Below are 103,685 nucleotides of genomic sequence, written 5' to 3'. Positions count from 1 at the left end.
GCGGTCAGTTAACTCCTGCTGATGTTCCTTAAGGTATGGAAGTGCCTCTTCAATAGTCATTCCATCAATACCTGGCGCTCCCTTGTTTGCCTTAACTCTTTTATACGCTCTATTAAAGTTGTCCTTATACAGTATCGCTTCCAAGAGCTTCGGCTGTGCACTGTCTCTTTCTTTCCATATCCGATTGAATGACCTAGGCGCTTTCGCATACCCGTTGTGTTCCGCACTATCTCTTTGCGAACAGCCATTGTTTTCAATGTTTTCTGCCATTAACGGTCATTCCTCCTTTCTCGGTCATACTTAAGACTCCTATTGATTCGGTCCTTCGGTTAGCATGTCCATGTTTCCATGTCCATATCCCTACTATGACCTCCGCTGACTTCTGCATGTTCAGCACCGCCTCGTTACCTTGTACGGTGGTTACTCCTTTCAGAGCGTTTCACGCAGACCTCCCTAGGTACCACACGTTTCTTCCTCTCCATCCATCTGCCTCATTTATCATGCATGATTCCGTGTAGTTATTGGGCTTCGACTTGTGCAGCAGCCTTACCCTCATGCATAACCTCGTATAAGATTTCTGTACGTCAGACCGGAGATTTGCCCGTGGGATAGTATGTTCCCCACATCCGGCTTCCTTCAGATTCCGTCTCACGGCGGACACCCTTGCCTTCGGCTATATCCTTCCCACTACCGGGCGGATTCGGGACTTGAACCCGTTGGAAACGTGCGCCGCTAGGCGCACTGCGAAAAAGGTCCCGCAGCTTCACGCTGCAGAACCTTTCTGCGATAAAATATTATTATTCCCCGTCCCATCCACTGTCTCACAGCTTCCAGAACGTCTCAGATATAAAAATCACCGTATACAGACAATGCGTTCTCAGATATCAAGAAGATCACTGTATGCAGACGCTGCTATCTCAGATATCGAAAAGATCACTGTATACAGACGCTGCAATCTCAGATATCGAAAAGATCACTGTATGCAGGCGCTGCTATCTCAGATATTGAGAAGATCACTGTATACAGACAGTGCGCCCTCTGTATCGTGGGCGAGTACCCGTTTTGCCAGAACCTTTCCAAGCTGTACGCCTTCCTGGTCGAAGCTGTTCACATTCCACAGGAAGCCCTGGAACATAACCTTGTTCTCAAAATGTGCCAGCAGAGCACCGAGGGTCTTCGGGCAGAGCTGATCGCCGATGATGATGCTTGACGGACGGCCGCCTTCAAAGTTCTTGTTCAGGTTGTCATCCTTCTTGCCGCAGGCAAAGGCCACGATCTGTGCAGCGACATTCGCGCAGAGCTTCTGCTGGCTTGTGCTTCCCTGAATCTCCACATCCGTGCCGATCTGGCTGTTGCGGAATCCGACAAACTGAAGCGGAATGATCGTCTTGCCCTGATGCAGAAGCTGATAGAAGGAATGCTGACCGTTCGTTCCCGGCTCTCCGAAGATGATCGGTCCGGTCACATAGGAGACAGGCTCTCCGAAACGGTTGACGGATTTGCCGTTCGACTCCATATCAAGCTGCTGAAGATGCGCCGGGAATCTGGAAAGTGCCTGGGAATACGGCAGAACCGCCGTAGCCGGAAGCCCGAGCACATTGCGCTCGTATACGCCGATCAGCGCATCCAGCATCGCCGCGTTCTTCCGCGGATCCTTCTCTGTCGCAAGCTTATCCTCGGCTGCCGCGCCCTCAAGGAAATCCGCAAAGACTTCCGGACCGAACGCAAGAGACAGAACAGCGCCGCCTACCGCGGAGGTGGAGGAATAACGTCCGCCGATGTAATCATCCATATAGAACGCGTCCAGATAATCGTCGCTCTTCGCCAGCGGAGATGTCTCGGAGGTAACGGCGATCATATGCTTCGCCGGATCCAGGCCCTGCTTCTTCAGCGCGTCCATGACGAAGGACTGGTTGGTCAGTGTCTCCAGAGTCGTACCGGATTTGGATACCAGGATGAAAATCGCATGTGCCACATCTGTGGAAGCCAGAACCGCTGCTGCGTCATCCGGATCTACGTTGCTGATGAACTTCGCTTCCATCTTGAAGTTTCCGGTTTTCTTCGCCCAGTTCTCCAGGGCAATGTACATGGCACGCGGGCCAAGATCGCTTCCGCCGATACCGATCTGTACCGCCGTGGTAAACTTCTCGCCCTTCTCATTTGTGATTTCTCCCGCATGTACCTTGTTCGCGAAATCTGCGATTCTCTTCTGCTGCTCCACATAGAAAGCTCTCTTGTCGACACCGTCCGCTACAACAGCATCTCCGAGCTGTCCTCTCGTCAGATGATGGAGAACCAGTCTCTTCTCTCCTGTATTGATTACCTCTCCGTTATAGAGGGCTTTATACTTTTCCGTGAGCTGTGCCTCATCCGCCAGCTTTACAAGGGCATCCAGTACGCTGCTGTCCACAGCCTTCGCCGCGTAATTATAGGAAAGGCCTTCCGCCATCGGAATGCTGCAGCTCTTCACACGCTGCGCTCCGCTTTCACCGGACATAACCTCTGCGAGGTTCACCTTTTCTACCTTCTGCAGCTCCCTATAAGAAGCAAGCTCGTCAAGATTCTTCCAGTTGATCATTTCTGATTCCTCCTTGAAAAAACAGATAAAACGCGCTTTGCGGATTCTGTCCCGCTGTCGCAGCGCCTGCGCACACGGCCGCAAGCCGGCCGGATGCATCTCACTGTTCGCGTTAACCTTTATGCGGGCTCTGCCCGCGTCTCAGCCTTTATGCGGATCATGCCCGCGTCACAATCTTTATACGGATCATGTCCACAGCACAATCTTTATACGGATCATGTCTGCGTCTCAATATGCATAAAGGCATCGCCACTATCATAACATAACGCCCGAAACGAAACAATTGCCAACTTGACCGCTCCGCACATCCATGTTAAATGAATCTGCTGCACTCTGCGCCGGCCATTCCCAAATGAGCTGCCATTACCCTGCTCCGGCCATTTGCAAATGAGCTTACACATTTCTGCTCCGACGGGTCTGAAGGTCTCCATATGAATTACTGGTCCTTCATTATCTCACGCTCCAGAACCCGGAACAGTTCTCCGGTGTCGATTGGCTTCGCCACTCTCGCGTTCATTCCGTTCTCGTAGCACTCCTCATCCGCCCGGTCGTAAACATCCGCCGACAGCGCGATGATCGGGATCTTCTGTGCCCATCCATTCTTCAGTTCCCGGATCTTGCGGGCGCATTCAAAGCCGTCCATCACAGGCATCCGGAGATCCATGAGCACAACGTCATATTTCGGACCGTTCTTCAGAGACGCCTTGAATTTCTCAAGAGCATTTCTGCCGTTCTCCGCATGATCCGCCACAAGCCCGTTCCACTCCAGAATGTGCATGATGACCTCCGCGTTGATCTGATTGTCCTCAACCACAAGCACCCGTTTTCCCTTCAGGTTCTTGATATCGTACTCCTTCTTCTCCGCCCGGCGCATCAGCTTCCTCTGGTCCTCGCTCGCGATATCATAGGCAAGCTTCACGGTAAATTCCGTGCCTTTTCCTACCTCGGACCTGCAGTCAATCGTTCCTCCGAGGAGGTTGATCAGCCTGCGGCTGATGAACAGGCCCAGACCTGTTCCCTCCCGGTTCCTCGACTGAGCAGCGCTGTCCTGCTCAAACGGCAGATACATCTTTGGCAGGAATTCCCTGCTGATTCCGATTCCGGTATCCTTGATCCGGTAGGTGTGCTCCACCCGTCCCTCTGCGAGATAAACGACATCTACCACGAGTGAGACGTCTCCGCCCTTCTCGGTAAATTTGACTGCATTTCCCAGGAGGTTCACCAGAATTCTAGCGACATGATCAACGTCCATCATGATCACTTCGTTCCTGCAGTTGCTGATCTCAAAGTGATAATGGATTCCGGCGCTCCTGGCCTTTTCCTCGATGATCGTGTTCACCTCTTCGAAGACTTCCTTCTCATGCACCACATCATATTCGCTGACCACCTTTCCGGCATCCAGCTTACTCGTCTCAAGCACCTCGTTGATCAGACTCAGAAGATACCGGCCGGAGCTCTGCATCTTCTCCAGATTCTCACGGACGGGATCCGACATTTTCTCCTTTGTGAGCGTCAGCTCCAGAAGGCCCAGAATCGTCGTAAGCGGTGTCCTCATATCGTGGCTCATGCGGGACAGGAAGTTTTCCTTCTCCTGACTCGTTTTCGCGGCAATCCGCAGTGCCTCGCTGATTTCTTCGAGCTGCTGCTCGTCGTTGATCTGCTTGGTGAGATCCACAAACGTGATGACCAGTCCTCTGAGATTTTTCTTCTGTTCCCGGTCCTTTCCCGCGTTCCGCTTGTTCTTCTCCGTGTTCCCCTTCAGATTCTCCGTCTCGGAACCCGGATCATCCTCCTGCTCCTTCGACACACGGTACGGCGCGATGCGGATCAGATAGGTCTTCCCGGTCACAGATGTCGTCTCACATTCCACGGTTTCCATGGTATTCAGAACCTTCCGGGACAGATCCATCAGGTTGATGGAGGAAAAATTATACGCGATGTACTGCAGCGATCTTCCGACATCCTGCTCCGCCACGTTGAATTCCGAGGCGATATATTCCGTGAACTTGCGTATATTCATATCCCGATCCACCATCATGATTCCGATCAGCGTCGTGGACAGGAAATTTGCCATATCGTTATTGACGGCCGCGATCTCGGATACCTTGGACTGATACTCCGAGTTCACGGTATACAGCTCTTCATTGACCGACTGCAGCTCTTCATTCGAGCTCTGAAGCTCCTCATTTGAGGTCAGAAGCTCCTCGTTCGCGGCCTGCAGCTCCGCGTTCACGGACTCGAGCTCCATCACGGTCTGATGAAGGCTGTCCTGGGTAACCCGCAGATCCTTCTCCAGATCCGAGATCCGGTTCGCCGCCGCTGTGTCGATATCATATTTTTCCACTGGTCCCGTGATCTTCCGGTCCGAACGGATGAAGGCAACCGCCGTGTAGCCGGTTTTCGCCCCGGTCTTGTCCGTGACCGGAAGCGCGACAACCGTGATATTCTCAGGTTCCTTATCCAGCTTTACCGGTATGTGATCATAGGCCACCCGCTTCCCGGTAACCCGCGCCTTTTTCAGGGCGGTCGAAAAGGCAATCTTCAGATCCTGACGCAGCAGGAGAAAAATATCGAGCGTCGCGGTTCCCGCGGGAATCGTGAGAAATCTGCTGCAGTCTCCGTAGGAATGTCTCAGCTCGTTGTTTGTATCGACCACGACACAGGCCGGCATCAGAGACTCCAGAACCCTCGTGTCCAGCTCGCGGCCCGGATACTCGGCGCTGCTCTTCCCGTGACTGCGGATGTTGTCCGGCAGTTCCAGATTATCCTCCACTCCCTGCATCGAATACGGGATTCTCGCATGGGAGGGCTTTCTGCCGGCGGCATTGTGTATAAAGATCTTCTCGTTGGAGCAGACGGTCCGGAACACATCCGAGTACTCCCCTACCGATTCCGATTTTCCAAGGAACAGGTATCCGCCGTCATTCAGCGCGATGTGAAAGATCGAAAACAGATTTTTCTGAAGAACCGACTGGAAATAGATCAGCAGATTCCGGCAGCTGATCAGGTTCAGCCTGCCGAAGGGCGGATCCTGAAATACATTGTGCTGCGCGAACACAATCATCGTCCGGATATCATGATTCACTACATACTTCGAGCCCTTCCTTGTAAAAAAGCGGCTCAGACGGCTGACGCTGACATCCTCGATTATATTTTCTCCGTACACGCCTCTTCCCGCAAAGGTAATCGAATCCGCGTCCAGATCTGTGGCAAATATCTTCACATCTCTGCGGAGATTCAGCTCCTCCATGACCTCCGCAAAGAGGATTGCGATGGAATACGCCTCCTCACCGGTGGAACAGCCCGCCACCCACACACGGATCTGGTCTGCCTTCTTCCCGTTCTGCACGATGTCCTTGATCACCCGCTGCTTCAGCACCTCGAAGAACTCGGGATCCCGGAAGAAGGAGGTCACACCGATCAGCACCTCCTTGGCAAGCGTTTTTGCCTCCTCCTGATTTTCCTTCAGATACTGAACATAGCTCTGAAGGTTCCTGCAGTGTGTTACCACGATCCGCCTCTCGATCCGGCGGAGGATCGTCGTCTGTTTGTAATAGGTGTAATTCGTATTCGTGACGCTCTTCAGAATCGAGAATACCTGCGACATCAGATCTCCGTCCGTCAGCTGCATCTTCCCGTTGGACAGATTGATCGAGGAGGAGATATGCGCCATCTCCTTTGCGATTGCGTCCGGCCCCAGAATCAGGTCCACGAACCCCGTCGCAATGGCATTTCTCGGCATGCCGTCAAATTTTGCCGTCTCCGGATTCTGCACGATGATCATGCCGTTCTGCTCCTTGATCGAACGGATGCCGTTGGTTCCGTCCGATCCGGTTCCCGACAGAATCACCGCGACTGCCCGGTTCTCATACGCAGTTGCCAGCGACCGGAAGAAAATATCAATCGGATGGTTGATCAGGGCATGGTTGTACTCCTTCAGATGTAAAACGTCCGAAGTAATTTCAATATTATATTTCGGAGGCAGCAGATAGATGTTGTTCCTCTTTACCTGCATACCGTCTCTGGCTTCCTGCACCGGAAGCGCGGAATACTTGCTCAGAATCTCCCCGAGCAGACTCTTGTGATCCGGCGACAGATGCTGGATGATGACAAATGCCATGCCGGTATCCTTCGGAAGAAATGTCAGAAACTGCTGAAGCGCCTCCAGACCGCCTGCCGAGGCACCGATGCCTACCACACAGCTTGGCTGGACCTCCATTGGAATTTTCATATCATCAATATCCATGCGCACCTCCCTCAGACTGCGCGAAAGAATCCATTTTCTCATGAACGTTCTGCGCAAAAAAACGGCAGACTCTTATGTTTTATATTACATCATTTTCCGGGTATTGTCTCGACATTTAATAAGTCCCCGCGTCACTTCGTGCTCATACCTGTTGTCGTCGCTAATGTTCTGGCCCACTGGTGAGCAAGCTCCCCGTGGTCCAAGAACATTGCGACTGGACTTATACACTAAAAATGCTCTAAGTGATTTTTTCCCGAATCATGACAAAACTCATGATGGAAAAGTCACTTAGAGCACATGACACCTGTCTTATTTCTTTATGTTCCTAGAAACTTTATGATTTTCCTGTCTTGTGGTTGGATACAACATCGAAGATAACTGCCGCGAGGAGTACTGCTCCCTTGACGATGTACTGGTACTGATCCGGAAGACCCAGGATGGACATACCCATGTTGATGACGCCGAGGAGGATGGCTCCGACCATGACTCCCGGAACTGTTCCGGATCCGCCGTATGCGGAAGCGCCGCCGATGAAGCAGGATGCGATGGCATCCATCTCATAGGAGTTACCCATGTTGCCGTCTACCGATCCGATTCTCGCTCCGACCAGAAGTCCGGAGAGACCTGCGAGTATAGACATCAGGAAGTATGCCCAGAAGTATACCTTCCGGGGATCAATACCGGAGAGCTTGGTGGCCTTCTCATTTCCGCCGACTGCGTAGAAGTAACGGCCGAACACGGTCTGGCTTGTAAGGAACGCGAAAATAACGACAACCGCCAGAATCCACAGAACCATCACCGGAATTCCCTTGTATCCCATCAGACGGCTGCTGTATGCAATAATCAATACATCAAATACTACGATACGGATAATCGTTGCGCGAATGGTTGCCACCTGATATCCTTCTTTGGCCTTTTTCGCGCGGTTCGTAATCATGAAGATCGTAAGCGCGATCGAAATAATAATTCCGACAATCAATGCGGAAATACACTTCTTGTTGCTGTCAACGCCGGGAATCTGAATGTAGGATGTGAACAGATTCAGGAATCCGGGGTTCATGATTGCGATGGTCTTCGAATCCAAAATGACACGCGCAATTCCGCGGAACAGGAACATGCCTGCCAGCGTGCAGATGAACGGCGGGATATGAATATATCCGATGAGCCATCCCTGCCACAGACCAATGACTGCGGCAATTACCATAGAAATCAGAATCGCGAGTCCGGGAGCCGCGCCGAGATCCAGCATCTTAGCTGCTGCCGCCGCGGAGAGGCAGAGTGTAGAACCTACGGAAAGGTCTACGTTACCGCCGGTCAGGATACACAAAAGCATACCGCAGGCCATGATCAGGACGTAGGCGTTCTGCAGAAGCAGGTTGGAAATATTCTGTGAGTAGATCAGCCGTCCGCCGGTCAGGGCTGTGAAGAAAATAAATACGATGACCAGAGCGAAGACCATGGTGTATTTTTTCAAGAATGCACTAACTTTCATTTGATAGCCTCCATAACGATAGAATTGCGATATGATATCATTTCTTGTCCTTGAGGATCGCGCTCATAATCTTCTCCTGCGTAACCTCATCAGCAGAAAACTCTCCCGCCATTTTTCCTTCATTCATGACATAGATCCGGTCGCACATACCCAGAAGCTCCGGAAGCTCAGAGGAAATCATAATGACAGCCTTTCCCTGTGAGACCATATCGTTGATGATCTGATAAATCTCATACTTCGCGCCGACATCGATGCCTCGCGTCGGCTCATCCAGAATCAGGATATCCGGCTCCGCAAACATCCACTTCGCGAGCAGCACCTTCTGCTGATTGCCTCCCGACAGATTTCCGACATTCTGCTGAATGCTGGGCGTCTTTGTATGCATGGCCTTTACATAAATTTCCGCCTGCTTATTCTCCTCGGGCACATTTACGATTCCGCGTTTGGAAGAGATTTTATCCATGCGCGCAAGCGTGGTATTTCTCGCAATCGTCTCCGAAAGTATCAGTCCGTTTGTCTTCCGGTCCTCCGTCGCGTAGGCAAGTCCGTGCGCGATCGCATCGGCTTCATTTTTCAGATGGACCTCCTTGCCGTTAATAAATTCCTGTCCGGATATATGCGATCCGTAGCTTCTTCCGAACAGCGACATCGCCAGCTCTGTACGGCCCGCGCCCTGAAGTCCCGAGAAGCCCACAACCTCGCCCCTGTGAACCTCAAAGCTGATGTGATCATCCATGCACTTCTCCGTATACACCGGGTGATATACCGTCCAGTCCTTGCAGGCAAAAATCACGTCTTTACTGATCTTATGTTCTCTTGCCGGATACCGGTCTGTCAGTTCCCTTCCAACCATTCCCTTGATGATCCGGTCCTCATCGATATTGTGATCCGGATTCGGAATCGTCTCGATTGTCTGGCCGTCACGAAGAACCGTGATATTATCCGCGCAATAGGCAACCTCATTGAGTTTGTGTGTGATAATGATGGACGAAATTCCCTGCTTCTTAAAGCCGAGGATCATGTCCAGAAGCATTTTGGAATCTTCCTCATTCAGCGAGGATGTCGGCTCATCAAGAACCAGCAGCTTACAGTTCTTGGAAAGTGCCTTCGCGATTTCCACCAGCTGCTGCTTACCGGTACCGATATCCTTGATCAACGTATGGGAGGACTCTTTCAATCCAACCCGCTTCATGGCATCCTGCGCTTCCTGGAACGTTCTGTCCCAGTCAATGACTCCGGATTTCTTCCGGCGCTCATTTCCCATGAACATATTCTCGGCGATCGTAAGCTCCGGAATCAGAGCCAGCTCCTGATGCACGACTGCAATTCCGAGCTTTTCGGATTCCTTAATATTGTGGAACCTGCAGACACTCCCGTTATAAACGACATCCCCTGTATACTGTCCAAACGGAATGGTCCCTGCAAGTACATTCATCAGCGTAGATTTCCCGGCGCCGTTTTCGCCGACAAGCGCGTGGATCTCTCCGCGTTCCACTTTGAAATTGACATGATTCAGAGCTTTGACACCAGGATACTCTTTGACGATGTCTTTCATTTCAAGAATTATGTCTGCCAAGTGAATACCTCCTGTGCAATCTGTTTCTTTTCGAAAAAAGAGGCCGCCGCAAGATGCTCTATGCGACAGCCCCTGATTCATTTTGTGCTATCGTCCCTTTCGGTAAATCCTTTCGATTACCCTACCGGGTGCAGATATCCTTTGTCATCCTTTGTGTAATATCCGGGATCTACAAGCTCTTTGTCCATGTTGTCCTTGGTTACAACGGTCGGAACGAGCAGGTAAGACGGGATGACACCGGTTCCGTTATCATAAGAAGAAGTATCATAGGAGCAGTCGAAATCCCATCCGGACTTGGAGATCAGGGAATCATCCGGCTTCTCTCCGTTCAGCATTGCCTCTGCCAGGTCAAGGGTTACAACTGCCTCGTTGGCAACTGCCTTGTACACGGTCATGGTCTGCTTGCCGTCTACGATATTTGCAAGGTTTGCCTCGTCGCCGTCCTGTCCGGTGATGACAACATTGTTGCTGCCTGCATAGTCAGACTCAATGGCCTGTGTAACGCCAAGTGCCGTAGAATCGTTGGAGCATACGGCTGCATCCAGCTGTGTACCGTCACTGTAATAAGATCCGAGGATATTCTGGAATCTCTTCATAGCTGTGGAAGTATCCCACTGTGCAGTAGCAACCTGATCAAATTCGGTCTGTCCTGACGGAACCTTCAGAGTGCCCTTGTCGATGTATGGCTTCAGCACATCCATCGCGCCGTTGAAGAAGAATGTCGCATTATTGTCTGCGGGATCTCCGGCTGTGAACTCGATGTTGTAGGTCTTGTCGCCTGCATTGTCAAGATCCAGCTGCTTTGCAACGAATTCACCCTGCAGCTTACCTACGGTGTAATTATCGAAGGATACATAGTAGCTGATAGCGTCTGTATTCATGATCAAACGGTCATATGCGATAACCGGAATGCCGGCGTCCTTTGCCTCGTTCAGAACCTGGCTCAGAGCCTCGCCGTCGATTGCCGCAACTACCAGGAGATCTACCTTGTCTGCGATCAGTCCTTCGATATCGTTGTTCTGCTGTGCGGACTTGTTATCGGAATAAGTAAGCTCTACCTTGTAGCCTGCCTTTTCAAACTGATCCTGCAGATAAGATCCGTCGCGGTTCCATCTCTCCAGAGATTTGGTCGGCATCGAAATACCGATGGTCTGTCCGCCTGCCGACGCCGTATCCGAAGTGGCTTCCGTCTCAGCGGACTCATCTGCTGCTTCGCTGGATGCAGAAGATGTGCTTTCCTCCTTCGCTGCCGATGACGCGGAAGACGAAGATCCGGACGCGGATGTGCTCGTGGATGCGGTGGATCCGCAGCCCGCGAACAGAGATGCCGCCATAGCCGTACAAAGCAGTGTGCTTACGATTCTCTTTTTCATTTTCTAAAACCCTCCTTTGATAATGCGAATGAAAAAAGAAACCTGCGTGAAACATAACGTTGTGGAAAACCGGTTTGATGACTAGAAGTTTTCCTTTCATACCCGTATGATATCATTCATTATTCACAACGAAAATATGTCATTCTTGCTCGAAATCATGCGAAATATCCAAAATAAAATCCTATCCCCCTTTCCGGAGGATAGGATTTTTTTGTCAAAAAAATCCCGTGAAGCAAAAATATCCTGCTCCACGGGTGATCATAAATGCTCCTACGTTTTCTGTCTCTGCTGCAGCAGGCGCCGTTCTCCTTTATCGGTCTGCCGAAAGTGCCTCCAGAACCGCATCCCGCAGCCCGTCCGCTCTTCGCCCGGCATCCTGACTGTTTTCGGCGCGCGTATAGAAATAAAACTTCAGCTTCGGCTCCGTGCCCGACGGCCGCATCGCGAACCAGTCACCGTTTTCCATACGGAACTTCAGCACATTGGACGGCGGAATATCCTCCCATCCATGGAGATAGTCGGTAACCTCCGCGACGCGGAATTCTCCGAACCGGTCCGGTTTCTCCTCCCGCGCCTTCCGCATGATCCGCGCAATTTCCTCCGCTCCGGTCTGTCCCTTCCGGATCAGAGACACCTGTCTCTCGGCGAAATACCCGTACCTTTTGTACAGCGCCTCCAGCGCGTCGCCCAGTGTCATACCTTTCTTCTTATAAAATGCTGCCATCTCCATCATCAGAAGCCCCGCCGCAATTCCGTCCTTGTCCCGCACCCGCTCGCCGGGCGCGCAGCCAATGCTCTCCTCATACGCGAAGAAATACCGGTACCCTTCCTTCTCAAGCCGCGGAATGACGCCGCAGATATTCTTGAAGCCCGTCAGTGCCTCAAATACCCGGATCCCGTAGGACTCGCAGATGGTTTTCCCCATGTCTCCGGTTACGATAGATTTTATCATCGCCCCGTTTTCCGGCAGAGTCCCCGCCGCCTTCTGACTCTCCGCCATGTACGCGATCAGCATCGCTCCGGTCTGATTGCCGTTCAGGGGCCGGAAGCCGCCCTTCCCGTCCGGAAGCTCCACCGCCATACGGTCACTGTCCGGATCCGTGGCGATCAGCAGATCCGCGTGCAGCTTCTTCCCAAGCTTCTCCGCAAGCGCAAACCCACGAGGATCCTCCGGGTTCGGATATCCCACCGTTGTAAAATCCGGATCGGGATCCTTCTGTTCCGGGACGATCACAAAATTTTCATATCCGAGTTCCCGCGCCGCCGTCTCCATCGGGATGCTTCCCGCCCCGTTCAGCGGTGTGTACACGACGGTAACTGAGCGATCCAGTTCGCTGTCCGGTCTCTGCTTCAGTCCCTCCGCATAGTCCAGATACCTCCGGTCCATATCCTCTCCGATCATACGGATCATTCCCTCCCGGATTCCCTCTTGCAGAGGCATCCGGAGGAATGGATCAAAGAGGTCGAGTCCCTGAATCTCCCGCAGAATCCCGTCGGATACCGCGCCCGAGATCTGCGCTCCGTCCTCCTGGTAGACCTTGTAGCCGTTATATTCCTTTGGATTGTGGCTTGCCGTCATATTGATCCCGGAAAGCGCATGAAGCTCCCGCACCGCAAAGGACAGTTCCGGAGTCGGTCTCATGGACGGGAACAGCCACACGCGGATTCCGTTTCCCGCCAGAATCTCCGCCGCAAGCTCCGAGTACTCCCTGGAGTGATGCCGGCAGTCATAGGCCACCGCGACGCCCCTTGTCAGATCCTCTCCGCTCTTCTTCAGATAACCGGCGATCCCCTGCGTCGCTCTTCCGACCGTAAGCGGATTCATCCGATTGGTCCCTGCGCCGCAGATTCCCCGAAGTCCCGCCGTTCCGAACACAATCTCCTGATAAAACCGGTCGTTGATTTCCCGTTTGTCTCCCCGGATCGAGAGCAGCTCCTGCCTCATCGGGTCTCCTTCCGGAAGCCTGTCCAGCCATTCCTGATATTTTTCCTCTGCATTCATAAACCGAACCTGCCTTTCTCATCGTTATTCGTAGGTCGCATCCATCTCGCCCACCATGATCCATACATCGCATCCATCTCGCCCACCATGATCCATACATCGCATCCATTTTGCTCCGCATTGTTCGCCCGTGGCTGAAAAGTCACGTGAACAGAAGGCACTCCTCGGGTGGACGATAAATCCGCCGTCATTTTCCGACCGCACCTGACAAGGCCCGGTCCACAGATTTCACGACCCCGACATTTCCTCCGAGCCCTGCGCATGGAGGTACACATCCTCTTTCCTGTGGAATCCGCTCGCAATCACTGTGCTGTCCACATTCTCCTTCGTGACCTTTACCGGCTGAATGGCAATGTACGGAACATCATAGGTTCCGTCGCTCATGGTCTCATCCGTCTCGGGCATTTTTCCCTTCGCCATCTGCACGGCGTAATCCGCCGCCTTCTCCGCAAGCTTCTCGATCGGCTTGTACACCGTAATCGTCTGCGTCCCCTCGACAATTCTCTGACACGCGTCCAGATCCGCATCCTGTCCGGTGACCGTGACGCTTCCGGCCTTCTTTCGCTCGGCGAGCACCCGCACCGCCTGACCCGCAATCGCGTCATTGCCGCATACAATGGCCCCTGCGTTCTCCACATCCTCCGGATGCTCCGTCAGATAGCTGTATGCAATGCTGTCATCCCAGTTGTCGCAGGAAATGCTGTCGATCATCTTCAGATTATCATTGATTTCAGCGTCGAATCCCTTGTTGACCAGCGTCACGTTGTAATCGGCAGGTGAACCGTTCACCTTCACGTAGCTTCCGCCGTCCGGCATCGCCTCATTCACCGCGTCCGCCATGAACTTTCCCACCGTCTCATTATCGAATGTTATGTACAGGTCCGTGTCCGCGTTCTGAATCAGACGATCATAGGAAATCACCCGGATTCCCTCCTTTCTGGCTTCGCTGATCTCCTTTCCCAGACTGTCCCCGTCCGTCGCCACGATCACCAGCACATCCACATCCGAATCTATCATGTGGCTGATAATTGATTTCTGCTCCCCGACATCTCCGTTCGCGTTGCCCACGATTACTTCCGCCCCGAGGTCCTTCGCCGTCGAGGTAAAAATATCACGGTCCCGCTCCCAGCGCTCAATTACAAACGAATCAAACACAAGTCCGATCTTCGGCTTCAGCTCCGCCTTCTCCGGCTCCACAGACGATGTATCCGGCCGCTCCCTGCCGCAGCCGCAGAGTACTGCCGAAATCAGCAGCGCCGCTCCGCACAAAAATCCCCCTCGCTTCATAACATCCTCCCGATCATACAGACCTGCCCGGCCTGCTCTACATTCAGGTCCGCCTGCTGCCTGCTCTGCCAGACATTAAGGTCCGCCTGCACTGTTCAACATTCATTGCCTTTTCCTACAGGAATCATTATAATATTTTAACAGATATTGTAGCTGTATTCACAAAAATCTGTTCGTTTTTACAAAAACAGGAAAAGCCATAAGAATCATGATGAAAAAAAATCACAAGCACTCCGGCGGCCGGATCCGCGGCCTGAATCTGTTCCTCTGTATTTTCGGATCCATTCTGGTCATCATTACCATTGTAAGTATGGTGGTCTTTGAACGTCAGATCCATACACTCTCAGACCTGTCTTCAGGCGGATCCGGTTTCCGGTATAATTTTGCGTACATCGGAGACAAATCAAGCTCCTTTCAGAACGCCGTTTATGATCAGGCTCTCAAAGAAGCCGAAAAAAACGGCGACTACATCGAATTCACCGGTAAAAACCTGGATACCAGTTACACCATCCCCAAACTCATGGATCTGGCCATTCAGTCCAGGGCGGACGGCATCATCGTCAACGGCGATGACAGCGAAGACCTCAAGAGCGCCATCAACCGCGCCGTCAATGCCGGCATCCCGGTCATCTGCGTCGGAACTGACTGCTACGGTTCCGGCAGACAAAGCTTCGTGGGCGTGTCCTACTACAACGTGGGAGAGGCTTATGGCAACACGCTCAGTTCTCTCGCGGAGAACCGCCGGCAGAACGTGCTTGTCATCGCCAGCCCGGAGGACAAGACCACCGGTCAGAATCTGGTCATCTCCGGAATCAAGAACTCTCTCGAGAAGAATAACGTCATGGACCGCTTCTCGATTTCTTCAAAGACCCTCGGCAACGGCGACAGCTTCTCCACCGCCGAAGCCGTCACGGATCTGTTTGAGAGCGCCGATCTCCCGGATATTCTGGTATGTCTCGACGAAACAACCACGAGCAGCGTGTGCCAGACCATCGTGGACACCAATCATGTAGGCGATGTAACGATCTGCGGCTACTACCGCAACGGCACCATCCTTAACGCCGTAGAGCGGAATGTCGCGGCGATGACCCTCACGGTCTCCGCAGAGGAAATCGGACGCACTGCCGTCGACAATCTCCTTGAGTACATCGACAGCGGCTTTGTCACCGAGTATTCATCCATCGACATTGAGATCATCACACCCGAAAACGTTGGTGACTATCTGGAGAAGGAGGAAAAGTCTTGATTCATCTGAAAAAAAACAGACCGGACAGCCCTCCGCAGAAGTCTTTTTCTGTCCCGAACGGGCAGAGACGTCTTCTCCACACCCTGGAGGGAAAGCTCACCCTCACGTTTCTGCTGGCCACCGCAGGTATTTTTGCCGTAAACCTCTTTCTGTTCCTGAATATCAACAACGCGCTCGAAAGGGTCAATCGGGTCTTCTACTCCAATGTCCAGACCAACAGCCTGTCCGAGGCTCTGGACAGTGTTCAGCAGAGTCTGACCGATTATCTGAATGTCGGAAGCTCGGATAATCTCCGCAGTTTCTATCAGGTTCAGGGTGATTACACGAACTGCCTTGCCGCACTCGGCGATTATTCCGACAGCGTTGAGATTCAGAGCACGACCCGCGATATTCAGAATCTCTCTGATCATTACATGGAGCTTTGCGAAAACGCGCTCACCGCCAAGAGAGGAAGAAATATCCAGAAATACAAGGACTATTATGAGGAAACCGTAAGCATGAACGACATCCTGCAGTCATACATCTACAGCATGAACAACCTCCTGCTGAAGGGCAACTCGGACAATTATCTGAAGCTCGCGGACACCTTCCATTCTCTAGAAATCGTCTCCCTGTTCATGATCGTCATGATCGCCTTCCTCGATGTCTTCATGATCGTCACTACCGTCCGGCATGCAACCGCCCCTCTGCACGCACTGATCGCGGAGGCCGGCGAAATCGGAAAGGGAAACTTTGACGTTCCTCCGCTTGCGGTAAAAAGCGACGATGAGCTCGGCATCGTCACCTCCGCCTTCAACGAGATGGTCGTCAGCATGAAAGGTTATCTCCAGAAGCTCAGGGAATCCATGGAATCCGAGAACCGGCTGAAGGAACGGGAGCTCCTCATGAACGCCCACCTCAAGGAAGCCGAGCTGAAATATCTGCAGGCCCAGATCAATCCGCACTTCCTGTTCAATACCCTCAATGCAGGCGCGCAGCTTGCCATGATGGAGGAAGCGGACGGGACCTATAAGTATCTGCAGAATGTCGCTGCCTTCTTCCGCAATAAGACAAACCGTGAGAACCAGATCACAACTCTCGCGGATGAAATTGCCCTCGCTGACAACTACATGTATATCATCAACGTGCGTTTTTCCGGCGCAATCACCTATGAGAAGAGAATCGACGATGATCTGACCCGGGTATCGGTACCCAGCATGATTCTGCAGCCAATCATCGAAAACGCGATCAATCACGGCGTCCGCGACATGGACCGCCCGGCGGTCATCATCCTCTCCGTTTACCGGACCGGAAAATATATCACGCTCTCTGTCCATGACAACGGAAGAGGGATGACGGAGGAACAGATGAACGCGATTCTATCCGGAAACGCTCCTGTCAGACGAAAGGGAGATGAGACAAACGGAGTCGGGCTCTCCAATGTAATCAGCCGGATGCGGCTGTTTTACAACAGCGAGGATGTCTTTGACATCACAAGCCCGGGCGAGGGACAGGGAACCGAGGTCCTGCTTTATATTCCGATGCCGGAATAACCATGATCATTAACGCGCCGTGGATGTCGGCGCCGCATTAAAGGGGGAATTGAAAATGTACAGAGTTCTGCTGGCAGATGATGAAGGGATCGCCATCGATTCTCTTACGTATATTATGGATAAGGAATTTCATGACAGATGTGAGGTGCGCTCCGCCAGAAGCGGCCGCGCCGTCATTGAATTGGCGGAGACCTTCCGGCCGGACATCGCCGTCATGGATATCCGCATGCCCGGAATTGACGGTATCGAGGCAATTCGGGAAATCCGGAAATTCAGCCCGGCAACGGTTTTTATCGTCCTCACCGCCTATGACAAGTTCAGCTTTGCCAAGGACGCGCTGGATCTCGGCGTCATGAGTTTTCTGACAAAGCCTCTGGACCGCAAAGTCTTCGTCGATACGATGACCAGAGCGATGGCCGGTATCGACCGCACCCGTGAACAGCGAAGCCGCGAGCTCTCGAATCGTGAAAAGCTCGATGCTGTTGTTCCCATGATTGAAAACGGTCTGGTTTATTCTCTGCTCCTTCTGGATAATTCCCCGCAAGTCACGGCAAACTACTGCAATCTGCTGGAGATCCCTGAATCCTATGGCTTTGTCGCGCTTCTTGCGTGCGGAGACGCTGCATCCGGGCATGAGAATCCGGAACAGCCAAAAGCCTCTGCTCCCCTCACCGGAAGCGGAGACCACCTGGGCAATCCGATCGGAACCGGAATCCGCCTTCAGAAGTATTATGCAAAAATCCGTGAGATCCTGAAAGAATACAGTGCTCATGCTGTCATCGGACAGATCATGATGAACAAGATCCCTGTCTTCATTCCCTATGAGGCCGCCAGAATGGACTATGTCGAGAGAGTCCGGGTGATCGACCGCGTCCGCAGAATCATCTCCCGCCTGAAGGAGGAGACCGGGGTAAATTACCGTATGGGGATCGGCTCTGTCATGCCTCTTTCAGACATGCGCACCTCCTATCGGGAGGCACTCCGCTCCCTCTGCGAGAACAACGAGACAGTATCCCACGCCGACGATCTCCCCGTCTCCTGCACCTACGAGCAGGATTACCCGATTGACCTTGAGAAACAGCTCTTCGACAGTGTCAAGAACGGCAATATCCGGGATGCCGGATTGTACGCAGACCAGTTTTTTACCTGGATGGAGAAAACACAGGCTGCGACCTATGAAAATAACGTGCGTCTGAAGACGATCGAATTTGTACTCTGGGCCGAGCATATCGCCTACCAGAGCGGAGGCCTTGGCCTGTACCGCTTTGCGGACCGCGGCGATTATCTGAATATTATCTCTGACTATACGGTTGCGGAGCTGCACACGTGGTTTGTAACGAAGATCCGGGACGCCGCCGAAAAAATCGCCGATAAGGCCAAAAGCAGCGCCAGCAGCCTGACGCACCGGGCAAAGGAATATATCGACAGCCACTACTCCCGAGACCTGTCGCTTGATGACGTCTCAAGGGAGCTCAACATCAGTCCCTACTATTTCAGCAAGATTTTCAAGGAAGAGGAGGGTGTAACCTTTATCGAATACCTGACCGGCATCCGGCTCAGCCACGCCAAAAAGCTTCTCGCCGAGAATAAACTTCCGGTAAAAGAGATCTGCGCTGCCGTGGGCTACCAGGATCCGAATTACTTCAGCCGGCTCTTCCGGCGTTCCGAAGGTGTATCCCCGACCGAATACCGCGAATCCCGGTGATCTGTCCACTACGGAGCCTGTCTCCCGCGGAGTCTGTCCCCTGAGGAGTCTGTTCCCTTGAGGAATCTGCCCCCCTGAGGAGTCTGTCCCCTGAGGAGTCTGTCCCTCGCGGAGTCTGTCTCATACGGAGTGCTCAGCTCCCACCGGGTTGGAATTTTTTTCTGAAATCTGGACCGATTTATCGACATTTGATCTTTATGTAGCTTTTAACTCCCGGAAATGTTATAATCCATTTTTAATCATATGTGTGGGAGTATTATACATTGGCTGAATACGATGAACTTACCGGGCTGCTTTCGATGAAAGGATACCTGAATGCAGTCCGAAAATATCTGACCCTTTCTCCGGAAAGGCAGCATGTCCTGATTTTTTTCGACATCTGTGCCTTCCGTGATTACAATCATAAATATGGATTCCATGAGGGAGACGATCTTCTTCTGCAGTTTGCGGAGGAACTCCGGAAGACTTTCCCCGGCGATTATATCACCCGCCTCTCAGCGGATCAGTTCTCCGTGCTGATCGGCAGCCAGGATGTCTCCGACAAAATCGAACATCTCCATATTTTTGTCCATGCGCTGCAGAAAAATGTGAGCCTGGAGCTTAAGGCCGGCATCTATCTTCAGAACGGTCCGTCTGACACAAACGTCTCGCTTATGATCGATCACGCGCGTCTTGCCGCCAGGAGTATTCACGATCAGTACGACCACAATATCGCGATCTACAATGACGACATCGCCGAGCGTGAGGAGCTGAAGCGCTATATTCTGAATCATTTCAACGAGGCGCTCGAATGCGGATATATTGAGACCTGGTATCAGCCGGTGATCCGGACTCTGAGCGGGAGGATCTGCGGTTTTGAAGCACTGTGCCGCTGGAATGATCCCATAAATGGCATTCTGTCTCCCGCGCTTTTCATCGGCGTCCTCGAGGACGCCCATCTGATCTCCAGACTGGATCTTCGCATGGTAGAGAATGTCTGCCGGGATCTCAAGACCGCGGAATCCGGCGGACGCCCGGTGGTACCCATTTCCATCAATCTTTCGCGAAATGATTTTCTAGGCGCAGATGCCTTTAACGAAGTGAATTCCATCGTGACCCAATCCGGTATCTCTCCGGAGCTGATCAACATTGAAATCACCGAAAGTACACTGGAGGCCGAGCCGGAATATCTGCGGCATCAGATCAGCCGCTTTCAGGAGGCCGGCTATGAGATCTGGATTGATGATTTTGGAAGCCGGTACTCTACTCTCGGCACACTGAAGGACTTCAACTTCGATGTTCTGAAGATTGATCAGACTTTCGTCCGCGGCATGGAGAGCAACCAGAAGGCAAGAACCCTGGTCGCGTCCGTCGTCAACATGGCCAAGCATCTCGGCATCCATACGCTGTGCGAGGGTGTGGAGACCCGTGAACAGATTGAATTCCTGAATACAATCGGATGCGAGCAGCTCCAGGGATTTTATTACTCAAAGCCACTGCCGATTATGGAGATTCGGAAGCTGATTTCAAAATTCGGTCTGGAATCTCCTCAGAAGGCGCGCTGCTACAAAGCCATCGGTGAAATCAACATGATGTCCGATTCTCCTCTGGAATCCGGCAGAAGCTATGATTCCGGCTCAAGAGTTCCGCTCATGCTTGTAAAAGCGGATCAAAAGGGAACCAGACTGCTCTATCACAACACCGCAATGGACGAAATGGCCGAATCTCTTAATCTGCGGGATTCAGAGGATTTTCTTCAGTATTTTATGTCCGTTACGACCTACCGAAGCATCATCCTCCATGCGATTACACATCCCGGGGACACGCAGGAATCAAATTCTCTCGACCTTATCATCAGCAACAAATTCTGCAGCATCAGCTTCCGCACAATCTCATCGAAGGCGGACAGCTATGCCTACCTCGCGTTTACCGGACTGATTCTGGATTCTTCGTCAGCGATAACCCGTTCCATCCATATCAACGATGGAATCCGCCATCTTCTGACGATTTTCAACAGGATCGACCTGTTCAATCTCGATACCGGAAGGGCAGAGAATATCTACCTGAACGCAGCGCAGGACAGGCTGACGGATTTCTGCGACACAAGCAAAGAGGCCATCGCGGCATATGCGGAGAAATATCTGGATGAGGAGGATCGTTCCTCTTTCATAGACTTCTACGATATGGATAAGCTGAACACCCGCATTCCAGACGGAAACGCAAATTACGTCACGGCCTTTTTCGGGTCTCACGATAAAACAAACCGGCAGCACCTGCAGTCCTACACCCTGATTCCGTTCAGCACAAACGGCGCCCGTATGGTTCTGTCCTGTATCTGTGACATCGAAAACTCACTCTACAACAAGGCCTTTCATGACCAGATGATGCGAAATACCTCCATAGGATCTGACCGCATCAACGAATCCATGGCGAACCTTCTCTCCTCCTTCCTTGGAATCTTGCAGGTCAACGTTGAAGAAGACAGCTATACTCTGATCTACCGGAACTGGGATTCCGCATTCAGAACACATCTCACTTTTACGCAGGCCTGTGAGAGCTTCTGCAAAAATAACGTGCATCCCGATGACCGGGAACGCTATCTTGCGTTCATGGACCGCAGAACATGGATGGAACGCGCCTCGGAAAACAGTCTTCATGAGTTTTCCGAATCCTTCCGGATCAAAAACGGAAGCGGCGGTTATTCCTGGCTCATCCATAACATCATACAGAACGGCCATGACGCAGCTGTCTTTACAGTAGCTGTTCAATGGACAGGCAGCTCCTCCCAGGAAAAAATGCTCGACTTCTGGTATTCTCAGGGCCGGGATCTGCAGATGCAGATAGACCCCGTTACCGGCCTTCTCGACCGGAGAGGCATCGATCAGAAGCTTATAAGATACATTCGCAGCTACCCTTCCACCCCGGGTGTACTCATCAACCTGAATATCGATAATTTTAAAATCATCAACGATATTCTGGGACGCGACATCGGTGACAAGGCGCTTTGCCGTGTCGCGGATGCCCTGCGACAGAACTTCGATGACGGGGATATCATCGGACGCAATGCCGCGGATGAATTTATCGTCTTCATGAAGGACTCTTCTCTTACGGAAGCGAGTTCCATTGTAAGCCGCCTCGTATCGAGCCCGATGACTGTCGATTTTCACACCGAAAGCTACCGGTTTTTCCTGTCTGCCGGCCTCGTGGAATACCCGAAGCAGGGCAGCAAGCCCGGCACGCTCTGCCGCAAGGCAAACGCGGCTCTTTGTTCCGCAAAACAGTCGGAGGGGCACTGCTACAGGGTTTACGATTCCAACATATGCAGTGAAAACCGCACGCACCTTCAGAAGAGCATCACAAATCTCGCGTCGGATCTTCCAAAGGCCGTGCTGGTCTACAAGATGGCAGATGACCTGCAGATTCTGTACGCCAGCGAATATCTCCTCCGGCTCTGTGAGTGTGACAGCATTGATGAATTCAACGAGTACTCGAAATCGAGCTTTCTTTCCATCCTCTGCCCGGAAGACAGGGATAAAACCAGAGAGCGTATCCGCAAATATTATGCAGAGCACGGCGACCCCTCAGATACCCGTGAATCTCTTCCCGACTATCTTGCCTTCTGTCAGAAATACCGCATTAAGACCAGGAAGGGCAGAATACGGACGATCAGAGACTCCTGCAGACTCGTGCACAGCGTCTATTACGGGGATATCTTCTATGTCTTTCTCGATGATGCGGACACCATACCGGATCTCCCCTGCTGAGGGGCATCCGCCGGTTTGGCGGCCTCTCAGCAGCGCGGCAGCCCGCCGCTCGGCTAAACTCTCAGCGTCGCGGCAACCTGACGCTCGGCCAACTTCTCAACAGCTCTGCAACCTGACGCTTGGCCGAATCAACACAACGAGATAAAACACGCTGCGCGAGTTTTATCTCGCTATCGCGACGCTCGCCGCACACGAATACTTCGCATTCGGCTGCGGCTCACTGTTCGCGTAAAAAAAGCTCTGCCGCTTCGGCTTATCGCCGAAGCGGCAGAGCTTTTCACTTATCAGCCAGAGCATTTGCGATGCTCCTTTTTTCTGCGGGACCGCCTCTGGACAAGGCTGTTCCCTTTATTACCCGCGGGTCCCCCTGGCGCGGGCTTTCCCTTTTATTGCCCGTGGAAACCCTGGAGCGACTTTCCCTTTTATTGTCCATGAAATCGCCTTGTCGCGAGCAGAACACCGGATTTCATGAAATCATCGCCATACCGGTCCAGAATAATTTCCGAATACCTGTTTTCCGGGTGAAGAATCTTGTTCCGCTGAAAATCAAGCGTTGAGCTCTTGCCAAGATCCCGTTCCATCCGGTCCAGCACCTCCAGTGCCTTATCGGTAAGCACACTTCTGGTCCCATCCGCGTTTCGAAGAATTACATTCTCCAGATCCAGCGATGCCGCCTTTTTCATATTGTGTATCGCGGATTTCTGTCTCTCTTCACTGAGCTCATGATCCGGCAGGACGGTCATCCATCCGATGAGCATCCGAAGAAATTCCACATCCTCCTCCATCAGGCCGAACGGGGACAGCGGATTGAGATCCAGCGAACGAATCTCAATGTGGCTGATTCCTCCGGAAAAACCTTCCATCGAATATTCACCGGCCGGTTTCAGTCTCACCGGATAATACAGTTCCTTTGGGGAATGGAGAAGACCTTCCGTCACGTACCGCTGAATCGAGGCGACATAGGCCTCTGTGCTCTCATATCGAAGCGTCGGAGTAAAATCATTCCAGTACCCGAATTCACTGGACCGGACCGTAGCCAGTCTCAGATCCCGGACCCTGTCCCGCTGATTCTCCTCAAACAGAGAAAGATCATAGAGCGGGCTCGCCGCCGTCAGCGCCACGATCAGCCAGCTGTACATCATGGCCTTCCTGGCGAGATTCAGATACAGAGAATCCACAAATTCCCTGTAATTCCCCTCTCCACTCTCCTCAAAAATCCGCCGCAGAAATTCAGGCGGATAGGAATAGTTGAAATGAATGCCGGAAAGCAGCATCTTCCGCTTTCCGTATTTTCTTCCAAGATACTTCCGGTAGGCGGTCCGCTCAGCAAGCTCTCCCGAGAACCGCGCCACTGGGATCTCATCCTCCCCGGATATGCGGGGAGGGTTACTGAACGGCCACAGTACCTCACGACCCGATTCCAGGTTCCACAGCGCATCCGCAACATATTCATGATATTTCCTCACCGAATCTACGGCTTTACGGACGCTGCCCTCGGGATTCGTGATAATCTCCACCTGATTTTCACAGAAATCCCGGTCAATATGCTTATTTCCGGGAAAAGGATGGGGCGTCTGTGCCAGACGCCCGTCCATCGTAACCCGAAGGCTCTCCTTTTCCAGTCCGAAGCCCCCGGAATGTCCGAGAAGCGACAGCTTCTCCTGATTGCTCAACCTGCTATTGATTCTCATAAACTACCTGATCCCGGAAGAACCGGATAAAGTACATCGGGCTCCCCGCCGTATCTTTCTTACCAGTCCCACTTACAGAACCAGAGACGGAGCAGCATAGACTCTTCCGAGAAGTTCCTGATTCAGCGCGTAAAGTCCCTTCGGATCAGAGCCGAAGAGCTTGAACTTGCGAATGAGGTCGTCCGCATTCTTCTCCTCTTCTCCCTGCTCCTTTACGAACCAGTCAAAGCACTGCATGGTGCGATAATCATTGACATCACTTGCTGCCTTGTAGATGCCGTTGATCAGGCTGGTCACATACTGTTCATGCTCCAGGCTGAACTTCAGCGGATCATCCAGGCTGCTGTAGGTCTTGTCCGGCTTTGCGACAGCCTCAAAGGTTACCAGCTCACCGTTGTTCTGAAGATATGTGCGCATCAGCATCGCATGATCTCTCTCCTCCTGCGCCTGGACATCGTACCAGTGCGCGAAGCCGTCAAGCCCCTGATCATAATAATAGTTTGCAAAATCCAGATACAGATATGCGGAATAGAACTCCTTGTTGATCTGATCATTGATCAATTCTTTTACTTTCTTATCAAGCATGGCATGTCCTCTTTTCTGATAAATAAAAACATTTGTTCTTTCACCGAATTGTTAAATATGTCATACCACATTTTTGACGAGATTACAACCTCCGTTCAGGTTACTGTTCCCCCAACTATGTACGGCAAGGATTTTACAGTCCTCTTGCCCTTTGCAAACTGGCTGTAACAAAGTTTTATCCTGATTTATGGAGCTGCGGAACGCCTCAGGCGCAAGCGCCTTCGGTCATTCCCGCGTCACGCCATCCTGCGGATTTCCAGCCGTTCACCCGGGAAAGTCTCCGCTCTCAGGTACTCTCCTCCGAAAACCTCTCTGCGGCCGGTCTGCAGATGCACGATCTCCGCTTCTTCTCCCGGCCACGGATTCTCAAGTACCAGTTCTCTGCCCGCGTGGCTCAGAATCTGTATCGTTCCGACAATTCCAGCTTCAAGGGAAGCGCTCACCTGAAATGCGCCGTATGCCCAGAGCCTCTCAAAAGAAGCGTTCGGATGACTCTTCACCGGCCACACCCGGAAAATCCGGAGAATGCCCTCGTGACTGAGCAGCATCATCTCCTGCAGCGTATTCGGCACTGTGCTCAGGTTTTCGATTCCATGTGGATTCCGGTTGATATACCCGTTTGGCAGACCACGATGTACGATCCGCTCTTCCAGCTCCCTCCAGATCACCTCCGGATCATATCCCACGCGGACTGCCGCAGGGAAAAACAGGCAGCTCAGGTTTGTCGCGTTCCATGCGCCGGCCTTTCTGTAGTGCGGATCAGAATCCCCCTGTTCATTGTCCAGGTCATCCGCGCCGGTGTCGTGCGTTTTCCGATATTCCGCCATTTGATTTTCAATGATGGAATGCACATGAACGGTATTCCATCCCGTCTGAAGCAGATCCGGATCGGATCCGAGCCCGATCGCCCCCGCCGGATAAATCTGCATAATATTTCCCGGAAAATGATAGGACCACTTTCCTCCTTTTCCTTCATCGAAAAAGACAGGTTTTTTCATCCATTCCTCCGGAACCAACTCGCCAAGCGGCACCTCCGCCTCCGCCCAGAGCGTCGGATTCTCCCGGATATCCTCCAGTGTCCCCATCGGATACGGTGCCAGGTGATCCGCGATATCCTCCCAGTGACTCCGGCGTTCCTCATCCAGCCCGAGGTCGCGGCTGATGACCGGAAGAAAACGGAAGAGGCATTTCAGGTATCCGAGACTGTTGACCGGATCCATGGATTCTCCGTTCTTCCGGACATCATCCTCTGTCCGCTCATGCATGCTGTCGTCCCGGATATGCCAATATCCATCTTTTTGAATCAGATCCGCCTCCCAGAAATCCGCGAGACTCTGAAGAAACGGGTATATTTTTCTCCCGTAATCCCGGTCCAGCGTCAGCGAATACCGCATGATCATATTCGTCGCGCCGTGAACCGCCTGTGACTTCATGTGGAGAAGAAGCGCCTCGCTGACCATGCCCTTCGGTCCGAGTCCCAAAGGCAGACAGGTTCCTCCATGCTGATACAGCCTGTGACTCATCTCCCGTCCGATATCCATCATGGCGAAGTACGGGGCGTCATGGGGATCCGCCTGTGGAAAATGCCCGGAGGCAAGCAAGCCAAGATAGGCCGACTGATGATTGTAATTGATTTTGTAATTTCCGTTCCAGGCCGGCCGGTCAAAGGTGCAGACGCCCAGGATCCCCGGCGGATAGTCGGGATCCCGGCTCAGGCTTGCCATGACATACTGCGACAGGTAATAGCGCTGTTCCAGCAATGGATCATCCAGACAGATTCCGGATACGTTCCAGAAATCTCTCCACCAGCTTCTGTGCAGTTCGACAAGCTCCGAAATCTCCCGGGACGTAATCCACTCCGCCCTGGACGCGGCCATCTCCACCGGGCGTGACACCTTATTCCAGGTGCGCAGAACAAACACATAATCCGTGCGCTCTCCCGGACGCAGCACCAGAGACGCCGGATCCTCTTGATTGCTGTTTGTATTCCGCACCCCCGATTCATCGTCGTTTGCTTTGACGCTCGATGCGCACCATTTATCTGCATCCGAATTGCTGCTCAGGGCGCAGGATTTACCTGCACCCGCATTGTTGCTCCATACGGATGATTCATTCCCGTCTTCACGGTCTTCCGGACGATGAAAGGCACCGCCGAATCCCGCCTTCACCGGAACATCCACCTGCTCCTCGAAGGCCCGGAATCCTGACAGAATTCCGCCAACCGTTTTCTGTTCTTCGATCGTTCTGCCACACATCATACCGACAGCGGTTCCTCTGAGGTCCGTCCCGCTCTCATTTTTCCCGGACAGACTCACTCCCTTCTCACATCCCATGCCCGGCTCATCCGGAAAACGGAAACAGGCCCGAATCCGCACCGAATCCGCCAATTCCGAGTGAAACCGTACCAGAAGAAGATTTTCTGTCGCCGCAACCATGCTTCGTATCGTCAGTTTTCCCTCTGTCCCTAAATCATAGTGCGCCACCGTGACCGCATCCCCGAGCTGCTGTTCGATGCGGCAGGCCGCTCCTTTCAGCTCCGGTATCGAAAACACGAGACGGCCGACCGGTCTCGGTCCCCCGAGTGTAACCGCCGGCTCCATTGCAGCCGTCGAATTATCATGAAAAAACACCCAGTTCGGATTGCTCTCCATCTGCCAGAAATCATCCGTTGTAACCCAGAACTGCGGATATTCACAGGGGCCCGCAAAGGCCGCCAGCATATCTCCGTTCCCCAGAACCGGAGCGTCGGTTTTTGTCCCGGTATACTGCCAGATTCTCCATCTTCCGTTGCCCGACACATCGACATCGCCATCCGGAACCGCCCGCGGAGGCCCGTCATACACAGCCTTGTAACGTTTCACTCTCTCGTAATGATCCATCGAAATCTCTCCCTCAAAATTTTTTCCTGCAATAAATATAAGATAAGCCGGGTGACTGCACCGCACAAAAAGCACACTCACCCGGCTCCTGCATTAACCCTTGACCGATCCGCCGGTCGTTCCCTCGAGCAGATATCTCTGCCCGATGAAATATACAATGATGACCGGAATCAGTGTCATGACAATATCCGCAAACACATAGTTCCAGTACTGCTGGTTTTTCCCGAAGAACTGATATACCGCCATGGTCATCGGGAACAGACTGCTCTTGCTCGACAGATACAGCGGTGTCAGGAAATCGTTCCAGACACCCATGAACTGCAGAATGAAGCAGGTGACAATTGTCGGCTTCATCATAGGAAGGTCTACCCGGAAGAACATCTGAAGCGGTCCGGCGCCATCGATCACGGCCGCCTCGTCGATTTCCCTCGGCACCGATTCAACGAAGCTGTATATCGTGAAGATGCAGAACGGAATCATCGAGCTGATGAACACCAGAATAATTCCCAGTCTGGTGTTTGTCAGATGGAACCACTGAAACACACGAACCAACGTTACATAGTTCACCGGAAAGAAAAGTCCGATGATAAAGAAATAGTACAGCCTCCGGTTAATCCGGATCCGGTTTCTGCTGAGAACAAATGCGGCCATTGCACTGATGATGACGCCCACGAAGGTGGCAACCAGCGCGTAAATCATGCTGTTCGCAAATCCGCGGATCAGACCGGCCTTCTGAATGACATCCATATAGTTTCCGAACACCCATGTCGTCGGAAGACTCAGATTCATTCTCGCCGCTTCCCCCTTCGTCTTGAAGGAGTTGATCACCACCATGTAGAGGGGAACCAGAACCAGCAGAGAAAGCACAACACAGACGACCTGCTTGATGATGGTCTGAAGAATTCTCTTAGACTTTCCCATTTATTCTCCTGCCTCCTTTCCGCTCATAACCTTGACAATGATCACACCAATCACCGCGGTAACCGCCAGAAGAATAGTGTTCATGGCTGTGGACATTCCGTACTGGCCGCTGCCGTACAACTGGAATACGTAAGTGGTCATGACCTCGGTCTTATGTCCGGGTCCGCCGTTTGTCAATACATAGATGATATCGAAGACCTTCAGACCGTAGGTGATGCCGAATACCAGATTGATCATGATCGGTCCACGCATCATCGGAAGTGTCACATAAGACAGCTTCTTCCAGAAACCGGCACCGTCAATCTCTGCCGCTTCATAAAGGGAATCATCAATCGTATTCAGCCCGGCCAGGAAGATCGTCATGACATAGCCGATACCTCTCCAGGCATCCACCGAAAAGATCGAATTCCACACCATATGAGGATCGGACAGCCACTTCTGCTTCAATACATCGAGCCCAAGAGTCGTGAATGTGCTGTTCAGAAGTCCGGTATTGTAAGAAAAGATCGAGCTGAAGATAATTCCAATGATTACGAAGGGAAGAATGGACGGCAGATAGAATACCGTCCGGTAGAACTTCTTGCCCTTCAGCCTGGAATTCAGAAGAATCGCAAGGAAAAAAGCGGGAATAATTTTCACCACATTGGAGATCAGCGTGAACCGGACCGTATTCCAGAAACCCGCCATGTAATTCTTATTGGATGTAAAAAGGTCGATATAATTCTGCAGACCGATAAAATGAAGTCCGTTCTTCGGCGTCATTCTCCCCCAGTCCGTGAAAGAATAGAATACGCCGAGAATACTTGGAAAAAGGAAAAACACCACATAAATAATCAGCGGCAGAATGACGAACCATCTCGGGTAAATCTTATTTTTATTCATAGTTGCCTCATACTAATTTCTGTCAGCGGCTGCTGCATTTGTTTTCATGCGCTGCGGCAAATCCGCTTTCCCACCATCCGGTTTATATCCTCTAACGAAGGAGTGTCGCCTGCAGAGGCCCTCCTCAGGCCTCCGGGCGACACTTCATTGTAAACGCTCATACGATGCATTGTGCCACAAACTGTATAAGCCGCGGATTGCTCCGTGCCCCACACGCGGGACATCACTGCCTGCTCAGAGCGGTTTCCTGTTCTCCGTCTGTTTCCGCAGGATTACTTCCATGCGGAATCACCGGCTGTTTTCGCCGATTCTGCACGGTTCGCATCCATATTCTTCAGGACGTCATTAGCCTCCATAGAGCCCTGGCAGAAGGAAATCATATCCGCGCCGAAATCCATCCAATAATCGTTGGTGTACTTGGTGCCGTTCTGAAGTACAGTTACGCCCATCTTATTCGGGTCAACCGAACTCATGAATTCCTTTTCCTCAGGCAGCCAGTGCTGTTCGATATCTACGTTAACATCCAGGTTCGTATACTGCGGAGAATTGTCCAGAATCTCCTGCAGGCTCTCCGGTGTACATACAAACTGGAAGAACGCCTTTACAAGATCCTCATGCTCCGTTCCCTTATAGCCGAACATGGTCGGGCCGGCCGGATTGGTCGGATACCAGGTGTTATCGCCGAGCGGGATCAGGAACATTCCAAACTCATCCTTTGTACCGGTATCATCCTTGATCTGCTGAATGAAGCTGGAGTTTGCCATTGCCATTGCTGTATTTCTGTCGCCGAACTCATTGCTCAGGTTTGTGGAATCGGTTCCTACCCAATCCTCTCCAAAGTAGCCGTCATCGGAAAGCTCCTTGAACTCATTCAGAACCTCAAGCATCTTCTTGTTGTCTGCAAAGGTTGCCTCGTTGTTGTTCAGCTTGTCATAAAGGTCCGGATCATCCTCGGTGTATACACCGCCGATCTGGAAGAACGCGAGCTGATGCTGCCATCCGTCTGCGCCGGGCATGAACCACGGTGTCTCGACACCAGAATCTTTGATTGTCTTCAGATCCTTTTTCAGCTCATCATAGGTTGTCGGCACCTCGTTAATGCCGAGCTCCTTGAACATGGTCTTGTTGTAAACCATGACATACTCCGGAGAATTATGCCAGATCTGCAGTCCGTAGAGCTTGCCGTCGCTGATACAGGATGCCTGACGGGTCTCCGGCATGACGTTCTGCCAGTCAGCTCCGGAAAAATCGATGCAGTACTCTTCCGGATTTCCAATGTTGGACTCAATGGCTCCAACCGGGTTCGACTGAATCCAGAAAATATCCGGGCAGGTGCCGTTCGCCAGATCCGACTGGAGAATATCCAGATACTGATCGGCCGGAATCGTCTGAAGATCTACGGTGACACCATAGGTATCCTCGAATCTCTGGATCGTCGCATCATAACGGTTGTCCATCCATCCGGCGGATACCAGAATGCTCAATGTCTGACCGTCAAACTGGCCATCATTCGGGATCTCCTTGACCACTACATTGTCGCCGGAAGCCGCGGAAGTCGATGATACTGCCGTTGTCTCCACCGACTCTGTCGCGGATGAAGAAGATGTCGTCGCTGCTTCCTCCGTCGATGAAGAAGCAGCTGCCGCCGTCGATGAAGAAGTCGACGCGTTTGCCGAAGAGGAACTTGTCGAGCTTCCGCAGCCCGCAAACAGCGACGCAGCCATAGCGCCGCACATCAACATAGAGATTACTTTTCTTTTCATACTTTTTCCTCCCTCTCTCATTGTTGAATAAACTGACGTTTCCACATAACATAATCATAACAAGACATTGCATCCAAAACCATGGATAAAACCTTTCTGCAGTTGAACAAAATTGTCCTGTTTGAACAATTTTCTTCTATTTATTTTCGATTCCATGGCAATAATCACGAATTCTCTGTTCGTAAGAACCTATGTACACATGTGATCCGCTACAATTCCGGGATGATTTTCTGCGTCCGCTCATGGATTTGTCAAGTCCATGTAAAACGTTTATAATATGATGGTAACTTATAAAAAAATCTCACTCGAAAGGAAATTATCTGTTGAAAAATCACATCCGGCACAGAAAATCGGAACCGGAAAAAATCCCTCCTCTGTCGGCATCGCAAGACCAGAAAACAGCAAGAAGGCCCCGGAAGCTGCAGACCAAGCTGTTTCTGTATATCCTGCTTCCTCCACTCCTCGTTCTGATCTTCTTTGCGCTGTTTTTTCTCCAATACAACTCGAATATCCTGATCAGCCGAGAGCAGAATATGCTTCAGACGCTCAATTCAACGTTGATGAATGAGACAGAGAAGCAGCTCAAGGACATGGATATGGTATCCTCCGATATAAATTTCTATAACCGCAAGACCAAATTTATGCCTTCCGTTCTGGATTTCAGTGTGACCTCCGATGAAGGCCATGCCTTTCTGGATGTTGTGCAGATGTCGAACGGTCTCGATCTGGACGCAGACCAGGTAAATATCTACGACCTCTATGGGCATGTCATCGAATCCGGGAACATCACCAAAAATGATACCTATTCCGAAAACAATGAAAAATGGCTCGAGAAGGCGGTCCGGCTTCGTGGTTATAAATTCCTGAGCGTGCCCTATGAGACCCGGAAATACTCCGTCGGAGCTTCGAATTCAGCATGGTATCTGTCTCTGTACCGGGCCTCTCTCGACGGCCAGAACCGTGTCATAGGCGGAATTGAAACGGTCAAGAACTGCAAGGTTCTCTTTCATGACATCACAGCTTACCTGAGCAAAAGCTCCACGCAGGCGGATATTTTGATTTTTGATTCGAACGGGACTCTGATTTTTCCTTATGATACAACTGAAAATCATAAAGACATCAGTCAGACCTACTATCAGACTCTTTCCGGCACGAACGACAGCTATGGCATCGGAACCGATCCGGAATCCGGAATCAAATATCAGTACGCCCGGCAGACCTCGACCTACAGCGGCTGGACCTATGTGGCTCTTCAGCAAAACAACGTCATTCTGCGTCCAGTCTACCAGATGCTCCGAGTCCTGATCACGATCACCGGCCTGATGGTGCTGTTTTCCATTATCCTCTCCCTGTATCTGACTCACAACATGGTCAAGCCCATCAAGCATCTGAAGCACGTGATTCAACGGCTGCGTCTGGAAAATCTCGGAGAGGAAAAACTCGATCATTATGACGCCTCCTATGAGGAGCTCGGTGAGCTGTACCGTGAATTCCAGAAGATGAGTGAATCCCTTCAGCAGTCCCTCGCCGAGCTCGAAATCGCACAGAGGCTCGAGCTGAAATCCCGCGTGATTGCGCTGCAGGTGCAGATGAACCCTCATTTTTATTACAATACTCTTTCCTGCATCAGCATATTGGCGGAGAACGGTCAGAACAAGGATGTCACAAAGCTCTGCCAGACGCTCTCCCGCATCATGCGGTATATCACCAATACCGGCATCACGATCGTTACTGTTGCCGATGAGATTCACTATATTGAAGAGTATATGTACTGCATGAAAGTACGCTATCAGGAGAGTCTGAATTATCACATTGATATTCTCCCCGAAATCATGGAGCAAAAAATTCCCAAGCTCATCATTCAGCCCCTTGTGGAGAACTCCATCAATTACGGGACCAATTGTCTGCCGCCGTGGAAAATCACCATTACGAGCTTCCTGGACGAATCCATGTGGTATATCCGGGTCACCGATTCCGGAAACGGATTCGGGGAAGAGGTGCTCGATGAACTGAATAAGAAGATCGCCATGATCAACCGCGACCTGAACCACAATCTCACCGATCTCAAAATCGGCGGGCTCGGCATGATCAATGTATATATACGCTGGAAGCTCTACTGCGGAAACGATATTATCTTTGACTTCGGAAACACGGAAGACGGCCATGCTTATGTGACAATCGGAAGAAAAACGCCGGGCGGCACAGGAAATATGACAATTCCAAAAGAGAAAGGTTTTATATTATGAAATACGGGGTTATTGTTGCGGAAGATGAAATACTGATCCAGCAGAACATCATAAAGAAAATTGAAAATTCAGGCGCCGGCTTCACCGTCGTCGGAAAGGCCCAGACGGGCATTCAGGCACTGGAGCTGATCAATGCCTCTAATCCCTATCTGCTCGTGACCGACATCCGAATGCCGGTCATGGATGGTCTGGAGCTGATCGAGCAGGCCCGTGAAAATCACCCGGACCTTGATGTGATCGTCGTCAGCGGATATTCCGACTTTGAATACGCCAAGCGTGCCATACACCTTCAGGTGAAGGAATATCTGCTCAAGCCCGTGGATGAAGAGCAGCTTCGAGCGGTTCTCTCCTCCCTCGCCAATAAATACCGGATGGAAGAACAGGAACTTGAGAAGAGCTTCTCCGGTGAGTTCTCCTGCCGCTCCTCCAGAGAGATTGCGGATCTTCTGAAGGATTACCTTACACGGGAATTCGATCATGATATCAATATGAACCTGATTGCGGAGAAGCTGAACTATAGCCCAAGTTATCTGTCCAAGGTATTTCTTCAGACTTACCATATGCCTCCGACCAGGTATCTGATCTCTCTTCGAATGCAGAAGGCCAAAAAACTGATGGACCGTAACCCCGGATATCCCATTCATATGATCGGCGAAGCCGTCGGCTATGACGATCCGGGCTATTTCTCGCGGATCTTCAAGAAATATGAGGGCGTCAGTCCGCAAAAATACCGGGGCGGTTCCACAGCCGACACCCCGGAATGAGAACCCGGGTATCGGGCAGTGCCGCAATAACTGCTTCAGAACGAGATAAAACACGCTGCGCGAGTTTTATCTCGTTATCGCGTCGCTCGCCGCACACAAATACTTCGCATTCGGCTGCGGCTCACTGTTCGCGTAAATAAAACTTCACCGCATTGCGGCAGTGCTTCCATGGGCGCCGCGGAATGAAACATCACTGCATTGTTCCAGAGTCACCCTGGACGCCTCGGAATAATAAGTTTACATCGTGCTTCTGCCCGCAAAAACAAACGAAAAGCAGTGGCCGCCTTATCAAGTATTCTCTGACAAGACGGCCACTACTGAAATGGTTCAATGCTATTCAATTTTCTACTCTTTCTTTATTTAATTTTTTGTTTAATCGGACTTATTTAGTTTTCTTTCTAAGAACCTGTTATAAAATAATGATAAATGGATTTAATAATTTTCGGTTTCTGAATTACAGCTTATAAAATATGAACTGCTGTCACATCTCTGATCAGTCACATATCTTATCAATTACTGCTATGAATCACATATTCCTCTTTCGTGATTCCTCTTATTACAGGTATGCTCTCTGTTTCTCTTAGAACAGTGCTTTCAAAAAATTTGAAAGAAAGAAACATAAGTACGATAACCCTTATCTGTTCCCTGCGTCGTCAGGATATTGATCTGCAGATCTTCGCATAGAACTTACGCTCTTGCGCTCTCTTCTCTATCCCGCTTAGAAAGTTCTGTGAATTCATCGGAATCTCTTCCTCGTTCCGGCCGGTGATATCTGCACGCCTGTCCGAAAATCCCTTCCGATGTTCTGGATACATCTGCCGCATCCATGTAATTTCTCGTCTTTACAGGTCTTCGTTTCTTTACACAAATCCTTTGGATGCTTCAGACCTTCCGTGGTATATACTCAATATGAATTGCAAGCTTCACATTACCTTTCATATCATGGGTTCCGGATTATACCAGGAACTCGGTTACTTTCTTCTCTCTTATAAAAGGTCTTCTCTGAGGGAACTGCTTATGCAATACCACTTTCATATTGAGGATGATGTGCCGGTGGAATTCCCATTGGACTGTCCTCCTTCTCTCATATTTATTAAAGATCCGAACTTAACGTTTATCCGATATGATATCAAAGGCCGTTCCCTCTGTTCATGTAATCCTGAATCGGATCTGAATATCAGGACGGAGCTTTTATCGGATTAATTCTGTCGCCCGTTCTTTAATGTGATTACAGGATAACACAGAGGTTTCTATTTGTCAACGCATTTTTAAATTTAATTTTACTTATTCTCTCATTTGATCTTATAGTTTCATAATTTTTGTTTTTTATTTGTTCAATTAATTATATTCTGACTTTATTTTTTCCATGGATTGCCTGTCTGCGGAATTTTTTGTCAATGAGCCAACGAGATAAAACACGCTGCGCGAGTTTTATCTCGCTATCGCGACGCTCGCCGCACACGAATACTTCGCATTCGGCTGCGGCTCACTGTTCGCGTAAAAAAGGTCAGAACCCATGCAAAAACCAGGGTTCTGACCTCATCATACCAGCAGGATTGCTCTGCGCGCACAGCGCCAGGCAATCCAGACCTTATACTATTTACCTGACCTTTTGCAAATTCCAGCGGGCGAATTTTATCTGCCAGGCAATCCAGAACTTATACCATTTAACTGACCTCACATAGCATCGACCGAATGTTTACTTGTGATTGCGATAATAATTAATCAGGCAGCCGTCCAGGATAATCTCTCTCTCATCGTCCGTCAGCTGGCCCAGTCGGAGTTCAAATCCGGTTAACTCTTCATCTCCGACAACATATGCCGTGATGACATCCTCCCTGCTCTCAACTGCCTTCCGGATATCCGGAACAAACAGATAATCTCCGTTTTTAAACGGAAGACTGCCTGCCGGAATCAGGAACGGAAGCATACCCCAGTTGATCAGATTCGAACGATATCTCTTCGTCGCGTAATCATTGGCGATATTTGCCCAGCCCCCGAGAACCTTCTGACAGGAAGCTGCCTGCTCACGGGCGGATCCGTCACCCGGTTTTACGGCAAAGATCGTGGAGCCGACTCCCATATTCTGATGGCAGACATCCGGGAACTTCGTATGGATCACCTTCATAACCGGCTTCAGCTCCGGGAGCGCATCTCCAGCGCAGCCTCCCTCTTCCAGTGCCTTCTGTGCCTTTTGAACCTGCTTTGCCCTTCCTACATACAGAGGATCTTTTCTGGAAAGAGCAAACTCGGCAAGTCTGAGCGGATTGGAACGATAGGAAGAAGTCTCTCCCGATGGAATCAGTTCATCGGTTGTCGTAACCGGATCATGGATCTCCGATACCACCTTGAGAATCAGGTTCTCCGGAAGCGCGGACATCTTCGGCCAGTCCTTGATGTTCGGACCGAACCTCACTTCCACGGTCGGATCCGCGACACCATGGCTGTCAAATACGCGATGCGCGTAGATGTTCGAGTCAAAGTGGTAAATCTGATGACGGTATTCACCGGCAAATTCTGTCGCGGGTGTCAGGTATCCTTTATTAGCAGCAGTTGCCGCGATGGACCGCGCGTCCATCAGAGCGACACCGGCAACCTGTCCCTCCTGGACCTTGGAGCCCTCACGGTTCGGGAAATTACGTGTGGAATGACGAATCGAAAGATCTCCGTTCGCAGGAGTGTCGCCCGCGCCGAAACACGGACCACAGAACGCGGTCTTCACCACAGCTCCCGTTTCCATCAGATCCGCAATCACGCCGTTAGCCGCCAGCTCCTTGTAAATCGGTGCACTTGCCGGATAAATATCCAGCGTAAAATCATCACAGCCGATGTACTGCCCACGCAGAATATCAGCTGCCTGGCAGATATTTTCAAATCCGCCTCCGGCACATCCCGCAATAACTCCCTGATCTACAAGGAGCCTTCCGTTGTGTACCTTGTTCCGGAGATTATAATCCACTTTTCCGTTGAATGCCACCTGGGCCCGCTTCTCTACATCGTCCAGGATATCCGGGAGATTCGCGTTGCATTCTTCAATGGTATAGACGTTACTCGGGTGGAACGGCATTGCGATCATCGGTTTGATCTTATCCAGCTCCACATAGATACAGCCGTCATAATAGGCCACCGGGCCCGGATTCAGCTCGCTGTAATCCTCCGGACGTCCGTGCTCCGCATAATAGTCCCGGATTGTATCATCTGTCGTCCAGATCGAAGACAGACAGGTGGTCTCTGTTGTCATAACATCAATGCCGATACGGAAATCCGCTGACAGTGAGGCAACGCCGGGTCCTACAAACTCCATAACCTTATTCTTGACATAACCCTTGTCAAATACTGCTCCGATGATTGCGAGCGCAACATCCTGCGGGCCTACCCCCGGCACCGGCGCTCCTGTCATATAGACTGCAACGACTCCCGGCATCGCAATATCATAGGTCTTGTTCAGAAGCTGTTTCACCAGCTCCGGTCCGCCTTCGCCCATCGCCATGGTTCCGAGAGCGCCATATCGGGTGTGGGAATCCGATCCAAGAATCATTCTCCCTGCTCCGCTGAGCATCTCACGGGCAAACTGATGAATTACCGCCTGGTGCGGCGGAACATACATGCCCCCGTATCTCTTCGCGCAGGAAAGGCCAAACATATGATCATCTTCGTTGATCGTTCCGCCAACCGCGCACAGAGAATTGTGGCAGTTCGTAAGAACGTAAGGAATTGGAAATTTCTCCAGTCCGGATGCCCGGGCAGTCTGAATGATTCCTACATATGTGATATCATGTGATGTCAGCTTATCAAATTTGATCTGAAGATTTTCCATGTTGCCCGAGACATTATGTGCCTTCAGGATATTGTATGCCATGGTCTCCTTCTTCGCCTCATCCGCCGGCACAGCTTTTCCGGTTTTCTGCTGAAGCTGTGCGGCAGCGTCCGGTCCATCCGGAATCACGGTTGTTCCGTTTACCAGATACACTCCGCCGTTCTGTAATTCAATCATACCTGATCATTCCTCCTGTTAATCACTCTGATGCCGCCCTGTTCTGGCAGCCCGACCTGTACAGTAACCGACATGATGTTAGACAGCGTCACCTACTGTATCCAGCCAGCTACTCCGCAACTCACGCAGCCCTTCAGGCGGCCGGCTTTGTCGGTATGCCGCGGCGTTCGCCCCACTGCTTTACACCTTGTGTAAACGGATATGGCTCACCGCCCGCGCATATTCGCACTTACGTGCCGCTTGCATGTCACTTCGCTGCTTCGCAATGCGGATTGCAAATTCAGTGTTTATCATATATTATTTAGAATAATTTCGCAAGACGGGAGGAAAATTCAAACATGCGTTTCTGGGGAAAAATGATACGTGACAATCATATCCTGATGGATGTGACCATAACTGATGACAGTGAGGAGACAAGAACTCACAAGGTTCTCCATACCCTGGAGCAGATCTGCCATGAATGGGATCTGAGTGTGCCGATCTGGCTGGACTCCAACATACGGGAATTCAAGCGAACCAAAAAGGTACGCTTCACACAGGACAGCTTTGTCGGAGAAGAAATTTCCTTTGATTTTCTGGAGCTTCAGGTTCTGGACGAGGACTGAAAGAGCCGCAGGCCCCTGAAGGCCGCGGCTCCCTGCTATGTCCCGGATTCTGCGGATTCCTCCGCAAGCTTATATATCAACCAAATAGTCATTCCGGACTGTACCGGTTCAGATTCTGCGGATTCCTCCGCAAGCTTACATATCGACCGAATGGTCATTCTGAACTGTTCTGGTTCAGATTCTGCGAATCATTCCGCACACAAGGCGCACGCAGTGTCTCACGCAGTCTTCGGTAAAGGTGTTGTCATCCGCCACGGCGCTTCCGTCAGCCTTATCGGAGATAACGCGGATGATCAGAAACGGAACCCCGTTTCTCCACGCAGTCTGAGCGATGGATGCCCCCTCCATCTCTGCGCAGTATCCGTGAAAGTTCTCCGCGAGTCTTGTCTTCACCTCATGATCCGAAATGAACTGATCACCGCTGACTACCGTTCCGCGGAAGGTGTGAATTTCGGGGTTCACCTCCGCATTTACCTCTTCTGCCAGCCTGATCAGCTTCTCATCACCCGGAAAACGGTAGACGTCCATGCCGGGAACCTGTCCCGGCTTGTATCCCCATACCGTTGCGTCCATGTCATGCTGCACGGCCTCGGAAGACAGAACAATGTCTCCGATATCAATTTTGTTCTGAAGGCTTCCCGCGATTCCTGTATTGATTATATAATCCACATGAAAATCATCCACCAGAATCTGTGTGCACATTGCGGCATTTACCTTTCCGACACCGCTCTGCACCACAACGGCAGGTTTTCCCTCAAGAACGCCGCGGTAAAACTTCATTCCTGCCTTTTCCCGGATGTCGGTCTCACTCATCAGGTTCTTCAGCTCTGCTACTTCCGATTCCATAGCTCCGATAATTCCAATTAAACTCATAAAATATTCTCCTGTTATATTGATTTGCCTCTTGGCATACTCATCTGTCCCATTTGTCACAGAGAGCATTGATCTGGTCCGTAAACTTCGCCAGATCCTTATTCGCACCTCCCTCATTCCGGCGAATCACCGCCAGAAGTCTCTGACCCGCACCAAGAAGACGCTCATAAACGGCGGCAGCTCTGCGGTGGGACGCCTTTCCGCATCCACCGGATTCCTTCGACACGGGAACACCCGCAGGTGCTTCGACGATCTGCCCCGTGACGAGATCGAATACCGTTCCGCTGAACGGCGCATAGGAATCATACCCGAGTTCCTTCCGCAGCCGCTCCGCAAAAATCTCTGTCACAACATCTTCTCCATGGCATACAAACACCTTTGCCGGTTTTTCCGTGAACGCGGAAGCCCATCTCATCAGTCCCTCGTTATCCGCATGGCCGCTGATCCCGGGCAGGACCTGAATGTGTGCCCGTATCGCTATCTCCTCGCCGAACAGCCGGATACTCTCCGCCCCGTCAACGATCGCGCGGCCGGGGGTGCCCACAGCCTGGTAGCCCACGAACAGTACCGTGCACTCCGGTCTCCATAGGTTATGCTTCAGGTGATGCTTCACACGTCCGGCATCACACATACCGCTGGCGGATATGATTACCTTCGGAGTCTCGTCAAAATTGATCGCCTTTGAGTCCGCTGCGGTAATTGACGTCTTCAGATTTGAGAAGGCTATCGGATTGATCCCCTGTTTGATCAGCCTTCCCGCTTCTTCATCATAGCATTCTGCGGGGTGTCTCTGGAAAACGGTTGTCGCCTCAATTGCGAGCGGACTGTCCACATACACCGGAAAATCGCCATGTCCGCGCACCATCTGGTTTTCCTTGATCTGCCGGATAAAATAGAGCATCTCCTGCGTTCTGCCGACTGCGAAGGACGGAATCACCACATTGCCGCCCCGGTCAAAGGTCTTCTGGATCACGTCTGCAAGCGATGATACGTAATCCGGAACCGGACCGTGACTCCGATCTCCATAGGTAGATTCCATGATAACATAGTCCGCCTCATGAATATACTGCGGGTCGCGGATGAGCGGCTGATTCAGATTCCCGATGTCTCCGGAAAAAACGAGCTTCCGGGTGGTCTCTCCCTCTGTCAGCCACATTTCAATACTGGCAGAGCCGAGCAGATGTCCGGCATCGATAAACCGGATTTTGATCCCCTCTGCCGGACAGAGAATCTCATTATAAGGTTTTCCGACAAGCAGGTCAATCGCGCCGATGGCATCCTTCATCGTATATGGCGGCATATACGTTTCCTTCCCGGCCCGCTTTCCCTTCCGGTTTCTCCATTCAGCCTCGAATTCCTGAATATGCGCGCTGTCGCGGAGCATAATGTCGCAAAGATCCGCTGTTGCCTCCGTCGTGTATATCGGTCCCCGGAATCCTCTCGAATAAAGAACCGGAAGGTTGCCCGAGTGATCGATATGCGCGTGCGTCAAAAGCACAAAATCGAGCTCTGACGCCGGGATCGGAAGCGGTTTGTTCTCATAGATATTTTTTCCCTGTTCCATCCCGCAATCAACAAGAAACCTTCTTCCGGCCGCCTCCAGATAATAACAGCTGCCGGTCACCTCATGTGCTGCCCCCAAAAATGTAAGTTTCATAAACAATCCCCCAATCCGCAGCTTACAGTATCAACGAGATTAAACACGCTGCGCGAGTTTTATCTCGCTATCACGACGCTCGCCGCACACGAATACTTCGCATTCGGCTGCGGCTCACTGTTCGCGTAAATAAGAAACCTGATGCGAATACCGATTTAATTATAATCTACTGTCCTCTGCATTTACAAGAGGATGCGTGAACCTGTCAGCCCTCCGTATCTTACAGATTCGGTCATCAAACGGGTCTGCATTTACAAGAGGATGTGTGAACCTGTTAGCGGCACACAGGCCGTGAAGCAGCAAAATGACGCGAGGCACTTGACTTATCCCCATGGTGGTACCCCGCTTGCGGGGCAGGACGGCTTTCTGCCCGTAACCTGTCTCATCCGTTGTGCACGCACAGCGACAAATAGCTGCAGGCAGCAGCAGGACCGCAGGTGACAGGACCGGTATGATTTCCAAGGAATGACAGAACCGGTATGATCTCCGGGAATTGATTTCTTTCATAAAATCAGCTAGAATGCTTCTGAAAGGAATACAATCTGTTCCGATATTACTCACAGCATCTATGGAGGCCAATTGATGAAGCACATCGTTCTCACAGGCGGCGGTACCGCCGGTCATGTAACTCCGAATATAGCCCTGATTCCAGGCCTGAAGGAACTGGGATACGAGATTTCCTACATCGGTTCCTACAATGGGATTGAAAAGAGCCTGATTGAAGCCGAGGGAATTCCCTATTACGGAATATCTACCGGTAAACTGCGCCGATACATCGATCCCAAGAATCTGTCGGATCCCTTTCGTGTGGTGAAGGGCATCTTTGAAGCAAGAAAACTGATGAAAAAAATTCGTCCGGACATTGTGTTTTCAAAAGGCGGTTTCGTAGCAGTCCCGGTCGTCCTCGCGGCAAAACACTGCAGGATTCCGGTAATCATTCATGAATCGGACATGACACCAGGTCTCGCAAATAAAATATGCATTCCCTATGCTTCCAAAGTCTGCTGCAATTTTCCGGAGACACTCTCCAGCCTGCCTGAAGGCAAGGCTGTTGTTACCGGTACTCCGATCCGGAAAGAATTGAGAGATGGCAGCGCAGAGCGCGGCTATTCCTTCACCGGTCTTTCCCAGGACAAACCGGTCATTCTCGTGATGGGCGGAAGCCTTGGCTCCGTAAATGTAAACAACCATGTCCGCGAAGCTCTCCCAGAACTCCTGAAGCAATATCAGGTGGTGCATCTGTGCGGCAAGGGAAATCTCGACCACTCTCTGGACCATACCGACGGATACCGCCAGTATGAATATATCAAGGAAGAGCTGCCCGATCTTTTCGCTATGGCGGATCTGATCATCTCCCGCGCGGGAGCAAACGCAATCTGCGAAATCAGTACCCTTGCCATTCCGAATCTTCTCATCCCGCTTTCCGCGAATGCCAGCCGCGGCGACCAGATATTAAATGCGCGCTCTTTTGAAAAGCAGGGATACAGCGAGGTAATCGAAGAGGAAAATCTGACCAAAGACACTCTCCTCTCCGCCGTACAGAAACTTCATGACAACAGGGATACCTATATCTCCGCAATGAAGAACAGTAAGCATACCGATTCTATTCAGATGATCCTGGATCTCATCCGGGAGTACACAAGGTAACGGAATAAGCGGCAGTCGACGGGTAAACTTCTCTCCAAAGCCCGCCAGTACGTAGAAGATACGACAAGAGAGCATCGCTGAACCAATAAGGAAAAGAAATCACTGAAAGGGCGAGCCCGACACGGCAGGTATTATTCTTCCGGCTGTGTCAGGCTCTTTTTTCACAAATTCACGATATGAAATGTCCTGGCGGAAGCGGTCATCCGCCACTTTTGTTTCTCGCGGGATCAGTCATGTTCCTCATTCAGGATGAACGAAGCCTTACTTAAGATCCTTTGCCTTCTCCAGAATCTCCTTCTTCGCCTCGTCTGTCAGTGTTCCCGGCTTCCATGTAACACCGGCTCCATCGCCGTTGTATCTCGGGATCAGATGAATGTGAAAATGAAATACGGTCTGTCCGGCAGCTTCGCCGTTGTTCTGAACCACATTATAGCCGTCACACGGAAGTGCCTTCATCATAAAGGTCACGATCTTCTTCGCGAGCACAGCCGCTCTGGATAAGAGATCCTCCGGAATCTCCGTAATATCAGCGTAATGCTTTTTCGGAAGAATAAGCGCATGTCCCTTCGTCGCCGGTCCGAGATCCAGGATCACCCGGAAATCATCATCTTCATAAATTGTCGTCGACGGAATCTCGCCTGCTGCGATTTTACAGAAAATACAATCATTCATGATATTGTCCTCCCTGTCTGTTTACATGAATTCAATATACATCTCTGTATACCTGCTTCTATACATTCCTGTATACCTGCTTCATTATACACTTTCCGGCGGCGGTTGAACAATCCCTGCCCTTTGATACGTAAAACACTGATCCGAAAAACGCAGCCGGTCACCGTCTTGAAGCGGATATGCCTCTCCGGAAACGAGCAACTCACCGTTCCGGAAGGTTCCGTTTTTGGAATTCAGGTCGATAATCCAGTAACCATTCTCCCGATACACAAACCTGGCATGTATTCTGCTCACGGTTGGCACATTCAGAATAAGATCCGCGGATTTTCTGCTCTTCCCCAGAATGTGGTTCCTCTTCCACAGTTCAAGCTTCTCTGTCCGGACATTTTCGCTCCCGCCTCCTGAATCCTGCTCCCGGCCTTCCGGCAACAGAAGAGCCTGAACCCTCCGCTCCTCTGTCTCCTGCCCTCCCGCTGCCAGAAGTACCGTTTCCTTCCAGCCGTCCTCATCGTCAGCGGCATGATCGTCACTCCTTTCGGATCTTCCGGTTGATAATCTGCCTGCCATTTCTTCCGGTAATTTTCCGGCAATTGTATTCACATCATTCGCATGATAAGTCTCCGACCGGTTCGTCGGCTTCTGCCTTTTCCCATCCGGGAAAAAATCACGCATAATTGCCGCTCCCTCTTCATCGGGCTTCCCGTTTTCCTGTCTCCTGCGTGAGAACCAGTTTCGAACCCGTGCAAACAGACCTTCCCCGGAGCTTTTTTCATCTTCCTCAAAAAATTCATCCAGGATTCTTTCCCGCTGTTCCCGTTGCTCTCTTTCTTCCTCTTCTGACACTCCCTTGCTCTCCGGCACCGGATCCGGCCGGCATTCCTCAAGAAGTTTCTGAAACTCCCCGGCCGAAATGTTCCCCTCCGCCGCCTTCTGATAAAAGGCATAGCCCATGATCACTGATTTCTTGTCCCCGTGATCCAGATGCGGGAGAATCATTTCTCCGAGCCTTTTCATCTGATCGGAAAAAGATTCTTCTTCATCCGGATAATATATAAAATAGATCCGTGTTCTCTCCGCATTGAGAAAAATAAGCTCCGGACTCATCTGTATCCCGTTTTCATCCAGAAGAAATTCCTCAAGATTGCGGATTGCGGCCAGTACAGAGGAATACAGCAGTTCCAGAAGCTGTCCCGTGATCTTCCCGCTCTCCAGAATATCCTCCAGTGGCTGCATCGAAGTCACATCATAGAGGTACCTTGTGCTTGAATCAATTTCCTGAATGTGACAATTCAGAAAACCCGGTATATGATTCTCTGTCATCATCCTGACCGTGTAGCTGTGACAGTCCGGAGTCTTTCCGTCTGAAAGGATTCTGTAGTTGTGATAAATATCCCGACTGCTCTCGATTTTCATCCTCTCGCCCCTTTCCTGCGGATCATCCACTAAATCACCATACGTTACATCGTGCCACACACTGTATAAGCTGCGGATTGCTCCGTGCTTCGCACTCCCGCAATCCACAGGTGCCACATTTATTCGTGTTTTATCTCCCGAGAGCTTTTCTTACGGTTCTGGAAGCCCTGAGTTCTTCGACCGGGGTTACCTTATCCACATCCGCGCTGACCGACAGATTGAAAATATCCTGAAACCCCACGAAGGTTTGATTGGAGAAGGAGACCGACGTTCCTCCCCTTCTGCAGCTCAGATCAACCGCCGGTCTGGAAGCCGGTATAACCTGCGCATCCATTCTCTCCTCCGCCTTTCTTGCCGCCACACTCTGCGCGTCGATATCCCGGTCATACCGGCTGTTCCCGGCAAGACACACCTCCGCTGCCGCCGCCAGATACCAGTTCCTGTTATGCACGTAGAAACACAGAACAATAAGCACCGCCGTCACCAGCACCGTCACCGGAACAATAACCGACGCCTCCACCGTCATGCTTCCCCGCGCGAACCATGCTGCCTTCTCACGCAGGGCAGCATACTTCCGATTCTTCTTTCTGCTCACATTTTTCCTCCTCGTCACCTGACTGCTCCCGCAGGCAAGCTCTGCGGTTCTGATTGTCAGGTGCAGCTTGTAATTGTACATCCTTTGAACGCCTTGGACTTACAAGTGTGAATCTGTTTGGATCAGCACCTTCATTACCATTCCTCCCTTGAATATCTGTCATAAATGTTTAGCGGGGAAACCCAAAGGCTTGCCTGTGGGAGGAACCGCTTTTCTCCTTTCCTCAATGAGTATGTTTTTGCGCATTTCCAGCAGATGTATATTCTTATATCCGACCGAAGAGTTCAGCTTTGTGCCGTCTAAAAGCCTCAGATCCATCCTGCCTGTAGAACGTCTGCCAAAGATGAAGCACTCACGCCCCTTCCACTGCACCTTATCAAAAAGCCTGAAGCCCATAACCTCATATGGAGACTGATTTCGTTTGCGTTTTCCGCCTCTGATAAAGTTTGCCTTGTGTATCTGTCTGTTGTGGCATCTTACCTTTTTCTGGCAGTACACTGTACCATCAGAGACAGCATCCGGATGACCGCTGATGCATCTGGCATCTACGCAGTGATCTTTAGGCAGGGCGTGTCTGATGCGCGTATTTTTTGTAATGTAGCCATAGGTCAGATGCACGTCTGGATAAATTTCCTTCAGCTTATCGTAAAACGCCCATCGCATAATGCCCATAAATGCGGCATCTCTGAACAGCATGCCTCTGCGGATTGTCTTCGGAAGCCTGACTGCGCCTTTGTGATAGCCTGTATGACAGGTCTCACACAGCGTAATCAGATTATTAGGCGCATCGCCGCCAGTCTTTCTGCTTTCAATGTGGTGAACGTTTAGAATCCTGTCCTTTGACCTTCCATGACAGCACTGACATTCATGGCCGTCACGAAAAAGAACATACTCACGCACATTCCAGAAACCCATCTGTTCGCCTTTCTGATAGTCAGCACCGCTTATGGCAGGATTTTTAATCTTCTGAATATCGAAAGACGCCACCTCTACGATGATTTTGCTGACTGGCAAAATTTCGTGTATCTTACGAATTGCCGTTAAATGGGTATCCACCTTGTTCTGAACAGAAGGCGCCAGCCATCCATCTTTACGTTCGCGATTACTGAAGCGCTGCCTTCGGTATCTGGTTTTACGATTTCTTCTGGCACTGCGATTCTGTCTGCGGGCAGAGAGCAAATCTACTATGTCGTTTCGCAGCTCTACATCGGACTCAAATAATACTTTATCCTTTGTGGTCGCTGAAAGACCGATATGTTTGCTTCCGCTGTCTACGCCTAAAGCAATCTCTTGCGTATAACTCTTGGTGTTATACATCAATTGTATTGTAAACGGACATCTTTTAACCACTCTGGCTTTTCCGCTTTTTAACAGGATGCGTACCTTAGCACGATTCTCTGTCGGCATGAGTGGCTGTCCGCTGATATTAAGTACATATACCATTTCTGGAACCTCCTCAAAACCTATAACAGATTTAATAACTCACCCCGAGGGGTGGTAAGTGTACCATCGCCAATGTTAATGAGAGGTTTATGCGCCTGCAACACAGTTCCTATACCTCAGAACTGTTTAATCACAGACCTTAGAGCTGCAGACTTGGTACTACATCCGCAGGTAACTATATATTCTCTCCTAACGTAGTGCCCGAAGCACTAAGGCTACTCACTAAGGGTTGCTAGACAACCCCACAGGATTGCCTGTGGGTATTAGTGAGTCAGGAAATATCTTTCATTGACGGCCAAACCACACGGATCCGGAAAAAACGCCCGAAACAAGCAATATCATAAACGACAGCCATAGAAACGGGACAAACGGCAGCGTGACTTTCCCGTCCGAACGTGCCGCCTTCACAATAACTCCTGTCAGAAGCACTCCGATGATTGCAGGAATAAGAATCCTGCACACGGCAATCAGGTCGCTCCACGCTCCACATGCGAGAAGGACAATGCCATCTCCCCCGCCCACCCTTTCCTTTGTCAGAACGGCTGCCAGCAGAAAAAGAAGCCCCGGAAACAGTGCAGTCAGATCGACGCCTTTACGTGCGATGATGCCGGCCAGAAGCAGCAGAAGCGTAAAGCCTGGAAAAATCCGACGTGTTTTCAGATCCAGCAGACCATTTACCGTCAGAATCAGCAAGATCATTCCCCCACTCCAGCACCTCATTCCGACTCTCCTCTGCCTTTTCCAATGCTTTTACACAGGCCCCGCTCTCCCGCTTTACGCCGCTTCTGCTCCGTCCTTTGCTGCGCATCGACTGCAGATATACATTCCTTCCGCCTCCGAAGCCGGCACAAGATGAACCTTTCTCGTAAGCCCGCTGCAACGCAAAGAATTGTGATAACACTCTCCCTCTCCGGTAATATAGACAAGACCGTGCATCCCTCCCCTGCCGACACATTTCTCACACGCATGGTACCGCCCTCCGCCGGCGTTTCGCATCCCCGGAACCAACGCCGCAGGCACTCGCCGTATCTGGAGTTCCAGATACGTACATTCCGAACGGGTGTGATAGACACTTCCGTATTCTGTCACATAAACGAGACGATTTTCCTCCTCGGAAGGAAGTCCGCTGTTCTCCTCGGGATCTCTTCCCGTCCATGCATGAACCCTCCCTCTTACAGCAACGCTTCTTCCCGGAATCGGAACCGGAAACCATTCCGGTTTGTAATAGACCGGCTCACACAGATCAATGACAGCCGGTCCCGCATAAGAACCGGTCAACCCCGTAACCGCCCCTGCTTTTTCGACCGCTTCCTGAAGATGAATCATCTTCTTCACATACAGGCCGTAAATATCCATCATGCAGATCAGTGACATCACACAGAGAAAAAACAGCGGAACCGACCATGCGGCTTCCACAGTCAGGCTTCCCCGTCTCCACCTGTCCTTTTTTCTCTCTGTTTTTGCTTTTGTTTTCATTTTGTCCCCCTGCCTGAAAAAAGCCGTCAGTTACATGAAAAAATCTGCACGGAATCCGCCGGGCTGCCTCCCGAATACGTTCAGATCCGGAAATGCATTCGCAGAATTATCTCATGTCCTTTCTCATGGTAAAGTTATCATTTGTCGTTTCGGGTGTGGGGATTTTGGACCCTCCCGCAAAACGGGAGACACCCCGCCGGATTCCGTTTGGTTTGCAAGCTGTATATCATGCCTTCTATCTTCAGGACTTCCGAGTTAAATGCTATGGAGATTCCGTACGGCTTGCAAGCTACATATCATACCCATAGCTTCTCTCCGCGGTATAGGTATTGGTACCGACGGAGGTTCCGATTTCGATATTCACGGCATCGATACAGTGATCCAGACGGAAGCTTTCCTTCCCCTCATGGGTCCGGATATTGAGTTCCGTCAGATCCATAATTCTCCCGGTCAGCCTGTCCGTTCCTTCTCCCATAAGCAGAATTCTCAGATAGTCCCTGTACTCCAGACCAGCCCGAGAAGATTTTCTCTCACTGCCCGCCGCAGACGTAAATCTACCGATATTTTCGATTGACAGCTGCCAGGATTCCGCAGTCTTTACCATAGGTATTTTCCCGCCCCGGGTCAGAACCTGAAGATCCAGAACAGACTCTCCATACGCCCACGCCACCCGGATCGCAAATGCCAGAACAGGCGCAAGCTCCGGGTTCAGAAGTCCTGCGCTGATTCCGGCTGCCAGCAGATCCGCCTGTGCTCTTTTATCCGGGTCTGTCATCAGAAAAATCATATTGGACGCCGCTCTTAGAACCTGCATCTTCGAAAGTACCAGTTTCAGATTGTCCCGGTCATTTCTCCTCCCGCCTATCGCGTACTCTGCCTGGTATAAAAGCGGCTTCTGCTGTTCTCCGTCTTGAAAGCACGGAAAGTTCTCGATCAGAAATTCCTGGATCAGAAGTTTTTCCATCGGTCCTTCCCATTTTGAAGGCGTCATCCCCATCCCCAGAGCATGTTCTCTGTCGCTCAGCAGTTCTCCTGCGCCGATGCTTTTCCGGGAAAGACCTGATTCATTTTCCGCGAACACAAGCTTCAGCAGTCCTTTCCCCCGGAGGAGCCGGTAAGAAAGAAGCGGGTTCTCCCATACCGGCACGACATTGCCGCCGAATCCTTCTGCGATTTCTTCCGCCGATATTTCTTCCGATTCTTCCCCGCTCTGTTCGACCGAAGGCACCGGACGGCACAGCCCCTCGGCAACATCTCTGTCATAATACTCCTGCGCCTTTTCCGTCCGGTACGTTCCGGCCTGCTTTTTCAGCCCGTCCGCCTTCTCTCCATCCTGATAAATACCCTCTGATATTTTTTTCAGCAGTTCCGCTCCGGCCTGGAGCTTCATCTGTTCACACACCTGCCTTCGAAAGGCGGTATTTTCCTGATCGGTCGCCAGGACATAACCCGTCACCGAGCAATTTTCTCTGTTCAGCCGGATGCTCAGCAGATTTCCTCCTCCCGTCAGGTTATTCTTCGTCGGATCCAGGATATACTCCGCGTACGTCTCTGTCTCCCGGAGCACCTCATCCAGACGGAGACCGGATGTCCCGTACCCTCCGTCCAGAAACAGCAGTCCGTAATCCTCAAACAGCTCGCGGTCGTACTGCGCAAATACCGAATACAATCCCTGCTCCAGGGCACTGGCAGTCGCGGCTCTCGCCGCAGCCTGCCGCATGGACTTAAGTCCCGCAAAAATCAACCCCAGGAGAACCAACAGCAGCATGCTGACAAACAGCGTGATGCTGCCCCGGCTCATCCTCTCTCTCCGGTTATCCGTTAACAATTTCCGCATCTTGCCCCCTCATTGATCTTCCTCCGGTTATCTGTTTACAATTCCCCGCTCCGTATTCTTCTGCCTCCGGTTTTCCGCTGACAATTTCCGCGTGCCGCCCCTCACCAATCCTCCTCAGATTCCCTGACTTTTACTCGTAATCTTGCTCAGAATACTGGACACCAGACTTGTCAGCTGACTCTTGAAGATAATCACGAGCCCAATCAGCACCACAATGATCAGTATGATTTCCACCGTGCTGATTCCATCTTCTTCCATCAAAAAATCCCGTATCCTCTTTCGCAGTTTTTTCATTTTGTCCTCCTTTTCTCAGAGATACTTTCCCCTGGCTTTATTTATGTCCCCGGAGATACTTTTTCTTGGCTTTATTCATGTTCCCGTAGATACTTCTTCCATGCTTTGTGCACATTGTGGCATACCTCCTGCGGGACATGGCGTTTTCCTGAATTTCATCCGGATTTCGTCAGAGCTGCATCGTCGCCGGAATGATGATGATGAGCAGTACAATTCCAAGCATGACAAACATCGGAAAGACCATGCGTATGGCAGCCCGGTCTCCCTCCGCTCTTGCGCGTCTCTTCCGGGTCTCAAATGCTTCCTGCACCTCTTTTTCAAGCATCCCTGACAGCTGGCTGCCTCCCTTTTTCTGGCTCTGGGCGAGAAGCAGAGCCAGCTTTCTGTACTCCGGTGTGCCGCATCTCTCCCCGAAGTGTGTCAGAGCGTCCTGCTCATACACCCCATTATTCATTTCTGCCACAGTTACGCCGACTTCCCTGTACTCCCTTCCAAGCCTCTCCATCGCCTTCCTCACGCTGAGACCTGCCGCCGTAAGCAGCTGCAGCTTGCTTACCAGTTCCGGATACTGACTGGTGAGGAGCTTCCTACGTTTCTGTTCTGCTTTCTCCTTTCTGTCCTTTCCCGCAAAAAAAGGAGCAATTCCGGCCAGAAGAATGATCATGCAGAGATAAGCTCCCTTATGACTGATTTTCCTGTACCAGGTCAGCTTCTCTCCGTCCGCCCGCTCCGGAAGCAGGTATTCCTCCGACAGATCTCTTCCATTCTTTGCGGCTCTCTCATTCAGCGCTTCACTTTCCTTCTGAATTCTTTCCTGTACCGCCTCCTTTTCTCTTGAGGGATATACAGTCATCACCCTCTGATATTCTTCCTTATTGCCGGACAGCGAAAGCTTTCCGGTTAATGTCACCTTCTCTCCGCCCTCCGGAACCTCCGGAGAGAGAACGCCCTCCCAGCTGACAAGATCCGGCCGGTCCGTAGACCACTCCACCGTCATCGACGGGTTCGTAAAGCTCTCCGGAAGTTCCAGATTCCACTCAATCCGCCCGAAATCTGCATTCTTTCCCAGAATTCTCTCGTCCAGTGCCCGGATCTCCTTCCGGATCTCTGCTTCCGCTTCCTGAGACGAATACCTCTGTTCCGGTATCTCAAGCATGATTTTCTCTTTTTCGCCCCTTCCGGACGCGACGGCCAGCTCTACCTGCTCTCCCGCAGCTTCCCCCGATGTTCTCCTGACGGATTTCACCGTCTCCCAGTCTCCCTCCCGTATCTCCCGGAAGACCACCACTCCCGCAGCTGCGGTACTGATGATTAAAATCAGAAAAAATATGCCGGATATTTTCTGATGACGGAAAAGCCAGATGACAGCCGCTGCCGTAGCTGCCGGAAGCACCATTTTTATCAATTCTGCCTCCTTTCCCACACCACATACTTATACAATGCTCCTGCCATTAGCTGACCTTATACAGTGTGTGGCACGACTTATCGTACAATGGCTTACTTCATGCTGCCTGTATATTCCTCGATGCTCAGACCTCGATTCTGCACATCTTTCTTCCCGCCGCAAATGCTCCTGCATACAGGATCAGACAGAAGGTCATCAGAACGGCGCCTGCCGGATTTCCATAGATTTTGTCTGAAAATCCTTCAAATGTAACCCGCATGTACAAAATAATCCCCGCCGGCATGAAGCTCATGATGCTCTGCTCATATCGTCTGGAAGCCGTAACCGTATCAATTTCCTGCCGGGTATCAATCTTCTCGCAGATATTTCTCCACGTTGACTCCAGAATATGACTCATATCCCCGCCAGTTCGCTTCGCGATCACCAGAACCTCGCTGAAATTCATGATATCCTCCACTCCGCTCCGCGTTCCAAGTTCAAGAAACAGCTGCTCTACCGGCTTTCCAAACCGCATCTGCCCTGTAATATCCTTCAGCTCAGCCGCAAGCGGATCCCTCCTTCCATACAATTTTGCGAGATCAGATGCCGACATGCGGACACCATTTTCCAGAGAATAGCCGGCCAGAAGATTTGTATGAAGAGAAGACAGAAAATCCCGAAAGTGATAATTCAGCAGCCGCTGCCTTTCCTCCCGCTTCTGCCTCTTCTTCGCGAGAACATAGACGATCATGACCGGAACAGCCACCGGGGCAGCAAAGAGGGAATGGTAGCACAGCCATACCACGCACACTCCCAGCAGCATTCCGACGCATCCGTACTTCAGAAGCTCCACAGGCGAGAAAGTATAAAACCGGTAGTCCGTCCTTCCTGTCCTGCGTATTCTTTTCGTCCCGCTTATTTTATCGGATCCGCCTGTCCTTCCCGCCCATGCGGTCTTTCTTTTTCTGCTTGTTCCTTCCGCCTCTGCGGTCTTCCTTTTTCTGCCTGTCTCTTTCTCTCCCGCAGTCTTTCCTTTTCTGCCTGTCCCTTCCTCTCCCGCAGTCACTCTTTTTCTGCCTGTCCCCTCCTCTCCTGCGGTCTTTCTCCGACGCCCTTCCTTCTTTTCTCCTTCTCCGCAAGGTTCTTCGAGAAATTTTCTGCCGGATTCTCCTCCCTTCCGGTCTCTCTCACGGGAGGCTCCGCCTCTGCCAGAGCTTTTCCAGTTTTTCACGATTTCCAAGTTCATTGACCTTTCTCAGCACTCCTTCTCTGTCCCTTTCAAACAGGGTACGGATCTCCGGCTCTTCTCCCTTCATGCCGGAAAGCTCTGCGATTTCCCCGAGCTGGCGTGTACCATCCGCCTCTCTTGTCAGATGAATCATGATCTCAACTCCGGACACAATCTGTCTGCGAATAACGGCAACCGGAAGCTGCTCTCCCATCAGGACCATCATCTCGAGCCTCGATATCATATCCCTCACACTATTGGCGTGTGCTGTCCCCAGACTTCCGGAGTGTCCTGTGTTCAGGCACATCAGAAAATCCTCTGCCTCCGCTCCTCTCACCTCTCCGATAATGATCCGGGTCGGCCGCATTCTCAGGGCAGCTTTGATCAGATCCCGGATCGTTATGGCATGGCCTCCCTCCAGGTTTGCGTCTCTCGCCTCCATCCGCACCAGATTCGGAATGCCCTGAAGCTGAAGCTCGGCGTTATCCTCGATCGTAATGATGCGCTCGTCCGGCGGAATGCAGGATGACAGCGCATTCAGAAATGTCGTCTTTCCTGTCGACGTTCCGCCCCCGATAAGCATCGAATACCTCGCCTCCACAAGGTCCTTCAGAAAAACTGCCGCCTCTCTCGTCACACTTCCCCACCGGATCAGATGCTCGAGCGTCACAGCCTCCTCCGGAAAGCGGCGTATTGTAAGAATTGGTCCGTCAAGCGCAATCGGATTCATGACAACATTCACCCGCGAACCATTATCATCCGGAAGCCTTGCGTCTACGATCGGTCTCTGTTCATTCACCACCCGGTTGCACCTTCCCACAATCTGTTGGATCACATCCTCCAGCCTCTCTTGCGAGGCAAAATGCCGTTTCCAGGAATAGAGTCTTCCTCCCTTCTCATAGAAGATATGACGATATCCGTTCACCATAATCTCCGTGATCTCCGGGTCATCCATCAGCTCCTGCAGCACATCCAGCTTGCGGACCGAATAGAAAAGCGATTTATGCAGCTGTTCCTTCCCAGACAGAGACATCCGGGAAGATGACGCCTCATTCAGGATCAGATCATCGATTAATTCCTGAATTTCCTCATCCTCCAGATCCGGATTTTCTTCCAGATGGTCCATCAGACCGGCCCGTATTCTCTCAAAGATCTCCTCGCTCCGCACTGCTTTCCCTCCTCCGGAATCTCACCGAAATCCATGCATCCCCGTATGATCCTTCCCAGCCTCCCGGACAGCTGTCTCTCCAGAAAATCATCGTTTCCGGGAATACAGTCCGGATCCGGGAGGATCACCTCCCGTATTTTTTCTCTGCCCGCACGCTCCTCCAGCTCGGCGGCAAACGCACGGTTCCGCATTCTGGAAACCGGATCGTCATGCGCGATGACATAGATCTCCTCACAGCCCTGTATCAGCTCATTAAATCCATTCATCTTCCAGTCCAGATCCAGGAGGATTCTGCGGTATGTACTGGTTCGTGTCAGCTCGCCGAGCATCCCCGTCCACTGGTCCTCGGTCATCTCCCCGATGTCCGACGCATCCCTCACCGGAAGCAGATAATCGAGCGATCCGAATTTGCGCAGCATTGTATTCAGCTGATAAATCAGACCGCTTCTCCCACGCCTGTAAAAATACATCAGATCGCTGAGCGTCCGCATACTCTCCCCTTTTTCGGGAAGAAACTGATCCATACCTGAACCGGGCTCCAGGTTCAGATACAGGCTCGGAAATCTTTCCGACAGAATCCGTCCATATATCATAGAAAAAATCACCTTCTGCCCCGGATCCGACACGGAGCATATCCCCGTTCTGATACAGGACGGCTTTGCGATGACCTCCGGCTCCGTCGCGGCTTTCTCCGCTCCGTAGCAGTCCATGACTTCTCTGACCACACGGCTCTGGCTCTGATATTTGTAAATCTGCCGGCAATTCGCGGCTTCCGGGAATCCCTCCTCCGGAAGGCCGGAGCCGTCCTCTGTCAGAATCATCACCGTCCCGATATCCATCTGACGTATCTCATCATCGGCCGCCCTTTCTGAAATCAGCAGAATCTCAATATGATGTTCAAGCGCAAATTCTCTGAGCGTTTCTACCGACGTAAAACTCCGGATCTCGAATGGAAGATTTTTCTTCTCCGTTAAATAATTCATAAAGCGAACCGCGTATTCTCTCTCCGTGTCGCACACCGCAAGTACCTTTCGCATCAAATTCTCCTCCTTCTGGATCTTTTCTGACACAGACCGCCATGGCACGACCGCACGGCCCTGTCCATCCCTCCTCAGTACCATCCCGCCCATGGCACACCCTCACAGCTCTGTCCTTCTCTCCTCAGTCCCACGCTCTATGGCACAGCCCCACGGCTCTGTCCTGCCCTCCTCAGTACCATCCCGCAGCCCATGGAATCAGCGCGCCGAATATAAAAACTGCCAGATGCACTCGTTCTTCCGGTCGGCTTCCCTTCCAGTAGGATTCCAGACCTCCGGAACCCGAAAATGTATATACGTATCTCTTCATAGAATGGAATCGGTCAAAAAGGGGGAATCGGTCCGAACCGGACGGTGAGAGGCACAAATGCAGAACGGCATACACAGCTGCCGGCAGAAATGTAAACAGAAGCAACAGGAGCATCTGACCGGGCTTCATGAAAATCCCGGTCACCATCAGAAGCTTGATATCGCCTGCTCCGATCAACCGGAACAGATAAAAGGGGATCAGAAGCAGAAAAGGAACCAGCGCAGACAGGAATTCCGGATGCCACCGGCTTTCCCGGAAAAACAGGATCTGCCCTGTGAGACTGAGAAGAAGTCCGGTCAGAACCCATCTGTTCGGAATTTTCTCCTCCTTCAGGTCAGAAAGCGCGGCTCCCTCTGCCAGAACCAGTACGAGAAGACGTGTATTCATAGGCTTATTCTTTCATTCGAGCAGACGTGTATCTTTAGACTCATTCTTTCATTCAGGCAGACATATATCTTTATTCTTTCATTCGAGCAGACATGTTCATACAGGTCATTCTGCAGATGAATTTTCTCATAAGACAGCGACGTGTATTTTGAATTATTTGTGTACTTGTAAGTTCGTTTGTCTGGGAATCGGTGTAGAAATGTGTGATGGATTTGATGGTTTAAGAATATAACGCGCCTGCACCTTTTTCAAGCCGGTAAAGTACGTCACTATCCACAAATAATTTTTCCGGATTTTGTAGGATTTACCCGGCGTCACTTTATGGTATAATGGTTTTCATTATTGGCCTTGCAGAACTTTTTGACACTCTGCCTGCAGGATATGCGTGTTTCCTGATTTTGACGACCGCCTGCAGGACGTCCGTATCCACAGGTAGCTATGAAGAATCTGTTTCATCCGCATCCCGCAAAAAAAATATCGCTGAGCGGTAATGAGTTGAAAATCATCGCGTGCGTCAGCATGTTTCTGGACCATTTCGCGAAGGTATTTCAGACAGAGCTGGACTCTTCCCTATATTTTGTCCTGGATAACATCATCGGCAGACTGGCCTTTCCTCTTTTCTGTCTCCTTCTGGCAGAGGGCTATTTCCACACCCGGAATCTTCGAAAATACATGCTCCGCGTCGCACTGCTCGCGCTCGTTTCGGAAATTCCCTTCAATCTTGCCATGTCGGGTCAGTTTTTCGATCCACGCTGGCAGAACACCGTATTTACCCTTCTGCTGGGGCTTCTGATGTTCTGCTTTCTGGACATCATCCGGAGCAGATCTGACCCGGTCCGGCTTCCCGCCGTACTGCTTCAGATTCTGACCGTCCTCGCGTCTGCCGCTGCCGCATGGTTTCTGCGCACAGATTATGACGTCTTCGGAATCGGCGCTCTCGCCTGCTTCTACTATCTGAATGGACGGATTTTCAAAAGTCCCCTGACCGCAGATCTCTGGGCATGCTTCTGTCTGTTCCAGGAACCGGCAGCTTTTCTGTCACTCCTTCCGGTGGCAGCCTACAACCGCTCCAGGGGAAAGAGGAAAATGAAGTATTTCTTCTACTGCTTCTACCCGCTGCATCTGCTTCTGCTGGTCTTTTTGCATGACTTGATTCATGGCAGATACGCCCTATGATTCCGCGCGCTGCAGCTCTACGCAGATACACTTGTGAACCCATGAACCTGTGCGGTACAGCCCGGGCAGACAGGACAACGCTCCTGCGGGAATGCAGCCCATTGAATTAAAAAAACAACGCCTTCAATAAAAGCAATATATATGAATACAGAAATAAGGAGGACAATAATTCACAATGACAGCTCAATCAGACCGGAACAGATCCGGAAAGAAGAAATCAAAGACAGGCTCCTTCAGCGGACAGCTGGGATTTGTAATGGCTGCCGCCGGAAGCGCGGTCGGTGTGGGAAATCTCTGGCGGTTTCCCTACCTTGCGGCCAAGGACGGCGGAGGACTATTTCTCATCATCTACCTCTGCCTGGTTCTCACCTTCGGATTCACGCTTCTGACCTCCGATATCGCAATCGGCAGAAAAACCAGGAAAAGCTCTATTTACGCCTATGCCTCCATGCGGCCGCGCTGGAAATTCCTCGGAATCATCACGTTCTTCGTACCGGTCCTCATCATGACCTATTATGCCGTAATCGGAGGCTGGATCAGCCGCTATATTGTCGTATATTTTACCGGAGCACAGAAAGCAGCCGCCGGCGACAGCTTCTTCACCTCCTTCATTACCTCACCGGTGTCTCCGGTATTTTTTGCTCTGCTGTTCATGGCTGTGACCTCCATCATCGTCTATAAAGGTGTAGAGGGAGGAATTGAAATGGTCTCCAAGTGGATGATGCCGATTCTGCTGGTTCTCATTGTAGCGATTGCCATTTTTTCACTGACACTCCGCCACACGGATGAAAATGGCGTCACCAGGACCGGAATACAGGGACTTCTTGTCTACCTGACGCCGAATTTATCCGGTCTGACCTTGGGAAGATTTCTGCAGATCCTTCTGGATGCCATGAGCCAGCTGTTCTTCTCGCTCAGCGTCTCCATGGGAATTATGATCACCTACGGCTCCTATGTAAAGCCAGATGTGAATCTCAACCGTTCCGTCAATCAGATCGAGATCTTTGACACCGGTGTAGCTCTTCTCGCCGGTATGATGATTATCCCGTCCATTTACGTATTCTCCGGAACAGACGGCATGAGCGCGGGAACCAGCCTTATGTTCGTATCCCTCCCGAAGGTATTCTATGCGATGGGCACCCCTGGCATATTCATCGGCGCCATGTTCTTTATCATGGCTGCCTTCGCCACTCTGACCTCATGCATTTCTGTTCTGGAGGCCATTGTTGCCAACTGCATGGAGCTCTTTCACGCCTCAAGAAAAAAGGTCACCGTCATTCTGACCATCATCTATATGGCAGCTTCCGCTGTCATAGCGCTCGGATACAGCATCTTCTATGTGGAGGTCAGGCTGCCCAACGGTTCTGTCGGACAGCTGCTCGACATCATGGACTATATCAGCAACAGCTTCATGATGCCCTTTATCTCCCTGCTCTCCACCATTCTGATCGGATGGGTGATCGGTCCTAAATGGATCATCGATGAAATGGAGTCCAGCGGGGACCGGTTCACCCGCAAAAAACTGTATGTCATCATGATCAAATATGTCGCCCCGGTCATGATGTTCGTTCTGTTCCTGCAGTCCACCAGCCTGCTCAATGCCATTGCCTGAACGCAAACACTCGCGTAAAAAACGCAGTCGCATGCCACGCAGTCGCATGCCTCCCCGGCGTGAGCGGTCGGAGCGTCTTCCCGCCTTCAAATTTCCCCGGCCGAAGCGCTCGAAGCGTCTGCCCGCCTTCAAATTTCCCCGGCCGGAGCGGTCGGAGTATCCTGCCTGCGTTCAAAGGAACACTGGCAAAGCGCACACGTAAAAAGCACTGCATACCCGCACAAGTCCGGCTGAATCCGGGCTTGTACAGGTATACAGTGCTTTTCTTTCCAAATGACGCCGCACAGGCCCCTGCATCATCTGTTTATCTCTGTTTTTTCAGATATTCAAGCACCCGATCAAATTCATCCGGGTAGATACAGGTCGCCTCCCTATTCTCCAGTACCATTCGCCGGCATTCCTCCAGATCCATCCAGCGCACGCTCTCCACCTCAGATTTCTGGAGCACGAGATGGCTCTCGTCGACCGGTCTCTTGTAGACAAAGAGATGCGCAAATTCGTGATCACGGAACATCCGGCCGTGAAATTCCTTCTCATAGCTTCCCTCATGGACACCCAGATACTCAAGATCCCCGGGGCCGGCATGAATTCCGAGTTCCTCCCCTAATTCCCGCAGCGCCGACTCCAGCGGCTCGTCGCCGGCATCGATATGCCCGGCCGAGGAGATATCCAGACAGCCCGGATTCGAATCCTTGTCAGCGCTCCGCTTCTGCAGCAGGACCTCCATGCCCGACAGGCTGCCTTCCGACGGCCTCACAATCCAGATATGGACCGTTCCGTGAGGATCTCCCTCCCGATGCACCACATTCCTTTCCTGCACAATTCCGCTCCTGGTGCCGTCCTCCTTCAGCACATCAAACAGCTCCATCGGACGGCCGTTCAAGTCCGCCGTCACCAGTCTGTCCTTCCCGTCATATACCAGCTTCAGGGAAAAAAACGGCACGTTCTCGTCGATGAGCCGGAAGAAAATCTTGTCTCCGGCCCAGAGATTCAGCTTCCACACCTCTTCGATGTCGATCCACGCAAGCTCGCCCTCGTCACATTCTGCCGGCTCGCCGCTGTATCCATCCGCGGTAAACAGGGACATATATTCATAATCTCCTTTTCCGGAGTCAAACGTCACGATCCCCCGGTACTGCCAGGATGTCAGTGTATAGCCCGTTTCCTCGCGCACCTCACGGATCACACACTCCTCCGGACTCTCTCCCAGCTTAAAATGGCCGCCGACTCCGATCCACTTGTCTTTGTTGACGTCATGCTTCTTCACGGTCCGGTGCAGCATGAGATATTTCCCGTCCCTTTTCAGATAGCACAGCGTACTCATATTCTTCAGGTCGTTTTTCTGTTTTTCCTTCACAAGATCCATCGTTCGTCTTCTCCTGCCATAAATCACTCACAGCTTTCCTGCCCGGATATCAGCTCCGGCCCGCTCCATCCCTGTACCGGTTCCGCTTTCCCGGCCAGATACACCTCCGTCTTCTCTGCCCTTATACCAGCTCCGGCTTTCCCGGCCGTATATTTTTCCGTCTCCTGCCATGCCTGCGCAAATCACAGTCACGCCCCTGCGCACCTGCCTGTGACTATATATCCGCTTCCTCAGCCCGGTATCCCGTCCCCGTCATAATCGGTCTGTCCCCGGTAACCCACCGAATAGCCTGAAAGAACATCGTAGGTATAGGCAGTGCCGTTCGCAATCGGCGCAAGCTTTGAGATATAATCCGCCGTTCCACTGGCATGCCCGGTACCATCGTCCCGCACATGCACAGAAGATGAGAGGAAGGTCGCGTATCCGTCCGGCGTGTAATACGTGTACTCGCTGCCGGGCGTATAATTGCTGATCTGCTCTGTCGTCAGATTGAACATAAAATGACGGATCCGGTTCCAGTACGCGGCATCATTCAATGCCGCGTCAATGATCGGCCCGCCGGACGCGTACTGCTGCGGGTCCGAGTCCTGGTCGTCCCATGTCGGATCCACCTCATACCATTCGCCGTCCAGTTGAACCAGATTCCACGAATGTGCCTCCATGGAATCCGGATCTGAGCCCGCATATCCCCCGACTCTCGTACATGTAATTCCCGCCTGCTGCAGAAGATACTCATAAGCATAAGAATACCCGTCGCAGACGCAGGTATTTGCCTGGTTTCTGCTGTTGGCGACCAGTGCACCGTACGCGGTATATCCGTAGTCGAAGGCGCCATCCGGAGAATAGGACGCAGCCAGATCCTTGTCATAGGTCACGGTATCAATCAGCTTGTCATGGATCTGAAGCGCAATCTCCGGCTGTGACCGTGTCAGATCTATGTCCGCCATAAAATTGCTCACCGCCTCATTAAAGGCTGTCATCTGGTTCTGATAATCATCATACGTCCTGCTCAGCCGGATCATGACATCATATGTCCCGCCTGTGCTCAGGCTGTTGTAATAATACTGGAAATTTCCGCTGCTCTGCCGGAACCAGAACAGCTCCGGATGATCATAAATCAGCGCCTCATATGCAATCGTCAGTTCCCTGCCAAACGCATCAGATGACGGATCCTCACTGACCGTAACCTTTTTGTGATAATCCGTAGACGTCGGGTCTCTCGTCACCGCCAGAAGCGCATCGTATATTCCCTGTTCCTCCGCGGAAAGCTGCGTGTAGTAGTAAAAAACCGGGGCATTATTCACAAAAAGTGAATCGCCCTCCGGCAGTTTGTCCTTATAATCCCCGGTAACGCCATCCAGAAACGAAGAAATATCCGAGATAATCGACTGCCCGGAACCCGATGTGGACTGCTTTCCGGAACCGCTTCCCGCATCCGAACCCGATCCTGAAGGATCACCCGTTTCGCCGCTTCCTCCGGAAACAGAGTCCGCAGCTGACGAGGAAGTATCCTCAAGATCTTTATTCACATTAAAAAAATTCCGGAACATATCCGGAAGCTCTGAGACATGAAAGTCTCCGGAGCCGCAGCCCGCAAGCAGGGCCCCGCACATAAGCACAGTCAGAACGAAAAGTCCTGTCCTCTTTTTTCCTATCATCATATCCGTCTCCCTGATGAATGGTAAAACCGGTTCGTCCGGTTCACACCACTGCCATCGCATACTCTGAAGCCTGTGGTTTTTTATGAAGAGAATTATATCATGTTCCCTTCAGATATGCTAAAATATCAACGAGATCTAACCGCCGTCCCGCACGCGCTTATCTGCTGACGGAGCACGGCAAATAAATTCTGAACTATCTGCATCTGCTTTGCCGCCGGCATTCCTTTTCCAGAATCCGGTTTCGCAAAGCCATCGAAAGGAGCTAATGAATTATGGGAAATGTTTCACCATCCGCATGCATGGAAGTAAAAGACGGAACACATGTTGCAAAAGTAGTCCTGATGCCAGGCGATCCTCTCCGCGCAAAATATGTGGCGGAAACCTATCTTCAGAACCCGGTCCTGTTCAATGATGTCCGCGGAATGCTCGGATACACCGGGATCTACGACGGTGTCGAGGTATCCGTCATGGGAAGCGGCATGGGAATTCCCTCTATCACCCTTTATTCCCATGAATTGTTCACCTTCTATGGCGTCGAAGGAATCATTCGGATCGGTTCCGCAGGCGGCGTCGGAGACAACGTCAATGTACGGGACGTTGTAGTCGCAATGAGCGCGTCCACAAACTCCGCTGCTCCGTCCCGCTACGGACTTCCGGGCACGATCGCGCCGACTGCAGACTGGGACATGCTCCGTGACGCCGTGCGAATCGCAGATGAAATGGGCGTCCGCACCTCTGTCGGAAGCGTCTATTCCTCCGATTTCTTCTACTACCCGGACCCGGCCGTTGCCGAGAAGGAGAAGGAAGCAGGCCTTCTGGCTGTAGAGATGGAAAGCGCCGGTCTCTATACAGAGGCAATGTACGCTCACAAGAAGGCACTGGCCCTCTTTACCATTTCCGATCATCTCTTCAAGCCGGAGCATCTCTCCCCGGAAGAGATCAAGACCTCCTTCCATGAAATGATGGAAATCGCCCTGAAGACCGCTGCCGATACCGTGAGAAAGCTCAGCTGAATCTGATGCACGGCGACCCGCTGCTCCGCCCATCCGGAACGACGGATCGCCGCGCGACGTTTTATATTTTTGACATTCTTCACACGAATCCAGATTATTCGATGTCCGCATCCAGAAGCTGCCGGTAAACCTTCATTTCTTCCTCAGTCTTCAGACTGGAATCCAGAACGACTCTTCCCGGCTCTTCTCCTTTATTCAGCAGACCATGCCGCGAAAGCTGGCGGTGCAGTTCCCTTGCGGTTCCTCTGCCCCCGTCGTAGAGCGGCACATCTCCCATGACGCTGTGAATCTGCTTCTTCAGAAACGGATAGTGCGTGCATCCAAGCACAATTCCGTCAATCTGTCCCCGATAGGGCCCGATCATCTGCTCCAGCATCTGTGTAACGTCCGCCGCGTCCAGATTTCCCTTTTCCACCCGGTCAGCAAGACCCGCGCAGGAAACCGGGATGAATTCCGCCTCCCCGGCAAGTCTTCCCGAAAGCTCGTGGTATTTCTCCAGCCTCAGTGTGACCGGGGTCGCCATCACCAGAATCCTCCCGTGATGCTCCTCTCTGGCAGCTGGCTTCAGCGCAGGTTCGATTCCGATCACCGGCATTGTCTTTTCGTACTTCTCCCGGATCAGCCTTACCGCCGCACTGGTTGCGGTGTTGCAGGCGACGACAATCGCCTTGCATCCCTCATTCACCATGCGATCCACGATCGCCATGGAAAGCTCCTGCACCTTCTCTACCGTCTTCTCGCCATAAGGCGCATTCGCCGAATCCCCAAAATAATAAAAATTCTCGTTCGGGAGCTCGCGGATCATTTCCCTCAAAACGCTGATTCCTCCGACTCCGGAATCAAACACGCCTACATAACCCCTGTATTTTTTCTCATCTGTACTCATGTTCCCGCCTGTCCTGATTCAGTCTATCGGAATTACATCCGGTTTCCAACGTGATCTCCGCCGTACAATGCACAATGCCAAAGCAGCCCTTCATGCCCCGCAATCGGGGCAGCATTTAATCTATAAAGCCAGCTGCTCCGTTGTTTTCGCACCTCTCGCAGCTGCCACATCTGACCGACTTCATCGATCTGCCGCGACGTTCTCCGCGCACAGCCCCTTCACAGCCGAACGCATACCACTGTTCCTGTCATTCAAAAAGTGCCGCGCCACATGTGCACGACACCTCTATCTTACCAAATGTTTCGGATTTCTTCAATTGTACGCAAGGACCTCATGCGCGGACCTTCTTTGCCCTGGTCTTCGGACGGACGGCATCCGCCGGAATCCTTTCTTCACTCTCTGGATCCATCCCGCTCTGAAGAATTTCTTCACTCTCCGGGTGCGGACTGCTCTGAAGAAGTTCTTCCCTCTCGGGGTCCGGCTCACCCTGAAGAAGTGTGTTGAAATTGATCTCCTTCAGCGCGGTATCAGACAGATTCAGGCAGCTGCTTCCCATCCGGTCAAGATCGTGCAGAAGCGCGTTGAAGCTCACCGTCATCTTCGCATCGCACTTTCCCTTTGCGACCCGCTTCACGTGATCCTTCCGCATCCCTTCATCGATGTCCATGACCATCTCCCGTTCCTTCTTCAGACTGTCCGTCTCAATTTTCCCGGGATCCGCCATGAGGACAAGTGTTTCCTCAAACATCCTACGAATCAGTTCCATGGATTTCCGAAGCTCCTTCATCGCATCCTTGGAATATTTCACTTTCATATTCTTCGCTCCCGCGATGTTTTCAATGATACTCCGGCACAGATCCGCAATCCGGTCGATTTCACTCTGAATCAGAAGAACACCTGTCGCCATGGATGCCTGGTCCTCCGTGATGGCACCGAACGAAAAAACAGCGGCCAGATATTCGTTGATCTTTTCTGACAGCTCATGTACCCCCGCAGCCTCCGCACGGATTGTCCCAAGTACGGCATCACTGTCCTTCTGTGTGATCTCCTCCGCCTTTACGAACATCCGCTGGACGATATGCGCGGAATGAAGTGTCTCCTGCGCCACAAGATGGAGCGCGGCAACCGGCTGCCGGATCAGCTTGTCATCCAGATATTTGGGCTCGCCGAGTGGAACCACCCGCTCCTTCTTTCCCGGGAGAAGCTTCATGACGATCCTGACCATCAGCCACAGAAGAGGCGTCCAGATCAGAGTCATGATGATATTGAAACCGGTATGGGCATTGGCAATCTGTCTGGAAATGACATCTACCTCATTGCCCTTCGGAGAGATCATCGTGATCAGACTCGCGTAGGGCTTTACAAACCAGATGAACAGCAGACTGCCGCTCACATTAAAGATACAGTGCGCCAGCGCCGTCCGCTTTGCGTCGATGCTCTGGCCGATACTTGCCAAAATGGCTGTGATCGTCGTTCCGATATTATCACCCAGGAGAACCGGTATCGCTCCCGCAAGGCCGATGATGCTTGTGATCCCGTCTGCGGCAGGCTGAGACGCAAAATTCTGAAGAACCGCAATTGTAGCGCTGGAGCTCTGCACCACAAGAGTCATCATCAGACCTGTCAGAACACCCAGCACCGGAATATGGGCGACCTTCCCAATCAGGTTAATAAAGAAGGGACTGGAAGCCAGGGGTTTCATCACGCTGCCCATGATCTCGATTCCCTCAAACAGAAGCCCGAAAGCCAGGATGGTATTTCCGATGTATTTGATCTTCTGCTTCTTCGCGGTAAATCCGATGATAAAGCCGATGAAAATGATGATAAAGATATAATCACTCAGCTTGAACGCTATGATCTGAGCCGTCATGGTCGTTCCGATATTCGCTCCGAAGATGATCGAAATCGCCTGCGGAAGAGTCATCAGGCCTGCGCTCACGAACCCGATCGCCATGACCGTCGTCGCACTGGAGCTCTGCAAAACCGCTGTAACCAGTGCTCCTGAAATCACTCCCAGCACCGGATTTCTGGTGAGCATCCCCAGCACCGTGCGCATCTTCTCTCCGGCCGCTTTCTGCAGACTGTCGCTCATCATGTTCATGCCGAACAGAAAAATCGCGAGTCCTCCCAGCAGACCAAATACTATCTGTACCTTCTCATTCATAACCTACCTCCGGGATCTGTAACGCTCCATTAACATATAGATTAAGCGTACAAAAGATAACCCGGAGAAACTATCTGTTTAATATAAAGTCTGTGTTAATGCTATGTTAATTGTTGTCGGAGTATTAACAATACGATATGTAAAAGGACCGCCCCTTTCTTTTAAATTTTAGTTCAAAACTAAAATAACAAAAGCAATCTTCTAAACTCCCTTTATAACATCGTCTATCACAGATTTTGCAAAATCATAGTCATTTTTTTTCACATAAACATAGTACATGATTTTTTGGTTCGGATTTTCACCAAAGTTGCCCAGCAATCCAGAACCTCTGTTAGACCTTCCAAAATCGCTACTTTTTATCTCATATCTAATCTTAGCACTATTAAGCTTTCTGGTAATATTTTGCAATTTTATCGTATCATATGTTAAAAATAGTTCTCTTTTCCCAAACATATAATCACCTAAAATCTTATTGACACTAACCACGCTGTTTGAATGCCGATCATAATTATAATGAGGTGTGCTAAAACATTTGATAACTATTTTTTCATGGATCTCTCCTCATATAAACAATACATTCTCAAATCTTTTTACAATGGACAAAATAGCTATACTATATATCGCAAAATTTTACACAGTCTGTCAGTTGAATTTGAATACCGCTGCTCCGTAAGCCGGAAGCTCGTAGGCGATGTGAAGCTTCTGCCCGTCGCATTCGCCCTCCTCGGCCTTGTATTTGAGCGGAACCTTGTGATCCCCTCCGTACTTCTCGCATTTGCTGTCGAGAATCAGCGTGTAATTCCCGGCCTTCGGCACGCCGCACATATAGTCCGCGCGCTCCACCGGCGTGAAATTGATGACAAAGAGAAGATTGTTTCTCTTCGTCGGCGACCATCTCACAAAGCTGAAGATGCTCCGGTCGCAGTCGTCCGCGTTCATCCATTCAAATCCCTCATAGCCCTTGTCATTTGCGTAAAGGGCAGGATATTTCCGGTACATGTTCAGCAGGTCACGCACATAGGCCTGCAGATGCTCGTTCTTCTTGTCCTCCAGAAGGAACCAGTCCAGTTCCCTCTCCTCGCTCCACTCTCTGTACTGTCCGAAATCCTGTCCCATGAACAACAGCTTTTTGCCCGGGTGGCCAAACATGAAGGTATAACCGACCTTAAGATTCTGGAACTTCTCATCCTCCTGTCCCGGCATCTTGTTGATCATCGAGCATTTCAGATGAACCACTTCATCATGTGAGAGAACCAGGATGTATCTCTCACTGAACGCATAGGTCATCGCGAAGGTCATCTTGTTGTGGTTGAACTTGCGGAAATACGGATCCAGCTTCATATACTCCAGAAAGTCATGCATCCAGCCCATGTTCCACTTGTAGGTAAACCCGAGGCCGCCGTCCTCCACCTTTCCGGTCACCTTCGGCCACGCAGTCGACTCCTCGGCAATCATCATGACGCCCGGATTCCGACCGGGCACAAGCGTGTTCAGATGTTTGAAAAATTCAATCGCCTCGAGGTTCTTGTTGTCCCCGTATTTATTTGCGATCCACTCTCCGTCCTTTCTGCCGTAGTCCAGGTACAGCATGGAGGCAACAGCGTCCACCCTCAGGCCGTCCACATGGAACTCCTCCACCCAGTAAAGCGCATTCGCAAGCAGGAAATTCTTCACCTCCGGACGGCCGTAGTTAAAGATCTTGGTGCCCCAGTCCGGATGCTCTCCCTGTCTCGGATCCGCATGTTCGTATACGGCATCGCCGTCAAAATTCGCGAGTCCCTCGGCATTTTTCGGGAAATGCGCGGGTACCCAGTCCAGAATTACACCGATCTTGTTGCGGTGAAGATAATCCACCAGATACTTGAAATCAGCCGGCGCCCCGTAGCGGGAGGTCGGTGCGTAATATCCTGTCACCTGGTATCCCCAGGACTGATCAAGCGGATGCTCGGCAATGCCCATAAGCTCGACGTGAGTATATCCCATGTCCTTCACATACTCGACAATCCGCTTCGCGAATTCCCGGTAGGTATAGAACCCTTCCGGATTTTCCTCACTATATGGATGCTTCATCCAGGACCCTGGATGCACTTCGTAGATCGACAGCGCAGCCGTTTCCGGCACAAGGTTCTGCCTGTTCCGGATCCACGCCGCGTCGCCCCACCGATAGCTCAGATCCGCTATTCTCGAAGCCGTTCCCGGACGAAGCTCCGCCCAGTTCCCGTACGGATCCGCCTTGTACAGCTTCTGATTGTTCTTCGAGATGATCAGATATTTGTAGAGCTGACCCACTGCCGCTCCCGGGATAAAGATCTCCCAGATTCCCTGATCTTCGATCTTTTTCATGGGATTTGCATTCTCATCCCAGCTGTTAAACTCTCCGATCACATACACCGCGACCGCATTCGGCGCCCATAATGTGAACCACGTTCCGTTCTCGCCATTCAGACGCGCTGTGTGCGCGCCCATCTTCTTGTACAGATCATAGTGAGTCGCCTGACCGAACAGATAGGAATCCAGATCAGAAAAAATATGCGGGTCCTGTCTGACCTTGTTTTCCGAAGCCTCTTCCGTTTTTTCGGATTCTCCGGAAATCTCCGGCTCATCCACAATCTTTCCCGACTGCGCCTTCGCCACCGATCTTTTCACATTTTTCTTCACTGAATTTACGGTAGCAGCCGCATTTTTGCCTGCCTTTTCCGTTGCATCCTTCATCGCCTTCGACGCGATATCCGATGCCTCCTTCGCTGCCCTGGCAGCCTTTCCGGAAGCCTCTTTCACTGCAGACGCCGCCTTCTCCACGGTCTCGCTTTTCTTTTCTTCCCCGATGCTTTTTCTTGCCATTTCCCTCTCCTTTATACGGATGCTATTTTCTATGGAATTGCTGTCTCTATTCTCTATAAAAAATGTCCTCTCGTCCCTTTAACCACTTCGCGCGTGAAGGTCCGCCCGGCGTTTTCGAAGAGCTTTCCTCTTTTCCTGACTGTATAAGCTTCGGATTGCTCCGTGCTTCGCACTCCCGCAATCCCACAAGCAAAAGCACTCCCGCGCCGCTTCGCGTCCCTCCGTGCTTTTGCTTGTTGCCTTCGAAATCGCATACCGTCTCTTTCACACGCTTCGCGGATGAAGGTCCGCCCGGCGTTTTCGAAGTGCTTTCCTCTTTTCCTGACTGTATAAGCTACGGATTGCTCCGTGCTTCGCACTCCCGCAATCCTACAAGCAAAAGCACTCCCGCGCCGCTTCGCGTCTCTCCGTGCTTTTGCTTGTTGCCTTCGAAATCGCATACAGTCTCTTTCACACGCTTCGCGCGTGTCGATCCTGTATGCGTTTTCGAAGAGCTTATACAGTCATAATATCACAAAAAGATTTGGATTCGTATAGAAAAATATGGAAAATTCCACAAATGAGGGCCCGGTTTTCTTCCGTCATCTTCCTAATCCGCCCTATTGCATCCGATACATTTTGTAATGCCTCCGATAATCCCAATTGCAATATCTCAGTTCTTCAGGTCAGGCTTACTGCAGCCGGTACATTCTGCAGGCGTTCTCCCAGGTTGTCTGCTCGACTTCCTCCGCTGTTATCCCTTTCAGATCCGCGATCGCACGCACCACATACCGGAGATTCCGGGAACTGTTCCTGCTTCCCCGGTGCGGCTCCGGCGCGAGATACGGGCAGTCAGTCTCCAGAACGAGATGTGACAGAGGAACTGCCTGCACCGTTTCCTTCAGACGTCTGGCATTTTTGAATGTGACCACACCCCCGATTCCCAGATACATCCCCATCTCTGTATATTCCAGCGCCTGTTCGACAGAATACGCATAGCAGTGAATCACACCGCCGATCTCTCCCAGGTTCTCCTCCCGGGCAATATTCATCGTATCCTGTGCAGCGTCTCTGCTGTGAATGATTACCGGAAGCCTGTGACTTCTCGCCAGTTCCAGCTGCTTTCTGAACCAGTAGATCTGCTCCTCCCGGTTATCCTTGTTCCAGTGATAATCCAGTCCGATCTCTCCCACAGCCACGCACTTCGGAAACCGCAGATATTCTTCCAGTTCTTTTACCCGTTCCTCATTCAGCTCCCCGACGTTGTCCGGGTGCAGACCAAATGCAGCAAAGGCATCTGTATAATTCTCCGCTATCTTTCGCGTTTTTTCCAGACTGGACCAGTCGGAGGCCACGTTGACGAACCGTCCCACATGATAATCCGGAAGGGTCCGGATCATCTCATCTCTGTCCTCATCAAAAGCTTCATCCTCGTAATGCGCATGTGTATCAAATATCATTCTTCATCACCTCACATGGTAAAAGTCCATGCTGTAAACATCGTCACATACTGCTGATAGGGTTTGTCGTGAGCTGCGCATTCGCACAACCGCCCTTAACGTTTTGTCCCGGGCAACGCGTTCCTGCATCCGCTCTTATACGTTTGGTCCAGGGCAACGCATTCCTGCATCCACTCTTATACGTTTGGTCCAGGGCCACATGTTCGCACAGCCCCCTTATATGGCAGAAGACTGCAACACACATGCTGCAGTCTTCCGTATAACCCAGCCGCTATATAACGGCATTTTCTCTAAAAAATTTTATTTATGAAATCCCGGAGCCTGACGGCATATCTTTCTCAGGTGTCATCAGGGTCACATTTCCCTCACTGTCTTCCGCGGCGAGAATCATGCCCTGCGACTCCAGACCGGCAAGCTTCGCCGGCTTCAGATTAATCAGACACATTACCTTCTTGCCGACCATCTCCTCCGGCTTGTACCATTTCTTGATTCCGGAAACGATCTGACGGGTCTGGTCACCGAATTTAATCTGAGACACCAGAAGCTTCTTCGATTTCGGAACCTCTCTGCACTCCAGAACCTCACCTACCGCGAACTGCATCTTCGCAAAATCATCATAGGTGATCTCCGCCTTCGGCTCAACGTGGATCTCCGGCTTCTCTTCTCCTGCTGCATCAGCCCCTTCGCCGGCTGTACCGCTCTGCGCAGCCTCTCCGGACGTGGCCTTCTGTCCTTTACGGATCTCCTCTACCTTTTCCATGACATCCTTCAGGTCCTGTCTTGCAAACAGAATCTCCGGCTCTTCCGTCACCTTCGTGCCGCTCTTATACAGGCCGAATTTATCGGCATCTGCATAATCTCTCTTCCCGGTATTGAGCTGCTTCAGAATCCGCTCCGTCGTTTCCGGCATATACGGCTCAAGAAGCGATGCTCCTATGGTAATGCTCTCCGCGAGATTGTACAGAACCGTCGCCAGCCTGTCCTTCTTTGTCTCATCCTTGGCGAGTGCCCACGGCATGGTTTCATCAATGTATTTATTGCAGCGCTTGAAGAGCGCAAAAATCTCGGTAATCGAATCCGCGACGTGAAGTCCCTTCATCTTCTCCTCGACCTTGCCGGCAGTCTCTGTAACAACCGACTTCAGCTGATCGTCCACCGGATCATTCACATTTTTGTCCTCGACAATTCCGCCGAAATATTTATTTGACATGGAAATCGTACGATTTACCAGATTGCCAAGCGTATTCGCAAGGTCAGAATTGAGGCGTTCCACCATCAGCTCCCAGCTGATGACACCGTCATTCTCGAACGGCATCTCATGAAGAACAAAATACCGGACCGCATCAACCCCGAAGAGATTGACCAGATCATCCGCATAGATCACATTTCCCTTTGACTTGCTCATCTTGCCGTCTGCCTGGATCAGCCACGGATGTCCGAATACCTGCTTCGGAAGCGGCTCGCCCAGCGCCATCAGGAAGATCGGCCAGTATATCGTATGGAAACGGATGATGTCCTTTCCGACCAGATGAAGATCCGCCGGCCAGAACTTCTTGTACTGCTCGCTGCTGTTCCCATCGGCGTCATAGCCGAGACCGGTGATATAGTTGGTCAGTGCGTCCAGCCATACATATACGACATGCTTGTCATCAAAGTCTACCGGAATTCCCCACTTGAAAGAAGTCCTGGAGACACAGAGATCCTGAAGCCCCGGAAGCAGGAAGTTATTCATCATCTCATTCTTTCTGGATACCGGCTGAATAAATTCGGGATGTTCATTGATGTACTCAATCAGCCTCGGCGCATACTTGCTCATTCTGAAGAAATATGCCTCCTCCTTTGCCCGTGTGACCGGCCGTCCGCAGTCCGGACACTTGCCGTCCACCAGCTGGGAATCCGTCCAGAAGGACTCGCACGGCGTACAGTACCATCCCTCATAATGTCCCTTGTAGATGTCGCCCTGCTCATAGAACTTTTTGAAAATCTTCTGGACCTGTCTGACGTGATATGCATCTGTCGTGCGGATGAACTTGTCGTAGGAGGTATTCATCAGATCCCAGATCCGGTGAATCTCGGATGCCACGTCATCTACATACTGCTGCGGCGTACATCCCTTCTCCTCGGCCTTGTTCTCAATCTTCTGGCCGTGCTCGTCCGTACCGGTCTGAAAATATACCTGATATCCCTGCATCCTGCGGAATCTCGCAATACTGTCCGCAAGAACGATCTCATATGTATTACCGATATGGGGTTTTCCGGACGCATATGCAATAGCCGTAGAAATGTAATAATTCTCTCCTGTATGTTTTACCATTCTCTAATCACCTCTTCCGCCGACAGATGAGCCGGCTTCTCTGTTGAATAACGCCACATGCAGGACCGGGAGACCATCGTCTCCCGAACCTCATGTGGCATTGAATACCTTGTCACGGGCCTGTCATTCTCAGAAAAATACACGGATTCTTCCAAGGATTTCTTCACCCATCTGGTCCGCTTTTGCCTTAAATTCAGATTCCTTCATCTTTTTTGTGATAAAGGCGAACTCGCCGGGCACTGCCGGCAGACTGATCGGCTCTACCCTGCCAAAAATCTCATTCACCTTGTCAATTTTTTCTGATACTGATCCCTTTACACGAACAAAGAAACGATTCTCCATCGTACTGACGTCACACAGCTTCAGGGTTCTGCTGCTCCAGTTCATCATGATATTGCGATGAAGATGCTTTGCCTCATCCACGACATCCGCCACAACCGCGCTGGCTGTAGGAAGCTTTCCCGCGCCGCTGCCGTAGAACATGGCGTCACCGAGAACATTCCCGTGAATGAAAATCGCGTTGAACACTCCGTTCACGCTGTAAAGAGGGCTGCTTTCGTTGATCATGCCCGGGCAGACCATAGCGTAGAAACCATCGTCGACCTTACAGCTTGTCGCCAGAAGCTTGATCGCCGCGCCGATTTCCTGCGCGTACTTCATATCCACGGCTGTGATCTTTGTAATTCCCTCCGTATAGATGTCATGATAATCCACATGACGTCCGTAAGCCAGAGAAGAAAGGATGGCGATCTTCCGGCAGGCATCGTATCCCTCAATATCCGCCTCCGGATTGCGCTCCGCGTAACCGTTATTCTGCGCCTCCGCGAGAGCCTCATCAAAATCAGATCCGTCCCGTCCCATCTTTGTCAGGATATAGTTTGTCGTCCCGTTCAGAATACCGGTGATCTGATCAATCTCATCCGCTGTGAGCGAGGAATTCAGCGGACGGATAATCGGAATTCCTCCGCCGCAGCTCGCCTCAAACAGATAGTTAATGCTCTTCTCCTTTGCAATCTTCAGAAGCTCCGTGCCATACGTCGCAACGAGCTCCTTGTTGGATGTGCACACGCTCTTGCCTGCAAGAAGAGCGCTCTTGGTAAACTCATAAGCAGGGTGCAGTCCGCCCATGGTTTCCACGACAATGTCTACCTCCGGGTCCTGCAGAATCACATTGAAATCATGGACCAGAACCTTCTCCACCGGATCTCCCGGAAAATCTCTGAGGTCAAGAACATATTTGATATTGATCTCGTCCCCCGCCTTCTTGTTGATACTGTCATGGTTGGTATTGATTACTTCAACTACTCCGGAACCTACGGTTCCGTAACCCAGAACGGCAACATTAACCATCTGTATTCTTCCTCGCTCTCATCTGATGTAGGTGTATAAGTCCCGTCGCATGACAGAGACGGACTGCACACCCGAAGGGCGTGCAAGACCGGCTATGGCTTTGCGACGACAACAGGTATGAGCACGAAGTGACGCGTATGCGGCACGAAAGTGCTCATACCTGTAGCGACGCGAAAGCACAAAGTGCGAAGCGGCGCGTAGACTTATACAAAGGTATTAAAAAAACAGCTCTTCGAAAACGCAGACAGGCCGCCTGTCGCGAAGCGTGTGTAAGAGATTGGATGCGATTTCGAAGTCTCTTACTTTTCGTTACTTCGTGTGCTCCTTCTTCTTCAGCGCGCTCCACTTCAGGTACGCATTGATAAACGGATCAATATCGCCATCCAGGACAGCACTTGCCTGTGCACGCTCTTCTCCTGTCCGCAGATCCTTCACCATCGTATACGGCTGAAGGACATAGGAGCGGATCTGATGTCCCCATGCAATATCCGTCACCTCGCCGCGGATTCCGGCCTCCTTCTCCGCCTGCTTCTCCAGCTCGAGCATATACAGCTTTGATTTCAGGACCTGCATCGCCTTGTCCTTGTTCATGTGCTGGGACCGCTCGTTCTGACAGGTGACCACGATTCCGGTTGGCAGATGGGTGATCCGGATTGCCGATGAGGTCTTGTTGACGTGCTGACCGCCGGCACCGCTGGAACGATAGGTATCCACACGGATGTCCTCGTCACGCACTTCGATATCTATATCCTTGTCCAGATCCGGCATGACATCGCACGATACGAAGGAGGTCTGCCGCTTTGCCTGCGCATTAAACGGAGAAATCCGGACCAGACGGTGAACTCCTGCCTCCGACTTGAGATAGCCATACGCATTCTCGCCGTTGACCTGGAACATTACCGACTTGATGCCGGCCTCATCGCCTTCCTGATAATCCAGTTCCTCAATGCTGAAATGATGCCTCTCCGCCCACCTTGTATACATACGGTAAAGCATGCCGCACCAGTCCATTGCCTCGGTTCCGCCCGCTCCCGCGTTCAGTCTCACGATCGCGTTGCAGGAATCATATTCCTCGGAGAGGAGTGTCTTGATCCGGATATTCTCAAGCTTCTCCTTGAACTCATCCAGCATCTCCCGCACTTCCGGAACGACCGACTCGTCATCCTCTTCTTCGCCCATCTCGATCAATGTCTCGATGTCTTCCTTAGAGGATACCAGCTTCTTATAGGTGTCCCGATCGTCCTTGAGGTTTCCCAGCTCTCTTGTCTGCTTCTGAGCCTCCTCCGGGTTGTCCCAGAAATTCGGCTCCTCCATTTTTCTCTCTAATTCTTCGATCCGCTGCTCTTTGCTAGCGAGGTCAAAGTGAATCCCTCACTTCCACCAATGGCTGATCGAATGTCCTGAGTTCCTGTTTCATGTTTTCAAGTTCTACTACCACCAGCTTCACCACCTTTTGTTCTGTGAACATTTTATTCCGGTTTGCGTATCCTGAAGGGCCGGTTCCGAAAACCGGTAATCGGGGCCCTCTTTAACGAGATAAAACACGCTGCGCGAGTTTTATCTCGCTATCGCGACGCTCGCCGCACACGAATACTTCGCATTCGGCTGCGGCTCACTGTTCGCGTAAAAAAATATTCCCGCCGCATGCCGTCATCTGTCCGACGGCATGACGATGCTGTCGCGCCGGCAGGACACCATCCGGCACGGCAGCTCTTCTGATCATCTGCTCTTCGGATCAGTTCTTCACTCAGATATCCAGCGGCGGTGCTCCCTTCCGTCCGTGACACTGCTTATACTTCAGACCGCTTCCGCACGGGCAGGGGTCGTTCGGATAAATCTTTTTTGCCTTTTTCTGTATCGGCTTCCGTTCGGATGTGTCATCTCTGTTGGTTCCGGTGACCTGAGCTACCTGCTCACGCTCCACCTTCTCCTCAATCCGGACATGGTACAGCAGGCGGATGGTGTCCTCCTGAATTGACGCGGTCATTTCATTGAACATGTCATAGGCCAGCATCTTGTACTCCACCTTCGGATCCTTCTGGCCGTATGCCTGAAGTCCGATACCCTGGCGCAGCTGCTCCATATCATCGATGTGATTCATCCATTTCTCATCGATCACACGCAGAAGGATGACACGCTCCAGCTCACGGATCTGTTCCTCAGACTGGAACTGGGCCTCTTTTTCCTCATAAAGCCGGACTGCCTTGTCCTTGAGGTTCTGCTTCAGCTCCTCCTTGCCCTTCTTCAGAGCAGCGACATCTTCTTTCGTTATCTTCTGAAGAGGAATAATCGGAAGCAGCAGACGGTTCAGTTCATCCAGATCCCAGTTGTCCGGTTCATCTCCACTCTCGCCGATCGCCCGCTCCACGGTGTTGTCGATCGTGTCGTAGATCATCTTCATGATAGAATCACGCATGCTCTCGCCGTTCAGAACCTGGCGGCGCTCCTTGTAGATGATCTCTCTCTGCTCATTGTTGACAAGGTCATAATCCAGAAGATTCTTACGGATTCCGTAGTTGTTGCCCTCGATCTTCTCCTGCGCCTTCTCGATTGTCGATGAAAGCATCTTGTGATGAATCTCCTCACCCTCGGATACGCCCAGAGATTTGAAGACGGACATCAGCTTCTCGGAACCGAACAGGCGGAGAAGATCGTCTTCCAGTGACAGATAGAAACGGCTCTCTCCCGGATCTCCCTGTCGTCCGGAACGTCCGCGCAGCTGATTGTCAATACGTCTCGACTCATGCCGCTCCGTACCGATGACCTTCAGTCCTCCGGCCGCTCTCGCTTCCTCATCAAGCTTGATATCAGTACCACGGCCCGCCATATTCGTGGCGATGGTTACCGCGCCCGCCTCGCCCGCGTGGGATATGATCTCGGCCTCAAGCTCATGATATTTCGCGTTCAGTACCTGATGCGGAATTCCCTCTCTCTTCAGCATGCGGCTGAGAAGCTCTGATGTATCGATGTTGACGGTACCCACAAGTACCGGCTGTTTCTTCGCGTGAGACTCCTTGACGTCCTCGATTACCGCCCGGTATTTCTCCTTCTTTGTGATATAGACAGCGTCATCATGATCGATTCGGGCGATCGGTTTATTCGTCGGAATCTCGATGACATCCATTCCGTAAATATCACGGAACTCCTGCTCCTCTGTCAGAGCGGTACCTGTCATACCTGCCTTCTTCTCATATTTATTGAAGAAGTTCTGGAAGGTGATGGTGGCAAGCGTCTTGCTCTCGCGCTTTACCTTTACGTGCTCCTTTGCCTCAATCGCCTGATGCAGTCCGTCGGAATAACGGCGGCCCGGAAGCACTCGTCCGGTAAACTCATCTACGATGTAGACCTGATCATCCTTGACAATGTAATCACGGTCCTTGAACATCAGGTTGTGCGCACGAAGCGCCAGGATGATGTTGTGCTGGATCTCAAGATTCTCCGGATCCGAGAGGTTGTCGATGTGGAAGAACTGCTCCACCTTTTTGACGCCCTGCTCGGTCAGCGTCACAATCTTGTCCTTCTCATTTACGATAAAGTCTCCGGTCTCCTCGATTTCCTCGCCCATGATGGCAGTCATCTTGGTAACCTCGCCGGAAGCCTCACCGCGCTGAAGCTGTGTCGCCAGAATATCACACGTCTCGTAGAGCTTCGTGGATTTTCCGCTCTGTCCGGAAATGATCAGAGGGGTGCGGGCTTCATCGATCAGAACCGAGTCAACCTCATCGATGATCGCATAAGCAAGATCTCTCTGCACCATCTGATCCTTGTATATCACCATGTTGTCACGAAGATAGTCAAAACCGTCCTCGTTGTTTGTGACATAGGTAATGTCACAGTTGTACTGGGCACGGCGCTCATCATTCTTCATGCTGTTCAGAACGCATCCTACGGTCAGACCCAGGAACTCATGAACCTTTCCCATCCAGCCCGCGTCACGGCTCGCCAGATAATCATTGACGGTGATGATGTGCACTCCTCTTCCCGTAAGGGCGTTCAGATAAGCCGGCATCGTGGATACAAGGGTTTTTCCTTCACCGGTCTTCATCTCCGCGATACGCCCCTGATGAAGAATAACTCCGCCGATAATCTGAACTCTGTAGGGTTCCATACCCAGTACACGTTTTGCCGCCTCCCTTACGGTTGCAAACGCTTCCGGCAGAAGGTCATCCAGTGTCTCGCCGCCCGCCAGGCGGTCCTTGTACTCCTTCGTCTTGGCACGAAGCTCATCGTCGCTGAGCGCCTGCATGGCGGGACGATAGGATTCTACCTTGTCTACGATCGGCTCAATTCGTTTTAACTCTCTCTGGCTGTGTGTGCCAAAGATTCTTTCTGATAATTTCATTACTAGATTCTAAGCTCCTGTGTGGTTTACGAGGAAAAAACGCCTTTCGGCGTCTTTTCCCTCTGGCAGGTCTGCCGGAAACGGTGCGATCCGAAAATCTCAGATCAGTTTTCCGGTTCAATCAGACCATAAGTGTTTCCTTTTCTCTTATATACGACATTAACCTGATCCGTGTCCGCATTCATGAACACGAAGAAATTGTGTCCGAGAAGTTCCATCTGTACGCATGCGTCTTCCGGATACATCGGCTTGATATCAAACTTCTTCGTCCGGACAATACGGATCTCCTCATTCTCCATATAATCATTGTCGATGTATGTCTTCTGGAAATTAGAAGCAGCCTGTTTCTTGTCGATGATTTTCGTCTTATACTTGCGAAGCTGACGCTCGATCACCTCTTCTACAAGATCAATGGATACATACATATCGTTGCTGACCTGCTCGGAACGGATGATTTTGCCTTTGACAGGAATGGTAACCTCGATTTTCTGTCTTTCTTTTTCCACACTCAGTGTAACGATTACGTTTGTATCCGGTGTGAAATATCTCTCCAGCTTGCTCAGTTTTTCATTTACTGCAGCTCTGAGACCGTCGGTAATCTCTATATTCTTTCCACTGATCGTGATATTCATAAAAACATCTCCTTTCGAGGGGTACATACACCCTATTTTGATTAGAATATTATAACAACAGATCCGGCATTCGTAAAGTGCAGATAACCCCTGCATAAACAGTTGCGCGCAATTACGGGGGCTGTCCGGTCGGCCGGACACTGATACATCTGTGAACAGCTGCACGCAGTCACCATGAACCGGGCCGTGCCGGATCCTTATGTGTTCTTATTGAGATATGCGTAGATCTCCCGTTTGCCGCAGCCCCGGTCACGGGCTACCTGCTTCATGGCCTCTTTCCGGTCTGTCCCGCGGCCCAGATAATATGCCATGTGCTCTTCCACGGTCATTTTCTTCCAGAACTCCTGCTCTTCCTCTTTCCGCTCCCGGAAGCTCTTTCCCGCAATGACCAGAACGAACTCTCCTCTCGGCGCTTCCGTCTCAAAATGTTCCAGCGCCGCGTCAATTGTCGTCCGCTGTACATTTTCATGTTTTTTTGTGAGCTCCCTGCAAAGACTGATCCTCCGTTCTCCGCCGAGCACATCCCGAAGCTCCCCGAGCGTCCTCACCAGGCGGTGGGGCGCCTCGTAGAGAATGATCGTTCTCGTCTCTGCCTTCAGATCCTCCAGTACCGCTGCCCTCTCCTTTTTCTCCATGGGAAGAAATGCCTCGAAGGCGAACCGCCTCGTGGACAGTCCTGACATCGTCAGCGCCGTGATACAGGCGGCCGGCCCCGGAAGTGAAGTGACCTCTATCCCCGCCTCCACGGCCAACTCGACGAGAACCTCTCCCGGATCGGAGATGCCCGGTGTTCCCGCGTCCGTGATCAGGGCAATATTCGTTCCGGAAAGCATCTTGTCCACAAGCTGTCTGCCCTTGTCGTAGCGGTTGTTCTCGTGATAGGCAGTCATCGGGGTGTGGATATCAAAATGATTCAGCAGCTTGATGCTGTTTCTCGTATCCTCCGCGGCGATCAGATCCGCTTCCCTCAGCGCCCGGACAACCCGGAAGGTAATATCCTCCAGATTCCCGATCGGTGTTGCGCAAAGTGTAAGTCTGCCCGGCATTACAGCCTCCTTTCCGGCACTTTCGCCGTATCTCAATTGTTTTCCATGAACCGGCGCGGGATTATCTTCCGTCACCGTAAATCTCGCGAATCTCCCGGGTATATACGCCGGGCCTCTCATATACGATCAGAGGTTTTTCCACCCGGATCCGGGGATTTCCGTTCTTGCACGCTTCAAGAAGAACCATGTTCGGTTCCTTGTCCGCAAAAGGATACACCAGACGCATCCGCTTCGGCTCCAGCCGGTACTCCTTCAGGGTACACATAATCTCCGCCAGGCGGAAGGGCCGGTGAATCAGGTAAAAACGTCCTCTGTCCGTGAGAATCCGGGACGTCTGCTCCGCAACGTCCCGGAAGCTGCACAAAATCTCATGTCTCGCGATGGCCACCGCCGGGTCGGGGTTCGTCAGTCCGTGCCTGCCGATCATATAGGGCGGATTGCTGACCGCTACGTCAAAGGAAGCCGCACCGAATATGGATACGGCTTCCCGGATGTCTCCCTGTACAATTGATATTCTGTCGTTCAGATGATTAAGGGCCACACTTCTTCTGGCCATATCCGCACTTTCCTTCTGAATCTCCAGCCCCGTAAAGCTTCGCCCGGGTGTCTTGGCAGCCAGAAGGATCGGCAGAATTCCCGTCCCCGTTCCGAGATCCAGCACCTTCTCTCCCGGTTTTACCTTTGCGTAACCGGACAGCAGCACCGCATCGATTCCGTAGCGGAAGCTCTTCTGCCCCTGGATGATAAAAAATCCATTCTGGAGATCATCCAGATGCTCTCCTTGTTTCAGTTCTGGGGACATTTACGACTCCTTGTTTTCTTCCGGCATCTCTCTTCTGCTTCGATCCGGGCGTCTGCGGTCCCGTCTTCTGGTCCGCTCCGGATTCTGTGATTCGGAATCTCTTCCGTCCTCCGGAGAGCGTTTTTCTCCCCGCGCGCGAAAGCCTTCGCTCTCGCGGCTCACCGTTCCTTCCGGATCCATCCCATTTCTTCTGTCACGGTTTCCCCGTCTTCCACGACGGTTGCGCCGGCTTCTTCTCTCAGGGTTCTCATCCTGACGTTCCTCAGCGCCATCAGCCTCCGGAGCCGGTCTGCCTCCCCTTTCGGAGTTCAGCCTCTCACCCGCAGCCGTCCTCTGGCGCCGTTCCTGCTCTCTTCCCCCGGATGATTCTCTGGATTCTCTCCTGCCTCCATCTCTTCCGGTCTGCTCCCGGCGGCTCTCTCTACGGTCTCTTGCCTCCTTCTTACCGGACAAACCAGTATCTCCCGGTGCGGGTTTCTCTGATTCTCCCTGCGCGCTGCCTTCTCCGGAAGAAGCAGCCCGACCCGGCCGCTCCTTACCTCCGCGCTCCGCGCGAGGGTTGTTTGCTCCGGATTTTCCTCCTTTTTTCCGCTTCTGGATCAGCGTTATTTCCTCTGCCGCATAATCTGCGACCTCTTTGTCATCGCCTTCCTCGATCAATACCCTGACCTTCTGACGGAGAACATTCAGAGACTGAACCTCTCCTTCCCGTCCGTCCGGCGTCTGAACCACATCGCCGACACCCGGAAGCTTCCGGTTCAGGTATTCGTAAGTTTCCTCTTCATTCTTGAGGCAGCACATCAGCCGCCCGCAGACTCCGGAAATCTTCGCCGGATTCAGAGAGAGATTCTGCTCTTTTGCCATTCTGATCGAAACCGGTGCAAAATCGGACAGATACGTACTGCAGCAAAGCGGTCTTCCGCAGGTCCCGATTCCGCCGAGCATCTTTGTCTCATCGCGGACACCGATCTGACGAAGCTCAATTCTTGTCCGGAACACTGAGGCGAGATCCTTCACCAGCTCCCGAAAATCCACTCTTCCGTCCGCCGTAAAATAAAACAGCATCTTCTTGTTGTCGAAGGTGTATTCCGCCTGCACCAGCTTCATATCCAGGTTGTGATCCCTGATCTTCTGTCTGCAGATCCGATAGGCTTCCTTTTCCTTGCGCTGATTCTCCTTCTCATGCTCAATGTCCGCATCTCCGGCCACGCGAATCACCGGCCGAAGCGGCTGCACCACCTGACTGTCCTCAACCTCCCGCGGCGCCAGGACAACTCTTCCGCACTCCACGCCCCTGGCGGTCTCAACGATGGCGTAATCCCCTTTCTTAAACTCCATGTCCTTCGGATCGAAATAGTAGACCTTTCCCCCATTCCGAAACCGGATTCCAATAATTTTTACCATTTTCTGCTTACTCCTATCAATCCCGTTCCCGGGACCTGTATTTCACATCATCTCCGCCGGTCAGCACTCCCGTATTGTAAGAAACAGGAGTTCCAGCGTCAGATCGGGATTTACATTCGCCCGGAATCTGCCCGCTGCCGTCTGTATCGCTTCCAGAATCTTCTGCAGTCCCTCATATGAGCTGGTGCTTGCCCGCTCCCGGATCGCGTTGATCTCACCCTTCAGCACAAGACCATCCACTTCCCGTGTCGCCTTGAACATCAGGACATCATGGAACCAAATCGTGAAGATGTCAAAATAATCGTAGATTTTCTGCTTATCTCCGGCCATCTCCCGCACGGCGTCAATCATCTCACTGACCTCCATCTTCTGGGAGTTCTTCAGAAGATATACGGCATTCTCCACCATCTCCATAAATTCAGAGGACTCTGCGATCCGTTTTGCCTTGCCGATATTTCCCTGGGCAAAGGATGCCATGATATCCGCCTGATAGTCGGGCACATGGAGCTGCTGCATCAGATAATCCTTCATCTCTTCCTCGGTAACCGGCTTCAGATTTAATGTCACGCATCTGGATCGTATCGTCGGAAGCAGAATCTCCGGATTGTCCGCCAGAAGCATGATGACGGCATATTCCGGCGGTTCCTCGATCGTTTTCAGAAGCGCGTTCTGCGCCTGCGGCGTCATCTTTCCCGCTTCCTCCACGATATATATCTTATACCTGCTCTCATAGGGACGGATCTGCACATCCTCCACCAGCTGCTCCCGGATCTCGTCGATTCCTACAGAGTTCGGCTTTTCATGCGTCACATAGATGATATCCGGATGATTTCCGCCAAGAGCCTTACGGCAGGAGGCACATTTTCCGCAGGGTTCCGTTCCATGCTCCTCGCACTGAAGCGTCATGGCGAACAGTGTCGCTATGAGCCGCTTTCCAGATCCCTTCTCCCCGCCGATAATATACGCATGAGAGATTTTTCCCGTCCGGACTGCATTCTGAATATGTGACACTACATCTTTATGTCCAACAATCCCCGCAAATCCCTTCATTTCGTCAGGTTCACGCATGATTAATCCCTCCTTGAGCTTGATATTCTGCGAACTTCTGATTTTCGTGCCGCTTACGCGTCACTTCGTGCTCATACCTGCTGCCTTAGAAACCGCATCCGGTCTCTTACGCACGCTTCGCGCGTGACCGTCCGAGATCGAAATGCCACCATCCTCAATTTGTTTTGGTCTCTTACGCACGCTTCGCGCGTGACGATCCTGGCTGCGTTTTCGAAGAGCTGTTCAGTCTATGATACCATAATTCCTGTCGCCTGGGTACCCTCCGCCTGTTCATCTTCTGCTGCTGTCCATCCTTACTGTGCGCATGACTGACAAGGCCGATCGTTTACAGGACCCTTATCTGAACATGATGACTGGCAGCGTTTTTTCTTCCTGCGCATGATTGTCGGCATTCTTCTTCTGTCAGGGCATCATGACCGGCGCTGTTTTATCGAAAGGATAAAGCCTGCGATTTCATCGATGCATTCCTGGATCATTCCGTTGTTTTCAAACCGCCTGGTGATGCCGGCCCGCGCTGTTTTTTCCCCGGAAAAGTCCTTCTGATCCGCCAGAAAGCGCCTGCACATCTCTTCGTACTGGGGCTGCTTCTGCTTCCGTTCTCTCCGCAGTGCCCTCTCCAGACGGATTCCATCGTCTACTTCAATATAGACCGGCACCATGACTTTTCTTCCGTAATACCGCACCATCTGCTCATAGGATTCCAGCGTACCGATTCCGAGATAATCGCTCTTCTTCAGATCAATCTGCCCCTCATCCGCCGTAAAATAATACCACGGTCCGCTGACCGTCTGATAACAACGTTCCTCAATGATCCGCCCGGCTTTTCTCAATTCCGCCAGATGCCTCTCGTCTGAAAAATAATATTCTCTGCCGTTCTCTTCCCCCTGCCGCATCGGCCTTGTGGTATACAGCACGATCGGCTTCAGATTCAGCTCCGACCGGGCAAGCAGTGCAGTGTATATGTGATCCTTCCCGCTTGCGCTCTTTCCCATAATGTAAAAAATTGTACCCATATTCACTCTCCACCGGTCACCGATACACCCGGTACCTCACACGGCTTCGTCCTGTATCATGACCTCATCCCGAGCTGCGGCTTCAGCCCACACAGCGGCCTTTCTCCTGCGTCACAACATCTGGTCCATGCCGCGCATTTTCCCTGCGTCACAACATCTGGTCCGCACCGCGCATTTTCCCTGCGTCACAACATCTGGTCCACGCCGCACATTTCTCCTGCGTCACAACATCTGATCCAAGCCGCACATTTCTCCTGCGTTACGACATCTGATCCGCGCCGCGGCTCCTTACTCTGTCTCCGCTCTCTCGTTTGTCGGCCTCTTTCCCATCCGGCGAAGACGCCGGATCAGGAACGGAAGCTCAAACATACTCATCGCGATCCATCCGAGAAGATACGACCATGGAATCGAGATGAATCCCCAGTGCCACACGAACACCATCGGTATTTCCGATGCGACCCGGACTCCCATGTTGATCAGACTGGAATATAACGTGACCTTCAGATCCCCCGTTCCCCGAAAATATCCCTGAAGTCCGTTTGTGAACGCGGGAACCGGATACATGACCGCGATGAGCCGCATATAGCGCTGCCCCTCCGCGATGACCTCAGGGTCCGAAGTGAACAGCCTGGTCAGCGGTCCCGCCGCCAAAAACACCACAGCACCGATCACCACGCCATAAACGAGCTCGCAATACATTCCGGCACGATATGTCCGCTTCACCCTCGGCGCATTCCCCGCTCCGACATTCTGCGCCATCACCGAGGTCATGGCGTGCGCGATATTCTGCTGGGGAATTGTCGCGAAATCATCCACCCGGTTCGTTGCGTTAAAAGCCGCCGTCGCGTTTACCCCGAGCGTATTTACGATGGTCTGGGTTCCGATCTTTCCCATCTGAACCGTGCTCTGCTGGAGCGCACTCACAAAACCGAACGCAAGGGTTTTCTTCAGCATCGACCAGTCAAAGATCAGCCATTTTTTTCCGAGCCGAAGCTCCGGAACCTTCCTCTGAATATAGAAATAACAGAGAACCGCACTGAGGGCCTCACAGATCACCGTACTGATTGCGGCGCCCTCCACTCCCATATGAAGTAACGCGATAAAAAAGAGATCTCCCAGAATATTCAGTACCGCGCTTCCACCGAGAAAAATCAGCGGAGAGACGCTGTCACCCATCGCGCGCAGCATACTGGCCAGATAATTATAGATAAAGCTGAAGAACATGCCGAACAGTATGATCCTCAGATAGAAGACTCCCTCCGGAAGAATGACCGCCTCCACCTGCAGCGCCATCAGAAGCGGCTTCGCTGCCACAAACATCACAGCCGCGACTGCCACGGAGAAAACGCACCCCGAGATCATTCCCGTACTTACCTGTCTCCGCAGCTCCTCCTTCTTTCCCGCTCCATACAGCGTACTCACCAGTATTCCCGCCCCGAGGCAGATCCCGTTTGTGAAAAGCAGAACCAGCGTAACCAGAGGATTTGTCGTACCCACTGCCGCGAGCGCTGTTTTTCCGACAAACCGCCCCACAATCATGCTGTCTGCCGCATTATAGGTAAGCTGAAGAAGCGTTCCCAGAACCAGGGGAATTGTAAACAGTATCAGGGTCTTTAGAATCGGCCCTTTCGTCATATCCTTCGTCATATCCCAAACCCGCTTTCAAACTCATACCTGCACATTATACCACCGAAGCCACCGGATTCCATTTTAAATCTGCGGCAAGAAGACAAAATCACCATTTAACGACTTTCCTGTCTTTAACCACACAGGATTGACACTGAAAAATAAAGTGACTAAAATATAAAAATACAGCAGGGGAGTCCGCCGGAAAGGACTGAGATACAGATGTTGTCTGTGACCCTTATACCTGATCTGGATCATGCCAGCGTAGGAAGCGTAAAGAGAATCACCGGATTTTTCCGTAGAAAACCCGCTCTTCATCCTTGATACAGCAGTGCCTGATTCATTCCGGCGCTGCTGCATTTTTATGCCGACAGACGCAGATATCCACCTGCGGCGGACGATTTCCTTGTTGGCTGTTGAATACGAAGATGTTGAAAAGGGAAAAGGAGGAAAAAAGAAATGAAGGCAAGTGTAGCCATTCAGACATTACCAGATGTGGACAACGATGAAGAGCTGATCCGGATTGTAGATGAGGTTATCGCCTACATCAAGAGCACCGGCCTCAGCTATTATGTGGGGCCTTTCGAGACCGCCATCGAAGGAGACAGCTACGACCAGCTGATGGACGTGGTAAAGGAATGCCAGCATGTCGCAATCCGCGCCGGTGCACCGTCTGTCTCCGCATACATCAAGGTGGTATACAACCCGGAGCAGGAGATTCTGAGTATCGACAAAAAAGTTTCAAAACATCATACTGCATAAGTCCGGTCGCATAGTTCCATACCCATGCGGACTTATACAGAATCACCGCACACATAGTGTATGTAAGAGTCCGGATACAAAAAAGAGCGGCATCGCCGCTCCTTTTTTGTGCCGTACTGTCACTGTGATCAGATCTCCGCTTTCCAGAGTCCGTGCAGATTACAGTATTCATATGCCGCGACTGGTTCCTCTCCATCCGCGAGCGCAAAGACCGCTTCCGGCTTATCTCCCGGTTTCAGATCTCTCTTCTGGAATCCGTTCTTTGTCTCCAGAATGATCCACTGGATATAATGCTCCTCCAGCATCGGATGTGCCACACTTCCAACCTTGACCGTAACCGTTCCGTTCTCAACACTGACAACCGGCACATGCTTCTCTGTCGCCGCGTCCGTTGTGTTCGGTGTAAGCTCCTTCATTGTCTCGCCGCAGCACTTCGGCGTGCAAGCCGTCTTCTCTGTCAGAAAAGTAATAAAGTTTCCGCATCCATCACATCTGTAAAATAACATTTCTGTGCCTCCTTTTCATCTGCAGCTCTGGCATGTGGATCAATACAGCTCCTGGCATGTCTGTAACATAGCCCTTTATCTCATGATACACGAATATTAAGTCATACTCAAGCATATTTTCTGTAAAATAAAAGGAGCAGTACGCATTTTACAGATCTGTCTCTGTCCGGATGCCAAGGATTCTGTCCCGGCACAGGCTGACCGGATACCAGCTGCAGGTTCCACATATGGAATGCAGTTTTTCCCGAGTCATATGATCATCAATGTCCCGTATCAGCTTCTGATAATTGTAGGTCTCTCCCTCCTTCAGACCGAACAATTCCAGAACCTTCCGGTCAAAGGCAAGCACCTTGTCATCGCTCACGCAATGCTCAGGATCCCTGAGATTCGGACAGGCGGCACAGATATCATCCGGATGAAGGGTGATCTCAACACAAAAGCTCTCTTCCCGGCGCATGCGTGTCACATAATCCGTCATCCCTCTGACAAAATTTTCATCATAGCCTTTTCCCTCATAACCCTGCGTACACAGCAGATGATGGGGACGTAGTCTCATATCCGCCTTCCGGCCGTCTGTCTCCATAGCACCGATGCTCCTTCCAAAATGAAATGAGGTAAACGCGTTCGCTCGTGATTCACATTTTGTATTCCGAAAATGACACAAAACACGGTAACACCCGATTCACATTATGTATTTTTATTCTACTGACAAGTTAATGAATTCAGACAGCAGCTGTGCGTCTGACCTCCAGAACATGCGCCTTCTCCAAAGAATGCTTCAGAACCGGACCGAGAATCAGCACCAGAACCGCCTTCAGGATTGATGTCGGAATGAAGGGTATCACGCATGCCGTGAGCGCCGTAGCCAGATTTGACTGAGCGACTGCCATAAACCAGACAGAACCCACTGCATAGTTTACAACATAGCCGACCAGAACGCCGATCAGAAGGCTCACGCTGGAAATAACCTTTCTGCCCCGCGCGCCCGCCGACACGGAAAGGCGGACGCCGATTTCATCTCCAAGACCGGTAAACAGCGCAATCAGCGGGAAGGAAACAAGGAATCCACCCGTCATTCCCATGATCGCCCCGATTCCGCCTGTCCATCCTGCGAACACCGGAACACCGATTGCACCAATCAGTATATAGATAACCGTTGACCAGAATCCCTTCTTCGATCCGAGAACTGCGCCAGCCAGCGCGATGATCAACGTCTGCAGCGTCATCGGAACGCCGCCCGGAAGCGGAATACTGAACTGTCCCACGATACTGATGATCGCCGCAAAAACAGCGATCATACAAAGATCCTTTACTGTGTTCTTCTTCATTGATTTTTCTCCTCCTGTTTTTAAACAGTTTTGAGTATAAATTCAACGAAGAACATTGTCAACCTGTTTTATTTTTTAGGGTGACAATAATCACCCGGCGCAAATCGGTCCGGATTATCTGCACGCCTTTGCTCTTAATCCGATACACGCGCATACATAGGTCCCTGTGACCGGCTTATATTTTAAAACGGTAGCCGACACCCCATATCGTCTCAATATACTGCGGTTTTGCTGTATTGAATTCGATTTTTTCCCGGATCTTCTTGATGTGCACCGTTACTGTCGCAATATCTCCGACGGAATCCATGTTCCAGATCTCACGGAACAGTTCTTCCTTTGTAAACACATGATTCGGGTTCTCCGCCAGAAAAGTCAGAAGGTCAAATTCCTTGTTGGTAAATGTCTTTTCTTCCCCGTTCACCCAGACTCTTCTGGCCGTCTTGTCGATCCGGATCCCGCGTATCTCGATAATGTCATTCTTAGGCTGACTGCTCACCAGGCGGTCATACCGCGCCATGTGCGCTTTGACCCGCGCCACCATCTCGCTCGGAGAAAACGGCTTCGTCATATAATCGTCTGCGCCAAGTCCGAGACCATGGATCTTGTCAATGTCATCTTTTTTTGCCGACACGATGATGATCGGCGCGTTCTTTTTCTCACGAATCTTTCTGCAGATTTCAAATCCGTCTACAACAGGAAGCATAAGGTCAAGAATGTACAGATCATAATCGGTCTCCAGCGCCCTCTTCAGCCCCTTGTCTCCCTCATTCTCAATATCAACCTCGAAGCCGGAGAGCTCCAGATAATCCTTCTCCAGTTCTGCTATGGATTCTTCATCTTCAATGATTAGAATTTTACTCATGTCTTCCCTCCTGATATTTACGAAGCACGAAGTAAATCACCGTTCCTTCGCCCTCCCTGCTCGTTGCCCAAACCTTTCCCTCGTGATCTTCGATGATCTTCTTGACAATGGAAAGTCCGATTCCGCTGCCTCCTCTGGCTCTTCTTGCCTGATCGCTGCGGTAGAACCGGTCAAAAATTCTCGGTATATCCTTCTGATTGATTCCTCTCCCGTTATCTTCGATCTCCACCTGTATAAAGTCACCGACGTCGCGCAGGCGGATGCTGATGATTCCGGGATCCTTGTCCATATATTTCACGGAATTGCCTACGATGTTGTTGATTACGCGGCGGAGCTGTTCCGGATCTGCTATGATCACGGCATCATCGACCAGATCATTGCTGTAATTCAGCCGGATATTCTGCTGTTCCAGCTCCATGCTCAGTTCCTCACGGCAGTCCTCAAAATAGGAGGACGCATGGATTTTCTGAAAATTATACGGAATCCGGTTCGTGTCGATTTTGGAGTACATGGTCAGCTCGTCGATCAGCCTCGTAATCTCAATGGTTTTATTGTAAATCGTGCGGATATACCGCTGCTGCTTCTCCGGCGTGGCTGCCACGCCGTCGATCAGTCCTTCCGTGTAACCCTTGATCGCGGTCACCGGTGTCTTCAGATCATGTGAAATATTGCTGATCAGTTCACGATTCTGCGCGTCAAAACGGATTTTCTCCTCGGCAGATTCCTTCAGCCGTACTCTCATCTCCTCGAAATCATCGCAGAGATCATCCATCTCCTTGATTCCGCTCTTCTGCGTCACAAAATTCAGATTGCCGTCACGGATATTCTGCGCAGCCTTTTTGAGCTGATTGATGGGGATGATGACCCCCCGATAGATCCAGATACCCATCGCAATGCTCGTAAAGCTCAGAATCACGATAATCAGCAGTATCGTCTCCGTCATTGCCCCTTTGATCTCCGGCGCCAGCTGGTTCAGCATGCTGATCAGAAAAATACTTCCTCTTGAGCCGTCGGAAAATCGGAAGCTGATCTGCTTGAGCATTGCCTGGTTCCGAACCTGTATATAGGAATTTTCTCCATTCTCCTCATTTCCGGATATCCCGTCGGCCGATGACGGAAGCTGCGACAGCAGCTCCGCGTTCGAAAGATCCGTGCTGCCGTTATAATATATGGCGTTTCCCTTCCGCACCACAATGAATGCTCCATTTCCGCTGAGCGTTTCATTCAGCTCCTTCAGATACTTCTTATCTTCCATCCTGTCCGGATCGTTCTCAAGCGTGTGCTGCACCGAGGAAAGCGTCTCGTCGAGAGTCTTCGAAATCAGCAGCGCATTGTTATACAGGCTCTCCATTCCCGGGTTGTCAATCCCATACTGTCTGCCCAGCTGCCTTACTTTATAATTCATCAGCACATAGAACACTGCGCTGCAGAGCAGAACCGGTATCAGAATTACCAGAATAAAAGCAATTCCGATCCGCGTCCGGAGATCCATGGCTGTTTTTTCTTTCTTTCGCTTCAAAATCAATGTTCTCTGTTCCTTTTTCCGCTATTATGTTTTTTTCCGATGCATCTGCACCGCTCCTGGTGCCGCAGCCTCTTTTTTTCCTTACCTCAGCTGCGCCCGCACCTCTTCCAAAACCGCAGCCTCTTTTCCCTTTGCCTCACTTCGCCCGCAGCACTTACGACTCCGCAACTTGCGCAACACTACACCACTCTTCGTTCAGTATATCACACTCACGATCTGCGAGTTTTGAAATCTTTTTGAACGAGATAAAACACGCTGCGCGAGTTTTATCTCGCTATCGCGGCGCTCGCCGCACACGAATACTTCGCATTCGGCTGCGGCTCACTGTTCGCGTAAAAAAATGGTTCTTCTCCCGGTCTGTTAAGACCAGGAGAAGAACCATTCCTGTATTCCATGACGCAATCGCGATATTCCCCGAATGCGTTCTTCTGCATATTCTGACGCCCGATCAGGGCACGTCCCCCTTCTGCCGCGTCAATCCACAGCCGATTAAAGGCTTGCCTTGATCGCTTCTACCTTGTCGAGATGCTCCCACGGAAGATCCACGTCGGTACGTCCGAAGTGTCCGTAAGCAGCTGTCGCCTTGTAGATCGGACGGCGAAGATCAAGCATCTTGATGATTCCGGCCGGACGAAGGTCGAAATTCTTGCGGATGATCTCTACAAGCTTTTCATCGGATACTTTACCGGTTCCGAAGGTGTCGACCATGATTGAGGTCGGCTCTGCGACACCGATCGCGTAAGAGAGCTGAATCTCACATCTGTCTGCAAGTCCTGCCGCAACGATGTTCTTTGCGACGTATCTGGCCGCATAAGCTGCGGAACGGTCAACCTTTGTGCAGTCCTTACCGGAGAATGCGCCGCCGCCGTGACGAGCATATCCGCCATAGGTGTCTACAATGATCTTCCGGCCTGTCAGACCTGCGTCACCGTGAGGTCCTCCGATGACGAAGCGGCCGGTAGGATTGATATAGATCTTGGTCTTGTCATCTACCATTGCCGGGTCCAGAACCTCATCGAATACATATTTCTTGATATCCGCGTGAATCTGCTCCTGGCTTACGTCATCATCATGCTGTGTAGAAAGAACGACTGCCTCAAGTCTCACCGGCTTTCCGCTCTCATCATACTCTACGGACACCTGTGTCTTGCCGTCCGGACGAAGATACTTCAGCGTTCCATTCTTGCGAACCTCTGTAAGCTTCAGTGCCAGCTTGTGTGCCAGAGCAATCGGATACGGCATAAGTTCCGGAGTCTCATTGCAGGCATATCCGAACATCATACCCTGATCGCCGGCACCTGTGTCCAGATCATCTTCCTGTGCGCCGCCCTTTGCTTCCAGGGATTTGTCAACGCCCATCGCAATATCGGCAGACTGCTGATCCAGCGCAACCATAACCGCGCAGGTATTTCCATCAAAACCGGTCTTTGCATCATTGTATCCGATCTCATTCACTGTCTTACGGACGATGGCAGGAATATCAAGCTTGGCTTTTGTAGTGATCTCACCGGTTACAAGAACAAATCCGGTACATGCAGCCGTCTCACAGGCCACACGGCTCATCGGATCCTGTGCCATGCAGGCATCAAGGATCGCGTCACTTACAGCATCGCAGACCTTGTCCGGATGACCTTCGGTAACAGACTCGGATGTAAATAATCTCTTCTCCATTTTGTCTCTCCTTCTGTTTCAGGACTGACGTCCTGACCAATATGTAATGACCTCCGGCAGATGCCGGTCATCGTATGAACTGCCTTGCCTCTTCGACTTTCAGCAAGTCTTTGCTTATTCCCTGTTTGCAGCTGATCGCTTCTGCTCCCGGATTGCCGGGAACAAAAAAGCGGCCCAACAAGTACTGAATTGGATCCGCCGACCAATTCCCTTATTGTTCGAGTATCTCGCTCAGGTTGGCACCTTCCGTCTCCGGGGTTGCCGTGGTTTCACAGATCCTATGTATCTCCGCCACTCTGAATAAGAGAAAGCAATATGCAGTTTTCACAACTTCGTGCTATACGATAACGCTTTTGATATAGCCCGTCAAGCCGATTGCCTGAAAAATACCACGTATTTAGACACCGAAAATAAATTGTCCAACCAGTCTCCGCTCAAACGGGCATTCTGTTATTCAGTAAACGCCCATACGATACATCGTGCCACACACTGATTTCACATCTGTCAGAAAAGATTATTTTTTATCCGACTCTGAGACGGAACTTTTGAATCTCCCGCTCATCAGACACTCGTTCTATTTCCGCTCCGACATTTCTGAGCTTTGCGTCGAAATCCTCATATCCTCTCAGGATATAGACAATATCATCGACAACGGTGATGCCTTCCGCTGCCATTCCTGCGATGACAAGAGCTGCTCCGGCGCGCAGATCAGGAGCGCTTACTCTTGCTCCGGTGAGGCCCTCCACGCCGTCGATGATTGCTGTGTTGCCCTCCACCTTAATGGAAGCGCCCATACGTGCCAACTCATCGGCATACTTGAAGCGATTTTCGAAAATACTCTCTGTCACAATACTGGTACCATTTGCGAGACAAAGGGTGACGCTGATCTGTGGCTGCATGTCGGTCGGAAATCCCGGATACGGAAGCGTCTTCACATGCGTCTTGCCCAGACGATGCTTTGCGGAGATGCGAACCGCATCATCAAATTCCGTTACATCACAGCCGATTTCCTGCAATTTCGCTGTTATCGCCTCCAGATGCTTCGGGATAACATTCTTGATCAGAAGATCCCCTCTGGTGGCCGCTGCAGCCATCATGTATGTGCCGGCCTCAATCATATCCGGAACAATCGCGTAATTTGTGCTGTGGAGCGACTCCACACCGCGAATACGAATCACATCGGTACCGGCGCCCTTGATATTCGCACCCATGCTGTTCAGGAAGTTGGCTGTGTCAACCACGTGGGGCTCCCTCGCCGCGTTCTCGATGATGGTGTTGCCTCTGGCAAGAGCCGCTGCCATCATGATATTGATGGTGGCTCCGACAGAAACCATATCCATGAAAATATGCGCGCCGTGAAGATTCTCTGCCTTCGCAACGATAACACCATGACGGATCTCCACGCTGGCACCCAACGCACGGAATCCCTTCAGATGCTGATCGATCGGGCGGCTTCCGATATTGCAGCCTCCCGGAAGCGGAACCTCCGCATGCTTGTACTTCCCGAGAAGCGCTCCCAGAAGATAATACGACGCTCTGATCTTCTTGATATATTCATAATCCACACTGACAGAACCAATGGTATTCCCGCAGATTCTCACAGAGTGGCGGTCAAGGCGGTCAACGGTCGCGCCAATAACGGAAATTGCGTCAAGCAGTACATTAATATCACTTACGTCCGGCATATTCTCAATGGTAACCGGATCATCTGTCATTATTGCAGCTGTAAGTATAGCAAGCGCAGCATTTTTGGCTCCTCCAATCTCTACTTCTCCGACAAGAGGATTGCCTCCCTTGATTACATACTTATCCATTCTCCACCTCGATATTTCCGACTGTCATATCTCCCCTGACCGCCGTACTTATTCTATGTATACAATATGCAACGGTACAAAAACCGATCCTTACATTTTATCATCCAAAGCGATACAAACCTGAATATGACGACTGCTGAAATCACTGTTTGTGATGATTACTGTATTCGATGACTACTGTAATCGCTGTTAATGATGATTAGATATTCGATGACTACTGTAATTACCGTATGACACGATTTCTTTACCTGATATTTCCACAGTATCTGCCTGCACTCATACAAAAACGATAATTGCAGGCACAAGCGCATTTACGTCACCATATTAACCTACTTTTAATCTTTTGTAAAGCAACCCTGTTCCTTCAACGCGTTCTTAACCAGAACCAGCGTACCTTCAATATCTTTTCCGGACTCATCAACAATGATGTCCGCATATTTTTCATAAAGAACACTTCTCTCCTTATAGAGATCCCTCAATGTCTGTCCATCTCTGAGGACAACCCCGCGGTTGTGGAGATTTCCCAGACGGCGTGTAAGAGGGCGATAGGGAAGCTTCAGATAAAGAACCGTACCGATTTCTCTGAGATGATTCATTGCCTCCTCACTGTAAACGACACTTCCACCTGTGGCGATCACCGACCGCTCTGCCTGAAGTCCGGCATTTACCTCACTCTCAATCCGAAGAAACCCGTCAACTCCATCCTGTTCCAGAATGTCCTTTAGCAGACGCTTTTCCCTTTTCTGAATCAGAAGGTCCGTATCCAGAAACTGATATCCGAGCTCCTTCGCCAGAATTACTCCCAGTGTACTCTTGCCTGCTCCAGGCATTCCAATCAGCACAATATTATTTTTCATGACAACTCCATTTCCCCGGGAAACCGAAACAAGGATGCCGGATAATCAACTTGCGAACAGCCAGATCATCTGAGCTAAATCAGAATAGAGAGATTGTACCCGTTAACCCGTCCGTTTGCAAGTTATTTCTGTTTGCAGGATATTTCTGTTGTCTGTGCATCCTTTGCGTGTGACGATCCTGTCTGCGTTTTCGAAGAGCTTATACCTGTTGTCGCCGCAATGTTCTTGCCCACTGGTGAGCAAGCTCCCCGTAGGCCAGGAACATTGCGACTGGACTTATACAGTAAGCGGGACCGGATTTCTCCGGTCCCGCTTACTGTTCCTATTTGTTGCTCTGTTGCTGATCAGACAATGCCCTGAGACATCATTGCGTCTGCAACCTTCTTGAAGCCTGCGATGTTGGCACCTGCAGCATAATCTCCTGCCTTGCCGTATTCCTTCGCTGCTGCGTCAATGTTATGTACGATATTGATCATAATCTGTTTGAGCTTTGCGTCAACCTCCTCGAAAGTCCAGGACAGACGCTCACTGTTCTGAGACATTTCAAGTGCAGATGTAGCAACGCCACCGGCATTTGCAGCCTTTGCCGGTCCGAAGATAACGCCGTGCTCCTTGAGGTAATTTGTCGCATCCAGAGTGGTAGGCATGTTTGCACCCTCGCATACAGCAGTTACTCCGTTAGCAACCAGTGTCTTTGCATCGTCAAGGTTCAGCTCGTTCTGTGTCGCACACGGGAATGCAAAATCTGCCTTGATTGTCCACACTCCACGTCCCTCATGATACTCACTGTTCGGACGATACTTCTTGTACTCTGTCAGACGTGCTCTGTTGACTTCCTTGATCTCCTTCAGAGCCTTTACATCAATGCCATCCGGATCATAAACCCATCCGGTAGAATCTGAACAGGTAAGAACCTTCATGCCAAGCTCCTGTGCCTTCTGAATTGCGTAGATCGCAACATTACCTGCACCGGATACAACAGCTGTCTTGCCTGCGACATCAATGCCGTTAATCTTCATCAGTTCCTGTGTGAAGTAAATCAGACCATAACCGGTAGCTTCTGTTCTTGCGAGAGAACCGCCGTAGCTCAGTCCCTTACCGGTAAGTACTCCTTCATACAGACCTGTGATTCTCTTGTACTGGCCATAGAGGAATCCGATCTCACGTCCGCCGACACCAATATCACCGGCCGGTACATCGGTATCTTTTCCGATATGACGATACAGCTCTGTCATGAAGCTCTGGCAGAATGCCATAACCTCTCTGTCTGATTTGCCCTTCGGATCAAAATCGGAACCGCCCTTGCCTCCGCCGATCGGAAGACCTGTAAGGCTGTTCTTGAAGATCTGCTCAAAACCAAGGAATTTGATGATTCCGAAATATACAGAAGGATGGAAACGAAGACCTCCCTTGTACGGTCCGATCGCGCTGTTGAACTGTACACGATATCCTGTATTGACCTGAACCTGTCCCTTGTCGTCAACCCACGGCACACGGAAACGGATCTGACGCTCCGGCTCTGTCAGTCTCTCAAGAAGAGCAACTTTTCTGTACTCTTCCTCATGTTTGTCGATGACAGGACGTACCGTCTCCAGGAATTCTTTTACTGCCTGATGGAACTCTGGCTCTGCCGGGTTCTTGGCAACAACTTTTGCATAGACGTCGTCTACATAAGACATGGTTGTGTTCCTCCTTAAAATTTGTACACTTTCATAAAAAAATAACAACAAACGGCCCTGCGGGCCCTTGTCTGTGTTCTGTGTTGGATTATAGCATGTAGTTATATATCATGCAAGAATAAAATCATGTTTATTCAATTTACGTTATATATTGTCCGTAATATACTTATTATTTAGTATATAATGCAAGTTTTATTTTACAAAATTCACTTTCTCATGACATAAGTTGAAGGAAATACACAATCTGTCCGAATGTCATGGATTATCATCCATATCACTATCCGAACCTATGCTATTAATTATCACCCATCTCGCTGTCTCAACGGAGGCTATTAATTATCACCCATCTCACTGTCTCAACGGAGGCCACAAATCCTCGTGCCTCTCTCTTCCAGAGAAAAACTGCGGATTGCAGGTGCCCTGCACTTGCAATCCGCAGCTCATAACGTTTTCATATCTCTGAGAGAAGCATTGTTACCGGATTCTTGATTTTCATAAAACGAACACATTATTGATTTTCCTGAAGCGCACGCATAAAGGACGGAATCAGCTGTTTTTTCCTGGAAATGACTCCGGGAAGCACACAGCTTTCCTCCTGAATTTCCTTGCCCGGAAACGCCTCGGCAATAAGCTCTCTTGCTCCGTCACCGAAGTACAGAAGCTCCGTACATTCATCAATGATATTGGTCAGCATAAAGAACACCATCTCGATCTCATGCTTCCCACATTCCTGCTGCATATGCGGATACAGCTTATTTTTGATGAACTCCAGTTCCTCCCTGGACATCGAACTGATCTGGCCGACACCAAAGGTTTTGTTCTCAATATTGAATTTCTTGAAATCCTGATAAAAAATCTCCTCCGCTGTCTTATCCTCGAGGTTACTGCCTGCGCGGAACATATCGGACGCGTACTGCTCAATGTCGCTGATACCGGCAATTCTGGCAAGATCCATTGCAACATTTTTGTCCAGCGGGGTACAGGTAGGAGACCGAAACAGCAGCGTGTCCGAAATGATCGCCGACATCAGGAGCCCCGCAATCTTGGCTGGAATCTCGAGGTTCTTCTCCCGATAGATTTTGTACATAATTGTGGCTGTGCACCCGACAGGCTCCATCCGGAAAAGAATCGGAGCCATTGTCTCCAGCGAACCAAGGCGATGATGATCAATAATCTCCAGAATATCCGCCTCATCGACATTGAGAACAGCCTGCGATTTTTCATTGTGGTCTACCAGGATGAGTTTCTTACCCGTTCTTCCGATCAGGTTTCTTCTCGATATTGTGCCGACATATTTTTCCTTCGCGTCAAGAATCGGATAGTCGCGGTGACGGCTGTTCTTCATAACTTCCTGTATGTCATCGATTTTATCTGCCATATGGAACAGAATCAGATTTTCGCGCATCATAAGATGCTTGATCGGAATTGCCTGATTGATCAGCCTCGCAATCGTGTAGGTATCATGGGGACTGCTGATGATCACACACCCGGATTCCTCTGCAAGTTTCAGGATTGATTTACCTACGGGTGCCCCGAGTCCCACCACAATGCAGCTTGCTCCAAGGTCAAGACAGCACAGCTGATCCTCCGCCCGGTTTCCGACGATGACCAGGTCATTCTCATGGATATAATTTCCCATCATATCCGGATGAAACGCACCGATTACGACCTGACCCTTGTTAAAATATCCGTTTCCATCACCCACAAGGATTGATCCGTCAAGTGTCTCGGCGATCGAGCTGTATCGGGTATTTGCCTGCGCAAGAACGGTGCTGTCGTACACATCCATATAGGATTTTGCAATATCTGTTACTGTAATAAGGCCCTCAAGATCCTTTTTCTTCGTGGTGATCGGAAGTGTGACGATGTTCTGTTCCTTCATGGATGCCCATGCCTTCTTGACCGAAATATCTCCGGACACTCCGGGCACCTTATGAATCTCTATTTCTTCTACCTGTGTGCCAGCATCCGGAAGATAACCGGGCAGTTCAACACCAAAATGCCGAAGTACAAATTCCGTTTCCTCATTGACCTGACCCGCACGCATCGCGTAATATGTGTTGCTGTCATCCGAACGGTTTTTGATGTCTGCATATGCAATAGCAGAACAGATGGAATCCGTATCTGGATTTCTGTGCCCTACAATATACACTTCATTCTTTTTTGTCATAATATGCTGCCTCTTGTCTCTTTTCGAAAAGTTCATATCTGATCTGTATCTGATCTATATCTGATCTATATCTATATCAATATCTGATCCGCACGGGAAGCGTTCTGATTTACCTACGGAGAGTTCCCGTCTCTGCAAACGGCCATTCGTCGTCCTGCAATCAAGCAATATCATGCGACATATCTTCTAAATAACTATACCATTGATTCAATTTACGGTAAAGTTTTAACTTTCAGCAACTGCAATTCTATGTTATACTGGAAAAAGAATTTGCCTGAATTCGTAGATTTTCTCAGAATCTGACGGCAGTAAATTCTACAATAATTCAATAATAATTTAAATATGAGGTGATTGTATTATGGCAGATGAGAACATGACCATGGAAGATTTTTCCAAAGCAGTCGACGACTCCTTCACATCTTTTAAAGATGAGGGAGAAGCGAACTGGGAAAAATTAAAAGAGTATCAGACAGAGAAAACTCCCCTTACCGTCACGGTCGACGGCGTAGTCAATAAAGGTGTTATCTCAAATGTTGAAGGTGTCCGCGGATTTATTCCGGCATCACGCCTTGCACTCGGACATGTAGATGATCTGAATGCTTATCTGGGCAAGGAAATTCAGGTCATTGTCCGCGAAATCGATGAACAGAAGGGACGTCTGATCCTTTCAGCCGTTGAGCCGCTTCGCGCAAAACAGAACGAGGAAAGAAAGGCACGTATCAACGCAATTGAGGTTGGAACCGTGATGGATGGAAAGGTTGAGAATATTCAGTCCTATGGCGCGTTCATCGATCTCGGAGATGGTCTCTCCGGTCTCGTCCATATTTCACAGATTTCCCGCAAGAGAATCAAATCCGTAGAGGATGTTCTTCAGCCGGGTCAGGAAGTAAAGGTTAAGGTTATCGCCGTTAAGGACGGTAAGCTCAGTCTCTCCATGAAGGCACTGGAGGAAGGCGGAGACGAGAAGGATGACAGCAGAGAAGCTGCGCCGAAGGATTACAAACTTCCGAAGTCAGAGAATATTTCCACAAACCTTGGATCTCTTCTGAAGGGAATCAAACTGAACTGATATCGGATTCTTCCGGCAGTTCCGGCAGACATGACCGCTTTGCAGCGGATGTGCTGCCCGATGTGTGCCGGGAGCCCCGGTCTTAATGGTCTTTTCATCTGAATGTATTCCATCAAAAAACAGCCACAATATGTGGCTGTTTTTTGATGTGGCTGTTTTTTGATGGAGCTGTTTTTTGATGGAGCTGTTTTAAATAGAACTGTTTTTGATGTGTGTGAATTCTCATGTGACATGAAATTCATAAATTAAATTTATCTTGCTTACCGGAAAGTTCTCTACCAGTTCTTCCTTTTCCATTTTTGAGAGCTGCTTCAATTCCACCTCTCTGCGCATGGCTTCCGTCCTGGTCTCAAAGGTTTCATAATACACCAGCTCCACAGGAAGATGACTGTGTGTATATCTTCCGCCCTTTCCCGACTTATGTGTTTTTACCCGTTTCTTCAAATCATTCGTCCATCCGGTATACAGTGACCCATCCGCACACCGAAGCATGTATGTAAAACATGATTTATCAACATTTTTCATATGTTATCCACAAATTTGTCCACTTATCAACAATTTATCATTAGAACTGCCCGCTTCACGGCGACTTTATGCAGGAAGCTGGCTGTATACCGTAACAGCATCTGTAATATGAGGTGTTGCGTTCGCGTCTCCCGCAGCCCCGGCAGTAACCAATATATATTCTACCCCGTTTGCATCCTTCGCAAGGCTCGCAAGACAATGACCGGCTTCGTCTGTGTAACCGGTCTTTCCTCCGATAATTGTTGTCCCATTGTCCAGTGTAGACGAAGGAAGATTGATAAAAGTCGTGCTGCTAAGCGCGATTCCCGCGCTATGAACAGACGTTGCCTTTGTCGTGTAGATATGTGTAGAAAAAATAGTCTTGAAAGTATCATTCTTCACTGCATATTCCAGTAACTTCGCCATATCCTGGCAGGTGGAGTAATGATTTTCATCCTGAAGACCGGTTGCATTCGCAAAATTCGTTGCTGTCATACCGATCTCCTGTGCCTTCTGGTTCATCAGTGCAACAAAGTCAGCCTCTGACCCTGATACATAATTACAGACCGCATAGCAGGCATCCGCACCGGATGGAAGCATGATTCCATACAGGATATCCAGAAGCGGTACGGTCTCTCCTGCCTCAAACCCCGCCGTCGCAGCTCCCTGCGCATATGCAGTATTAAATTCGGTTCCATCAAACGTGTAAGTGGCACTGAGATCATCTATATTTTCAATAGCCACGAGTACGGTCATTATCTTGGTCATTGATGCCGGGTAGATCCTTGCCGTGCTGTTTTGATCGATCACAGGTGCGTTATCCTCTACACGAATCATATAAGCATCCGGGCTAGAAAGAGCGCTTGTATCGATGGAAGGAACCGGCCCAAGATCCTTTGTCGAATTGTCGGCTGAAGAATCCGAAGAAACGGAGCTGACATCTTCAACGGAAGAACTGGTTTCCGTTTTCTCTCCGACATATGTCATTGACAGACTCGCTACCGCTTCACTGTCAATCTGGTTCTTCTCCGCATCAATTCTTCCCTTCAGCAGAACCACAAGAATCAGTACAATTATGATTGCCAGAATGATCACGATTGACGAAATGATCATCAGGATCTTTCGTTTCAACGCCCTCTCTCTTGCCTTACGGGCTTTTCTGTCTTCTTTGTACTCATCCTGATCTCTCTCTTCCAGTCTCATAAATCCCCTCTTATTTATCTATCCTCTTCTATCTGTTTCGTCAATTGATTTATACAGTATGCCGCCGTACGATACATCAAGCCAGACACTGTATATGTCAACGCGTCACTTCGCTGCTTCGCAGCTTCCGTGCCGCTAACAGGTGACCGACTTCGTCGGTCTGTCGCGGCGTTCGCCCCACCGCTTCACACTTTGTGTGAGCGGATGTGGCTCACTGCTCGCGCATATGAGCATTCCCGCGTCGCTTTGCACCGCTCCATGCTCATACCTGTTGTCGTCGCTAATGTTCTTGCCCACTGGTGAGCAAGCTCCCCATGGACCAAGAACATTGCGACTGGACCTATACAGTATATCCTGTGCGTTATCAAAAATCAACCAAAGGAAATATCAGCGAATGCCGCTTACATAAAACAAAAACGCATCCAGTCTCCCTCATGTGATCAGCATGAGAATCCTGTCTGCGTTTCCGAATAACTCTATTCCTTGTCACTTATGAGTTGCAATTATTAGAAGTGTATGAAGCATCGGGGACTCGAACCCCGGACAACTTGATTAAAAGTCAAGTGCTCTACCACCTGAGCTAATGCTCCGAAAAAAAAGTGCCTAGTTCCGGAATCGAACCAGAGACACGAGGATTTTCAGTCCTCTGCTCTACCAACTGAGCTAACTAGGCACAAATTGCGGGAGAAGGATTTGAACCTCCGACCTTCGGGTTATGAGCCCGACGAGCTTCCTGACTGCTCCATCCCGCGATAATATAAAATTGATTGGTTGAAAAAATAACCGAAGCCGATGATCGGACTCGAACCGATAACCTGCTGATTACAAATCAGCTGCTCTGCCAATTGAGCCACATCGGCCTGTTCTTCTGGCTTCTGAATCTCCAGTATATATTAACTGAACTGGGTGGTGGTGGATTCGAACCACCGAAGCAATCTGCAGCAGATTTACAGTCTGTCCCCTTTGGCCACTCGGGAAACCACCCATATTTTTTATAACTGGGGCGTACAGGGCTCGAACCTGTGACCCTCTGCTTGTAAGGCAGATGCTCTCCCAGCTGAGCTAACACCCCATATTATAAAAGCGACCCGGATCGGGATCGAACCGACGACCTCCGCCGTGACAGGGCGGCGCTCTAACCAGCTGAGCCACCGGGCCACAAAGATATGATAACACATACCTTCAAAACTGAACACACAAATTTTCCTTTTTTTATCCAAATTCAACTTATGCCTTAGGTCAAACCCTCGACCGATTAGTAACAGTCAGCTCCATGCCTTACGGCACTTCCACCTCTGCCCTATCAACCTTATCGTCTTTAAGGGGTCTTACTTCTTTCGAATGGGAGTTCTCATCTTAAGGGGGGCTTCACGCTTAGATGCCTTCAGCGTTTATCCCTTCCAGACTTGGCTACCCGGCCATAGACCTGGCGGTCTAACCGGTACACCA

Annotated in this window: 75 protein-coding genes, 7 tRNA genes, 1 rRNA gene, 1 pseudogene and 2 riboswitches; of the genes and pseudogenes, 14 read left to right on the top strand and 70 right to left on the bottom strand. The window is 50.9% G+C overall.

Annotation, left to right across the window (positions count from 1 at the left end; genetic code table 11):
- The 8 genes and pseudogenes from ACTQZS_RS10905 to ACTQZS_RS10870 all read right to left on the bottom strand — a co-directional run.
- A pseudogene (locus ACTQZS_RS10905) lies at positions 1-270 on the bottom strand (group II intron reverse transcriptase/maturase); the annotation flags it as partial.
- Between the two features lie 727 nt (positions 271-997).
- Positions 998-2,578, bottom strand: a complete 1,581-nt coding sequence (locus ACTQZS_RS10900; protein ID WP_441475817.1) for a glucose-6-phosphate isomerase — start codon at positions 2,576-2,578, stop codon at positions 998-1,000.
- A gap of 436 nt (positions 2,579-3,014) precedes the next feature.
- A complete protein-coding gene (locus tag ACTQZS_RS10895; protein ID WP_441475816.1) occupies positions 3,015-6,824 on the bottom strand; it encodes a chemotaxis protein CheB in 3,810 nt (1,269 codons plus the stop codon).
- Between the two features lie 334 nt (positions 6,825-7,158).
- The gene (locus ACTQZS_RS10890; protein ID WP_441475815.1) at positions 7,159-8,316 is read right to left on the bottom strand and encodes a sugar ABC transporter permease; all 1,158 of its coding nucleotides are present in this window, start codon (positions 8,314-8,316) and stop codon (positions 7,159-7,161) included.
- A gap of 37 nt (positions 8,317-8,353) precedes the next feature.
- Complete coding sequence (locus ACTQZS_RS10885; RefSeq protein WP_441475814.1) at positions 8,354-9,892, bottom strand: ATP-binding cassette domain-containing protein; 1,539 nt, start codon at positions 9,890-9,892, stop codon at positions 8,354-8,356.
- 116 nt (positions 9,893-10,008) lie between these two features.
- Positions 10,009-11,265: a substrate-binding domain-containing protein gene (locus tag ACTQZS_RS10880; RefSeq protein ID WP_441475813.1), complete on the bottom strand. Its 1,257-nt coding sequence runs from the start codon at positions 11,263-11,265 to the stop codon at positions 10,009-10,011.
- Positions 11,266-11,575: 310 nt separating this feature from the next.
- Positions 11,576-13,267: a phospho-sugar mutase gene (locus tag ACTQZS_RS10875; protein WP_441475812.1), complete on the bottom strand. Its 1,692-nt coding sequence runs from the start codon at positions 13,265-13,267 to the stop codon at positions 11,576-11,578.
- Positions 13,268-13,495: 228 nt separating this feature from the next.
- The gene (locus ACTQZS_RS10870; protein WP_441475811.1) at positions 13,496-14,554 is read right to left on the bottom strand and encodes a sugar ABC transporter substrate-binding protein; all 1,059 of its coding nucleotides are present in this window, start codon (positions 14,552-14,554) and stop codon (positions 13,496-13,498) included.
- A gap of 208 nt (positions 14,555-14,762) precedes the next feature.
- Between ACTQZS_RS10870 and ACTQZS_RS10865 the strand changes: the two genes are divergently transcribed.
- The 4 genes from ACTQZS_RS10865 (at position 14,763) to ACTQZS_RS10850 (ending at position 22,780) form a co-directional block, all read left to right on the top strand.
- A complete protein-coding gene (locus ACTQZS_RS10865) occupies positions 14,763-15,800 on the top strand; it encodes a sugar ABC transporter substrate-binding protein (protein WP_441475810.1) in 1,038 nt (345 codons plus the stop codon).
- A complete protein-coding gene (locus ACTQZS_RS10860; protein WP_441475809.1) occupies positions 15,797-17,332 on the top strand; it encodes a sensor histidine kinase in 1,536 nt (511 codons plus the stop codon). The genes ACTQZS_RS10865 and ACTQZS_RS10860 overlap by 4 nt, the downstream gene beginning before the upstream one ends.
- A 55-nt stretch (positions 17,333-17,387) precedes the next feature.
- Entirely contained in the window at positions 17,388-19,037 is a 1,650-nt protein-coding gene (locus ACTQZS_RS10855; RefSeq protein WP_441475808.1) for a response regulator transcription factor, read from the top strand.
- Positions 19,038-19,300: 263 nt separating this feature from the next.
- Positions 19,301-22,780 (top strand): bifunctional diguanylate cyclase/phosphodiesterase, encoded by a 3,480-nt coding sequence (locus ACTQZS_RS10850; protein WP_441475807.1) that lies wholly within the window; start codon positions 19,301-19,303, stop codon positions 22,778-22,780.
- Between the two features lie 162 nt (positions 22,781-22,942).
- Here ACTQZS_RS10850 and ACTQZS_RS10845 read toward each other — a convergent pair whose 3' ends face one another.
- The 7 genes from ACTQZS_RS10845 to ACTQZS_RS10815 all read right to left on the bottom strand — a co-directional run bounded on the left by ACTQZS_RS10845 (position 22,943) and on the right by ACTQZS_RS10815 (position 31,501).
- Positions 22,943-23,077, bottom strand: a complete 135-nt coding sequence (locus ACTQZS_RS10845; RefSeq protein ID WP_441475806.1) for a hypothetical protein — start codon at positions 23,075-23,077, stop codon at positions 22,943-22,945.
- A 125-nt stretch (positions 23,078-23,202) separates the two neighbouring features.
- On the bottom strand, positions 23,203-24,471 hold the full coding sequence (locus ACTQZS_RS10840; protein WP_441475805.1) for a hypothetical protein: 1,269 nt from the start codon (positions 24,469-24,471) through the stop codon (positions 23,203-23,205).
- A 72-nt stretch (positions 24,472-24,543) separates the two neighbouring features.
- Complete coding sequence (locus tag ACTQZS_RS10835) at positions 24,544-25,056, bottom strand: ferritin (protein WP_441100869.1); 513 nt, start codon at positions 25,054-25,056, stop codon at positions 24,544-24,546.
- Between the two features lie 236 nt (positions 25,057-25,292).
- Complete coding sequence (locus tag ACTQZS_RS10830) at positions 25,293-27,935, bottom strand: glycosyl hydrolase family 95 catalytic domain-containing protein (RefSeq protein ID WP_441475804.1); 2,643 nt, start codon at positions 27,933-27,935, stop codon at positions 25,293-25,295.
- Between the two features lie 93 nt (positions 27,936-28,028).
- Positions 28,029-28,856 (bottom strand): carbohydrate ABC transporter permease, encoded by an 828-nt coding sequence (locus ACTQZS_RS10825; protein ID WP_441100867.1) that lies wholly within the window; start codon positions 28,854-28,856, stop codon positions 28,029-28,031.
- Positions 28,857-29,738 (bottom strand): carbohydrate ABC transporter permease, encoded by an 882-nt coding sequence (locus ACTQZS_RS10820; protein WP_441100866.1) that lies wholly within the window; start codon positions 29,736-29,738, stop codon positions 28,857-28,859.
- A 272-nt stretch (positions 29,739-30,010) separates the two neighbouring features.
- Entirely contained in the window at positions 30,011-31,501 is a 1,491-nt protein-coding gene (locus ACTQZS_RS10815; protein WP_441475803.1) for an ABC transporter substrate-binding protein, read from the bottom strand.
- Between the two features lie 277 nt (positions 31,502-31,778).
- Here ACTQZS_RS10815 and ACTQZS_RS10810 point away from each other — a divergent pair, with 277 nt between their 5' ends.
- From ACTQZS_RS10810 to ACTQZS_RS10800, 3 genes are read left to right on the top strand one after another with little or no spacing between them, the layout of a single operon-like run.
- A complete protein-coding gene (locus tag ACTQZS_RS10810) occupies positions 31,779-32,069 on the top strand; it encodes a hypothetical protein (RefSeq protein ID WP_441475802.1) in 291 nt (96 codons plus the stop codon).
- Positions 32,035-33,747, top strand: a complete 1,713-nt coding sequence (locus ACTQZS_RS10805; protein ID WP_441475801.1) for a histidine kinase — start codon at positions 32,035-32,037, stop codon at positions 33,745-33,747. Before ACTQZS_RS10810 ends, ACTQZS_RS10805 begins: the two co-directional genes overlap by 35 nt.
- Positions 33,744-34,511, top strand: a complete 768-nt coding sequence (locus tag ACTQZS_RS10800; RefSeq protein WP_441475800.1) for a response regulator transcription factor — start codon at positions 33,744-33,746, stop codon at positions 34,509-34,511. Before ACTQZS_RS10805 ends, ACTQZS_RS10800 begins: the two co-directional genes overlap by 4 nt.
- A gap of 1,699 nt (positions 34,512-36,210) precedes the next feature.
- Here ACTQZS_RS10800 and ACTQZS_RS10795 read toward each other — a convergent pair.
- Positions 36,211-38,505, bottom strand: coding sequence for a hydratase (locus tag ACTQZS_RS10795; RefSeq protein ID WP_441475799.1), 2,295 nt, complete (start codon positions 38,503-38,505; stop codon positions 36,211-36,213).
- A gap of 338 nt (positions 38,506-38,843) precedes the next feature.
- On the opposite strand from ACTQZS_RS10795, the gene ACTQZS_RS10790 reads away from it, so the two are divergent.
- Entirely contained in the window at positions 38,844-39,110 is a 267-nt protein-coding gene (locus tag ACTQZS_RS10790; RefSeq protein WP_441475798.1) for a hypothetical protein, read from the top strand.
- A gap of 174 nt (positions 39,111-39,284) precedes the next feature.
- On the opposite strand, the gene ACTQZS_RS10785 is transcribed toward ACTQZS_RS10790, so the two are convergent.
- Positions 39,285-39,983: a 5'-methylthioadenosine/adenosylhomocysteine nucleosidase gene (locus ACTQZS_RS10785; protein WP_441475797.1), complete on the bottom strand. Its 699-nt coding sequence runs from the start codon at positions 39,981-39,983 to the stop codon at positions 39,285-39,287.
- A 40-nt stretch (positions 39,984-40,023) separates the two neighbouring features.
- On the bottom strand, positions 40,024-41,640 hold the full coding sequence (locus tag ACTQZS_RS10780; protein WP_441475796.1) for an MBL fold metallo-hydrolase RNA specificity domain-containing protein: 1,617 nt from the start codon (positions 41,638-41,640) through the stop codon (positions 40,024-40,026).
- A 582-nt stretch (positions 41,641-42,222) separates the two neighbouring features.
- Between ACTQZS_RS10780 and ACTQZS_RS10775 the strand changes: the two genes are divergently transcribed.
- Positions 42,223-43,287 carry an undecaprenyldiphospho-muramoylpentapeptide beta-N-acetylglucosaminyltransferase gene (locus ACTQZS_RS10775; protein ID WP_441475795.1) on the top strand — a complete coding sequence of 355 codons (1,065 nt, stop codon included), beginning with the start codon at positions 42,223-42,225 and terminating at the stop codon, positions 43,285-43,287.
- A gap of 261 nt (positions 43,288-43,548) precedes the next feature.
- On the opposite strand, the gene ACTQZS_RS10770 is transcribed toward ACTQZS_RS10775, so the two are convergent.
- The 13 genes from ACTQZS_RS10770 to ACTQZS_RS10710 all read right to left on the bottom strand — a co-directional run bounded on the left by ACTQZS_RS10770 (position 43,549) and on the right by ACTQZS_RS10710 (position 56,531).
- Complete coding sequence (locus ACTQZS_RS10770; RefSeq protein ID WP_441475794.1) at positions 43,549-43,959, bottom strand: HIT family protein; 411 nt, start codon at positions 43,957-43,959, stop codon at positions 43,549-43,551.
- Positions 43,960-44,043: 84 nt separating this feature from the next.
- Entirely contained in the window at positions 44,044-45,372 is a 1,329-nt protein-coding gene (locus tag ACTQZS_RS10765; RefSeq protein ID WP_441475793.1) for a DUF6382 domain-containing protein, read from the bottom strand.
- A gap of 130 nt (positions 45,373-45,502) precedes the next feature.
- Positions 45,503-45,967, bottom strand: coding sequence for a TadE family protein (locus tag ACTQZS_RS10760; RefSeq protein ID WP_441475792.1), 465 nt, complete (start codon positions 45,965-45,967; stop codon positions 45,503-45,505).
- Positions 45,968-46,126: 159 nt separating this feature from the next.
- Positions 46,127-47,410: an RNA-guided endonuclease IscB gene (iscB, locus tag ACTQZS_RS10755; protein WP_441475791.1), complete on the bottom strand. Its 1,284-nt coding sequence runs from the start codon at positions 47,408-47,410 to the stop codon at positions 46,127-46,129.
- Positions 47,411-47,695: 285 nt separating this feature from the next.
- The gene (locus ACTQZS_RS10750) at positions 47,696-48,130 is read right to left on the bottom strand and encodes a prepilin peptidase (RefSeq protein WP_441475790.1); all 435 of its coding nucleotides are present in this window, start codon (positions 48,128-48,130) and stop codon (positions 47,696-47,698) included.
- 54 nt (positions 48,131-48,184) lie between these two features.
- On the bottom strand, positions 48,185-48,886 hold the full coding sequence (locus ACTQZS_RS10745; protein WP_441475789.1) for a hypothetical protein: 702 nt from the start codon (positions 48,884-48,886) through the stop codon (positions 48,185-48,187).
- 289 nt (positions 48,887-49,175) lie between these two features.
- Positions 49,176-50,723 (bottom strand): DUF5702 domain-containing protein, encoded by a 1,548-nt coding sequence (locus tag ACTQZS_RS10740; protein WP_441475788.1) that lies wholly within the window; start codon positions 50,721-50,723, stop codon positions 49,176-49,178.
- A gap of 114 nt (positions 50,724-50,837) precedes the next feature.
- On the bottom strand, positions 50,838-51,017 hold the full coding sequence (locus tag ACTQZS_RS10735; RefSeq protein WP_441475787.1) for a Flp1 family type IVb pilin: 180 nt from the start codon (positions 51,015-51,017) through the stop codon (positions 50,838-50,840).
- 169 nt (positions 51,018-51,186) lie between these two features.
- Positions 51,187-52,413, bottom strand: coding sequence for a type II secretion system F family protein (locus ACTQZS_RS10730; protein ID WP_441475822.1), 1,227 nt, complete (start codon positions 52,411-52,413; stop codon positions 51,187-51,189).
- Positions 52,414-52,546: 133 nt separating this feature from the next.
- The gene (locus ACTQZS_RS10725; protein WP_441475821.1) at positions 52,547-53,632 is read right to left on the bottom strand and encodes a type II secretion system F family protein; all 1,086 of its coding nucleotides are present in this window, start codon (positions 53,630-53,632) and stop codon (positions 52,547-52,549) included.
- On the bottom strand, positions 53,589-54,755 hold the full coding sequence (locus ACTQZS_RS10720) for a CpaF family protein (RefSeq protein WP_441475820.1): 1,167 nt from the start codon (positions 54,753-54,755) through the stop codon (positions 53,589-53,591). The genes ACTQZS_RS10725 and ACTQZS_RS10720 overlap by 44 nt, the downstream gene beginning before the upstream one ends.
- Positions 54,755-55,834, bottom strand: a complete 1,080-nt coding sequence (locus tag ACTQZS_RS10715) for a hypothetical protein (protein ID WP_441475786.1) — start codon at positions 55,832-55,834, stop codon at positions 54,755-54,757. The genes ACTQZS_RS10720 and ACTQZS_RS10715 overlap by 1 nt, the downstream gene beginning before the upstream one ends.
- Positions 55,835-56,006: 172 nt before the next feature.
- A complete protein-coding gene (locus tag ACTQZS_RS10710; RefSeq protein WP_441475785.1) occupies positions 56,007-56,531 on the bottom strand; it encodes a prepilin peptidase in 525 nt (174 codons plus the stop codon).
- Positions 56,532-56,969: 438 nt separating this feature from the next.
- Between ACTQZS_RS10710 and ACTQZS_RS10705 the strand changes: the two genes are divergently transcribed.
- Positions 56,970-57,707, top strand: a complete 738-nt coding sequence (locus ACTQZS_RS10705) for a TraX family protein (RefSeq protein WP_441475784.1) — start codon at positions 56,970-56,972, stop codon at positions 57,705-57,707.
- Positions 57,708-57,882: 175 nt separating this feature from the next.
- Entirely contained in the window at positions 57,883-59,319 is a 1,437-nt protein-coding gene (locus ACTQZS_RS10700) for a sodium-dependent transporter (RefSeq protein WP_441475783.1), read from the top strand.
- Between the two features lie 304 nt (positions 59,320-59,623).
- Here ACTQZS_RS10700 and ACTQZS_RS10695 read toward each other — a convergent pair whose 3' ends face one another.
- Genes ACTQZS_RS10695 through ACTQZS_RS10685 form a run of 3 tightly spaced genes read right to left on the bottom strand, consistent with a single transcriptional unit; the run spans position 59,624 to position 62,346 of the window.
- The gene (locus tag ACTQZS_RS10695) at positions 59,624-60,685 is read right to left on the bottom strand and encodes an NUDIX domain-containing protein (protein ID WP_441475782.1); all 1,062 of its coding nucleotides are present in this window, start codon (positions 60,683-60,685) and stop codon (positions 59,624-59,626) included.
- Between the two features lie 27 nt (positions 60,686-60,712).
- On the bottom strand, positions 60,713-60,877 hold the full coding sequence (locus ACTQZS_RS10690; RefSeq protein WP_441475781.1) for a hypothetical protein: 165 nt from the start codon (positions 60,875-60,877) through the stop codon (positions 60,713-60,715).
- Between the two features lie 38 nt (positions 60,878-60,915).
- Entirely contained in the window at positions 60,916-62,346 is a 1,431-nt protein-coding gene (locus tag ACTQZS_RS10685; protein WP_441475780.1) for a transglutaminase domain-containing protein, read from the bottom strand.
- 272 nt (positions 62,347-62,618) lie between these two features.
- Between ACTQZS_RS10685 and deoD the strand changes: the two genes are divergently transcribed.
- Positions 62,619-63,359, top strand: coding sequence for a purine-nucleoside phosphorylase (gene deoD, locus ACTQZS_RS10680; protein ID WP_441475779.1), 741 nt, complete (start codon positions 62,619-62,621; stop codon positions 63,357-63,359).
- 94 nt (positions 63,360-63,453) lie between these two features.
- Here deoD and murI read toward each other — a convergent pair whose 3' ends face one another.
- The 16 genes from murI to ACTQZS_RS10600 all read right to left on the bottom strand — a co-directional run bounded on the left by murI (position 63,454) and on the right by ACTQZS_RS10600 (position 86,307).
- Positions 63,454-64,245: a glutamate racemase gene (gene murI / locus ACTQZS_RS10675; protein WP_441475778.1), complete on the bottom strand. Its 792-nt coding sequence runs from the start codon at positions 64,243-64,245 to the stop codon at positions 63,454-63,456.
- Between the two features lie 331 nt (positions 64,246-64,576).
- Entirely contained in the window at positions 64,577-66,409 is a 1,833-nt protein-coding gene (locus ACTQZS_RS10670; protein WP_441475777.1) for a Na/Pi cotransporter family protein, read from the bottom strand.
- Between the two features lie 201 nt (positions 66,410-66,610).
- Positions 66,611-66,862: a hypothetical protein gene (locus ACTQZS_RS10665; RefSeq protein WP_441475776.1), complete on the bottom strand. Its 252-nt coding sequence runs from the start codon at positions 66,860-66,862 to the stop codon at positions 66,611-66,613.
- A 189-nt stretch (positions 66,863-67,051) separates the two neighbouring features.
- Positions 67,052-69,121 (bottom strand): 1,4-alpha-glucan branching protein GlgB, encoded by a 2,070-nt coding sequence (glgB, locus tag ACTQZS_RS10660; RefSeq protein ID WP_441475819.1) that lies wholly within the window; start codon positions 69,119-69,121, stop codon positions 67,052-67,054.
- Positions 69,122-69,921: 800 nt separating this feature from the next.
- Positions 69,922-70,689 carry a TatD family hydrolase gene (locus tag ACTQZS_RS10655; protein WP_441475775.1) on the bottom strand — a complete coding sequence of 256 codons (768 nt, stop codon included), beginning with the start codon at positions 70,687-70,689 and terminating at the stop codon, positions 69,922-69,924.
- A gap of 304 nt (positions 70,690-70,993) precedes the next feature.
- A complete protein-coding gene (metG, locus tag ACTQZS_RS10650; protein ID WP_441475774.1) occupies positions 70,994-73,003 on the bottom strand; it encodes a methionine--tRNA ligase in 2,010 nt (669 codons plus the stop codon).
- A 129-nt stretch (positions 73,004-73,132) separates the two neighbouring features.
- Complete coding sequence (locus ACTQZS_RS10645; protein WP_441475773.1) at positions 73,133-74,353, bottom strand: homoserine dehydrogenase; 1,221 nt, start codon at positions 74,351-74,353, stop codon at positions 73,133-73,135.
- A gap of 309 nt (positions 74,354-74,662) precedes the next feature.
- Positions 74,663-75,821, bottom strand: a protein-coding gene (gene prfB / locus ACTQZS_RS10640; RefSeq protein WP_441101301.1) for a peptide chain release factor 2 whose coding sequence is annotated in 2 segments (ribosomal slippage) — positions 74,663-75,712 and positions 75,714-75,821 — 1,158 coding nt in all. Because the reading frame shifts where the segments join, the coding sequence is not laid out codon by codon here.
- Positions 75,822-76,100: 279 nt separating this feature from the next.
- Positions 76,101-78,695 (bottom strand): preprotein translocase subunit SecA, encoded by a 2,595-nt coding sequence (secA, locus tag ACTQZS_RS10635; protein ID WP_441475772.1) that lies wholly within the window; start codon positions 78,693-78,695, stop codon positions 76,101-76,103.
- 104 nt (positions 78,696-78,799) lie between these two features.
- Entirely contained in the window at positions 78,800-79,327 is a 528-nt protein-coding gene (gene hpf, locus ACTQZS_RS10630) for a ribosome hibernation-promoting factor, HPF/YfiA family (protein WP_441101303.1), read from the bottom strand.
- 197 nt (positions 79,328-79,524) lie between these two features.
- On the bottom strand, positions 79,525-80,373 hold the full coding sequence (gene rsmI / locus ACTQZS_RS10625; protein ID WP_441475771.1) for a 16S rRNA (cytidine(1402)-2'-O)-methyltransferase: 849 nt from the start codon (positions 80,371-80,373) through the stop codon (positions 79,525-79,527).
- Between the two features lie 61 nt (positions 80,374-80,434).
- Positions 80,435-81,175, bottom strand: a complete 741-nt coding sequence (locus ACTQZS_RS10620) for a tRNA1(Val) (adenine(37)-N6)-methyltransferase (RefSeq protein ID WP_441475770.1) — start codon at positions 81,173-81,175, stop codon at positions 80,435-80,437.
- The gene (ricT, locus tag ACTQZS_RS10615) at positions 81,176-82,579 is read right to left on the bottom strand and encodes a regulatory iron-sulfur-containing complex subunit RicT (protein ID WP_441475769.1); all 1,404 of its coding nucleotides are present in this window, start codon (positions 82,577-82,579) and stop codon (positions 81,176-81,178) included. It lies immediately after the preceding gene.
- Between the two features lie 60 nt (positions 82,580-82,639).
- Positions 82,640-83,629, bottom strand: coding sequence for a DNA polymerase III subunit delta' (gene holB, locus ACTQZS_RS10610; protein ID WP_441101324.1), 990 nt, complete (start codon positions 83,627-83,629; stop codon positions 82,640-82,642).
- A gap of 428 nt (positions 83,630-84,057) precedes the next feature.
- On the bottom strand, positions 84,058-84,660 hold the full coding sequence (locus ACTQZS_RS10605) for a guanylate kinase (protein ID WP_441475768.1): 603 nt from the start codon (positions 84,658-84,660) through the stop codon (positions 84,058-84,060).
- A gap of 288 nt (positions 84,661-84,948) precedes the next feature.
- On the bottom strand, positions 84,949-86,307 hold the full coding sequence (locus ACTQZS_RS10600; protein WP_441475767.1) for an MATE family efflux transporter: 1,359 nt from the start codon (positions 86,305-86,307) through the stop codon (positions 84,949-84,951).
- Positions 86,308-86,466: 159 nt separating this feature from the next.
- A riboswitch (TPP riboswitch) is annotated at positions 86,467-86,574 on the top strand.
- A 171-nt stretch (positions 86,575-86,745) separates the two neighbouring features.
- Here ACTQZS_RS10600 and ACTQZS_RS10595 point away from each other — a divergent pair.
- On the top strand, positions 86,746-87,048 hold the full coding sequence (locus ACTQZS_RS10595) for a thiamine-binding protein (protein WP_441475766.1): 303 nt from the start codon (positions 86,746-86,748) through the stop codon (positions 87,046-87,048).
- Positions 87,049-87,176: 128 nt separating this feature from the next.
- Here the strand turns inward: ACTQZS_RS10595 and ACTQZS_RS10590 are convergent, their stop codons facing one another.
- The 10 genes from ACTQZS_RS10590 to ACTQZS_RS10545 form a co-directional block, all read right to left on the bottom strand.
- Positions 87,177-87,554 carry a desulfoferrodoxin family protein gene (locus ACTQZS_RS10590; RefSeq protein ID WP_441475765.1) on the bottom strand — a complete coding sequence of 126 codons (378 nt, stop codon included), beginning with the start codon at positions 87,552-87,554 and terminating at the stop codon, positions 87,177-87,179.
- 148 nt (positions 87,555-87,702) lie between these two features.
- Entirely contained in the window at positions 87,703-88,137 is a 435-nt protein-coding gene (locus tag ACTQZS_RS10585) for a DUF1284 domain-containing protein (protein ID WP_441475764.1), read from the bottom strand.
- Positions 88,138-88,276: 139 nt separating this feature from the next.
- Entirely contained in the window at positions 88,277-88,882 is a 606-nt protein-coding gene (locus ACTQZS_RS10580) for a biotin transporter BioY (protein ID WP_441475763.1), read from the bottom strand.
- Positions 88,883-89,057: 175 nt separating this feature from the next.
- Positions 89,058-89,744, bottom strand: coding sequence for a response regulator transcription factor (locus ACTQZS_RS10575; protein ID WP_441101315.1), 687 nt, complete (start codon positions 89,742-89,744; stop codon positions 89,058-89,060).
- Entirely contained in the window at positions 89,737-91,236 is a 1,500-nt protein-coding gene (locus ACTQZS_RS10570) for an ATP-binding protein (protein ID WP_441475818.1), read from the bottom strand. Before ACTQZS_RS10570 ends, ACTQZS_RS10575 begins: the two co-directional genes overlap by 8 nt.
- 522 nt (positions 91,237-91,758) lie before the next feature.
- Positions 91,759-92,940 carry a methionine adenosyltransferase gene (metK, locus tag ACTQZS_RS10565; RefSeq protein WP_441475762.1) on the bottom strand — a complete coding sequence of 394 codons (1,182 nt, stop codon included), beginning with the start codon at positions 92,938-92,940 and terminating at the stop codon, positions 91,759-91,761.
- Positions 92,941-93,148: 208 nt separating this feature from the next.
- Positions 93,149-93,247: riboswitch (SAM riboswitch) on the bottom strand.
- A 214-nt stretch (positions 93,248-93,461) separates the two neighbouring features.
- Positions 93,462-94,754 (bottom strand): UDP-N-acetylglucosamine 1-carboxyvinyltransferase, encoded by a 1,293-nt coding sequence (locus ACTQZS_RS10560; RefSeq protein WP_441475761.1) that lies wholly within the window; start codon positions 94,752-94,754, stop codon positions 93,462-93,464.
- A gap of 335 nt (positions 94,755-95,089) precedes the next feature.
- Entirely contained in the window at positions 95,090-95,611 is a 522-nt protein-coding gene (locus ACTQZS_RS10555) for a shikimate kinase (RefSeq protein ID WP_441475760.1), read from the bottom strand.
- A gap of 344 nt (positions 95,612-95,955) precedes the next feature.
- Positions 95,956-97,290 (bottom strand): NADP-specific glutamate dehydrogenase, encoded by a 1,335-nt coding sequence (gdhA, locus tag ACTQZS_RS10550; RefSeq protein WP_441475759.1) that lies wholly within the window; start codon positions 97,288-97,290, stop codon positions 95,956-95,958.
- A 508-nt stretch (positions 97,291-97,798) separates the two neighbouring features.
- The gene (locus ACTQZS_RS10545) at positions 97,799-99,460 is read right to left on the bottom strand and encodes a putative manganese-dependent inorganic diphosphatase (RefSeq protein WP_441475758.1); all 1,662 of its coding nucleotides are present in this window, start codon (positions 99,458-99,460) and stop codon (positions 97,799-97,801) included.
- Positions 99,461-99,818: 358 nt separating this feature from the next.
- Between ACTQZS_RS10545 and ACTQZS_RS10540 the strand changes: the two genes are divergently transcribed.
- Positions 99,819-100,529 carry a S1 RNA-binding domain-containing protein gene (locus ACTQZS_RS10540; RefSeq protein ID WP_441475757.1) on the top strand — a complete coding sequence of 237 codons (711 nt, stop codon included), beginning with the start codon at positions 99,819-99,821 and terminating at the stop codon, positions 100,527-100,529.
- 222 nt (positions 100,530-100,751) lie between these two features.
- Here ACTQZS_RS10540 and ACTQZS_RS10535 read toward each other — a convergent pair whose 3' ends face one another.
- The 10 genes from ACTQZS_RS10535 to ACTQZS_RS10490 form a co-directional block, all read right to left on the bottom strand.
- The gene (locus ACTQZS_RS10535; RefSeq protein WP_441475756.1) at positions 100,752-101,054 is read right to left on the bottom strand and encodes a GIY-YIG nuclease family protein; all 303 of its coding nucleotides are present in this window, start codon (positions 101,052-101,054) and stop codon (positions 100,752-100,754) included.
- A gap of 66 nt (positions 101,055-101,120) precedes the next feature.
- Positions 101,121-102,236: a D-alanyl-D-alanine carboxypeptidase family protein gene (locus tag ACTQZS_RS10530; RefSeq protein WP_441475755.1), complete on the bottom strand. Its 1,116-nt coding sequence runs from the start codon at positions 102,234-102,236 to the stop codon at positions 101,121-101,123.
- Positions 102,237-102,753: 517 nt separating this feature from the next.
- Positions 102,754-102,826 (bottom strand) — tRNA-Lys (locus ACTQZS_RS10525).
- Positions 102,827-102,836: 10 nt separating this feature from the next.
- A tRNA-Phe gene (locus tag ACTQZS_RS10520) sits at positions 102,837-102,909 on the bottom strand.
- A gap of 5 nt (positions 102,910-102,914) precedes the next feature.
- Positions 102,915-102,988 (bottom strand) — tRNA-Met (locus ACTQZS_RS10515).
- Positions 102,989-103,023: 35 nt separating this feature from the next.
- Positions 103,024-103,096, bottom strand: a tRNA-Thr gene (locus ACTQZS_RS10510).
- A 43-nt stretch (positions 103,097-103,139) separates the two neighbouring features.
- Positions 103,140-103,221 (bottom strand) — tRNA-Tyr (locus ACTQZS_RS10505).
- 14 nt (positions 103,222-103,235) lie between these two features.
- A tRNA-Val gene (locus ACTQZS_RS10500) sits at positions 103,236-103,308 on the bottom strand.
- Between the two features lie 12 nt (positions 103,309-103,320).
- A tRNA-Asp gene (locus ACTQZS_RS10495) sits at positions 103,321-103,394 on the bottom strand.
- Between the two features lie 77 nt (positions 103,395-103,471).
- Positions 103,472-103,685, bottom strand: a 23S ribosomal RNA gene (locus ACTQZS_RS10490); the annotation flags it as partial.

The organism is Bilifractor sp. LCP19S3_H10 (genome assembly GCF_052119185.1).
Taxonomy (GTDB): domain Bacteria; phylum Bacillota; class Clostridia; order Lachnospirales; family Lachnospiraceae; genus Bilifractor.
This window is presented reverse-complemented; position numbering and strand designations above follow the sequence as displayed.

Coding starts and splice junctions, on each gene's coding strand:
- ACTQZS_RS10845 (WP_441475806.1), bottom strand. CDS start 23,077: ATGCTCTGGCTGATAAGTGAAAAGCTCTGCCGCTTCGGCGATAAGCCG.
- ACTQZS_RS10620 (WP_441475770.1), bottom strand. CDS start 81,175: ATGTCCCCAGAACTGAAACAAGGAGAGCATCTGGATGATCTCCAGAAT.
- ACTQZS_RS10555 (WP_441475760.1), bottom strand. CDS start 95,611: ATGAAAAATAATATTGTGCTGATTGGAATGCCTGGAGCAGGCAAGAGT.
- ACTQZS_RS10730 (WP_441475822.1), bottom strand. CDS start 52,413: ATGGTGCTTCCGGCAGCTACGGCAGCGGCTGTCATCTGGCTTTTCCGT.
- ACTQZS_RS10745 (WP_441475789.1), bottom strand. CDS start 48,886: ATGAAAACAAAAGCAAAAACAGAGAGAAAAAAGGACAGGTGGAGACGG.
- ACTQZS_RS10685 (WP_441475780.1), bottom strand. CDS start 62,346: ATGATGATAGGAAAAAAGAGGACAGGACTTTTCGTTCTGACTGTGCTT.
- ACTQZS_RS10800 (WP_441475800.1), top strand. CDS start 33,744: ATGAAATACGGGGTTATTGTTGCGGAAGATGAAATACTGATCCAGCAG.
- ACTQZS_RS10715 (WP_441475786.1), bottom strand. CDS start 55,834: ATGCGAAAGGTACTTGCGGTGTGCGACACGGAGAGAGAATACGCGGTT.
- ACTQZS_RS10575 (WP_441101315.1), bottom strand. CDS start 89,744: ATGAGTAAAATTCTAATCATTGAAGATGAAGAATCCATAGCAGAACTG.
- ACTQZS_RS10540 (WP_441475757.1), top strand. CDS start 99,819: ATGGCAGATGAGAACATGACCATGGAAGATTTTTCCAAAGCAGTCGAC.
- ACTQZS_RS10785 (WP_441475797.1), bottom strand. CDS start 39,983: ATGAGTTTAATTGGAATTATCGGAGCTATGGAATCGGAAGTAGCAGAG.
- ACTQZS_RS10665 (WP_441475776.1), bottom strand. CDS start 66,862: ATGTTTGGGAAAAGAGAACTATTTTTAACATATGATACGATAAAATTG.
- ACTQZS_RS10855 (WP_441475808.1), top strand. CDS start 17,388: ATGTACAGAGTTCTGCTGGCAGATGATGAAGGGATCGCCATCGATTCT.
- ACTQZS_RS10535 (WP_441475756.1), bottom strand. CDS start 101,054: ATGAAAAATGTTGATAAATCATGTTTTACATACATGCTTCGGTGTGCG.
- ACTQZS_RS10570 (WP_441475818.1), bottom strand. CDS start 91,236: ATGGATCTCCGGACGCGGATCGGAATTGCTTTTATTCTGGTAATTCTG.
- ACTQZS_RS10870 (WP_441475811.1), bottom strand. CDS start 14,554: ATGAAGCGAGGGGGATTTTTGTGCGGAGCGGCGCTGCTGATTTCGGCA.
- ACTQZS_RS10790 (WP_441475798.1), top strand. CDS start 38,844: ATGCGTTTCTGGGGAAAAATGATACGTGACAATCATATCCTGATGGAT.
- ACTQZS_RS10695 (WP_441475782.1), bottom strand. CDS start 60,685: ATGGATCTTGTGAAGGAAAAACAGAAAAACGACCTGAAGAATATGAGT.
- ACTQZS_RS10710 (WP_441475785.1), bottom strand. CDS start 56,531: ATGAATACACGTCTTCTCGTACTGGTTCTGGCAGAGGGAGCCGCGCTT.
- ACTQZS_RS10895 (WP_441475816.1), bottom strand. CDS start 6,824: ATGGATATTGATGATATGAAAATTCCAATGGAGGTCCAGCCAAGCTGT.
- ACTQZS_RS10580 (WP_441475763.1), bottom strand. CDS start 88,882: ATGAAGAAGAACACAGTAAAGGATCTTTGTATGATCGCTGTTTTTGCG.
- ACTQZS_RS10595 (WP_441475766.1), top strand. CDS start 86,746: ATGAAGGCAAGTGTAGCCATTCAGACATTACCAGATGTGGACAACGAT.
- hpf (WP_441101303.1), bottom strand. CDS start 79,327: ATGAATATCACGATCAGTGGAAAGAATATAGAGATTACCGACGGTCTC.
- ACTQZS_RS10765 (WP_441475793.1), bottom strand. CDS start 45,372: ATGAAAATCGAGAGCAGTCGGGATATTTATCACAACTACAGAATCCTT.
- ACTQZS_RS10700 (WP_441475783.1), top strand. CDS start 57,883: ATGACAGCTCAATCAGACCGGAACAGATCCGGAAAGAAGAAATCAAAG.
- ACTQZS_RS10705 (WP_441475784.1), top strand. CDS start 56,970: ATGAAGAATCTGTTTCATCCGCATCCCGCAAAAAAAATATCGCTGAGC.
- ACTQZS_RS10735 (WP_441475787.1), bottom strand. CDS start 51,017: ATGAAAAAACTGCGAAAGAGGATACGGGATTTTTTGATGGAAGAAGAT.
- holB (WP_441101324.1), bottom strand. CDS start 83,629: ATGAAGGGATTTGCGGGGATTGTTGGACATAAAGATGTAGTGTCACAT.
- ACTQZS_RS10805 (WP_441475801.1), top strand. CDS start 32,035: ATGCTTCAGACGCTCAATTCAACGTTGATGAATGAGACAGAGAAGCAG.
- gdhA (WP_441475759.1), bottom strand. CDS start 97,290: ATGTCTTATGTAGACGACGTCTATGCAAAAGTTGTTGCCAAGAACCCG.
- murI (WP_441475778.1), bottom strand. CDS start 64,245: ATGAGTACAGATGAGAAAAAATACAGGGGTTATGTAGGCGTGTTTGAT.
- ACTQZS_RS10740 (WP_441475788.1), bottom strand. CDS start 50,723: ATGCGGAAATTGTTAACGGATAACCGGAGAGAGAGGATGAGCCGGGGC.
- ACTQZS_RS10590 (WP_441475765.1), bottom strand. CDS start 87,554: ATGTTATTTTACAGATGTGATGGATGCGGAAACTTTATTACTTTTCTG.
- rsmI (WP_441475771.1), bottom strand. CDS start 80,373: ATGCCGGGCAGACTTACACTTTGCGCAACACCGATCGGGAATCTGGAG.
- ACTQZS_RS10670 (WP_441475777.1), bottom strand. CDS start 66,409: ATGAATGAGAAGGTACAGATAGTATTTGGTCTGCTGGGAGGACTCGCG.
- ricT (WP_441475769.1), bottom strand. CDS start 82,579: ATGGTAAAAATTATTGGAATCCGGTTTCGGAATGGGGGAAAGGTCTAC.
- ACTQZS_RS10750 (WP_441475790.1), bottom strand. CDS start 48,130: ATGAGGTGCTGGAGTGGGGGAATGATCTTGCTGATTCTGACGGTAAAT.
- iscB (WP_441475791.1), bottom strand. CDS start 47,410: ATGGTATATGTACTTAATATCAGCGGACAGCCACTCATGCCGACAGAG.
- glgB (WP_441475819.1), bottom strand. CDS start 69,121: ATGAAGGATGCAACGGAAAAGGCAGGCAAAAATGCGGCTGCTACCGTA.
- ACTQZS_RS10560 (WP_441475761.1), bottom strand. CDS start 94,754: ATGGATAAGTATGTAATCAAGGGAGGCAATCCTCTTGTCGGAGAAGTA.
- ACTQZS_RS10840 (WP_441475805.1), bottom strand. CDS start 24,471: ATGAGAATCAATAGCAGGTTGAGCAATCAGGAGAAGCTGTCGCTTCTC.
- ACTQZS_RS10880 (WP_441475813.1), bottom strand. CDS start 11,265: ATGAAAAAGAGAATCGTAAGCACACTGCTTTGTACGGCTATGGCGGCA.
- ACTQZS_RS10645 (WP_441475773.1), bottom strand. CDS start 74,353: ATGGTTAATGTTGCCGTTCTGGGTTACGGAACCGTAGGTTCCGGAGTA.
- ACTQZS_RS10780 (WP_441475796.1), bottom strand. CDS start 41,640: ATGAAACTTACATTTTTGGGGGCAGCACATGAGGTGACCGGCAGCTGT.
- ACTQZS_RS10875 (WP_441475812.1), bottom strand. CDS start 13,267: ATGAATGCAGAGGAAAAATATCAGGAATGGCTGGACAGGCTTCCGGAA.
- deoD (WP_441475779.1), top strand. CDS start 62,619: ATGGGAAATGTTTCACCATCCGCATGCATGGAAGTAAAAGACGGAACA.
- ACTQZS_RS10865 (WP_441475810.1), top strand. CDS start 14,763: ATGATGAAAAAAAATCACAAGCACTCCGGCGGCCGGATCCGCGGCCTG.
- ACTQZS_RS10770 (WP_441475794.1), bottom strand. CDS start 43,959: ATGAATGATTGTATTTTCTGTAAAATCGCAGCAGGCGAGATTCCGTCG.
- ACTQZS_RS10655 (WP_441475775.1), bottom strand. CDS start 70,689: ATGATATTTGATACACATGCGCATTACGAGGATGAAGCTTTTGATGAG.
- ACTQZS_RS10720 (WP_441475820.1), bottom strand. CDS start 54,755: ATGGACCATCTGGAAGAAAATCCGGATCTGGAGGATGAGGAAATTCAG.
- ACTQZS_RS10835 (WP_441100869.1), bottom strand. CDS start 25,056: ATGCTTGATAAGAAAGTAAAAGAATTGATCAATGATCAGATCAACAAG.
- secA (WP_441475772.1), bottom strand. CDS start 78,695: ATGAAATTATCAGAAAGAATCTTTGGCACACACAGCCAGAGAGAGTTA.
- ACTQZS_RS10530 (WP_441475755.1), bottom strand. CDS start 102,236: ATGAGACTGGAAGAGAGAGATCAGGATGAGTACAAAGAAGACAGAAAA.
- ACTQZS_RS10830 (WP_441475804.1), bottom strand. CDS start 27,935: ATGGATCATTACGAGAGAGTGAAACGTTACAAGGCTGTGTATGACGGG.
- metK (WP_441475762.1), bottom strand. CDS start 92,940: ATGGAGAAGAGATTATTTACATCCGAGTCTGTTACCGAAGGTCATCCG.
- metG (WP_441475774.1), bottom strand. CDS start 73,003: ATGGTAAAACATACAGGAGAGAATTATTACATTTCTACGGCTATTGCA.
- ACTQZS_RS10795 (WP_441475799.1), bottom strand. CDS start 38,505: ATGATTGAATTACAGAACGGCGGAGTGTATCTGGTAAACGGAACAACC.
- ACTQZS_RS10815 (WP_441475803.1), bottom strand. CDS start 31,501: ATGAAAAGAAAAGTAATCTCTATGTTGATGTGCGGCGCTATGGCTGCG.
- ACTQZS_RS10900 (WP_441475817.1), bottom strand. CDS start 2,578: ATGATCAACTGGAAGAATCTTGACGAGCTTGCTTCTTATAGGGAGCTG.
- ACTQZS_RS10605 (WP_441475768.1), bottom strand. CDS start 84,660: ATGGGTACAATTTTTTACATTATGGGAAAGAGCGCAAGCGGGAAGGAT.
- ACTQZS_RS10585 (WP_441475764.1), bottom strand. CDS start 88,137: ATGGAGACAGACGGCCGGAAGGCGGATATGAGACTACGTCCCCATCAT.
- ACTQZS_RS10825 (WP_441100867.1), bottom strand. CDS start 28,856: ATGGGAAAGTCTAAGAGAATTCTTCAGACCATCATCAAGCAGGTCGTC.
- ACTQZS_RS10820 (WP_441100866.1), bottom strand. CDS start 29,738: ATGAATAAAAATAAGATTTACCCGAGATGGTTCGTCATTCTGCCGCTG.
- ACTQZS_RS10775 (WP_441475795.1), top strand. CDS start 42,223: ATGAAGCACATCGTTCTCACAGGCGGCGGTACCGCCGGTCATGTAACT.
- ACTQZS_RS10890 (WP_441475815.1), bottom strand. CDS start 8,316: ATGAAAGTTAGTGCATTCTTGAAAAAATACACCATGGTCTTCGCTCTG.
- ACTQZS_RS10545 (WP_441475758.1), bottom strand. CDS start 99,460: ATGACAAAAAAGAATGAAGTGTATATTGTAGGGCACAGAAATCCAGAT.
- ACTQZS_RS10600 (WP_441475767.1), bottom strand. CDS start 86,307: ATGACGAAGGATATGACGAAAGGGCCGATTCTAAAGACCCTGATACTG.
- ACTQZS_RS10810 (WP_441475802.1), top strand. CDS start 31,779: ATGATGGTAACTTATAAAAAAATCTCACTCGAAAGGAAATTATCTGTT.